Origin of the sequence: Burkholderia cepacia (genome assembly GCF_001039005.1) — a bacterium.
In the GTDB taxonomy this organism is placed as follows: Bacteria; Pseudomonadota; Gammaproteobacteria; order Burkholderiales; family Burkholderiaceae; genus Burkholderia; species Burkholderia theae.
The window spans coordinates 115,035-227,149 of the sequence record NZ_LDWR01000055.1 but is presented as its reverse complement, the minus strand read 5'-3'; the positions used below and the strand labels follow the sequence as shown (position 1 = coordinate 227,149).

Genomic DNA, 112,115 nt, shown 5'->3' with positions numbered 1-112,115 from the left:
GTTGCGGGATTCACCATGCGCGGCAGCTTGTCGGTATAGGTCGACTTCAGCTTCGACAGCCCGCGATGCTCGAGCAGCAGCTTCGGCAGCGGGTAGTCCTCGGCCAGTTTCTGCAGCACTTCCTCGTCGGTCGACGGCGCACCGCTCGGCGTCTTCTTCACGACCGGCAACTGCAGCTTCTCGAAGAAGATCTGCCCGATCTGCTTCGGCGAACCGAGATTGAATTCGCCGCCCGCCAGTTCGTACGCCTGCGCTTCGAGCTCGATCAGGCGCGTCGCGATTTCGGTGCTCTGCGCCTGCAGGCGCACGTCGTCGATCAGCACGCCCGTGCGTTCCATCTTGCGCAGCACGAGCGACACGGGCATCTCGATCTCGCGATAGACGCGCTCGAGGCCCGGTTCGCGTGCGACCTGCGGATACAGCGCATGATGCAGCTGCAGCGTGACGTCCGCATCTTCGGCCGCGTATTCGGCGGCCTGCGCGAGCGCCACGTCGTCGAAACCGATCTGCTTCGCGCCCTTGCCGGCCACGTCTTCATACTTGATCGTCTTGACGCCCAGATGACGCAGCGCAAGGCTGTCCATGTCGTGCGTGCGGTGCGATTCGACCACGTACGATTCGAGCAGCGTGTCGTGCTCGATGCCGTTCAGCGCGATGTCGTAGTTCGCGAGCACCTGCGCGTCGTATTTCATGTGCTGGCCGACCTTCTTGCGATCGGCCGATTCGAGCCACGGCTTCAGGCGTGCGAGCACTTCGTCGAGCGGAAGCTGCTCGGGCATGTCGGGGCCGCGGTGCGCGACCGGCAGGTAGGCAGCCTTGCCCGGCTCGACCGAGAACGACAGGCCGACCAGCCGCGCGAGCATCGGGTCGAGCGCGGTCGTCTCGGTGTCGAACGCGGTCAGCGCCGCCGCGTCGATCTTCGCAAACCACGCGTCGAACTGTTCCCAGGTCTGGATCGTGTCGTATTCACGGACGATGTCGGCCGCCACCACCGGTGCCGGCTCGCCTTCCGGCGCATCGGCGCCGCCGCCTTCCGCTGGTGCGCTGTCGACTTCGCGCAGCCACGTCTTGAAGCCGTAGCGCGCGAAGATGTCGCGCATCAGGTCGCGCGCTTCGCCGTCGCTCTTCAACGACGCTTCGATCGATTCGAGATGCGGCGCGAGATCGCAGGCCGTCTCGACGGTCACGAGCTGGCGGCCCAGCGGCAGGAAATCGAGCGCGCGACGCAGGTTGTCGCCGACCACGCCCTTGATCTCGCCCGCGTGCTCGATGACGCCGTCGAGGCTGTCGTATTGCGCCAGCCATTTCACGGCCGTCTTCGGCCCGCACTTCTCGACGCCCGGCACGTTGTCGACGGTGTCGCCGATCAATGCCAGGTAGTCGATGATCCGCTCGGGCGGCACGCCGAATTTCGCGATCACGCCGTCGCGGTCGAGCGTCTCGTTGGTCATCGTGTTGACGAGCGTGATGCGGTCGGTCACGAGCTGCGCGAGATCCTTGTCGCCCGTCGACACGATCACGTTCATCCCGTGCCGTTCGGCTTCGCGCGCGAGCGTGCCGATCACGTCGTCGGCCTCGACGCCCTCGACCATCAGCAGCGGCCAGCCGAGCGCGCGCACGGCGCCGTGGATCGGCTCGACCTGCAATGCGAGGTCGGGCGGCATCGACGGACGGTTTGCCTTATAGTCGGCATAAAGGTCGTCACGGAACGTCTTGCCCTTTGCATCGAACACGCAAGCGCTATACTCTGCACTGACTTCCTTGCGCATACGGCGCAGCATGTTGATGATTCCGTAGAGCGCTCCTGTCGGCTCCCCGCCAGGGCCACGCAAATCAGGCATCGCATGGTAGGCCCGATACAGATAGCTCGAACCGTCAACCAATAGCAGGGTCTTACCTTCCAGATTTCGTTCTTCAGGCATTATGAACAAGAGAAAAGTGATTCCGAGTCTGCGTTCGCTCGCAGATCAAGAACGCGCGACGGCCAAGAAGGCGCGCGCATCGTGGCAGATGTTCACGATTATGGCAGAGTTTATCGAGGCGACCGAGTACCTGTCGGAGATCCGCCCGGCTGTCAGCATCTACGGTTCTGCCCGCCTCAAACCCGACACGCCGCACTACAAGCTCGCCGTGCAGATCGCGCGCAAGCTGTCCGACGCCGGCTTCGCCGTGATCTCCGGCGGCGGCCCCGGCATCATGGAAGCCGCGAACAAGGGCGCGCACGCCGGCAAGGCGCCGTCGGTCGGCCTGAACATCGAGCTGCCGCACGAGCAGGCCGGCAACCACTACCAGGACATCTCGCTGCGCTTCCGCCACTTCTTCACGCGCAAGGTCACGTTCGTGAAGAACTCGGATGCGGTGATCGTGATGCCGGGCGGTTTCGGCACGCTCGACGAGCTGTCCGAAGTGCTCACGCTGATCCAGACGAAAAAATCGCGCCTCGTGCCGATCATCCTCGTCGGCAGCGAGTTCTGGAAGGGGCTGCTGCAATGGTTCCGCGACCAGCTGATTCCGATGGGCCTGATCAATCCGGAAGACATGGATCTGATGCAGGTGATCGACGATCCCGACCAGGTGCTCGACGCAGTGCTCGCGTTCTACGAGGACAGCGGCGAGGAAGAAGGCGAAGGCTCGGAAGAGCAGCAGCCGCGGCCTGACGAAGACCGGATGTTCTATCTGTAATTCATCGGTGGCATGAGCCGGCCCGACGGCCGGCGTACTGCTTCCGGCGCGGCAGGCCTGGCGACTCGACCACCTGCCGCGCGTCACTTTGTAACGCGCTGTTAATCGCGCTTCGCGGCCGCGCGCCGCCGAATGTCAAATCCGTGCAGCCGATGCCGCGCGATGCGGCGCAATCGTCCATACCCGCGGCCCGCCATTGTCAAATTGCGCGGCCCGATACCCGCACCCCGCCCTCGCCGGCCGCCAACCCGCTGTAATAAACCCGCCTCGCCTTTTCCGTCACGCGCCAGCACACTGCATTCTGTCGGCGCGGCGTTCCCCCCGGTGGAACGGTCCCCCTCGCTTCCATCGCGTCGCGCCGGCCTATTCATAACGACCTCACGGAAAAGAACATGCAACGCTCGCTGATCGCCCTCGCCTTCGCCGGCCTCGGCCTTTCGCTGTCCGGCCTCGCTCATGCAGTCAACGTCGACGTCAACATCGGCACGCCCGCGCCGGTCGTCGTCGCCCCCGCACCCGTCATGGTCGCCCCGGGGCCCGCGGTCATCGTCGGCTGGCATGGCGACCGCTACTGGGACGGCCACCGTTACTGGGAACGCCGCGAGTGGGAAGATCACCAGCGTCATCGCGGTCACGACGACCACGACCGCCGCGGCGACGACCGACGCGGCGACTACCACTGCCCGCCGGGACACGCGAAGAAAGGCGAGTGCTGATCGACCTCGCCATCGCCTGACAAGCAGGGCCGCCCGCGCGCTTCGGCGCCGGGCGGCCTTGTCGTTTCTGGCGCCTCGCCTCGGAAAACGCGGCGGCCGCCGGGATACCGAACGGGGCAACCCGGTGCGGGCCGATCGCACAACGCGCTGGCAATCCGGCCGGGCATCCGCGCAGTCGACCGTGCGCTACGGATACATGACATGAGGTGGTAGGATCGACCTCACACAAGGCCATTCCCGCCACCATGCCACTCATCAGGATCTGGGCAGTCGATCATGCCCTCGCGTCCGGCATCGCCGCGCCGACCGACATCCTTACCGCGGCCAATCATCTCGCTCCCACGACGCCGGCCCGCCGGACAGTCGCCCCGTTCCGGTGGCGCATCGAATCGATCGACGGCCGGCCGGTTCGCACGGCCTCCGGCCAGATCGTCCCGGTCGACGGCACGATCGACGGCGGCAGTGCCGCCGATGCAATCTGGCTGACCGCCCCGTTCGTCGCCGATCTGGAGCGGCTGCTCGCACGCCCCGGCTCGCTCGCGCCGCTGCTCGACGCGCTGCGCCGACAGCATGCGCGCGGCACGCTGATCGCGACTTATTGCACCGGCGCGTTCCTGCTGGCCGAGGCCGGCTTGCTCGACGGACGCGCCGCCACCACGCACTGGTCGAAAGCGTCGACCTTCCAGGCGCGTTACCCGGACGTCGCGCTGCGCGCATCGGAGGTGCTGACCGAGCAGGACGGCATTCTCTGCGGCGGCGCCATCACGTCGTATCAGAATCTCGCGCTGCGCCTCGTCGACAAGCTCGCGAACCCGCGTCTTGCGGCGTCAGTCGCGAAGCTCATGCTGATCGACATGAACCGCATTTCGCAGGATTCGTACATCGATGTCTCGCAGATGAGCCACACCGGACACGATGATGCGGCTGTTGCGCGCGCACTGCGCTGGATGGAAAGACACCTGCGCGAGCCGTTCAGCCTCGCCCGCTTGAGCGAGCACGTGGCGATGAGCGAACGCACGCTGCATCGCCGCTTCAGGGAGGCGGTGGGAGCACCGCCGCTCAAGTATCTGCAGACGCTCAGGATCGAGGTCGCGAAGCGGCTGCTGGCCGAAACGAAGATCGGGGTCGACGCGATCTGCGAGCGCGTCGGCTACACGGACATCAGCGGCTTTCGCCAGCTCTTCAAGCGCGAGACGGGCATTGCGCCCGGCGAATATCGCCGCCGCTTCATGCGCTAGCCGTCTGGCATCGGCATCGATCGCAATGTCCGAAATGGCATTGCCGAATGGCAGTTTCGCCACTTCGCGCGCAAGGGCGCGGTTCCTACACTGGGTTCACGTCGCCCGGATCCGGGAACGACGCTCTCTCAACCGAACCAGGACACCACCATGCCGATGATCGACGTCGCGATCCCCGAAGGTGCGCTCGCGCAGCCTGCCGAAGCGCAATTGATTAGCGAACTGACCGAGATCCTGATCCGTCACGAAGGACTCGACCCGAGTGACCCGCGCGTGCGGGATGTGACGTGGATCTTCGTCCACCGGCCGGCGGCCGTGTACCGCTCCGGCGAACTGGCGCCCGCGCCGATCTACCGGATCGTGCCGACCGTGCCGGAAGGCCAGTACACGGACGCCGCGCGCGCCGGGCTGATCGCCGACGTCACGGCTGCGGTCGCACGCGCGGAAGGCGTCTCGCTCGACGCCATCGCGTCGCGCGTCTGGGTGCTGCCGACGGAAATCGACGACGGCTGCTGGGGCAGTCGCGGCACCGTACGCCGCCTGCCGGACATCATGGAATATTTCGGCGGGGCGACGCTGCGCTCGCTCGGGGAACAGCGGCTGGCGATCAAGCGGCAGGCGGACGCGATCGGGATGCTGGAGGCCGTCCTCGATGCGATGCGAGATACGCACCGCGATCGGTCGCACGGCGGCACCGCCACACCCGCGCACTGACGTACGCGCGCCGGTATCCGACACTCAAGCGCATCGGCGCGCTCGCAACCAGGGCGCTGCGCGTCAAGCCGGCGCCCCCGCCAGCGGGAGTGGCGCGAGTTCCGGATGCGCGCCGAGCCGGGCCGCAAGGAAATCCATCAGCAACCGGCTCCGCAGCGGGAGATGCGTGCGCTGCGGCATGCACAGATAGAGCCCGTAGCGAGCGGTGGCGTGCTGCGTCAGCAGCGGCACGAGACGGCCCTCGCGCACGTGCGCGTGGACCGAATAACCGAAGAACTGGCCGATCGCGGCACCGCTCAGCACGATGTCGAGTTCGGCGTCGATGTCGTTGGTCGCGATGAACGGGTGCACCTGTTGCGTGTCGACGCGGCCGTCGACGAGAAACTCCCATGGAAACGGCTTGCCCGTGCGCGGATACAGGAACGCCGTGCAGCGGTGATCGCGCAATGCATCGACCGTTTGCGGCTCGCCGTGGCGGCGCAGATACGCCGGCGCCGCGCAGACGACCAGCTGCAGATCGGCGACGCGGCGCGCGATCAGCCCGCTGTCGGGCAGATTGCCGGTCCGCACCGCGATGTCGATCCGCTGCTCGACGATGTCGGCCATGTCGTCGCTGACGATCAGCTCGGCCGTCACGCCCGGCTGCCGGTCGCAGAACTCGCCGAGCAACGGCGCGAGAAAGCGCCGGGCGAGCGAGTAAGGCGCCGCGACGCGGATCGTGCCGACCGCGTGCGCGCGATCGTCGTCGAGCGTACGCAACGCGGTTTCCAGTTCTCCGACCGCGCCGCGGCATTGCGCGAGCAGGCGCTCGCCCTCGGCCGTCAGCGCGATGTGATGCGTCGAGCGCTGGAACAGCCGCACGTTCAGCAGCGCCTCGAGCGCGGCGACCTGCTTGCTGGCCGCCTGCGGCGTCATGCCGAGCTCGCGTGCGCCCGCGCTGATGCCGCCCGCGACTGCGACGCGCACGAATACCGTCAGCGCCTTCAAACGATCCATTCGGTGCTCCTGTCGAACCCGGCACGTCCGGGCACTCGTCAATGGCGTCGCGACGCCGGTCCGTCAAGTTGAATCGGTTTCAACCGGACCGGTGCTACTCGCGTGCCGCCCCGCTTCGCACAATGGCGCCATCTTCGACGATCAGCCCGCACGGGCCGCTCACCATGAACCTGCGCTCGTTTTCCATCGCCTCCCGCGCCGCCGTCGCGGCCGCCTCGATCATCGCCGGTGCGTCGTCGCCCGCGCTCGCGGACGATGCGCCCGCCCGCGTCGTCGAGACGGTGCTGCTGCGAACCACGCACGCATGGGACGGCTCGCCCTACCGAGCCTACCCGACGCATCAGCCCGAGGTGACCGTCGTACGCTACACCATCCCGCCGCACGCCGTACTGCCCTGGCACACGCATCCGTCGATCAACATCGGCTACGTGCTGTCGGGCCATCTGACCGCCGTACGCCGCAGCGACGGCAAGCGGCTGGCGCTCGGCCCCGGCGACGTGGTGCCGGAAATGGTCGATGGCGCACATCGCGGCGAAACCGGCGACGAGACCGCCGAGCTGATCGTGTTCTACGCCGGCACGCCCGGCGCACCGCTGACCGTTCCGGACGGCGAAGACTGAGCGCCGGCCCTTCGGCCGGCTCGTTTCACCCTGACGCGGAGCGCCACCCATCATGTCCGATTCACACACCCGATCCATCCCCTCCTCCACGACGCAGCCGCGGCCCCGGCTCGACGGGCGCGTCGCGCTCGTCACGGGCGGCGGCACCGGCATCGGCCGGGCGGCCGCACTCGCGTTCGCGCGCGACGGCGCCCGCGTCGTCGTGGCCGGACGCCGCGCGGCGCCGCTCGACGACACCGTGCGCGCAATCGCCGAACGCGGCGGCGAAGCGTTCGCGATCCCCGTCGACATCGCCTCGGCCGACGGCATACGCGCGCTCGTCGACGCGACGGTCGAACGCTACGGCGCGTTGCACGCGGCGTTCAACAACGCCGGCACGGAGGGCACGTTCGCGCCGATCGTGGAGCAGACGGAGGCCGACTTCGACGACGTGATCGCCACCAACCTCAAGGGCACCTGGCTGTCGATCAAATACGAGATGGAGGCGATGCTCGCGCACGGCGGCGGTGCAATCGTGAATACGTCGTCCTGGCTTGCGAAAGGCGCGCTGGCCGGCTCGTCGACCTATTCGGCGAGCAAGGGCGCGCTCGATGCGCTGGTGCGCGCGGTCGCGCTCGAAGGCGGCCCGCACGGGATCCGGATCAACAACGTCAACCCCGGCATCATCGACACGCCGATGGCGCGCCGGTTCGGCGACGACGAGATGTTCCGCCCGTTCGCCGCGTTCACGCCCGCGCGGCGGATCGGCACCCCCGAGGACGTGGCGGACGCGGCCGTCTGGCTCTGCAGCGACGAAGCGCGTTTCGTGACCGGCGAATCGATCCTCGTCGACGGCGGCTACACGATCGGCGGCATGCGCTGATCGGCGCCTCACGGAGGATGAATCAATGGAGTACGTGAGACTGGGAACGTCCGGGCTGAAGGTGTCGAAGCTGTGTCTGGGCTGCATGACCTACGGCGATCCGTCGTGGCGGCCGTGGGTCGCGACCGAGGACACGGCGCGCCCGTTCATCCGCGCGGCGCTGGACGCCGGTGTGACGTTTTTCGACACGGCCGACATCTACTCGGGCGGCGAGAGCGAACGCATTCTCGGGCGCGCGCTGCGTGATTTCGCGACGCGCGACGACGTGGTGATCGCGACCAAGGTGTTCTTCCCGACCGGCGACGGTCCGAATGCGCGCGGGCTGTCGCGCAAGCATCTGTTCGCAAGTATCGACGCGTCGCTGCAGCGCCTCGGGACCGATTACGTCGATCTCTACGTCGTTCACCGGTTCGATCCGGATACGCCGATCGACGAAACGCTCGACGCGCTCGACGCAATCGTGAGGAGCGGCAAGGTCCGTTATCTCGGCGCCTCGTCGATGCATGCGTGGCAGTTCATGAAAATGCTCGCATTCCAGCGGCATCACGGCCTCGCCCGGTTCGCGTCGATGCAGAGCCAGTACAGCCTGATCTGCCGCGACGACGAACGCGACATGCTGCCGCTGTGCATCGAGGAAGGCGTCGCGTACACGCCGTGGTCGCCGCTTGGCCGCGGGTTGCTGGCCGGCTCGCGCGATGCCGGGACGACGCGGGCCGCGACCGACCGGCAGATGGTGTCCTGGTACGACGGCCGCGACGCGGTCGCGGCGACCGTCGAGGCCGTCGGACAGGTGGCGCAGGCACGCGGCCTGGCGCCCGCCCGGATCGCCCTCGCGTGGGCGCTGCGACGGCCCGGCGTCACGGCGCCGATCGTCGGATTGTCAAAGCCGCATCACGTGACCGATGCGCTCGCGGCGCTCGACCTGACGCTTGACGATCGAGAAACCGCGGTGCTCGAAGCCGCGTTCGACCGGACGATCGAGCCGGTGCAATGGTAACCACGGCCACGGCAACTGACCGGGTCGAGTCAGGAAGCTGAAGCCGTGCAATCCACCGCCGGCAGGCCGGACGGCGCAAAGCCCGGCGGCGGCGCCCCGCAAGGCCCGCCGGTTGTCACGCTTACTGGAACGCCACTTCCGCAAAACTCCGCAGCTTCCGGCTATGCAGCTTGTCGAGCCCGTTCGTGCGCAGGATCTCCATCGCCTTCACGCCGATCTGCAGATGCTGATCGACCTGCCCGCGATAGAACGTGTCGGCCATCCCCGGCAGTTTCAGCTCGCCGTGCAGCGGCTTGTCCGATACGCACAGCAGCGTGCCGTACGGCACGCGGAAACGGAACCCGTTCGCGGCGATCGTCGCGCTTTCCATGTCGAGCGCGACCGCGCGGCTCTGCGACAGCCGCTGCACCGGCTCGCGATGATCGCGCAGTTCCCAGTTGCGATTGTCGACGCTCGCGACCGTGCCCGTGCGCATCACGCGCTTCAGTTCGACGCCCTCGAGCCGCGTGACGTCGGCCACCGCGCGCTCCAGTGCGAGCTGCACTTCGGCGAGCGCCGGAATCGGCACCCACAGCGGCAGGTCGGCGTCGAGCACGTGATCCTCGCGCACGTAACCGTGTGCGAGCACGTAGTCGCCGAGGCGCTGCGTGTTGCGCAGCCCCGCGCAGTGACCGAGCATCACCCACGCGTGCGGACGCAGCACCGCGATGTGATCGGTGATCGTCTTCGCGTTCGACGGACCGACGCCGATATTGACCATCGTGATCCCGCTGCCGTCCGCGCGCTTCAGGTGATACGCGGGCATCTGCGGCAGGCGCGGCGGCGCGGCGCCCTCGGCCGGCTCGCTGCCGAGGTTCGCGTTGTACGTGACGACATCGCCCGGCTCGACGAACGCGCTGTACTGGCTGCGGTACGCGCGCACCTCGGGATCGGTGCTTTCCGTCATCATCGTGCGGCCGAGCTTCACGAACTCGTCGATGTAGAACTGGTAGTTCGTGTAGAGCACGTAGTTCTGGAAATGCGTGGGCGACGTCGCCGTGTAGTGACGCAGCCGGTGCAGCGAGAAGTCGACGCGTGCGGCCGTGAACAGCGCGAGCGGATGCGGCTCGCCCGGCGCCGGCTCGAACGTGCCGTTGACGATGCGGTCGTCGAGATACGACAGGTCGGGCGTGTCGAAGATGTCGCGCATCGCGAGCAGGCGGTCGCGGTCGAGCTCACCCTCGAGATGGATGCCTTCCGGGAACGCGAAATGGACCGGAATCGGCTGCGACGACACGCCGATCTCGATCTTGACATGGTGGTTCTTCGACAGCAGGCGCAGTTGCTCGCGATAGTAGTTCGCGAAGAGATCGGGGCGCGTGACCGTCGTCTCGAACACGCCGGGGCCGGCGACGAAACCGTACGAACGGCGCGAGTCGACGTGCGTGTTGACGTCGGTGCGGATCCGCACGAACGGGTAGCACGCACGCACGTGCTCGGTAATCGGTTCGTGGCGGCGATAGCGCGCGAATGCGTCTCGCAGGAAGCCGGTATTCGTGTCGTAGATGGCGGACAGCCGCGCGACGGCGGCGATCGAATCGTCGAAAGCCTCGACCGACGGGCTCTCGGGCGTCAGCACCCGGTGCCGGCGGCTCAAATCGTTCTTCATTTTCATCACCTCGTCTGATCCGACGACATTACCACGGAACCCGGGCGCCCTTATGGCCGCCCGGATACACGCAGGGGCCGGATGGTGCGCAGTATTTGCTAAAATCGGTGGGTTCACTGGAGACTCATCATGAAGCCGCTCATTCTCGTCGCCGCTGCCGTCGCGTTTGCCGCCGCCAGCAGCGCTTACGCCGCCGGCGCCACGCCTGACGCCGACGCGCAGGCCCGGGCCGAGGCCAACGAAGCCGCCGGCCTGCCCGATCTCCGCAAAATCAACCGGCCGGGCGCCGAAGTCTCGTCGAAAGTCGACTTCGCCGACATTCGCCGCACGCCGAGCTTCCACGAAAAGAGCAAGAACGGCACCGAGGTCACCGAGTACCGCGACCGCGGCAAGCCGGTCGAGATCGACGTGAAGTCGAACTTCGGCACGCGCTACCAGATGAGCTCGACGCCCGACACGTCGCCGAAGCCGCACGACGCGGGCATCCCGATCACGCGCCTGCCGTCGCTGAACCTGCACTACTGATTTTGTGGCGCGCCGTGTCGATCACGGCGCGCCGCCTCCCCTTCACCTGCTGTTGCGACGCACGCCGCACGCGTGCCGACAACCTGACCTGACGCATCTCGCATGGCCGTTTTCACTGCTGTTTCCGACTCCGATCTCGCGCAATGGATGCGCCACTACGAACTGGGCGACGTGCTTGCGTTCCGCGGCATTCCGTCCGGTATCGAAAACAGCAATTTCTTCCTGACGACGACACGCGGCGAGTACGTCCTCACGATCTTCGAAAAGCTCACGGCGCAACAACTGCCGTTCTACCTCGACCTGATGCGCCATCTGGCCGGCCACGGCGTGCCGGTGCCGGATCCGGTGCCGCGTGACGACGGCGCGCTGTTCGGCGAGCTGCACGGCAAGCCGGCCGCGATCGTCACGAAGCTCGACGGCGCGGCCGAACTCGCGCCGGGGGTCGAACACTGCATCGAGGTCGGACAAATGCTCGCGCGCCTGCACCTCGCGGGGCGCGATTACCCGCGCAATCAGCCGAACCTGCGCAGCCTGCCGTGGTGGCAGGAGAACGTGCCGGCGATCGTGCCGTTCATCACGGACGCGCAACGCACGCTGCTCGAAGGCGAACTCGCGCACCAGGCCAGCTTCTTCGCGTCGGACGACTACGCGGCGCTGCCGGCCGGGCCGTGCCATTGCGACCTGTTCCGCGACAACGTGCTGTTCGCGCACGCGGCGCCCGGCACCGGCCACAACGTGCGGCTCGGCGGCTTCTTCGACTTCTATTTCGCCGGCTGCGACAAGTGGCTGTTCGACGTCGCGGTAACCGTCAACGACTGGTGCGTCGACCTCGCGACCGGCGTGCTCGACGTCGCGCGCGCCGATGCGCTGCTGCGCGCCTACCAGACGGTGCGGCCGTTCACGGCCGAGGAGCGTCGCCACTGGAGCGACATGCTGCGCGCGGGCGCGTACCGCTTCTGGGTGTCGCGCCTGTACGACTTCTACCTGCCACGCGCGGCGGAGATGCTCAAGCCGCACGACCCCGGCCATTTCGAACGCATCCTGCGAGAGCGTATCGCCCATACGCCCGCGCTTCCCGAGATCCAAACCGCATGCAACTGATCGAAGTGCCCGCCAAAACGGGCTATGTCTGGTTCCGTCAAGGCGTCTGGCTGTTCCGCCGGAACCCGCTCGCGTTCATCACGCTGTTCTTCACGTACCTGCTGGCGATCACGCTGGTGTCGATGGTGCCCGTGATCGGCTCGGCGCTGCCGCTGGTGTTCATTCCCGGCATCGCGGTCGGCTTCATGGCCGCGTGCCGCGACACGGTGGCCGGCAAGCCGGTGATGCCAACGATCCTGATCGACGGCTTCCGCTCGTACGGCGCCGTCGCATCCCAGCGGCTGCTGGTGCTCGGCGTGATCTACGTCGCGTCGATGGTGCTCGTGTTTGCCGCGTCGTCGTTCGTGGACGGCGGCGCGCTGTTCCACGTGATGATGGGCGCGGCGGACGAAGCGAGCACGACGCCGGAAACGCTCGCCGCGCAAGGCACGCTCGGCGCGCTGTTCTTCGCGACGCTGCTCTATCTGCCGATCTCGATGCTGTTCTGGTTCGCGCCGGTGCTGGTCGCGTGGCATGACGTCCCGCCCGCCAAGGCACTGTTCTTCAGCATCGTCAGCTGCTGGCGCAATCGCGGCGCGTTCACCGTGTACGGCGCGCTGTGGTTCGGCGTCGCGCTCGGCACGTCGCTCGCGCTGTCGCTGCTGCTGCAGGCGCTCGGCGCCGGCGCCTATGCGCTGACGATCATGATGCCGGTGACGATCATCATCGTCACGATGCTGTATTGCTCGTTCTACGCGACCTATCGCGGCTGCTTCGGCGTGCAGGAGCCGGGCGCGCCGACCGCCACGTCGGGCCGCTGAAACCTCTCCCGGCCGGCGCGCGCCGCCGGCCGTCATGCTGTTCCGCGCGCCGGGTTGTCTCCCGGCGCCTCTCCCGATCCCCCTATCTCGCGGCATCCGCCCCTGGCCGGGCGCCCCTGGCCGGGCGCCCCTGTTCAACCCGATCTTTTGCGCGCAAAATAATTTGTGTGCAAATTGTTCGCGCGTCCGCCGCGCCTCCCGAATCATGGACCGCCTGCCCCCGCTACCCCAGACGCTCGACGAGCAGCTGTGCTTTGCGCTCTACTCGACTTCCCACGCGATGACGAAGGCGTACAAGCCGCTGCTCGACAAGCTGTCGCTGACCTATCCCCAATATCTCGCGATGCTCGTGCTGTGGGAGCGCGACGACATCGCGGTGAAGGACATCGCCGCGCGGCTCGACCTCGATCCGGCTACCGTCACGCCGCTGCTCAAGCGGCTGGAAGCGCTCGGCTACGTCGAGCGCGTGCGCAGCGCGGCCGACGAACGCGTCGTGAACGTACGCGTGACGCCGGAAGGCCGTGCGCTGAAGGACCTCGCACGCTCGGTGCCCGCCGATCTCTTTTGCGCGATGCAGCAAACCCCCGAGTTCCTGGTCAGGTTGCGCGCGGATCTCCAGCAGTTGCGCGACGCGCTGTCGGCCGCCAACGAACGCTGACGAGCGAGCGTCGGCCGACTGGCCCGGCACCGCCGGGCTTTTTCTTCAAAATTTCATTTGCACACTAATGATTAGTGTTCTATATTTTCTTCGTGGCCGGCGACATCCCGTTCGACCGGGCCGCTTTTCTCCCCTTTTCCCGACAGGAGCTGCACGATGAACATTCTGTACAAGACCAGCGCCACGAGCACGGGCGGCCGCGACGGCCGCGCAGTATCCGCCGACAACAAGCTGGAAGTGAAGCTGGCCGCGCCGCGCGAACTCGGCGGCACGGGCGCGGAAGGCACGAATCCGGAGCAACTGTTTGCCGCAGGTTACTCGGCCTGCTTCCTGAGCGCGATGAAATTCGTCGCCGGCCAGAACAAGCAGGCGCTGCCGGCCGATACGCAGGTCACGGCGGAAGTGGGCATCGGCCCGAACGACGCAGGTGGCTTCGGGCTCGACATCGAACTGCGCGTGTCGCTGCCGGGGCTCGACAAGGCCGACGCGCAGGCGCTGGTCGACAAGGCGCACCACGTGTGCCCGTATTCGAACGCCACGCGCAACAACGTGCCGGTGCGCCTGACGGTCGTCTGACGCGACGCAAGGCCGCGAATGCAAAAAGGGCGCGTGCGGCATCTAGCCGCACGCGCCCTTTTGCGTGACTCGCCGGAGCGGCGGGCCGGCGGGCCCGCCTGCGCTGCTTAGCGCGAGCCGAGCGAATACGGGCGGTTCATCGCCGCTTCGCGATCGATTTTGCGCATACGGAATTCGAGATCGTAGATGTCGGTCGCTTCGGACAGGTACGCCTCGGCGCGCTCTTTACGGGCCGTTTCAGCGTTCTTGGTCAGCATCAGGAAGAGGTGGCTCAGCAGGTACATGGTCGATCTCGCAATCCAAAGGTTCTTTGACTAGGGTTTTCCCGAATTATAGGGAAAACCCTAGGCTTTGGCCAGCGTCGATCAGACGATGCGTCGTTCGGTCGCCACAGTGCGGCGATGTGTTTCGAAAAATGCCCAGATCATCGAGCTCGCATCGGGGCCAACGGCCGCATGAAACGGCACGGCTTCGTCGCCGCCGGCCCACGCATGATCGAGCCCTTTCACATGGCAGAGCCGCACGACCGGTTCGCCATCGCGGCAGACATCGGTGATCTGCGCGCCCGAGTCGCGCGTCTCGACCCGCTCGCCGCCGCGCAGCGCACCGCGGCTGTCGGCCAGCCCGTTCAGGCGCATGAATTGCACCGTCAGCTGGTCGGCATTCTTCGGCGCGACGACGTGGTCGCCGTCGCCCTGGACGATCAGCGCGGGCATGCCCGGATACGTGCCGGCATCGACCAGCGCATCGACGGCCGCGGCCGGGTTCTGTCGCAGGCCGCGCCGCATCACGTCCATCGCGGTGATGCCGGAATTCGCCTCGCCGAGCGCGGGGCCCGAGTGCAGCGCCACCGCCGCGAAGCGGTCGGGATGGTGCAGTGCAAGAAGCGCCGCGAGGCCCGCGCCGGCCGACAGCCCCGCGACATAGACGCGCGACGCATCGAAGCCGTGTTCGTCGACAACCGCGTCGACGAGCGACGCAACCGAATTCGCCTCGCCGCGGCCCGCGCGCTCGGTGTCTTCATACCAGTGCCAGCAGCCGTGCGCGTGCGCGCGCAGCGACTGCTCCGGATACAGCACCGCGAAACCGTGCTTGTCGGCCAGCAGGTTCATCCGCGTGCCCTGCACGAATTCGTCGACGGACTGCTGGCAGCCGTGCAGCATCACGACGAGCGGCATCGCGCCGCGCCGGCGGCCGGGCGGCACGTAAAGGCCATACGCAAGATTCTGGACGAGACGCCCGAGCGCGGGTGCCATCGGATGTTCGCCGCGCGTCCATTCACCCGCCGCCCATGCGGCCGCACGCGGACGCACGCGTGATTCGCGCGGCGGGGACAGATCGGATACGGCGGGAGAGGCAGCGGCCTCGAGTGCGTCGCGTGTGATGCGCTGCGCATCGCGCACCGCAGTTTTGGCGGCCGGAGACAGCATGCGTTTCATGCCGCCCAGCCACACCTTGGTCAGACTTTTGGTCATCGATCGGGCTCGCAGTCAGGAAAAATAGGGGCGCCATGAAGGCGCCGCAGCGGATGCATCGTTCGGCTTTGTGCAATGCACCATAACATTGTTTCTGGGATTTTTCCTGCGCGCGGATAGTTCCCGGCGGTGCAAAAAACAGGGCGCGTGCGCACGCGGCGCTATACTGGGGTTTCGCCGCTTGTATCCGTTGTAGTCGTTCTTCCCGGCTCGCGCGTTGATTTAAGCATCCTCCCCGCCTCCGTTCGTCCGTTTTCCGATGTTCGACCTGTCGTCTCACCTGTGGATCATGATCACCGCGTTCGGCGGCGCCGGCCTGACCTTGCCGCTCGCGATCACGATCGCCGTCTGGCTCGCGCTCGGTTACTCGTGGCAGCGCGCCACCGCCTGGCTGGGCGTGCTGGCGGCCGCGATCGGCGTGGTCGCGCTGACGAAGATCGCGTTCCTCGGCTGGGGCATCGGCATCCGCGCGTGGGATTTCACGGGGTTCAGCGGCCATGCGATGCTGTCGACGTCGGTCTATCCGGTCGCGATTTTCCTGATGCTGATCCGCACGCGCACGCCGGTGCGGATCGTCGGCATCGCGCTCGGGCTCGCGGCCGGCGTCGCTGTCGGCGTATCGCGTGTCGCGCTCGATGCGCATTCGCCGTCCGAATCGATCACCGGCTGCATCGTCGGCGCGATCGCCGCGCTCGCGTTCATCGCCGGCTCGTGGCGCGCGGTGCCGCACCGCTGGTCAGTGCCGGCGGTCGTCGCGAGCCTCGCGCTCGTCACCGTCGCGCTGCACGGCATCACAGTGCCGTCGCATCGCTGGGTCACCAAGGTTGCGCTGCAACTGTCGGGGCACGAGCGCCCGTTCGTCCGCGCGCGTTGGAAGGCCAATCCGAACTACCGCCCCGCGTCGCAACCGTCGTCTCTGCAGCGCACCGAATCGGCGACGCACACGCTCCACACGTGACAGGCCGCCCGGCCGTCACGCCCGCCTCCTTTCAGGTCTGACCAATTCATGCACGCCGTCGCATGATCGGTATGTCGAGCGTTATAACCCGCCCTATATTACGATTACGTTTTCCACCCATTCAAACGAATCCACCATGCGCTCACCCGTCCGTCCGCTTCGCCGCACCCTGCTCCGCCTGCTGCCGATCGTCACGCTTGCCGCCGGTGTCGGGTTCAGCGCGCCCGCTTCCGCCGCCGACGAACTGGTCGTGTCGGCGGCCGCCAGCCTGACGAACGCGTTCAAGGCCGTCGGCGACGCATATGAGAAGCAGCATCCGGACACCAAGGTGCTGTTCAACTTCGGTGCGTCGGACGTGCTGATGCAGCAGATCGCCAAGGGTGCGCCGGCCGACGTGTTCGCATCGGCCGACCAGAAGGCGATGGATCGCGCGGCCGACGAAAAGGTGATCGTGCCCGGCACGCGCCGCGACTTCGCCGCGAACTCGCTCGTGCTGATCGTGCCGGCGGACAGTCACGCGGCCGCGCCGACGTCGCTGAACGACCTGACCGCGCCCGGCGTGAAGCGCATCGCGTACGGCGACCCGGCATCGGTGCCGGTCGGCCGCTACACCGAAGGCGCGCTGCGCGCGGCCGGCGTGTGGGACGCCGTCAGCGCAAAGGGCGTGCTGGCCGCCAATGTGCGCCAGAGCCTCGACTACGTCGCGCGCGGCGAGGTCGACGCGGGCTTCGTGTTCGGCACCGACGCCGCGATCATGCCCGGCCGCGTGAAGGTGGCGCTGACGGTGCCGACCAAGACGGCCATCACCTATCCGATCGCTGTGGTCAAGGACAGCCGCCACGCCGCGCAGGCGCAATCGTTCATCGATTTCGTCTCGTCGGCGCAGGGCCAGGCCGTGCTGTCGACGTTCGGTTTCAAGCCTGCGGGCAAGTGAGCATATGGAGATGCAAGGCGCCTGGGTACCGCTGCTGCTGTCGCTGAAGGTCGCCGGCTGGGCGACCGCGCTCGACATCGTGCTCGGCGTCGCGGCCGCGTTCGCGCTCGCGCGCTGGCGCTCGCCGATGCGCGACGTCGTCGATTCGCTGCTGACGCTGCCGCTCGTCCTGCCGCCGACGGTGCTCGGCTATTACCTGCTCGTGCTGCTCGGCCGGCGCGGCGTGTTCGGCGCCTGGCTCGACAAGCTCGGCATCGAGCTCGTCTTCACATGGCAAGGTGCGGTGATCGCGTCGATGATCGTTGCGTTTCCGCTGATCCTGAAGTCGGCGCGTGCCGCGTTCGAGGGTGTGGATCCGCATCTCGAACGCGCCGCGCGCACGCTCGGGCTCGGCGAAGCCGCGGTGTTCTTCCGCGTGACGCTGCCGCTCGCCACGCGCGGGATTCTCGCGGGCGCGCTGCTCGCGTTCGCACGCGCGCTCGGCGAGTTCGGCGCGACGCTGATGATCGCGGGCAACCTGCCCGGCCGCACGCAGACGCTGTCGGTCGCGATCTACGCGGCCGTGCAGGCCGGCGACGACAGTACCGCCAACTTTCTCGTGCTGGTGACGTCGATCACCTGCGTGCTCGTGCTGCTCTCGGCCGGCTGGCTCGTGCCGGCGCGCGCGTCGCGGAGTCAGCTGACATGAAGCATTTGCCTCGTCCGTATCGGCTGTCTCGCCCGGCGGCCGAATCGCTTCGGCGGAGGCCCGCATGAGCCTCGTCGTCGACATCCGCAAGACCTACGCGAACGCCGAGCGCCACTTCACGCTCGACATGTCGTTCGCGGCAACGACACAGCGCGTCGTGCTGTTCGGGCCGTCCGGCGCGGGCAAGAGCATGACGCTGCAGGCGATCGCCGGCCTGCTGTCGCCGGACGAAGGCACGATCACGCTGAACGATGAACCGCTGTTCGACGCCGCGCGCCGCATCGACGTGCCGACCCGTGAACGCCGCGTCGCGTACCTGTTCCAGGATTACGCGCTGTTTCCCCATCTGAACGTGCGCCAGAACATCGCGTTCGGGCTCACGTCGGGGCTGCGCAACCCGCGCGCGAAAACGGTGGCGCCCGAAGTCGCGTACTGGCTGCACGCGTTCGATCTCGAAACGCTCGCGGGGCAATATCCATCGCAACTGTCCGGCGGGCAGAAACAGCGCGTCGCGCTGGCGCGCGCACTGGTCGCGCAACCGCGCATCCTGCTGCTGGACGAACCGTTCGCGGCGCTCGACGGCGCGATGCGCCAGCGCATGCGCCACGAGCTCGCCGAACTGCAGGCGCGGCTCGATATCCCGATGGTGCTGATCTCGCACGATCCCGACGACGTCGCCGCATTCGGCGATCAGGTCGTGCAGTTGAGCGAAGGACGCGTGCAGGCGACATCGCCGCACGCCGAGTGGCCGACGCGCGTCGCATGAGCGCGCGAGGCCGTGGTCGTGGCAGGCACGTTGGAGCCTGAGAGAAGCCGCATGTAGCGGCATAAGCTGAAAACGGAAACGAAGCTGGCGCCAAGCAGACGCTGCGCGACGCCGGCTTCACTCCGTCCTTCTTCGCACGAGCGCCGAAGCGCGCCGCCTTGCCCGCGCCGTCAGCCCGTCACCGCGAGAATCACGCTCGACGCCTTGAACAGTGCGATCGCCCGCCGTCCGTCGGCGAGCTGCAGCGCATCGACGCTGTCGTTGGTGACGACGGCCGTCAGCGTCCCGCCGCCGTCGAGCGCGAGCGTCACTTCGCTGTTCACCGCGCCCACCGTGACGGATTCGACGCAGCCGCGTAGTTGGTTCCGTGCGGACACCTTCAGGTCGGGTGCGCCATCGTCGACCGCGAGCACGACCCACGACGCCTTCACCAGCGCGCATGCGTCCGCGCCCGCCTGCAGGCCGAGCGCATCGGCGCTTTCGTGCGTCAGCACGGCGACGACCGGCTGCCCGCCCGGCAGCGTGAGCGTTACCTCGTCGTTGACCGTACCGCGCACGATCGACGCAACCTTGCCGAACAACTGGTTGCGCGCGCTGGTCTTCATCCCGATCCGGCCGATCAGCGCCCAGTCGACGTCGAAGCCGGCAACGGCCGCGCTCGCGGCCTCGATGAAACGGCGATGCTCGCGCTCGATCGTGCGGAACGCGGCGATCAGCGACGTCGCTCGCGCCGTCAGCGTCGTGCCGCCGCCGCCCTTGCCGCCCGTCGAACGCGCGACGAGCGGCTCGCCGGCGAGATTGTTCATCGTGTCGACCGCATCCCATGCGGCCTTGTAGCTGAGGCCGACGGCCTTTGCCGCGCGCGTGATCGAACCGGTGTCGCCGATCGCCGCGAGCAACGCGATGCGCGTGGCGCCGCCGAGCGTCTGCTCGCCTGCGCGCAACCACAGCTCGCCGCCCAGTTCGAGCGGTTCGAAGGACGGGGAAGAATGCGGTGCGTCGGTCATCGGCAGGCGTGTGGGAAACGGGTGGCCATTATAGTCAGCGTGCACCGCTCAACGCGGCTTGCCGTCGAGCTTCGGCGGACGCAGGCTGGCCAGCAGCGCCTCGGCGTCGCGCGCCGCGCGCTGCTCGAGCGCCGCACCGTAACCGCGCACGAAACCGAGCTGGTACGGCGGCGCCGCCAGTTGCTCGAGATGATGCAGCGCGACGATCGTGTCGTTCGCTTCGCCAAGCACGCTCTGCACGCGCGTGAGCGTCTTGACCGTCTCGGTACGCGTGCGGCGCGACGCCAGCGACGCAAAGAATTCAAGCGCATAGCGCAGCCGCTTCGCATCGATCCGCACCTGATGGCGCGCCGCCGTATCGAGCGAAGTGAGTGGCGGCGATGCGTAAAGTTCGCCGAACAGCCGGCGCACGCGCTTGGTCGCGTGACGCCGCAGCGAGGGCGCGTCGCCGGCTTCGGCAGGCGGCAGCGCGAGCGAACTCAACCATTCGAGCCAACCGAGCGTCAGCCGCGCATAGCGGGCCGAATGCAGCGCCTGCCGCAGTTCGACGCGCGCGGTCACGCACTGCGCGCGCGCCGCGTCGAGCGTGCCGTCCCAGTCGGCGCCGCCGCCGTCGGCCGCGATCAGCGCGGGCAGGCTTTCCGTCGAGAACACGTCCCAGTCGCGCACCGTGCCGAGCAGCGCGGCAAGCCAGCGCAGGTCGACGCCGAAGGTGTCCTGCCATTGCCGGTCGGCGAATAGAGGAAAGAAGCGCATCAGCGTGCGCAGGCGGCGCAGCGCGACACGCATCTGGTGCACGAATTCGGGATCGTCGCGATCGAGCACGCCGCCCTCGTTGCCGAGCCATTGCGCGGCGATGTCGCCGGACAGCGCGAACAGCGCGGCACGCTGCGAGCGGATGCCCGTCAGGTCGACGAGCTGCGCCTTGACGGGCCCCGCGGCGGCCGGCTCGCCAGCACAGGCGCGGTCGATCACGCTCGTCAGTTGCACGAAGGCGGGCCACGCGCCGCTCAGTTCGCGCGCCGCGGCAAACAGCGCGTGCAGCGCGGCCGTGCGCGCGGCAAGGGTTTCCCAGTCGGGCGCGGTGAGACGCAACTCGACGTAGCGACGCGGCGGCTCGCCGCCGCCGTGCAGCGTGACGTCGTCGAGCGTCATCTCGACCACGACGCCGCTGTCGTCCGCCCACCGCCCGCGCCGCCGTTCGCTGACGAGGCGCACCGCCGTCGACTCGGGCAGCTCACCGGCGGCCGAGGGCGCGGTGGCGTTCGGCGCGACGCCGTCGACTTCGCCGATCGCCGGATCGGCGTCGGCCGGCGCGGCGGTCACGGGTACAGGTAACGGCATCGCGACGGCGATCCCCGCATGTTCCGCGTCGAACAGTTCGCGCTGCGTGACGCCGGGCGCGAACGCCCTGGTGCGGGACGCAACGACCCGCCTTCCATGCGCATTCGACTCGACCCAGGTCCACCAGCTCGCGCCGGGGCTCGGCTCGGCCTCCTCGACCTGGCACGGCTCGATCGTCACACGTTCATGGCCTCGACGCATCCGGACCTGCGGACAGATCCGCCACGCACGCACGAGTTCGGCGCCGAAGTCGCGCTGCGTGCCTCGGGCGCGACTCGCAGCCTTGACCGGCCAACCTTCCAGCGACAGCGACAACACGATTTCCAGCACACGCGACATGGAGGCTCCCGCACATGAAGAATCGCCGGCGCATCGACCGCGCCGGCGTCGTCTGTGAAGCAACTTCCATAGTACACGTCGCAAAACCGCTCAGGCGACGATCTGGCCCTGTCGCCCTGTCGCACATCAAACGGCGTATTGCGCGAGGCCGTTGCCGAACGACCAGTCCTCCTTCAGCACCTCGACCAGACTGATGAATACGTCCTGCTGCCGCACGCCGGGCTGCTGCGCGAGGTTCTCCGCGATGGCCCGGTACAACGCCCGCTTCTGCTCGAGCGTGCGCGTGTTGTTCGCGGTGATCTGGATCATCACGAGATCGTCGCTGCGTTCGATATCGAGGTAATGGCGGCCGAACACGAAGTTCTCGGCCGCATGCTCGGTCACGACCATGAAGATGTCGTCTTCGGGCACGTTGAACGTGTGCATCAGCGCGCGATGCACGCCGTCGACGAGTGCCGCGCGGTAGGCGGCCGGTTTGCCCTCGCGCACTGCGATTCGGGTGAATGGCATGGTCCTGCTCCTGTCGGTGACGTTGAAGAACGGAAACACGGCGTCAGGTTAGGCTCACCGATCTATAATAAACAGTCATTTATGCATATTTCATCCATTTACATCTGAAATGAAAGTACTCGACCTCGATGCCGTGCGCGCGTTCGTGCTGGTCGCCGATCTCGCCAGCTTCACGCGCGCCGCCGATGCGCTCGGCACCACGCAATCGGCCGTCAGCCTGAAGCTGAAGCGGCTGGAGGCGCACCTCGGCAAGCCGCTGCTTGAGCGCACGCCGCGCGTGGTCAAGCTGGCCGCCGACGGCGAGAGCTTCCTGCCGGCCGCCCGTGCGCTGCTCGACGCGCACGACCACGCGCTCGGCGCGATCTCGGCCGGCTCGCATCGCCTGTCGCTCGGCGTCAGCGAGCACGTCGCGGTGCCCGACCTGCCGGCCGTGCTCACGAGCCTGCATCGGCAGGATCCGGGGCTGTCGCTGGAAATGCATCTCGGGATGTCGTCGAGCCTGCTCGTGCAATACGACGAACGCCGGCTCGACGCGGCGATCGTGCGGCACGAACCCGGCGAGGATCCGCCGCGCGAAGACGGCACGCTGCTGTTTACCGAGCCGCTGGCCTGGCTCGCCGCGCCGGACTGGGCGCCGCGCGCGGACGAGCCGCTGCCGCTCGCGGTGCTGGCCGGCCCGTGCGGCGTGCGGGCCGCCGCGCTGCGCGCGCTCGATCTTGCGGGGCGGCCGTGGCGCGAGCGCTTCACCGGCGGCGGGGTCGCGGCGGTCACGGCGGCCGCCGCGGCGGGGCTCGCCGTCTGTCCGCTCGCGCGACGCGTAGCACCGCGCACGCTGGTCGACGTCGGTGCGAAATTCGGGCTGCCGCCGCTGCCGCTGTCGCAGGTCGTGCTGTATTCGCGGGTGCGCGACGCCCGGGCGGCCGCCGCGTTGCGCAGGTTTGCCGACAGCCTTGCAATCTCGGCGTAAACTAACGGGTTCCGCCGCCCGCAATCTCCTGAAGAATTCCGATGAAGCCCGAAGCCCGCAAGCACCTCCGCGCCAACCTGCTGATGCTCGCCGCCGCCGCGATCTGGGGCACGGCTTTCGTCGCGCAACGCCTGAGCCTCGACGTGATCGGGCCGTTCCTGTTCACCGGGCTGCGCTTCCTGCTCGGCGCGCTCGTGCTGGTTCCGCTGCTGATGCTCAACGCGGCATCGCGCGCGCAGCTCGCGGCGATCCGTCGCGATCCGGCGCTGCTGCTGCCGGGCCTCGCGCTCGGCGGGCTGCTCGCCGTGTCGATCTCGCTGCAACAGTTCGGCCTGCAGTACACGCGGGTCGCCAACGCGGGCTTCATCAGCTCGCTGTACGTCGTGATCGTGCCGCTGATGGGCGTATTCGCGCGTCACCGGATCGGCGCAGGCACCTGGTTCGGCGCGCTGCTCGCGGCGATCGGCCTGTATTTCCTCAGCATCGACGAGCATTTCTCGGTGCTCTACGGCGACTGGTTCCAGCTCGCGGGCGCCGTCATCATCGCCGCGCACGTGATGGCGGTCGGCCATCTCGCGAAGCGCCACGATCCGCTCGTGCTCGCGTTCATGCAGTTCGCCGTATGCGGCGTGGCGTGTCTCGCGGTCGGCCTCGCCGTCGAGCCGGTCAGCGTCGCGATGCTGCGCGGCGCACTGCCGACGCTGTTGTACGGCGGGCTGCTGTCGGTCGGCGTCGGCTATACGCTGCAGGTCGTCGCGCAACGCGACGCGGCGCCTGCGCACGCAGCCGTGATCTTCAGCATGGAAGGCGTATTCGCGGCGATCGCCGGCTGGGCCGCGCTCGGCGAAACGCTGACGCTACGCGCGCTGTTTGGCTGCGCGCTGATGCTGGCCGGTCTGCTCGCGTGCCAGTTGCTGCCGAACGGCGACGCCCGGAAAAAGGACGAGGACGCGCTGCCGGCGTGACACGCACCGTCCCTATAATGGCGGTTCGCGTGACTTCCACGCCAACCGCTTCCGACAGGCCTGCTCCGTGACGTCCACTTCCGTCGATCCCGCCGCCGACCTGCTGCGCGAACGCGCAGCGCACTACGCCACCGAGGCGGCGCTGTTCCTGCGCGACCAGGCGCTCTCCACCGCATCGCACGACCTGCGCAGCCCGCTGAACGCGATGCATAGCTGGGCGTACGTGCTCGAACGCCAGCTCGCCAGCGCCGATCCCAACCTGCAACGCGCGCTCGCGGGCATCCGCACGGGCATCGACCAGCAAGTCGCCCTAATCGACGACGTGCTCGACGCGCCGCGCGCGGAAACCCGCACGCTCACGATCACGCCGCGGCCGTTCGCGCTGCGCGCGCTGCTCGACGACACGATCGCGCTGGTCCGTTTCGCGCTCGCTGATGCACGGCAAGTCGCGCTCGACGTAACGCTGCCGGACGGCGAATCGTCGCTGACCGCCGACCGCGAACGCATCGCGCAGGCACTCTGGACGATGCTGACGGCCGCCGTCGAGGCCAGCGCCGCGGGCGCCCATGTGACGTTCGCGTGCGCGCGCGACGGCGCGCAGTGCGTCGCGCGCGCCACCTGCACCGTGAACGCCGACGCGCTCGCCGATCCCGGGCAGCCGCACGCGTTCGAATCGTTCGCGCGCCGCGAGATGCTGCGCGAGCGCGACGCGAAGCGGATCGCCTGGGCGCTCGCGCTCTGCCAGCGCGTCGCGCTCGCGCACGGCGGCACGTTGTCGCATACCGCGTTCGCCGACGGCGCGACCGCCGCCATCACGCTCTCCGTCCCCTGCGAGGCGCCGGTGTAAGTCATCGGCCGTTCGTTCGATACATTACAAATTCCTTTCTGGCTCTATACTGATGGGCCTTTCATAACCGGAGCGATTCTTTGGTACAGATCTTCGCGCTCATCGGCGCGTTGTTCCTGGTGGCCCTGAACGGGTTCTTCGTCGCGGCCGAATTCGGCCTCGTCAAATTGCGCGCCACGCGCGTCAAGACACTGGCCCGCAAGCACGGCCTGCGCGGCCGCATCCTCGGCATCGTGCACGGCCGGCTCGACGCGTATCTTTCCGCGTGCCAACTCGGCATCACGCTCGCGTCGCTCGGTCTCGGCTGGGTCGGCGAACCGGCCTTCGCGCAACTGATCGGCCCGCTGCTCGACCTGATCGGCGTGCAGTCCGAACGCGTCGTGCACCTGATCTCGCTCGCGTTCGCGTTCTCGCTGATCTCGTTCCTGCACATCGTCGTCGGCGAGCTCGCGCCGAAATCGATGGCGATCCGCCAGTCCGAGAAAGTCGGCCTGTGGGTCGCGCTGCCGCTGTATGCGTTCTACTGGGCAATGTATCCGGCGATCTGGGTGCTCAACAACAGCGCCAACGCGGTGCTGCGGCTCGCGGGGCTGTCGGCCGACCACGGCGGCGATGCGCACTATTCGACCGACGAGCTGAAACTGATCCTGCGCAGCCGCCGCAGCACGGCCGGCAACGCGGCCCAGCCCGCGCGCGGCACGTACAGCAACGACGAGTGGAACACGCTCGCGCATTCGCTCGATTTTTCGTCGATGACCGTGTCGGACCTGATGCGGCCGGCTCATGAAATGATCGGCCTGCGGCGCGACCTGCCGCTGCCGGACAACATGGAGATCGTCGCGCGGCACCGCTTCAGCCGTTATCCGCTGTTCGAGGATGCGTCGCGCGAACAAGTGAGCGGGCTGATCCACCTGAAGGACCTGCTGCTCGCACGTCACGCCGGTGCGGCCCTCGAAGACCTGTCCGACTACGTGCGCCCGGTGCAGTACGTGAAGCCCGACACCCCGGCGCTCGACCTGTTCCGCCGCTTCCGCAAGGGCGCGCCGCACTTCGCGCTGGTCGGCAACAAGGGCGAGAAGCCGATCGGCTTCCTGACGCTCGACAACCTGCTCGGCGCGCTGGTCGGCCAGATCCACGACGAGTTCCGCCAGGGCGACGCCGACTGGAGCCGCCTCGACGACGGCACGCTGATGGGCAAGGGCAGCCTGCCCGTCGTGTCGCTCGAGCAGGCGCTCGGCATCGACATCGACGAAGGTCGCGCGGAATCGGTCGGCGGCCTCGTGATCCAGGCGCTCAGCGACCTGCCGACCGAAGGGCAGCGCGTGTCGTTCGACCGCTTCGACGTCGTCGTGAAGAAGATGAACGGGCCGCGCATCGTGCTCGTGCGCGTCTATCCGAAGATCGCGAAGGAGGCCGACGAATGACGGCCTTTCGTGGTCGTCGCCGCACGCGATGAACGCAACGCTGCCGCGCTGCTGTGTGATCACGCCGGAACCGGTGTCCGCGTCGGCAGCCGATTGCGCGGCGTTCGTCGACCGGCTGTCGGCCGTGCTCGCGCGCGGTGAAACGCTCGTGCAGCTGCGCGTGAAATCGTTCGACGCGGCCGCGTTCGCGCGGCTCGCCGCCGTGGCGCTCGCGCGCTGCGACGCGGCCGGCGCGCACCTGATGCTCAACGGCCCGATCGATGCGGCCGGCGTGATGCGGCTCGACGGCGCCGGCTGGCATCTCGACGGCGCGGCATTGCGCGCCGCCGCGCAGCGGCCGTTGCCGGCCGGGCGATGGGTATCGGCCGCATGTCACACACACGACGACCTGCTGCTGGCCGCACGCGCCGGCGCGGATTTCGTCACGCTGTCGCCCGTGTTGCCGACGCTCAGCCATCCCGGCGCGCCCGCGCTCGGCTGGAAACAATTCGGCGCGCTGGCCGCGCAGGCGGCGATGCCCGTCTATGCGCTCGGCGGGATGACGCGCGCACACCTCGACGATGCGCGCCGCCACGGCGCGTACGGCATCGCGGGTATTCGCGGGTTCTGGTAACTCGGGGGAGTATCTGCAGCGCAAGCCGGGCGCAACTGCGCCCGGCCGTCGGACAATCACGCTTTCACACGCTCATGCGTTCAGGTTCGGTCGCACGCCGCGCCACGAACCGTCGTCGATGCGACGCGCATCGTGCGTGAGCGCATACCGGTTGACGTCGCCCGTCAGCCACGCGACGAGCGAATACGGCGGCAACGCCCCTTCATCGACCCGGTCGCGCGCACGCGCCGGCGTCTCGAACACGACCTGCCCTCTCGGCGCGTCGAACGGCACCGCATCGGGCGACAGGTTCAACGCGATCGTCAGCGTCTCGTCGTCGGCGAGCCGCCATGATGCAAGCAGCGCGTCGGCATCGCCGTCGCCGCCCGCCTTCAGCGCATGCGCGTCCTGCGGCCGGCAATCGGACAACCGCGGCGAAATCAGCTTCGCGCGCACCGCGAGCGCCGACTGCACGAAATGCGCGCGCTCGGCATCGCGCGCGGTTTCGTCGAAGATCAACGGGATCTGCGGCGTGAGCAGCGACAGCGCGAGCGCGGCCAGACCGCCCGCTTGCGCCGGGTCGCCCAGGCCGCTGTCGCGCCACGCGCCATCGGACAGCACCAGCGACGTCAACGACAGCCCGCTGTCGGCGGCCATGCCTTCCGCCGATGCGGCCGGCTGGAAGGCCGTGCCGGACGCGGTCAGCGCGCGGGCGAGCGTGTGGATCGACTGGTGCGTGGAAATGCCTTCGTGGGCCGACGTATCGCGCCCCGTCAGCCGGTGCAGCGCGCGTTCGCCGCAACCGTTCCACTGCGCATCGAAATGGGTATCGGCAAGATGCGCCGGATGCCGCTCGCTGCCGAGCACGAGGTGGATCAGCCGGTCGGCCGGCACGGCCGCGCGCACGCGGTCAGCAATCTCGCGCAACCACGACACGCCGATCCGGTCGGCCTCGCGCAGGCGCAACCCGTCGCAACGGTATTCGTCGATCCAGTACAGCGCGTTGTCGCAGAAGAAATCGCAGACTTCCGGATGATCGAGCGCCAGCGGCGCCGCCTGCAGCGGATCGTCGCGCGTATGGAAGAACGGTGCCGCGTAGTGACGCAGCGCGTCGGTGCCGCTGCCGAAGCGCGCGTAGTCGAGTTCCAGCAACACCGCGAGACCGTAGCCGTGCGCGTCGTCGATCAGCGCCTTCAGCGCATCGGGGCCGCCTTCGACCGCGAGCGGCGCGAACGGCAGGCTGTCGTGCGGCGACGCGAGCAGTTCCAGCGCGGTCACGCCGAGGCGCGCGAGTTGCGGCAGGCGGCGGCGCACGCCTTCGAAGCCGCCCACCGCGTGCGGGCGAATCGCGTAGAGCGCGATGTCTTCCCACGGGCGCCCGCGCCAGAACGTGTGGCGCCACGTGAACGCGCGCGGATCGACGACCTCGCTCGGGCCGTTGAGCCCTTCGGGTTGCGAGCGCGACGCGGGATCGGGAATCGATACGGCATCGTCGAGGCGATAGCGGTAACGCTCGCCCGCGCCGCAATCGGCAAAGACTTCGAACCAGTTCGGGCCCGCCGCCGTCATCGGGACGAAGGTCGGACCGAAGCCGGTATCGAGTTCGAGCTGGACTTGCGTGCTGCCCGGCGCCCACACGCGAAAGTGCGTGCGCGGCGTCGCGCAGCGCGCGCCACAGGGCTGTGCGCCGAACGGCAAACAATGAATGTAGTGCTGCGCATACGGATCGTGCGGACAATCGGACATCATGCGCTCCTCGTGCGTGCCGAGCGGCATGGCCGCGCCAGCGGCGCGGCGCATCGGGGCCCGGCATGCGATGGCCAGGCGGGGGGAGAGAAACGAGTATGCGCCGGATTCGCCACCTCGATGCGGCGTGGTCAGGCATTTTTAAATGCGAATCGACCCCTGGAAAACCGGTGAGCCGGCACGCGCCGAGTCGGGTAGTCGGCATACCGGAATGATCGCTCGCCTTGTTGCGCCCGCCGCGCGCACTTACGCTCTGCGCCATGCTCGCGGACACGTCGTCCGCACCCGACCCGAGGACCCCGCCATGTCGCTTCCCGCCAGCGCCGCGAAATTCGATCCGGCACGCGCGCACGAATACGCCGAGCAATCCCGTATCGCACTCGCCGGCTACGATGCGTGCCATGAACTCACCGCGTGCATGCTCGCGTCGGCGATCGGCGCCGCCGATGCGCGGATCCTCGTCGCGGGTGCGGGCGGCACCGGGCAGGAGATCTGCGTGTCGGCCGCGCTGGAGCCGGGCTGGCGGTTCACGGCCGTCGACCCGTCCGCACCGATGCTTGCGCTCGCGCGCTCGAACGTCGAAGCCGCGGGCTTCGGCGCGCGCACGACGTTCGTCGAAGACGGCGTCGATGCGCTGCCCGGCGCACCCGCGTTCGACGGCGCGACGCTGATCGGCGTGCTGCACCATGTCCCGGGCGACGATGCGAAGGCCGCGCTGCTGCACGCGATCGCGCGGCGCCTGAAGCCCGGCGCCCCGCTCGTGCTCGCCGGCAACCACCGCCGCTACGCGGACCACCCGCGCCTGCTCGACGCCTGGCAGCAGCGCTGGCGCATGAAGGGCGCCACGCCCGACGCCGTGCGCGCGCAACTCGCGAAGATCCTGCAGGGCGCCGATCCGCCGGGGTCCGAGGAAGCCGTTTTTGGTCTGCTGCGCGATGCGGGCTTCGATGCGCCGCTGCGGTTTTTTGCGAGCCTGTTCTGGGGCGCGTGGATCGCGGTGCGGCGCGCATAACGGCTCGAAGCGGCTGGAAACGGCCCGCCACGCGATTCGCGTGCACACCATGCGCGCTAGGTATGATGTCGTTCCCGCCCCCTTCCGGCCTCGACATGCTCACCGTCCATCACCTGAACAACTCGCGCTCGCAGCGCGTGCTCTGGCTGCTCGAAGAACTGGATGTGCCGTACGAGATCGTGCGCTACGAGCGCGATCCGAAAACGATGCTCGCGCCGCCCGCGCTGCGCGCGATCCATCCGCTCGGCAAGTCGCCCGTCGTCACCGACGACGGCCGCACGTTCGCCGAATCGGGCGCGATCATCGAGTACCTGGTGGAACGCTACGGCAACGGGCGCCTCGCGCCGCCGCCCGGCACGCCGGAGCGGCACGACTACACGTACTGGCTCCACTACGCGGAAGGGTCGGCGATGCCGCCGCTGCTGCTCAAGCTCGTCGCGCTGCGGATCGCGCATGCGCCGATGCCGTTCTTCGCGCGGCCGATCGCGCGCAAGATCGCCGCGACGCTGCAATCGGGTTTCGTCGATCCGCAGATCGCGCTGCATCTCGGTTATATCGATGACACGTTGAGCCGCACCGGCTGGTTCGTCGGCGACGGCTTCAGCGCAGCCGACATCCAGATGAGCTTTCCGCTCGAAGCCGCGACCGCGCGCGGGGGCAGCAACCGGCATCCCGCGATCGCGCGCTTTCTCGATGCGATCCACGCGCGGCCCGCGTACCAGCGGGCGCTGGAACGGGGCGGCCCGTACGAACTGCTCAAGTAACCGACGTCAACTCAGCAATCCCGCCGCGACGTTGATCGACAGCCCGAGCACGGCCATGTTGAAGTAGAACGACAGGATCGACTGCGCGAGCACCGAACGCCGCGCGGAACGGTTCGTCAGCGACACGTCGGCCGTCTGCGATGCAACCGCGAGCGTGAACGCGAAATACAGGAAATCCCAGTAATCGGGTTCGGGGTGCTGGTCGGGGAAGCGCAGCGCGCGGTCGCTGCTCGGCGAGCCGTAGTAGAGCCGCGCATAGTGCAGCGTGAAGATCGTCGGGATCAGGAACCACGCGCCGAACAGCGTCGCGCCGGTTACCGCGTAATGGCCGAGCCCCGCGCGAAACCCGACGCCCTTGGCCGTCGCCAGCTCGATCGCGATCGCGGCCACGCTCGCGACCGTCGCGAGGCAGACGACCGTCAGCACGGTGGTGGCGTTTTCGTCCTCGCGGATCGCGATTTCGCGCACCTTGTGATGGTGCGCGGTAACCATGCGCACCCACATCAACGCGAGATACAGCCAGATCGCGCAATCCCAGCCGATCAGCGCACGCACGGTCGGACGCAGCGGAAACGGCAGCAGCACCGCGCACAGCAAGCCCGCGACGAACGCCGCGACCATGCGCGGCCGGTTGCGTAATACCTGCGGATAAAACGTCATCGTGAAATTCCGAAAGCGGATGGAAAGGGTTCGGCCGCGCACGCAAAGGCCCGCTGCGCCGCACCGGCGGGTACCGCCCCCGATTATCGCCATTCCATCGTGACGTGGCGATGGGCACGAGCGCCTAAGATAAGGGGATGACTGCCACCGCCCCCCTCTGCCGCCACCCCGCGAACACGGCCGGCCGCGACTTCGTCGTGGGTGACCTGCACGGGTGCGTGGACGTGCTGCGCGCGCTGCTGCACGACATCCGCTTCGATCCGGCTCGCGACCGCCTGTTCTCGGTCGGCGATCTCGTCGACCGCGGCCCCGCATCCGAAACCACGCTCGACCTGCTCGACCGCCCGTGGTGCCACGTCGTGCGCGGCAATCACGAGGAAGTGCTGAGCCTCGTGTCGCGCGGCAAGCTGTCGCCCGAAGCATGGCGCGGAATCGGCGGCGACTGGGGGGCCGACCTGCCGCCGGAACGGCTGCACGCGCATGCGGCGCGCGTCGACGCGCTGCCGCTGGTGCGCGTGATCGGCGACGGCCCCGGGCGCTTCAACGTGCTGCATGCGGAATTCTTCGGCTCGGACGCCGACCTCGACACGGGCAGCTATTCGCACGACGTGCGCGAACGGCTGATCTGGGGCCGCGATCTCGTCCAGGGGCTCGCCGATCCCGCGCGGCAGGCCGGGCTGTCGCTGACCTGCACCGGGCATACGCCGGTGCGCGCGCCGCAGCGGATCGGCGCGCAATGGTTCATCGACACGGGCGCGTTCGCGCCGTCCGGACGGCTCACGCTCGCCGAGCCGCGCACCGGCAGCACGTGGTCGATGACGCAGGCCGAAGCGCGCGAACGCCACGCGGGCGACTGGCCGCTGCCGTAACGCCTTCAAACCTTCGCACCTTCGCACCTTCGCGCCGGCAACGGCATGCGGACGGACGCGCGACCTAGCCGACCTGGCTCAGCTCGAACACCGCGTCGACGGCCGTACCGTTCCAGTTGTATTCGAGATAGGCCGCGTGATGGCAGTCGCGTAGCAGCGCGGTACGGAACGCCGCCAGACACTCCCCACGCGGATCGCGCACCGACGGATAGACGATCCCCGCGCCGCCGGCATCGCGCACCGCGCGGCCGAGCGCCTGCCCCGCGCTGTAGTCGAGCGGGTGCAGCAACGCCGGAACGCGCTGCGGCCACGTGCGCACGTCAGCCACGGCGCCCTGCGCGAACACCGTGTAGAGCCGCATCTGCTGGCGCATCGGCGGCTCCCTGGTCGCCGCCATGAACAGCGCGCTGTGATAGCGCGTTTCGGCGATCGCCGTATCGCGCGAGCGGGCGCAGTAGAACACGCCGTAGCTGCCGTCCGAAAAGCGGCTGCCCTGCGGATTCAGGTGCGTGAACGCAGCCATGATCGGCCCCCAGCCCAGCCCGTAGCGGCGCTCGGCGGGCGGCACGAGGTCGAGCGTGCCGACTTCGTTGCGGATGCGGTCGTTGGTCAGCGATTCGAGCGCGTAAAGCGCGTCGAAATCGTCCGATGACGCAACGCGGTCGAACAGGTTGATCGCCGGAAAACGGGTGGGGATCACGCGATAGGCAGGGGCCCAGTCGACGGCGGTCGTGGGCCATTGTTGTGATTCGATCGGCATCGTCACGCCCAGCCACCTCGCATCGCGTCGAGATATTGCCGGACCGCGACCAGATCGCCGACGTTGCCGGCCAGCATCCGGTCAAGTGCACGCTTGCCGCCGAACGGCGCCGCGTCGTTGGGCCGCTTGACCCATGCGTCGGCCGCGGCCGGCTGCGGCAGCAGGATCTGCAGCGCCTTGTAGATGCCGAGCAACAGCGATAGCCGCTCGAGCGTATCGCGCGGCAGGCGCGCCGATGCCGGTGTGGCCTTCCACTTGAAGAACGTCGAACGGCCGGGTGACCCGAGCAGCACGATCTGCTCGTCGATCGTCAGCTCCCAGTCGCGCGCGATGTTGAAAAACGCACGCAGGCCGGCCGCCGACATCTGCGCGACCGAAGCCTGCGGCGGGGCGGAATGCGATTCGTAGGCAGGCTGTGACATGATTGTTAGTCTCGAAATGAATCTACTAACAAGATTAGTCCATTTTCGTATTTTTGCAAGGGTCGACACCCGCCGACCAGTCAGTGCATCCCGCAAAACGATATTTTTTGTCCATTCTGGACTCTTATTTTATTTTCTGCGTTAATGGCCGTGCGGACCCCGCGTGCAGACGCGGTGCGTGTCCGTGGAACCGTGTCGTACAGAAACCGGAAGCCCCTCGCCAAGGAACGCACCATGAAGAGACTGATTGCCGCTGTTTCGATCGCCCTGCTCGCGGTATCCGCAGGCCCCGCCGTCGCGAAGGACTGGAGCACGATCCGCTTCGGCACCGATGCCAGCTACGCGCCGTTCGAGTCGAAGGCGCCCGACGGCAAGCTCGTCGGTTTCGACATCGACCTCGGCAACGAGATCTGCGCGCGCCTGAAGGCGAAGTGCGTGTGGCTCGAGAACGATTTCGACGGGATGATTCCCGCGCTGAAGGCGAAGAAGTTCGACGCGGTGCTGTCGTCGATGTCGATCACGCCGCAGCGCGCGCAGCAGATCGGCTTCACGACGAAGATCTACAACCAGCCGACGCGGCTCGTCGTGAAGAAGGGTTCGCCGCTGCTGCCGACGGCCGAATCGCTGAAGGGCAAGTCGATCGGCGTCGAGCAGGGCACGACGCAGGAGACGTATGCGAAGGCGTACTGGGGCAAGCAAGGTGCGAACGTCGTGTCGTACCAGAACCAGGACGGCGTGTATGCGGACCTGACCTCGGGCCGCCTCGACGCGGCGCTTCAGGATGAAGTGCAGGCGGCGATCGGGTTCCTGAAATCGCCGCGCGGCGCGAACTACACGTTCGTCGGGCCCGAACTCGTCGACGAGAAGGTGCTCGGCATCGGCGCCGGCATCGGTCTGCGCCAGGAGGACACGGACCTGAAGGCGAAGATCGACCGCGCGATCGTCGACATGGTCAAGGACGGCACCTACAAGCGGCTCGCGTCGAAGTACTTCGACTTCGACATCTACGGCGGCTGAAACGGCGTCGCGCGCGTACGGGCACACCACCCGTCGCGCGCGTCCGACCGCCCTCCCCTCACCACGGGACGGCAACGGCATTGCACCGTTCGCCGTCGCATCGAATGCTTCATCCGCCGCGTGCATCGCGCGACGCTTCATACATCATTCGGATTGCAGATCGATCGCTCGCGGGAGCGACGGACCATGCAACCGGATAACGTGCGACTTCGTTCAGTAGGCGAAGACCGGGCGTCGAGGTATCGGCGCCCGTGCGCACATGCCCTTGCGAATCGGGTTCGCGTGCAGGAAAGTGCCGACCCGGCGCGGATGACCGGCAATCAGCCGGATCCGCCTCGCACCGGGCGCGGAGAGATGGCCTGTCGAGGCATGCCGGCCCGCTGCGAGAGCGAGGTTCGACCGGCGATGCGCCGAATCACTGCGATCGCGGCCTGCCGGCAGCGGCGTGTGATGATCGATCATTTTTCTACCCCGTTTTCAGTCTGATGTTGTTTCGGCAACCGGACGATGCCGGCGCTCCGACGATCAGGCGACGACGGTCCGTGCTCGCCGGAACGCAGCTGCTGCGCCGCCTTCCGCCGCCGCATCCCCGCGGACTGCATCCTGACCGGTATTGACAGGGTTCGCTGCCGGACCGGACAGACCTCGCGTTGTCGACTTTCGCATGCCCACATTTGCAAGGAGCGGGCCAGCTTCGCGCGAGCCCGTCCGGACAAGGGGTTGGCCGGTCCGATAAGCAGCCGGAACGGGTGCGGAATGCCGGAGGTTGCGAAACTGAAACATGCGATGCGCGGCGTGCGTCGGCCGCGTGGCGGCCAAGCCTTGCCGGATAAGGCTGAACAATGGACCACGGAATTTTTACCGACGGGCGTCCGGCCGATCGGCCCGATTCGCCGCGCAAATTCGCCCAGCTGCCCAGACGAAATGTTTCATGCGCTTTACATGCGATCGGCAGCGCGGGGGACGCAGGTCGTCCGCAGGATGGAATGGCGCGTGCCGGGGCGGCCGATCGCACGGCTATACTGCGACACCGACCCGCGCCCCGCGACACCACACTGCCCGCAAGACCGCCCTCGATGATCCGCACCGCCTATGTCGCCGAACGCACCAGACTGATCCGCTTCGGCGTATCGGGCCTCGGCTCGACCGCACTGCATGCGCTGATCGCGGCCGCGATGTTCGCGCTGTTCGACGCAACGCCCGTGATCGCGAACGCGACGGCGTTCGCCTGCTCGACCACGTTCTCGTATCTCGCCAACACGCTGTGGAGTTTTTCGTCGCCCGTGACGTGGGGCAACTTCGTGCGCTTTCTGGCCGTCGCGCTGGCCGGCCTCGTCGTGACGATGCTGCTCGCGCACGGCACCGAGACGCTCGGGCTTGCGCGCGCATGGAGCGTCGTCGCGGTCGTGCTGTGCGTGCCGCCCGTCACGTTCGTGCTGCACCGGCTCTGGACCTATCGCTGAACCGGTTCACGCGCGCATCGCGCGCCGCTCAGCCGACCCGCTGACGCCCCGTGTCGCCGGACGGCGCGCCGTCATGCCCGCCGTTGTCGCCGTTGTTGTCGTGATCGTTGAGCCCGTGCTCGATCATCATCCGGTAGAGCGTCACGCGCGAGATGCCGAGTTCGGCGGCGGCCTTGTTGATCCGGTGATCGTTGCGCAGCAGCGCGTTCTCGATCGCGGTGCGCTCGGCGAGCGCTCTCGCCTGTTCGAGCGTCACGGGTTCGGTTTCGCCCGGTGTGTCGAGCCCGAGATCGTGCGGCGTCAGCAGCCGGCTCTCGGCCATCACGATCGCGCGCCGCACGCGGTTGATCAGCTCGCGCACATTGCCGGGCCATTCATAGCGCCGCATCGCGTCGAGCGCGGCCGACGTGAAACCGCTGATCTTGCGGCCGCTGTCGGCCTTGTATTTCTGCAGCACGTAGTGCGCGAGGATGTCGATGTCCTTGCCGCGCGCGCGCAGCGGCGGTTCGTGGATGCGCAGCACGCACAGGCGGTGATACAGATCCGCGCGGAAGCGCCCGGCCTCGACCGCGCCGTCGAGATCCACGTGCGTCGCGGAAATGATCCGCACGTCGACCGCGATCGATTCCTGCCCGCCGAGCCGCTCGATCTTCCCTTCCTGCAGGAAGCGCAGCAGGCTCGCCTGGCTTTCGACCGGCATGTCGCCGATCTCGTCGAGAAACAGCGTGCCGCCGTTCGCCGACTCGATCCGGCCCGCGCGCCGCTGGTTCGCGCCGGTGAACGCACCGCGCTCGTAGCCGAACAATTCCGACTGCAGCAGGTGATGCGGAATCGCGCCGCAATTGATCGCGACGAACGGCCCCTTGCCGCGGCTGGAACGCTCGTGAATCGCGAGCGACGTCAGTTCCTTGCCGGTGCCCGACTCGCCCGAGATGAACACGCTGGCGTCGGTCTTCGCGACCTTGCGGATCGTGCTGAACAGCTGCTGCATCGCCTCGCAGTTGCCGATCATCCCGTGTTCGCCGATCGACGCCGCATAGGCCGCGCCGTCGACGCGATCGAGCGCGGCCATCCCGCGCGCATGGCCGAGCACATGCGAAATCCATTCGTAGGGCAGCGGCAGCGTCACGTAATCGAAACAATAGCTGCGGATCAGCTCGCGCACGGCGGGCGTGATCGTGATGCCGGCCTGCGCGATGGAGATCCAGCCGATCGCCGGCTGGCTCAGGCACGCCTTCAGCGCGGGATATTCGCGCGACGTGAACCCCGTGAAATCGACCAGCCCGGCGGCCACGCTCACACCGGAAGTCATGTTCTGCGCGGCGCCGGCGGTCTTTGCGACCGCAATCTCCCAGCCAAGCTCGCGCAGTTGCGCAAGCAACGGCTCGTCGGGCGAACGCATGATCACGAACAGCTTGCGTCCGGCTTCGGGAGCGGTGACGGACACATGCGTCAGCTCGGGCGCCGCGTGCCCGTTTGCGTCGGGTGACCTTGCAACCATCGTTGTTCCCCGCTTGGCGTTGGTATCGCGCATCGGCTCGCCGCCGCGTGCGACGACCTCGATAGAACCGACATATTGGCCGCATTTCCGTCCGAATAAAATCCCCCTGCGCATGAATCGCGCCGGGGCGGACACTGTCATGAACGGTATATCGATACGGCAGGCGTGCGGCTAGATGGGTGTTATCCCGGTGGCGGGCGCGGCGCGAACTCGGGAGAGACGGGCAACCTGCCCGCAAAGCCGCGCCGGTGCTGGCGCGCGGCGCGCGCATGCGATCCGGCGGACGCAAAAGCGATGCGCCGGGGAGCGCCCGCGCGGCCGGTCGACCGGGCAGGCGTATACCCGCGCTGCCGGTTCCGATTGACTTCGGTCAATCGTCAGATGAAGTCGGTTGATGCACGAACGCAACAGGCGCGATCCGGCACCGCGCATCGCTGCGCGGCGGATACGTTACCGGCCCGACGCGAGCGGCACCGGCGCGTTCGCGCGGCCGCGGCCGGCCGGCGTGCCGTCGTGTTCGCCATACGTGGCGGCGAGCGCGTCGACCCGCGCGAGATGGTGGCGGTTGTCGTGATCCCACGGATGGAAGCCCGGCCGGAAAAAGCTCAGCCATTCGCCCGCGATGCGCGGAAACAGCCCGCGGCGCGGCCCGTACAGGAACGCGAGCATCCGCAGCATGCCGCGCACGTGATGCCCGGCGCCGCGATCGCGCCACAGCAGCGTCACGTGCATCAGGAACACGGTCGGCCAGAACGTCAGCGTCGTCAGCAGATATACGCCGATGCGGATCAGGTAACGGCGCAGCCCCGGCTTCATCGCGGCATTCCAGACGTCGAACGACACGGCCTTGTGCTCGGTTTCCTCGAGCGCGTGCCAGATCCACATCTGGCGGTAGCCTTCGACCGAGCCTTCGAGGCGCGTCGGGTCGCGCAGCAGCCAGTCGGCGAGCATCGCCGTGTAGTGCTCCGCCGCGACCGTATGCGCGAGCTGCACCGAATGCGGCAGCTTGCGCTTCATGAAGCCGAGCACCGCCCACACGCGCTTGTCGAGCTTGCGCGCGGGCAGGTGGTTCGCCTGCATCAGCTCGTTGTATTCGACGTGCTCGCGCGTATGCATCGCCTCCTGGCCGATGAAGCCGAGCACCTGCTGCTTCAGCACGGGATCGTCGATCCGGTCGCGGTAATTGCGCACCGAATCCATGAAGAAGCGCTCGCCGGCCGGAAATAGCAGCGACAGCGCGTTGAAGAAATGGGTCACGTGCGACCCGAGGCCATGCCAGTCCTTCGCGCGTTCGACCGGCAGGTCGAAGCGCAGGTCGCGGCGCACCGGCATGATCCCGGCTGCGGTGGCGGAAGCGGCTGACTTCATGTTGATCGTTCTCCTTGTTCCGGAGCGGCCCGGCGCGTCATCCGACGCGGCCGGCGCGGGCCCCGGCGGCGCGTCGCGCACCGCCAAAATCTTGACATCGACAGATGTAAAGATAGGCCGCCCGCGCCGGCGCGCGCAAGCCGCGCGGTAGATGCGCGCTTCCAAACAGGGCACGGTCGAAACGGTGGAAAAAACGGCGCTCGAACGGCGCCCGGACGCGCCGAGATTCGAACGCGCGCGCCGGCTGGCGAGCGGTGTGCAGCGGCCGGCACGGCGTCCCGCCGCCGCCGCGAAAGCCAGATGCGGCGGGCGTTTCGCGGAATCCAGAGGCGGCACGCGGCACGCCGCCGGCCGCCCCGGTAGCACCGATTCATACGCGCGGCGCACTCGCGTGGTGCAACCCCGGACGCGCGGCCCGGAAAAAATTCAAACGCGCGTTCCATTTGCGCTTCGGGCCATCGCGGGCGCCGCGGCCCGCGACCGTCCGCGACACGCCGGCGACGGGGCAATCGCCACGTGCGGCGGCCCGCTGCGCGCTCGCCTACAATAACGGTTTTACGAAACCTCTTTCAGGAGAAGTCATGTCTGTCACCACGACCGAATCGGGCCTCAAATACGAAGACCTGACCGAAGGCACCGGCGATGTCGCGCAAGCCGGCCAGACCGTCAGCGTCCACTACACGGGCTGGCTGACCGACGGTCAGAAATTCGATTCGAGCAAGGACCGCAACGACCCGTTCGCGTTCGTGCTCGGCGGCGGCATGGTCATCAAGGGCTGGGACGAAGGCGTGCAGGGCATGAAGGTCGGCGGCGTGCGTCGCCTGACGATCCCGCCGCAACTCGCCTATGGCCCGCGCGGCGCAGGCGGCGTGATTCCGCCGAATGCGACGCTCGTGTTCGAAGTCGAACTGCTCGCCATCTGACGACGCAACCGGCCGGTTTCCATTCGATGGAACGCATTGCCTCCCCCGCCATCGCGCTGCGCCGCTACGACACGTGCGAAGCGTCGGACGTGCACGACTTCCATCAGGTCGTGCTCGGCGTCGATGGCGCGATGGTAATGGCAGTGGACGGTATCGGCCGGCGCATCGACCGGCACGCGGCCTGGCTGATTCCGGCCGGCGCGCGCCACGACTACGCGGGCCTCGGCGACAATCGCCAGCTCGTGATCGACCTGCCCGCCGCGTCGCTCGCGGTACCGCAGCGGCTGTTCGACCGCGCGCGCGCCGTGTCGATCGACCCGGCCCTGACGTCGCTCGTCGCGCAGGTCGCAGCGGCCGCCGCGCAACTCGATGCGCCGGCCGGCGACGCACGACAGGCCGCCGTGCACCGTTTCCAGTGGCAGGCCGCCGCACGCCTGTGCGGCGCGCTGCTCGACGACGCCGGCATCGCCGCGCCGCTGTCGGGCCTCGAATCGGGCCTCGATTTCGCGCGCATCGACCGCTGGCTGCGCGCACGGCTCGCCGAGCCGCTGCGCATCGCCGATCTCGCCGCGCATTGCGGCTACGGGATGCGCCGCTTTCATCAACTGTTCGTCGACGCGTTCGGCGAAACGCCGCATCGCTACCTGCAGCGGCTGCGGCTCGACGCAGCGATCGTGCTGCTCGCCGACGGCCGGCATCCGCTCGTCGACATCGCAGGCATGGTCGGCTTCGCGGACCAGAGCACGTTCACGCATGCGTTCACGAAACGCTTCGGCGTTGCACCGGGACGCTGGCGCGGCGAGCGCCACTGAGCGAATCCGTCCCGCGGAATACGCGTCGACGCACATAGCGGCACGGTTCGTGCAGGCCTCGTGCAGGCCGCATCCGCATCGCTCCTGTCGTAGCCTTCGTCTTTCACGTTGCTGGCTTCTGCACACTCGCAGCCCGGCCCCATCGCATCGCGCGTATCGACGCTTCACGTCCCGCTGAAACATCGCCCGCCCGCCGCGTCCTACGATGGGCACATGAACACGACCACACCCTCCCCCGCCTTCCCGTCCGCGCTCGCTCGTGTCGTCGCAACCGTCAGCATCGGTTTCGTCGTTACGCAGCTCGACGTGACGATCGTCAACATCGCGCTCACGCATCTCGCCGGCGACCTGCACCTGCCGGTCGCCGGCCTGCAGTGGGTCGTCGATGCGTACACGCTCGCGTTCGCGGTGCTGATGCTGTCGGGCGGCGCGCTCGGCGACCGCTTCGGCACGCGCCGCCTGTACGTCGCGGGCCTCGTGCTGTTCGCGCTCGCATCGCTCGCGTGCGGCGCCGCGAATGCGCCCGCGATGCTGATCGCGGCCCGCGCGCTGCAGGGCGTCGGTGCCGCGGCGATGCTGCCCAATTCGCTCGCGCTGCTCAACGACGCGTGCCGGCAAGACCCGCACCTGCGCGCGCGGGCCGTCGGCTGGTGGACGGCGGCCGGCTCGATCTCGATCGCGGCCGGCCCGGTCGTCGGCGGCCTGCTGATCGCAGCGTGGGGTTGGCGCGGCATCTTCCTCGTGAACCTGCCGTTATGCGCGGCAGGACTCGCGGCCACGTTCGCGTGGGTGCCCTCGCGCCGTGCGACACCGGCGACAGCAACGCCGGCCGCGCCGCCCCGGTCCGTCCGTGCGCTCGATCTGCGCGGCCAGCTCATCGCGATCGCGATGCTGACCGCACTGACTGGCGCCGTGATCGAATGGCGGCCGCTCGGCTTCGCGCATCCGGTCGTCGCCGGCGGTTTCGCGCTGGCGGCGCTCGCCGCGCTCGCGTTCGTCGCGGTCGAATCGCGTACGGCCACGCCGATGCTGCCGCTGTCGCTGTTCCGCCATCGCACGTTCAGCGCGGCCGTGCTGTTCGGGATCTGCGTGAACCTCACGTACTACGGCACCGTGTTCGTGCTCGCGCTCTACCTGCAGCGCGCACGCGGCGAATCGGCGTTGCAGGCCGGCCTCGCGTTCCTGCCGCTGACGGGCGGCTTCCTGCTGTCGAATCTTGCGAGCGGCCGGATCGTTGCACGTCACGGCCCGCGCATGCCGATGCTGGCGGGCGCGCTGGTTGCCGCGCTCGGCTACGGGTCGCTGCATTTCGTCGACGCGTCGACGCCGCTGGCCTTCCTGCTCGTGCCGTTCCTGCTGATTCCGTCGGGCATGGGTTTCGCGGTACCGGCAATGACGACGGCCGTGCTCGCGTCGGTCGCGCCCGAGCGGGCCGGCATCGCGTCGGCGGTGCTGAATACCGCGCGGCAGGCCGGCGGCGCGATGGGTGTTGCGGCGTTCGGCGCGCTCGCCGGCGGCGGCGGTGCGTGGCAGGTCGTGGACGGGTTGCGGATCGAAACGGCCGTGTCGGTCGCGCTGCTGGTCACGGCCGCGCTGCTCGCGACACTGGTCCGGCCCGATGCACATCGCGGCACGTCGCCCGCGAGTCACGCGCTGCCGGCTGCGGATTGACCTTGTGCGTTCATTGCGGTCACGCGTCGCCGGGGTCGCGCTGAATCAGGTGACGCCACGGAAAGACGTTGTCCTTGAAATGACTCACATAGCCGCCTCTGCCGGCCTGGACCACCATGAATTGCAGCCGCGGATGCAACCCACGCAGCGCTTCGAGTTCGTCGCGATCGAGACAGGTATTCCTCAACGTCAGCGTGTGGAGCCGCTGGCCGGCGTTGCTCTTCAGCAAACGCTCGTAGGCATCGAACGACGTCACGCTGCCGGCATCGCGCGCATGCTTCCACGCCGAGTGCAACTCCGTCGACTCGGAAAAATCGAGCCAGCCGAGCGACGGCAAGTTGTCGCTGCCGGCGAGACCATCGATGAACTGCTGCGTGTCATATCCGCCGCCGATGCGCAGCCGGTTCAGATGCGGCAGCGGTACCTCGAAGAAGTTCGCATCGGGTGCATTCGGCACCGTCAGCTCGGTGAGAAACGGCGCCTTCGCGGCGAAGCGGGCAATTTCGCCGCCCTCCTCCATGATCAGGTCCCGACGAACGATCATCGACAGGTTGTGATCGGCCGGCTCGGTGGGCTTCACGTACAGCGAACGCAGCATCGGGAAGCGCGCGTCCGAATCGAGCAGCGGACCGAAATCCCATTCGCGCGTGCCGTTCGCCCCTTCGTCCGGACCGCTGAACGCGAGATCGGTCACGAGATCCGCGACGTCCCGTTCCGCAAGACATTGCAGCGTCCAGTCGAACGGCTTCTCCCACGCGTCGCCGAAGTACCGGACATGCAGCCCGGCCCGCATCGGCGCGACGACGACATGGTTGAAATCGGTCTGCCACAACGGTTCCGCCGGATCCGTATGGTCGTGCCCGTCCTCGGCTCCCTCGCGCTCGCAGTGGTCGTGGATACGGCGCTGCAGGTCGAGCAGCAGCCGATAGCCGGCGGAATCCAGCGGATGGGTCATGGTGATGCGGCTCCGGTCGACGACGATCGCGACAGTCTATCCGACGGTGTGACTGCCTCGCATGACGCTCACCGCCGCGTCGCGCCCGCTTCGTCACCGAGCTTCCGCACGACCGTCTCGGCCGCCTTCACGGGCCGCCCGTCGTCGTGCCGCAGCGCGAGCTTGCGGATCGCCCGCCCCGTGTGGCGATCGACCAGCACCGAATGCGGCTCGCCGCGTGCGAACAGGTTCGCCTCGCCCCACTGCCGCAGCATCACGATGACCGGAAACAACCCCTCGCCCTTTTTGGTCAGCGCGTACTCCTGATACGCGGTGCCGTCCGACGCCGGCACGACGTCGAACACGCCGGCTTCCACCAGCATCCTGAGCCGGTCGGACAGGATGTTGCTCGCGACGCCGAGGCTCGCGCGGAAATCGCCGAACCGGCGCACGCCGTCGAACGCATCGCGCACGATCAGCATCGCCCAGCGATCGCCGACGATATCGGTCGCCCGCGCCACCGGGCACGGCGAATCCGCAAGACTTTTCTGCCTGGCCATGTTCCTCTCCGCAATCGTGCCGGCCGCCTTCGGGGCAGCGCCGGCCATCCGTGCGCGGGCCCGTCGCCCATCGCACAACAAGTTGCATTTTAAAACTACTTTTCCTACACTCACACTAGTTTTAAATTGCAACTACATTGCGCGAGGCAATCCGTGGAATCTTCCTGTCATTCAAGCAACGTGGCGTCGAACGCATCGAACGTAGCGTATCCGTCCGACGACGGCCGCCTGTCCGCGGCCAGCGTCGCGCTGCTGGCCGTCTGCTGCGCGGCGAGCGTCGCGAACGTCTACTACGCGCAGCCGCTGCTCGATTCGATCGCGCGGGATTTCGGTGTGTCGCAAGCGGCCGTCGGCGGCGTCATCACCGCGACGCAGCTCGGCTGTGCGCTCGCGCTGCTGTTCGTCGTGCCGCTCGGCGACCTGCTGAATCGCAAGCGCCTGATCACCGTGCAGCTTCTGCTGCTGACGGCGGCCTGCATCGGCGTGGTCGCGGCGTCGACGCGCATCGCACTGCTGGCGGGGATGGTCGCGGTCGGCCTGCTCGGCACCGCGATGACGCAAGGGCTGATCGCGTGCTCGGCCGCACTCGCGGGCGCCGGTGAACGCGGGCGCGTGGTGGGCGCCGCGCAGGGCGGCGTCGTGATCGGGCTGCTGGCCGCGCGCTCGCTGGCGGGCGTCGTCACCGACGTGGCCGGCTGGCGCGCAGTCTATCTCGTGTCGGGCGCGCTCGCGATCGCAATGCTCGTCGTGCTGTCACGGCTGTTGCCGAACACGAACGGGCCGCGCGAACGCATCGGCTACGCGGCGCTGCTGCGCTCGATGGTGTCGCTTCTGCGCGATGAACGCGTGCTGCGCGTACGCGGCGCGATCGCACTGCTGATGTTCGCGGCGTTCAGCATCTTCTGGAGCGCGCTCGTGCTGCCACTGAGCGCCCCGCCGCATTCGATGTCGCATACGCAGATCGGCGCATTCGGCCTGGTCGGCGCGCTGGGCGCGGCGGCGGCCGCGCGCGCGGGCCGGCTTGCGGATCGCGGGCGCGGCGAAACGACGACCGGCGCCGCGCTCGCGCTGCTCGCGCTCTCGTGGCTGCCGCTCGCGTTCGGCACTACGTCGATTGCGCTGCTGATCGTCGGCATCGTGCTGCTCGACATCGGCGGGCAGGCCGTCCATGTCGTCAACCAGAGCATGATTCTCGGTGCGCAGCCCGATGCGCATGCGCGCCTCGTCGGCTGCTACATGCTGTTCTACTCGGCCGGCAGCGGGCTGGGTGCGATTGCGTCGACGATGATGTATGCGCGCGCCGGATGGACCGGCGTCTGTGCACTTGGCGCGGTTGTGAGCGTTGCCGCGCTCGGCGTATGGGCCGCGACGCTCAGGCGCGCGTGACGCGTGCCGGCGACGCGAATCGCATCATGGGGAAAGCCGGCCCGCCCGCTTCGGGCGGCCGGCGCGCGAACCGGCCACGCACACGCGCCGGTTCGACCTTCGTTTCGGCACGCCGGTTGCGTGCCGCGGGGGTTTCAGCCCGCCGTCTGGATCGCCTCTTCGTACACGCTGGCGACGCGCCGCGCGATCACCGCGTTATCGAAATGGTCGCGCGCGTAGCGCTTGCACGCGAACTCGTCGGGCAGCGTGATCGCGCCCGACAGCGCGGCGCCGAGCCCTTCCGCGATCGCGTCAGCACCGGTCGACGGCAGCACGAGATCGTCGGACAGCCCCGCTACCGCCTCCGGCAGCCCGCCGACCGGCGTGACCAGCACAGGCGTGCCGGACGCGAGCGATTCGACGGTGATCAGCCCGAAACCTTCGAGCGCGACCGTCGGCACGACGCTGACCGTCGCCGCGCGATACAGCGTCGCGAGATGATGGTCGGGCACGAAGCCGAGCAGCTTCACGTTGTCCTGCAACCCCGCCCCATCGATGCGCTGCTGCAGTTCCTCGCCGATCTTGCCCTTGCCCGCGATCAGCAGCAACACGTCCGGTTGACGGTGCTTGATGAGGCCGATCGCGTCGATCAGATCCTCCAGCCCCATGCGCCGCACGAGCCGGCGCACGGCCAGCACGATCGGACGATCCTGCGGCAGCTGCAGCTTGTGCCGCGCCTCGACCGGCGTGAGCGGCGTGTCGAACTGCGCGGTATCGACGCAGCCGGGAATCACGCGCACACGCGACGGCTCGATTCCGTAGCGGTTCGTCAGGATCTGGCCGAACGCCTGCGACAGCACGATCAGCCGCGACGAGCGCGTATAGACGGCCTGTTCGAGATAGCGTTTCGCGCGCTGCCCGAGCGACGCGGCCCCCTCGACCTGGCTTTCGTCGGCCCACGGCCCCTGGAAGTGCGACACCTGCGGAATCCCGCGCGTCACATCGAGACCCGGAAACGTGTACAGCGCGAAATGCGACGAGATCACGTCCGGCCGCTCGCTGCGGATTTCCTCGCGCAGCGCGCGCCGCGCGGCGAGCATCCGGCGCGCGAGCGGCTCCGACGCGGGGCCGAAGCCCTGGATCGCGCCGCCCGTGTCGTCGGCGACCTTCGGCGAGCCCGCGACGAGCCCACGCACCTCGACGCCCGCGCCCGGTAGCGCGCCGACGAGCGAGTAATACATCCGGTCAAGGCCGCCCGCGCGTTCGGGGAACCAGTGCATACCGATCTGCAACGATTTGATCGGCCGGGAAGATTGAGACATCACGGGTGCTCCTGCGTGACTGCATGCTCGACCCGCTCGAAAGCGGACGGCTGCGGGGGTTGGCCGATGCGCCGATAAAGCGCGATGTACTGGGCGCCCATGTGCGCCCAGCCGAAACGGGTCATCAGTTCGCGGGCCGCGTCGCCCATCGCGCGGCAGGTGTCGCGCGATGCCGCGAGCGAGCCGATCGCCTGCGCGAGCGCGGCCGGATCGTCCGGATCCTCCAGCACGATCCCGCATTCGCGCGTGATGATTTCCGCGCCGCCCGCCGTGCGTGCGGTGACGACCGGCAGACCGGCCGCCATCGCCTCCAGCAGCGACAGGCTCATCGCTTCGTAGCGCGACGGAAATACATACGCGTCGACCGAGCGCATCAGCGTCGGCATGTTCTTCACCAGGCCGAGGAAATGCACGCGCGAATCGATGCCGAGCGCGCGCGCCTCGTCCGGATACGGGCTGCCGGGCAGATACCCGGCCACCGCCAGATGGACGTTCGCCGGCAGCTTCGTCAGCGCCTTCAGCACGGTGCCCAGGTTCTTGCGCGGCGTGCGCAGGTCGCCGACGAACAGCAGCAGGAACGCGTCGTCCGGCAGCTTGAACGCCGCGCGGTCGGCTTGCGCGCCCGCGAACGCGCTGCCGTCGACGCCGTTGTAGATCACGCTGATCTTACGGCTGTCGATGCCGAGCGCGGCGATCTCGTCGGCCACTTTCTGCGACACGGCGGTGATCGCGCGCGAACGCCGGTACGCCCAGCGCTCGAGCACGGTGTTCACGCGCGTGTAGACGTACTGGTAAGCCGACCACAGCCCCTTCGTGGGCCCGAACGGGTAGTACGGGCTCCTGAACCAGCCGCCGTGCACGAAGTGCGCGGTATTCACGTCGGCCTTGATCCACGAAATGAAGCCGTTCACGTGCAGCACGTCGTAGTCGCTGCGATGCGCGCGCAGCCACCACGCGCTCTTCAGCGCGAACACCTGCTGCTTGACGAGATTCGACGGCCAGAAGCCGCCGACCTTCACGGGCACCCAGTGCACGCGCGGGTCGGCCAGCAGCTCGGGCGCGACGTGCGATGCGACCAGCGTGACCTCGTAGTTCTCGGCCAGCGCCGCGCGCGCGATTTCGTAATTGACGCGGCCCTGCCCGTCGTTATGTCGCACGACATGCGTGACGATCGCGATTCTCAATGCTCGCCTCCCCGTGAACGCGCGGCGGCCAGCAGGCGTTGCGCCTTTTGCCAGTGCGCCGCGGAAAGAATCGAAAAAATGGCTGTGAACATCAGCAGGCCGCCCGTGCCGATCAGCGAGTTCGTGAACACGAGCATCGCGAACGTCGACAGGCACAGGCTCAGGCAGGCGCCGACGAACTTGTCCTTGCGCAGCTTGAACGCCGCGCGCAGCGTGCGGCCGAACAGCATCACGACACCGGCCAGATACAGCAGCGTGCCGGGCCAGCCGAGCACGAACGGCACGTTCATCACGCCGCTGTCGAAGCTGCCGTACTTGCCGAGCTCGCCGCTGTCGCTCGACAGCTTCGTGGATGCGCCCGTCGCGCCCATCCCTTCGCCGGCGACGTCGGTGAACGCCGTCTGCGCGAAGGTCGCGTAGAACTTGTTGCGGTCGTCGTAGCTGCGGTCGTCCTTCAGGTTCGTGATCGACTGGAGACGCTGGCCGAGACGGTCGGCCACCGGCCCGACGGTCAGGAGCGGCACGCACAGGCCGACCAGCACGACGCCGCTGATGAGGATCCGCATCCGCACGCGGTTGTTCGACTGCGCGAGCTGGATCGCAAGCGCGATCACCCAGCCGCCCCACGTCGAGCGCACCAGACACAGCGCGAACGACACGAAGCCGGCCGCCCCCGCGACCCAGCGGATCTTCTGCGGCGCCGCGAGCACGAACACCAGCGCGCCCATCATCGCGAACGCGAACGGACCCGACGAGTTCATCGTGCTGAACACGCGCACGCCATACGGCACCGGCTCGCCCTGCGAACCCATGTCCGACCCGATCATCCACAGCACATCCCACTGCGGCATCACGAAGTACTGCACGACCCCGTACACGCCCATCACGAGCATGCCCCACATGAACGTGGACAGCAGCACGTCGCGGTACTCGGGATAATCGCGCGCGTTGACCATGATGTGAAAACCGATCAGCACCGGGTACACCCAGTTCGCAAGGTCGTAGGTCGCGGCCATCACGCCGCTCGACACGATCCCGACGAGGTACGCGTACATGAGCCCGAACAGCATCAACAGCACGGGTATCCCGCGCCGCTGCGCGAGCACGCGGTAATGCCGGATCAGCCCGAAGCCGGCGATCATCGTCACCGCGAGCGGCGCGACCTGGATCAGGCTCGTCGGCGTGAACGCGCCCTTCGACCAGTCGGCGAGACGCCGCACTTCCGGGCTCAGGAACCACACCCACCACATGAAGCCGACATAGCGCGCCGGGCTCTTGAAATACAGCCAGATGCCGACCGCGATGGCCAGCACCGGAAACGCGAGCGTCAGCACCTTGCCCTGGTGAACGGCGATCAGCGCGGCGGTGAACGTCCACAGCCCGGCCTGCCCGACCCAGTGTTTCGGTTCGGCAAACCAGCTGCGATGGCGCGACGGTGCGCGTTCGGCGGTAATCGTACTCATCGATGCGCACTCACCGCGACGAAGGACGCGAATCCGCGAGCGGCATCGCCCGCCCCGCGGCCGCCGGCGTCCGGCGCCGGCGCAGCATGTCGCGCGTGATCCGCACGTGCTGCTCGGCGAACGCCTGCGTGGTCAGGTCGCGCTCGCGCAGGCACGCGGCGGCAGCCCGCGCGCAGTCGAGCGCCGCGACCGGATCGGCCGCGAAGCGGTCGGCGGCCTGGCGCATCGCCTGCGCGTCGAACGCCGGCACATAGGCGGCCGTATCGTGCGGGAAATAATCGCTGAGCCCGCCGACGTCGGACACGATCATCGGCTTGCCGACGGCTGCCGCCTCGAGCATCACGGTGATGCCCGACGCATGGAAGTTCGGCCGCAGCGGCACGACGATCACGTCGGCCCACGCGTACAGCTCGTGCTGCTTCGCGAGCCCCGACGCCGAGCCGATCTTCACGTTCGGCGCATGCCACTCGCGCGGCACGCGGCGCCGCGTCGCGAGCCGCACCTCGTAGCGCTCGTCGCCGCCGAACGCGGCGAGGAAGGTGCGCCAGTCGCGGTCGCGGTCGTTGCCGATCGCCGCGATCCGCAGCGGCCGGTTCGGCTGCCACTGGCGCGGCTCGATGATCGGGAAATCCTGCGTGTTGAGTCCGTAGTACACGAACTCCGCATCGCGCCCGAGATAACGACGGCACAGCTCGGCGTTGTCGCGGGCGAGCGTGGTCAGCGCGTCGGCGCGCGCGAGCAGCTTGCGGTACAGCCAGCGGCGCGGGCCGCCGAACGTGCCCCACTTGTCGAACAGCCACACGCTCTGCGCGAGCAGCAGCGGGCGCTTGCCCTGCGCGCCGGCGAGCTTGAGGATCAGCGACGCGGCAAGATGCTCCTGTTCGGTGTGTGTCCAGATCACGTCGGTGTTCAGCAGCGCGGCGCGGTTGCGCCACGCATGCACGACATCGAAACCGAGCGCCGCCTTCAGCGCGCGGCGCGCGAGGCTGGCGACGCGGTGCTCGCCGCCGTCCTGCGAATAGGACAGCCGGAATTCGTCGGACTCGGCATGGTGATAGCCGTACAGGCAGCCGATGTTCTCGCCTTTCCGGTAGGTACGCGGATCGGCGCCGTGAAACAGATGGACGTGGACTTTGGTCGCTGTCATTCAAGCGCTCCGGGTTCGGCCGCGCGGCATCGCGCGCGGCGCGTTCATGACGTCACCGGCGGCATGGCCGCACGGTGCGGGGCGACGGTGGCACGACGCGCATCGCGCGCGCCGCGGCGCACCGCGCGCCAGTGCGCGAGCACGCGGCCGCGCCGCGCGGTAGGCAGCGACAGCAGCACATGCGCGAAGCCCGGATAGACGCGCGTGCCGACCAGCGCCCACCACCACCACGCGATCTCGCGCCGTACCGGCGGCAGATGCTCGCGCAGCGTCAGTTGCAGGTTGTACGCGCCGTTGCTGATCGCGTTCAGTGACGCCGCGTCGCGCCGGTCGTCGTCGAAGCGTTCGGCCGGATAATGATCGACGGCGATCGCCGGGTCGTACAGCAGCTTCCAGCCCGCGCGCTGCACTTCCATGCTGAACGCGGTGTCGTTGTGGGTCTGCGCGCCGGCGCCGCGCAGCCGCGTATCGAAACGCAGCCCGCCGATCGCCGAGCGCCGGTAGCTCATGTTCGCGCCCTTCAGCGTGTCGACTTCGCGCGCGCCGCCGACACCCAGGTGATGATTGCCGACGATCTTGCCCGACAGCGTGAGCCGGCCGACCAACTCGCGCGATTCGTCGAGCAGGCGGCCCTTCTCGTGCACCCAGTCGCGACCGCCGACCGCGCCCACGCGCGGATCGGACAGGAACGCGGACTCGATGCGCGCAAGCCAGTCGGCGTGCGGCGCCGCATCGTCGTCGGTGATCGCGACGATGTCGCCCTGCGCGGAGTCGAGCCCCTTGTTCAGCGCGGCGACCTGGCCCGGCACATCGACCGGCACGATACGCAGCGGCAGCGCGCCGCCGACCGACGGATCGGCGAGCCGTTCGTGCGTGGCGTCGTCCTCCGGGCGCGCGACGACGATCACCTCGTCGGGCAGCCGGTGCTGCCGCTGCAGCGCCAGCAGGCAGCGCGCGAGGTCGGCGGGACGCCGATAGGTCGGAACGAGCACGGAAATTTTCATGGCGGTTCTCCAGTCGGCCGGTCAGGCGCTCAGGTATTCGTGCACGGCCGCATAACCGCGGCCGTAGCCGCGCGACTTCGGCGGCACGCCGTTGAAGATCCCGCCTTCCAGATCGACGCCCGCGGTGCGCAGGCGCTTGATCGCGTCGGCGATCTCGCCTTCGGTATGCATGCCCGAGCGCAGCACGAGGAACGTCGAGCCGGCCATGCGGCCGATGATGGTCGCGTCGGTCACCGCCAGCACCGGCGGCGAATCGATCAGCACGACGTCGTAGCGCTTGCTGAGCCCTTCGAGGTATTGCGGCAGGCGCGTCGACATCAGCAGTTCCGACGGGTTCGGCGGGCGCGTGCCGGCCGCGATGAACGACAGGCCCGGAATCGGCGTCTCGCGCACCGCGTCCTCGAGCGCCGACTGGTCGCTCAGCAACTCGGACAGGCCCGGCTGCGGCGTGAGGCCGAAGTAGCGGTCGAGCAGGCCGCGCCGCATGTCGGCGTCGACCAGCAGCACGCGCTTGCCCGAATGCGCGAGCAGCACCGCGAGGTTGACCGCGAGGAAGCTCTTGCCGATGCCGGGCGTCGGGCCGGTCAGCACGATCACGCGGTTCTTCGCGTCCATCATCGCGAACTGCATCGCGGTGCGCAGGCTGCGCAGGCTCTCGACGCTGAGATCCTTCGGACGCAGGCTCGCCAGGATCGGCCGCGCGCGGCCGCCGCCCTTCTCGGCCGCGGCGTCGAGCTTCGCCAGCTCGGCGCTTTGCGGCACCAGCCCGTACAGCGGCAGGTTGAACGCACGCTCGACGCGGTCGGGATCCTCGATGCCCTGGAACATGTTGCGGCGCAGGAACACGACGCCGGTGCCGAGGATCAGCCCGAGGAACACGGCGGCCGACAGGATCAGCACCTTCTTCGGCTTGACCGGGTCTCCCGGACGCAGCGCCGAATCGACGAGGTGGATGTTGCCGCCCGTGCCGGCCTTCTGCACCGATAGCTCCTGCACGCGGTTCAGCAGCAGCACGTAGATGTCCTCGGCGACCTTCGCGTCGCGCTGGAGCTGGACGGCCTTCACTTCGGTCGCCGGCAGGCTGCGGAAGCGGTTGCTGAACTTGTCCTTCTCGCCCTGCAGCTCCGCGAGCTGCTGCTTCGCGGCGATCACCATCGGATGCGAATCGGTGAAGCGCTGCGCAAGCGACGCGAGTTGCAGGCGCTGCGCGGCGATCTGCTGCTCGTACTGCACGCTGCCCTCGAGGTAGACCTTCGCCTCGTCGCTCGCGTTGATCGAGCCCGACGTGCGCTGGTACTGCGTCAGCGCGGCTTCCGCGCGTTCGAGGTCGGACTTCAGGCGCGGTTCCTCGCCCTTCAGGAAGTCGAGCATCTTGGTCGTTTCGGCCTGCTTCGCGACCACGTGCTGGTTCAGGTACGACTGCGCGAGCGCGTTCGCGATCGCGGCGGTCTGATCCGGGTCCTTGCCTTCGAGCGAGATCTGCACGACGCCCGTCTGCTTGCCCTGCTCGGTCACCTGGATGCCGGTCTGGAAGCCGCTGATCGCGTCGAGATCGTTGTAGCGGACCACCGTGAACTGCGTGCCGGGGCGCGCGGCGAGCTTCTGCACGAGCAGCGTCACGCCGCCGCCCTGCGCCGATTCGCCGACGCGGCCCGACAGCAGCCGGCCACCGTTCTCGTCGGCCAGCGCATAGGTGTCGTTCGGGCCGGCCGTCAACGTGAGCTTCTTGCCTTCGAGCGCGGGCGCGACACTGATCGAATCGATGTCGGCAACTTCACCGCCCCATGCATACGACTTGAGGCCGAGCCACGGCCGCGCCGGCACGCCCGGCGTCGCGACGCGCGCGGCGAGGCTGCCGATCACGGGCAGCGTCTTCGGCGCGACCGAGAAGTTCAGCTTGAACTGCTCGACGACCGGCGCGACGACGCCGCGGCTCTTGATGATTTCGATTTCCGCATCGGTCTGCGCCTGCTGCGGACCGGTGTTGATCATCGCGCCGGTCTGCGTCTGCGTCAGCGCCTGCGACGTGTTGTCGTTGCTCTCGACGCGCACGTGCACATCGGCCTGATAGACCGGCTTCGCGATGTAGCAGTAGAGGCCGGCGAGCGCGATGACCGTCACCGCGATGCCGAGCAGCAGCCAGATGTCGTCCATGATCACCTGGAGCAACTGGCCGAGGACGACGTCCTCTTCCTCGGTTTTGACGGACAGATCCGCGTAGGAGTGTTTCGCTTGCGTGTTCACCATTCGTTCCCGCTTGAGTGGTGCCGGGGCGGAGGCGCCGCCCCGGCGGGCTATCAGCGCGTGATTTGCTTCATGAAGAAAATCGTCTGAATCGTCGGCAGCACCTGCTGCAGCACACGGTTGAACTGCACCGAGCTGGCCGTGCTGACGTAGACGACGTCGAGCGGCTGAAGCGGGAAGCGGCTCGACAGCATCAGCGCGTCGGGCTGCGTCATGTCGAGACGGAACACTTCAGGCTTCGTCGGGTTGTCGCGCATCCCGCGCATCACGTAGATCTTGCGCGGGTTCGCATCGGTGTCGAGGATGCCGCCGCCCGCCGTCAAGGCATCGGCGATGGTCAGCTTGCCCTTGAGCATCGGCACCGTGACCGGCGTCTTGACCTCGCCCATGATGAACACGCGGCTGTCGCTGCGGTCCGGCACGTTGACGATGTCGCCCGGCTGCAGCATCACGTTCTGCCGCACTTCGCCGCGATCGAGCACGCCGTTCGCGTCGAGCGTGTAGAGCTTGCCGTCGCGCGTCAGGCGCACGCGCTGCAGGTCGGCGTCGGTGGTCGAGCCGCCCGAGCGCGAGATCGCGTCGACCAGCGTCAGCGGCACGTCGCTCACCGCGAGCGGGCCCGGCGTCTTCACTTCGCCCGTCACCTGCACCTTCTGGCTGCGGAACGACAGCACGCGCACGTCGAGCTGCGGATTCTTCACATAGCGCGCGAGACGCGTGGCCAGCTCGTCACGGGTCTGCGCGATCGTCTTGCCGGCCACGTGGATGCGGCCGACGAACGGGAAGAAGATCGTGCCGTCGGCGGCCACCGTCTGGCCGTAGGGATCGGCCTGGCCCGGCAGCGACGACGAATAGGGCTGCTGCAGCGCGCCCGCGATCGTCTGCGTCGTGTTGCCGCCGCTCGAGAACGACTGGCCCTGCGGCGTCGTCAGCTCGGGGTGGTCCCACACGGTGACGCCGAGGATGTCCTGCGGGCCGACGCGATACACGTACTGCGACGGATCGGTATAACGTCCCGGCGGCAGCGGGTGTTCGACCTGCTGCTTCTGCAGCTGGTCCATCACCACTTTGGCGTCGATGAAACGAACCGGATAGGTCTCGGCCGCTTCCTGCCGGCCTTCGTCCTTCAGGTTCGACGAGTCGAGGTAGTTGCCGGGCGCGGTTGCACAGGCTGACAGGAAAGTCGTCAGCGCGACGGCAAGCGCCACCGGGCGCATCGGGCGTTTCAGCATAGTTTCTGTAGCCATCCTTGAACCAGACGTTCGATCTGCGAGTAGCTCTCGCGGTAATCGGCCTCGGGGCCGCCGTGCGGATCGGCAATCTCGGCCCCTTCCCACTTGCCGAGCAGGTGGACCTTGCCGCGCGCGAACGGATCGACCGCTTCGACGGCCGCGATCTGTCCGCGCTCGCTGACGAGAATCAGGTCGGCGTCGCGCACGATCCGGCGCGACAGCCGCCGCGAACGGTGGGTCGTCGCATCGACGCCCCGCTCGGCGAGCAGGCGCCGCATCACCGGATCGATGCCGTCGCCGTCGTTCGCATGCACGCCGGCCGAGTGAAACGTCGGGCGCGGCCCGCCGCGTGACGCGAGGTGCGACTTGAACAGCATTTCCGCCGCCGGACTGCGGCAGACGTTCGCGTGGCAGACGATCAGGATGTTCCGGAACATGACGCCTCGTAACGAGTGACGGGAAAGGGTTACGCGCTTGCGCGCGCGGTGCCCGGCACGCGGGCCGCGACGGCCTGGCGCGAGCCCGGCCGGCCGATCGGGTGGTATTCGATGCCCTGCTCGCTCATCATCTCCGGCTCGTACAGGTTGCGGCCGTCGAAGATCACCGGCGCCTTCCACAGGCGGCCGAGCGCGACGAAGTCGGGGCTCTTGAACACCTTCCATTCGGTGACGATCACGAGCGCGTCGGCATCGCGCGCGGCCTGCGCTTCGTCGTCGACGAAGGTCAGGCGCTCGAGCCAGCTCGGGTGATCGGCGAGATCGAGCGCGATCACGCGGCGCGCTTCCTGCTGCGCGACCGGGTCGTACGCGGCGACGCGCGCGCCGCGCGACAGCAGCTCGGCAATCAGCTCGCGGCTCGGCGCTTCGCGCATGTCGTCGGTGTTCGGCTTGAACGCGAGGCCCCAGACCGCGAACGTGCGGCCCGTCAGGTCTTCGCCGAAGCGCGCGACGATCTTGTCGGCGAGCACGCGCTTTTGCGTGGCGTTGACCGACGACACGGCCTTCAGGATCTGCAGCGCCTGCCCGTGCGCGTCGGCCGTGCGGATCAGCGCCTCGACGTCCTTCGGGAAACACGAGCCGCCGTAGCCGCAGCCGGCATACAGGAAGTGATAACCGATGCGCGGGTCGGAACCGATCCCGCGGCGCACCGACTCGATATCCGCGCCGAAGCGGTCGGCGAGGTTCGCCAGCTCGTTCATGAACGAGATGCGCGTCGCGAGCATCGCGTTCGCCGCGTATTTCGTGAACTCGGCCGAGCGCACATCCATGTACAGCGTGCGTTCGTGGTTGCGGTTGAACGGCGCGTACAGCTTCTTCATCAGCTCGCGGGCGCGCTCGCCCGGCACGTCGTCGTCGCAGCCGATCACGATGCGGTCCGGCCGCGTGAAATCGTCGACCGCCGCGCCTTCCTTCAGGAATTCCGGATTCGACACGACCGAGAACATCTGGTCGCCGCCGCGCTTCGCAAGCTCCTCGGCGACCGCCGCGCGTACGCGCTCGGCCGTGCCGACCGGCACCGTCGACTTGTCGACGATCACCTTGAAGCCCGTCATGTAGCGGCCGATGTTGCGCGCCGCCGCGAGCACGTATTGCAGGTCGGCCGAGCCGTCCTCGTCGGGCGGCGTGCCGACCGCGATGAACTGCACGTCGCCGTGCGCGACCGCGGCTTCGACGTCGGTCGAGAAGCGCAGGCGGCCGGCCGCGCGGTTGCGCGCGATGACTTCCTTGAGGCCCGGCTCGTGGATCGGCACGCCGCCGTTGTTCAGGACGTCGATCTTTGCCTGGTCGACGTCGAGACAGAACACGTCGTGCCCGATGTCGGCGAGACAGGCGCCGGTGACAAGACCTACGTAACCGCTGCCGATGATAGTCAGATTCATGATGTGTCGGACCTCGTGACCAATGATTCGAAAATCGTTAAACCGGAATGCCTGCGTGGCACTGCCGCTCGGGAAAATGCCGGGCCGCCCCGGGTTTTCCGCTCCGCCGAAAGTCCCGTCGGGGACCCGGCGCGAAGCGGCAGGCCCGGGGCGCTCAATAAGCGTTGCTGCCGGTGAAGCCTTTCCAGAGCGTCAGCGCGACGATCTTGATGTCGAGCCAGAACGACCAGTTCTGCATGTAGTACAGATCGAGCTTCACGCGTCCCATCATCTTCTCGATCTGGTCGGTCTCGCCGCGAAAGCCGTTGATCTGCGCCCACCCGGTGATGCCGGGCTTGATCCGGTAGCGGAACATGTAGCCCTTGACCAGATCCTTGTAGATGTCGTCGTGCGCGAGCGCATGCGGGCGGGGGCCGACGACCGACATCTCGCCCTTCAGCACGTTGATGAACTGCGGCAGCTCATCGAGACTCGTGCGGCGCAGGAACCGGCCGACCGGCGTCACGCGCGTGTCGTTCTTGGTGGCCTGCGTGATCTGCCCGGCCACTTCCTGATGCACCTTCATCGAGCGGAACTTGTAGATCTCGAACTCGTGCCCGTCGATGCCCTTGCGCTTCTGGCGGAAGAACACCGGCCCGCGCGACGTCAGCTTGATCAGGCCGGCGATCAGCACCATCACCGGCGCGAGCATCGCGAGTGCCGCCAGCGCGAACAACCGGTCGAACACGAACTTCGGCAGGATCCGCACATCGGTGATCGGCGACGCCGCGAGATTGATCGCCGGCACGCCGAGCACCTCGACCACCTCCTGGTTGAAGAACGACAGCGTGCGCACGTCCGGGATGAAGCGGATATTCACGAAGTCGTGGCGGAACACCGTCACGATCTGGTGAATCCGGCGCTCCTCCGAAACCGGCAGCGTGAGCCACAGCTCGCTGATCGCCCGGCTGCGCACCAGCCACACCAGCGATTCGAACTGCCGCTCGATCCGCACGTTGTCGAGCGCGACTTCGCCCGGCGCTTCGCTTTCGTCGTACACGCACACCGGGTTGAAGCCCGCTTCCGGCCGCGCCCGCATCTGTGCGATCAGCCGCCGCGCCGCCGGCGTGCCGCCGACGATCGCGACCGCCTTCAGGTTGTAGCCGCCGCGGCGCAGTTGCCGCAGCACGACGTGCACGCAGGCCTTCGAGCCGGCCAGTAGCGCCATCGTCGCCAGCGCCCAGTAACCCAGCCACAGCCGCGACAGGTCGCCCGACTGGTGAAAGCTGAAGCTCATCAGGATGCCGGCGAGCTCGACCGCGAGCCACGCGAACGCGACACGGCCCATCAGCCCGACGAGACGCTTGCCGCGCCACGACTGGTAAATGCCGACGGCCGGAAAGAACACAACGACGAGCAGGCAGTCGAACAGCACCGTCGTGCGCTGCAGGTCGTTGAGCCAGATGCTGCCGCCGTGCAGCGCGGCGGCGATCAGCGCCCCCGTCACGACCATCGCGATATCGATGATTCTCGCCAGCACGCTCAACATGTCTGCTTCCTCTCTGAACAGGCGTTTGCCGAACAGCTCCTTGCGCAGCCCGTGCCGCACATTCGATTCAAACGTTGCATGACGCTATTGAAGCGACAAGAAAATTTCTCCTCAAGCGCACAAGTATTTCGAAAAATAATCGGAAAATCTTGCCACGATATTTTTTAATTAAAGCGGCACGTTTTCCCGAATTGTTCAGGATTTGGAAATTTTTCGGAATCTTTACAATTTCCGCTCATCCTTTGCGGGCGGTCATACCCGGCCGAATCGCGGAATTATTTTTTATTTTTTTATTGGCATCGGATGCTATCGATGAAAAATTTCCCGGACGCGTGCCCGGCGAATACCGGGCAATGGGTCCGGTTTTATTGTCGATTTACTTCATGCTAAAACGATAGGCACTGACTTCAACCGTGGAGAGTGTCATCATGAATGCTCCGGCCGTGGCAGCCGAAACGCGCCCTTCTTCTTCCGCCGCACCCGCCGCCGGCACGCGCCTCGCCGTGCAGCCGGTGATTCTTGCCGGCGGTTCCGGCACACGCCTGTGGCCGATGTCGCGCGAACGCTTTCCGAAACAATTGATCGGCCTGCTCGGCGATCATTCGCTGCTGCAGTCGACCGCACTGCGCCTCGACGGCCTGACGGCCGCCCATCCGCTGAACGACGACGTGCTGATCGTGTGCGGCGAGGATCACCGCTTCACGACCGCCGAACAGCTGCGCCTGACGGCCAAGCGCGCGACGATCATGCTCGAGCCGCTCGGCCGCGACACCGCGCCCGCCCTGACGCTCGCCGCGCTGCGGCTCGTCGCCGGCGGCAACGATGCGGTGATGACCGTGATGCCGGCCGACCATGCGGTCGCCGACCTGCCGCGCTTCCACGCGGCCGTCGCGGCCGGCGTGCACTGCGCGGCGCAAGGCAAGATCGCGACGATGGGCATCGTGCCCAAGCACGCGGAAACCGGCTACGGCTACATCCGCGTCGGCGCGCCGCTCGGCGACGCCGCAACGGGCAGCCTCGACGTGCGCCGCCTCGACCGTTTCGTCGAGAAGCCGCATCTCGAACTCGCTCAGCAGTACGTCGCGTCGGGCGAATACTGGTGGAACAGCGGCATCTTCATCGTGCGCGCCTCGGTCTGGCTGAAAGCGATCCGCCAGCTCGAACCCGCGATCCACGCGGCCTGCGAACAGGCCGTCTCACAAGGCAAGGCCGATGGCGACTTCTTCCGCGTCGATCGCGATGCGTTCGCCGCGGCGCCGTCGAATTCGATCGACTACGCGGTGATGGAGCCGCTCGCCAGCCTGCCGCAACTGTGCGAGAGCGTCGTCGTGCCGCTCGACGCGGGCTGGTCGGACGTCGGCTCGTGGGACGCGATCTGGCAGATCTCGCCGAAGGACGATGCCGAGAACGTCGGCCGCGGCCACGTGCTGTTCGAAGACGCCGAATCGACATTCGCGCATTCGGAAAGCCGGCTCGTCGCCTGCGTCGGCACGCAGAACCTGGTCGTCGTCGAAACGCCCGACGCCGTGCTCGTCGCGGACAAGTCGCGCGTGCAGGACGTGAAGAAAATCGTCGGGCGCATCAAGGCGCAACGCGGCGCGGAAGCGACCGATCACCGCAAGGTGCATCGCCCGTGGGGCCACTACGACTCGATCGACATGGGCGAGCGCTTTCAGGTGAAACGCATCGTCGTGAAGCCGGGTGCGCAACTGTCGCTGCAGATGCACCACCACCGCGCCGAACACTGGATCGTCGTGCGCGGCACCGCGTGCATCACGCGCGGCGACGAAACGTTCCTGCTGTCCGAGAACGAATCGACGTACATCCCGCTCGGCGTCTCGCACCGCCTGGAAAACCCGGGCAAGATGCCGCTCGAACTGATCGAAGTGCAGTCGGGCGCGTATCTCGGCGAGGACGACATCGTCCGCTTCGACGATACCTACGGCCGGCAGTAATGCATCACGCGCCCGGGGCGCCGCTTCGACAGCGGCGCCCACGGGCGTGGCAGGCAGCAGGATGGTAAGACGGGACTTCCGCGCGGGCGTCGTGGCACACGACGGCCCGCGCGTTTCATTCGAACGGCGTTCAGCCTACGCGGTACTCGTATTCGCGACGCTCCGGCTGCACCGGATCGTTGCGGCCTTCGGACAGCGCACCCGAGTGACGCTCGGCGATGAAACGCTTGATGTCCGACTCCGCGCGCGCCAGCGCGGACAAGCCGGCCAGCACCTCGCTTTGCGGCGCGCGCGCCGGCTCGTCGCTCGCACCGTGGCGATCGATCCACTGGCGCGCCCAGTCGAGCGCGTACTGCTCCGCTTCCTCGGCATCGGTGAAGCGCGGACCGATGAGGCCCGAACGCTCGACGCGCCGGTCGTCCTGCGTGATCTCGGCCCACGCGCGATACATCAGGTTCTGCACGGGCTGCGCGATACCGCAGATCGTATAACCGCGATATTCGTCGACCTGCGGTTCGGCCGCGGCGAAGCTCGCCGACGACGGACGCGCATGACGCAGTTCCGCGGCCGGCGCGCCGGGCACCGCGAACGACGCACCGGACGGATCGCCCGTTTCATCGTTCGGCATCGCGCTCACCGACGCACCTTCGCCCTCCCAAACGTTTGCCTGCGCAACCGGCAATTGCCACGATTCGGGGTTCTGCCAGAACACGCCGCGCAAGCGATCGTTGTCGGGCACGGTCTCCGCGCGACGCGCGGGAACGACCGCTTCCGGCGGCGGCGGAATATACGCGAACGTGCGCCCGCTGAACTGGGTCAACGCATCGATCATCTGCAGCAACGTGCCGTTCGCGAGCCATTCCTCGTAGCGGCGGCGGCACGTCGGCCCGGACGGATAACGGCCGGGCAGCTTGGACCAGGCTTCACCGGTCGTCAGGATCCAGAGCACCGCGTTGGCAACGACGCGCGGTTCGGCTCGTGGACGTCCACGACGATTCAGCCGGATGGGTTCATCGGCGATCAGCGTTGAAAGACGAAACCACTCTTCATCGTTAAGCTCATCGAAGAACATAGTAGATCTCTCCACGCAGCCAGGCCGGGCTGCGATTGGCGGCGCCGTCGCGACGCTTCGCGTCACGTGGCGGCCAGGTTGCACGTTATGGTTATCCGGTGTTGTGCAGGCCGGCGCGACACCGCACTTTCACGGTGCCGCCATTCCCGGCAATGGCGCACAAATCACGGTCTCACTCCAATGTGGGAATTTTTGTGCACGAAGCATACCATCCTCAGGGTTTATCTCAATATGACAATGACTTAATGTTACGCACTGAAACAACCTGCCATGGATAGGTAATCTATTTACGCATGAATTTTTTTGCGAGATCTTTATGCCCTCCGCTGCAAAAGCCCGCCTGGCGGGGCTCCGCAGGGTCTGAAGAATGCCCGAAAATGGGCCTTTTCGGGCTGCTCAGACCCTTGCCGGCAACAATCTCCCGAATTGCTTCCGAAAATCGGTAAATCGGAGGAAATTTCGTAACAAGATATTCACGAATCGGTAAATCATTCAAATACCATTCAGTCGAATTATCTCCATACACAATCTCTTTATTGTTTCTACGCGAGTGATGAAAACATGGTGACGCACGATGCACATTGTTTCTCCGCATGCAAATCGTGACGCCTGTTACATCTTCGCGGCGACCGGCGAGCGCCAGTACCGCACCGTGTGCGGAAATCCTGTTTCGGGTCGGAACGGAAAAACGGAAACCGGCGTGCAGGACGCGCGCGTCAGCGCAGATCGCCGGCCAGCGACGCGGTTACGTCCACGTCCACGCGCTGCGGCGGCATCGTGTAGGCCGGGTGATCGCAGCCGATCGACAGCCCTGCCCCGCCCTTGAGCACCGCGCGCATCGGCGCGTCGAGTTCGAAGCGCACGAAGTGCACGGCCGAGGTCTTCTCGGCATTGTCGCGCCCGAGATCCTCGTCGGCGTGCGCGTAGACGCGCGCGTGCCCGTCGACCTGCAGGTACACGCGATCCTCGACGCCGATCAGCCGCGCGAGCGCCGCGCGCCGCTCGACCTCGTGCTCGTATTCGATCTGCAGCGTCGCCTTCAGGTTGGTGCCGTCGGGCACGAGCGGCAGGTACGCTTCCAGTTCGCCTTCGATGCCCGCCTCGTCGAAGATCTTCTCGATGTGCAGCATTTCCTGGATCTGATAGCGGATCGTCGTCTCGTCCTCGAACAGGAAACGCAGATGGTTGCCGAGCGCCACCGCGCGGCGGCGCTTGTACGCGACGAGCCGCGCGTGTTCGGTCCTGCGGATCTTCGCGTACGCTTCGAGCGTCAGCAGGGAGTCGCGGGTCAGCGTCATGGGATGTCCTCGTGGGTCGGCCGGCATCGGCTCAGATGCCGTACGCGCGGCGCAGCAGCGTGAGCGGATGCGCGAGCGGCGCGGACGGCAGCCCTTTCTCGTCGATGCCCTGCACGATGTGATGGCCGGCGAGCGCGCAGTCGGACGACACGAAATCCGGCTTCGGCTCCGCCATCGCCTTGAACACGGGCGCGCCGATCCGCATCGCGTCCGCATGGAATTCCTTCTTCACGCCGAACGTGCCCGCATGGCCCGAGCAACGCTCGACGACATTCACGCGCGTATCGGGCACGAGCGACAGCGCGTCGGCCGTCTTGCGGCCGATGTTCTGCACGCGCGCATGGCACGGCACGTGATACGACACGGTGCCGAGGCCGGTCTTGAAATCGGTCTTCAGCAATCCGTCGCGATGCCGCGCGATCACGTATTCGAATGGATCCCAGAATGCGTCGGCCACCGCGCGCACGGTTTCATCGCCGGGGAACATCAGCGGCAGTTCGCTCTTGTACATCAGCACGCAACTCGGGATCGCGCCGATCAGCGCATAACCTTCGCGCGCATAGCGTTCGAGCACGGGCATGTTCACGGCCTTCTTCGCGGCGACGCCCGCGAGGTTGCCCTGCTCGAGCAGCGGCATCCCACAGCAGGCTTCGCGCGTGACGAGTTCGTACGGGATGTCGTTGTGCGCGAGAATCGCGAGCAGGTCGTGGCCGATGCCCGGTTCGTTGAAATTCACGTAGCACGTCGCGTAGATCGCGACCTTGCCGGGCGTGCGTTCGCCGTCGCGCACGGGCGGGTTGGCCGAGCGCTTCGCGGCGCGGCGGAACTTGCGCGGCGCGAACTCCGGCAGCCACGCGTTGCGATCGACGCCGAGCGCCGCTTCGAGCGCATGCCGCGCCGGCGGCGTGCGGTTCACCGCGTTCACCGTTTGCGTGACGATCGGGATGCCCGCGAAATGGCCGAGCGCATCGGTGTTCGACAGCACCTTGTCGCGCAGCGACGCTTCGCCGCGCTGGTAGCGCGCGGCCTTGCCGCGCAGCATCAGGTGCGGGAAGTCCACGTTCCATGCGTGCGGCGGCACGTATGGGCATTTCGTCATGTAGCAGAGGTCGCACAGATAGCACTGGTCGACGACCTTGCCGAACGCCTCCTTCGGCACTTCCTCGATGTCGCCCATCGGCGTGTCGTCGACCAGATCGAACAGCGTAGGGAACGCGCCGCACAACGACACGCAGCGCCGGCATCCGGCGCAGATGTCGAACACGCGCGTCATTTCCGCATCGATCGCGTCCTGGTCGTAGAACGCATCGGACTGCCAGTCGAGCGGATGCCGGGTCGGGGCTTCGAGACTGCCTTCCTTGTGGGGCATGGGGCGCTCCAGCGTGGCGCGCATGCGCGCGAGCGCGCCGCCCGCGCGCTGCGGGCAGCGATGAACGAACAGCCTGCCGCTGGCCGGTCACCCGGCACGTGCCGTGCGGCCCGCGGCGGCCCGTCAGTCGACGAGACTGTCCAGCGCCTTCGTATAGCGGTTCGCGTGGCTGCGTTCGGCCTTCGCGAGCGTCTCGAACCAGTTCGCGATTTCGTCGAAGCCTTCGTCGCGCGCCGTCTTCGCCATGCCCGGATACATGTCGGTGTATTCGTGCGTTTCGCCGGCGATCGCCGCTTCGAGATTCAGCCGCGACGAGCCGAACGGCAAACCCGTTGCCGGATCGCCGACCGCTTCCAGATATTCGAGATGGCCGTGCGCATGGCCGGTTTCGCCTTCGGCGGTCGAGCGGAACAGCGCGGCGACGTCGTTCTGCCCTTCGACGTCAGCCTTCGAAGCAAAATACAGATAGCGCCGGTTCGCCTGCGATTCACCCGCGAATGCGGCCTTCAGGTTCTCTTCGGTTTTGCTGCCCTTGAGTTGAGCCATTTGCGCCTCCGTGCGAGTCGGCGCGGCCGCGTATGAAGCCGGGCCGATGATGTATGTGGGGAACGATGCGTTTGCCGGGGCGCGCGCATCGCGCTCTTTAATCTAGGCGCTCGCGTTCGCATCCCCCAATAGGCTTTTTCAATGCTGGCGATAGTGCCGGGCGGAAAGCGGGGGTCGTCGGGCAGGCGGGTTCAGCGCGCGGCTCATGCGTCACGCATCCGTCGCGCGCCTGAGCAGCAATTCGCGTTCGCGTTCGTTGCGCGTCAGTTCCGCCGCGCGGCGGAACTCGAGCTTGGCCTCGTCGGTGCGGCCCAGCTTCGCCAGCAGGTCGCCGCGCACGCTCGGCAGCCAGTGATAGCGCACGAGCGCGGGATCGTCGCGCAACGCGTCGACGAGTTCGAGCGCCGCGGCCGGCCCGAACGCCATGCCCACGGCCACCGCGCGATTCAGCTCGACGACGGGCGACGGCGCGACTTCGGCGAGCGCGTCGTACAGCGCGACGATCTGCGCCCAGTTCGTGTCCGACGCCTGCCGCGCGCGCGCATGGCAGGCGGCCAGCGCGGCCTGCAGCGCATACGGCCCGCGCACGCCGCCGAGCTTCGTCGCCCGTTCGAGCGCCGCGAGACCGCGCCGGATCAGCAGCGGATCCCAGCGGCTGCGGTCCTGGTCGAGCAGCAGCACGGGCCGGCCCTGCGCATCGGTGCGCGCATGCATGCGCGACGCCTGCAGCTCCATCAGCGCGACGAGCCCGAGCACTTCGCTCTCGTCCGGCGCGAGCCCGGCCAGCACGCGGCCGAGCCGCAACGCCTCGTCGCACAGCGCCGGACGCGTCCAGTCGTCGCCGGCGGTGGCCGCATAACCTTCGTTGAACACCAGGTAGATCACTTCGAGCACCGATGCGAGCCGCGCGGGCCGCGCATCGGCGGCCGGCACCTCGAACGGCACGCGCGCCGCCGCGAGCGTGCGCTTCGCGCGCACGATCCGCTGCGCGATCGTCGGCTCGGGCGTCAGGAACGCGCGCGCGATCTCGCCCGTCGTCAGCCCGCCGAGCAGCCGCAGCGTCAGCGCGACCCGCGCATCGGTCGACAGCACCGGGTGGCACGACGTGAAGATCAGCCGCAGCAGGTCGTCGCCGAAGTCGTCGTCGCTCGCATCGGCGAGTGCATCGGCGATATCGGGAACGACATGCGCTTCGAGCGCGTCCATCTCGTGGCCGAGCTGGTCGCGCTTCGCCGCGTGGAGCGACTCCTGCCGGACGCGGTCGAGCGCACGACGCTTCACGGCCGTCATCAGCCACGCGGCCGGGTTGTCGGGCACGCCGTCGACGGGCCAGTGCTCGAGCGCCGCGACGAGCGTGTCCTGCGCCAGCTCCTCGGCCACGCCGACGTCGCGCACCACACGCGCGGCGCGCGCGATGATTTTCGGCGCCTCGATCCGCCAGACCGCTTCGATCGCACGATGCGTCGCCTCACGCGTCACGACGCGTGCCCCTGCGCGGTCGCGTCCTGCTCCATGTACATCAGCTCCCACGTGTGGCCGTCCGGATCGGCGAACCCGTGGCCGTACATGCCCGGATACTCCAGCGGCGGACGCGGCGTGGACCCGCCGGCCGCGCGCGCCTTCGCGACGACTTCGTCGACTTCGGCACGGCTTTCGCACGACAGGCACGACAACGCCTGCACGTGCGTCGCCGGATCGACGATGGTCTTGTCGGTGAAGGTCTGGAAAAACGGCCGCACGAGCAACATCGCGAAAATCGTGTCGCTGATGCGGATGCAGGCGGCCTGGTCGTTCGTATAGGCCGGCACGACCTCGAAGCCGAGCCCCTGGTAGAACGCCTTCGAGCGCGGCAGGTCGGTCACGGGCAGGTTGATGAAAACCATTTTGTGCATGACGGGTACTCCGGTAGGAATGGATTCAGGCTTCAGGCGAGAATTCAGGCGGTGTTGCCGCGGCCGACGTGGAGTTCGCGGAACCGCTCGACCGCGTCGCTCGGCGTGAGGTCGTCGAGTTCGAACAGCGGCCGCACCTCGATCTCGCAATCCATCTCGGCGCCGAACGGCGCGGGGAACCGGCGCGTCCATTCGAGCGCCTCGTCGCGCGAACGCACCTGGATCAGCGTATAGCCGGCGATCAGCTCCTTCGTTTCGGCGAACGGGCCGTCGACCACCGTGCCCTTGCCGCCCGTGTAGCGCACGCGCCAGCCGCGCGCGCTCGGCCGCAGCCCGTTCGCATCGAGCAGCACGCCGGCGTTCGCCAGTTCCTCGTGATAAACGGTCATGGCCTCGACCAGCCGGTTGTCCGGCAACGCGTCGGATTCGCTGACGGCGTTCGCCCGGATCATGATCATGAATCGCATCGTTCACTCCTTGTCGTCGGTGGCAGGAGGCGTCCGTTCATCGGCGCCTTATCCTGACGACGGGCGGCACCCGGCCGAATCGACACGCGCCGCGACGAATCAGGGTAAATACCGAGTCACGGCATTCACAGGAAGCACGGGCCGACCGCGCGCACCTCGACCGTGCACCATTGCGCGGCCGGGCACTGGCGCGCGATCTCGATCGCTTCTTCGCGCGTGTCGACGTCGACGAGGAAGAAGCCGCCGACCATCTCCTTGGCTTCCGCGAACGGGCCGTCGAGCAGGCGCGTCTCGCCGTCGCGCACCTGCACGCGCGTGCCGCGCTCGGAGCGCTCCAGCGACTCGACGCCGCGCAGCACGCCGCGCGCCTTCAGCGTCTCGGCGAAATCGACCATCCGCGCGTACAGCGCCTGCCCTTCGTCGAGCGTGCGTTCGGCACGCTGGTCGGTCGGCTCGACAATCAACAGCATGTAAGACATGGGCTTCTCCTCTGGGGACGGGGTGCGGCAGCGTTCGCTGCGCGATCCGCGTGCGACACCCGATGCGAAAGCGTAACAGCCGCGGCAGGGCCTGCCTGCATCGTTAGCCATCCGGAACTGGCCGGACGGCCATTTCCGCCGCTTCCCGAGATTTTGCCGTCAAGATGCCTTCCCGAACTGTCGGATTTTCTTCCAGTGGACCCGCCCATGTCACGCCTGCTTCCGTCGCTTGCCGTTGCGCTATCGCTCGCCCTCTCCTTCCTGCCGGCCGCGGCTGCGCTGCCGGTCAGCGCCGGCTGCGGCGGCGCGACCACGGCCATCGCCGACCTCCGCAGCGCCCGCGGCCCGTCGCCGCTGGCCGGGCAAACGACCTCGATCGAGGCGGTCGTCACCGCGGCGTTCGGCGGCGCCGACGGCCTCGGCGGTTTCTTCGTCCAGCAGGCCGACGCACAGCGGCGGCATCGGCCGGGCGTCCCGGAAGGCCTGTTCGTGTACGCGCCGAAGGTGCGTGCGAACGCCGGCGATCTCGTGCATCTCACGGGCAGGGCCGACGACCGATACGGCCGCACGCAGCTCGTGCTGTCGGGCGGCATCGCCGTCTGCGCACGCGGGCAGACGGTCACGCCGGCGACGCTCACGCTGCCGGTCGCCACCCCGGCCGTGCTGGCCGCGCACGAAGGCATGCGGGTGCGCCTGCCGCAAACGCTGACGGTCAGCGATACCCACGAACTCGGCCGCTACGGCAGCGTCGTGCTCAGCAACGGCCGGCTGCGCATCCCGACCCAGGTCGCGCCGCCGGCCGAAGCCGCCGCGCATGCGGCGGCCAACGCGCGCAACCGCATCGTGCTCGACGACGGCTCGAACCGCCGCGATCCCGCGACGGTCCGTTATCCGCCGCCCGCGCTGAGCGCCGCCAACACGCTGCGCGCGGGCTACACGGTGCGCGGCGTCGAAGGCGTGCTCGAACTGCGCTACGACACGTGGCGACTGCAACCGGCAGCCGGCGCGGCACCGGTGTTCGACGCCGCCGCGAATCCGCGTACCGATGCGCCGGGCCGGCATCCCGGCGCCGATGTGCGCGTCGCGTCCTTCAACGTCTTCAACTATTTCAACGGCGACGGCCAAGGCGGCGGATTCGACACGCCGACCAACCGCGGCGCGAAAACGCACGCCGTGTTCGTGCGGCAGGAAGCGAAGATCGTCGCCGCGTTGCGTGCGCTGCGCGCCGACGTGATCGGGCTGATGGAAATCGAGAACAACGGCTACGGCAACGCGAGCGCCGTGCGGCGTCTCGCCGCGCAACTCGGCGACGGCTGGCGCGCGGTCGATCCCGGCACCGCGCGGCTCGGCCGCGATGCGATCGCGGTCGCGCTGCTGTACGACAGCCGCACGGTCGAGCCGGTCGGGCGCGCCGCCACGGTCTCGCTCGGCCGCCGGCACCGCCCGCCGCTTGCGCAGACGTTCCGGCGCATCGGCGGCATGCGCGCGTTCACCGTCGCGGTCAATCACCTGAAGTCGAAGAACTGCCCGCACGCCACCGGCCCCGACCTCGACCAGTCCGACGGCCAGGGCTGCTGGAATGCGGCACGCACGCGGGCCGCCACGCGCATCGCCGACTGGCTCGCTATGTCGCCGACGGGTGCCGCGGCCGACGGCGTGCTGCTGATCGGCGACCTGAACAGCTATGCGAAGGAAGATCCGGTCCGCGCGTTCGAATCGCGCGGCTACGCGAACCTGGTCACCCGCTTCGTCGGCGATGCTGCGTACAGCTACGTATTTCGCGGCGAAGCCGGCAGCCTCGACCACGCGCTCGCCACCTCGACGCTCGCCGCGCGCGTGAAAGCCGTGCACATCTGGCACATCAACGCCGACGAACCGGTTGCACTGCAATCCGTGCCCGATTACAAGACACCCGCGCAACGGTCGTCCTACTACGCACCCGACGCGTACCGCTCTTCGGATCACGATCCCGTCATCGTCGACGTCGCGCTTGACGACAGCGGCACCGGGCCGGCCTCGGGCACGAACCGTGCTCCCCGAAACAGCGTGGACTAGTGCATTTGCATCAGCACAACGCGTGCAACGGCACTATTTACCTGACGACCCTGGCGACGCCATATTTACCGTGCATTCATTTCGTATCGCTGCCCGATACGCCGACTCGCCCGATTGCGAAATTTTTTCAACCGCTGCGCCGCCCCGCGCGACAGGGCTTCGCGGCGATCCTGCCGACGAATTGAAAATTTGTCTCGAAACTCAATCGGATCAAGTGAATCACACTAGTTGCTGGGATTCGTCTTATCTTCAAATTAGCCTTGAATCGAAGGAGGATAAACACCATGGCACTCACCGACTCGATCGAACACAAGCTGGACCGGGGCCTGTCCGACATCCGGCGCACCGGCCGGCGCGTGGGCCGCACGACGCGCTCGGCCGCTCGTGACCTGCACGCCGACGTGACCGACGATCTGCGCGGGCTGGTCGACGAACTGGAAGACCTGCTGAAAAACGATGGCGACGGCGATATCGCCGCGCTGCGCAAGCGTGTGCAGTCCCGGCTCGATGAAGCGCGCAGCACGCTCGACCACGCGCCGGGCAGCGCGGCCGCCCGGCTGCGCGATTCGGCCGAACGCGTGTCGCAGGCCGTGCACGACAACCCGTGGCAAACCGCCGGTGTCGTCGCGGGCCTCGCATTCGTTGCGGGCCTGCTCCTTGCCCGCCGTTGAACGGCGCCGGCCGCCCCGCTGCCCGCACCGTCCGTCCTCAATCAGACAACGAAGGAGAATCGCCATGCAGAAATCTCTCGCCATGAAAGCCGCCGCCGCCGTGATGCTCGGCAGCCTCGCGCTCGCCGGCTGCACGACCACGCCCGACAAACCCGAAAACGCGTCGACCAGCGCGTCGAAGCGCCAGTCGATCGACGCCAGCGTGAACGCAACGCTGTCGCGCCTCTATTCGACGGTGCCGGGTTCGCGTGAGCTCGTCGGGAAATCGCGCGGCGTGCTCGTGTTCCCGAACGTGCTGCAGGCCGGCTTCATCGTCGGCGGACAGTCCGGCAACGGCGCGCTGCGCGTCGGCGGCAGCACCGTCGGCTACTACAACACGTCGTCGCTGTCGGTCGGCCTGCAGGCCGGCGCGCAGTCGAAGGCGATCGTGTTCCTGTTCATGACGCAGGATGCACTCGACTCGTTCCGCAAGTCGGACGGCTGGGCCGCCGGCGCCGACGCATCGGTTGCGGTCGTGAAGGTCGGTGCGAACGGCGCGGTCGATACCACCACGGCCACCGCGCCGGTCGAGGTGCTAGTGCTGACCAACGCGGGCCTGATGGGCGACCTGTCGGTGAACGGCACCAAGGTCACCCGGCTCGATATCTGACGACGCGGCGCGCGGCCGTCGGCCGTGCCCGCTTCCCGGCAGCGCCGCGGCCCCGGCCGCGGCGTTTTCGCATGGGTCGTGCGCAGCGGCTATGATGGCGGCACCTTTGCGGGCATACTCCGGTTGGGCCGCCCCTGCGATGCGTTTCGCCGCGAACCCGTGACGTTCGCGAGCCGATCGCGCCCCGGGCAACGAGATTCAATCAAACCAAGCATCAATCTGCGCAAATGCCACCCATGGATAGCGGACACCACGACCACCAAAAGTTCTTCTATTTCCTGCTGTTCGCGGTCACCGTCGGCATGTGCGGGATTCTCGCGCCGTTCTCCGGCGCCGTGTTCTGGGGCACCATTCTCGCGATCCTGTTCCAGCCCGTGCAGCGCTGGCTCGCCGCGCGTTTCGGCAAGCGGCGCAACCTGGCCGCGCTCGTGACGATGACGCTGATCATCCTGATCGTGATCCTGCCGCTCGTGTTCGTCGCCGGCACGCTCGTCCAGGAAATCGCTTACGTCTACCAGGAACTCAAGACGGCGCAGCCGAACTATGCGCAGTACTTCCAGGACATCATCCACGCGCTGCCGACCTCGATCCAGCGCCTGCTCGCGAAATACGGGCTGACCAACATCCCCGGCATCCAGAAGAAGCTGGCCGACGGCGCCGCGCAGATCAGCCAGTTCGCCGCGGCCCAGGCGTTCAGCATCGGCCAGAACACGTTCCAGTTCATCGTCAGCTTCGGCGTGATGCTGTACATGGTGTTCTTCCTGCTGCGCGACGGCGGCGAGATCGGCCGCCGCGTGCGCCGTGCGCTGCCGCTCGACGAGGAGCACAAGAACCTGCTGCTCGCGAAGTTCACGACGGTCGTGCGCGCGACCGTGAAAGGCAACATCGCGGTCGCGCTCGTGCAGGGCGCGCTCGGCGGGCTGATCTTCTGGATCCTCGGCATCCAGGGCGTCGTGCTGTGGGGCGCGCTGATGGCGTTCCTGTCGCTGCTGCCCGCGATCGGCGCGAGCCTCGTGTGGATACCGGCTGCGCTCTACTTCCTGGCGACCGGCGAGATCTGGAAATGCGCGATCCTCGTCGCGTTCTGCGTCGGCGTGATCGGCCTCGTCGACAACCTGCTGCGTCCGATCCTCGTCGGCAAGGACACGAAGATGCCCGACTGGGTCGTGCTGATCTCGACGCTCGGCGGGATGGCGCTGTTCGGCATCAACGGCTTCGTGATCGGGCCGCTCGTCGCCGCACTGTTCATGGCGAGCTGGGACATCTACGCGCGCGCCGAACAGGTCGAATGACACCCCGCGTGGCCGCGTGCCACGCACTCGGCTGCCGGCGGTCCACGCACGTGCGGAAGCTTGCGCATCGCCGCCGATGCTGCCCGCTTCGCATTGCTCCGCATGTTCCCTCTCCTTTGCCGCGTGACCAGAAAAAAAGGCGGCGTGACGCGTCTGTCACGCCGCCTGCTTGCTGGTTATCACTTTAGGGAGAGAGGCCGGGACAATATATGGGACAAGTCCTAAACTGAGGCCCGTTTGATCGAACTCACCGCGTTCGACAACCCTTCACGGCAACCCGTGGCCGGCATCGCGCGCCGCGGGCCGATCACGCGTCCGGATCGACGCGCAGCACGAGCTTGCCGCGATGGTCGCCGTCGAACAGGCGATTCAGCACATCGGGCGCGTTTTCGAGACCGTCGGCCACGGTTTCCTCGGCCTTGAGCCGGCCGTCGCGCAACCAGCCCGCGAGCGTCTGCACGGCTTCGCGGCTCTTGCGGTAATCGAGGATCAGGAAGCCGCGCATCGTCAGCCGCTTCGAGATCAGCACGCCGACGTCGTCGGCCGCGCGCCCGCTGTTGTAGTTCGAGATCACGCCGCACAACGCGACACGCCCGCCGATCACCATCCGCGACAACACCGCGCGCATCACCTCGCCGCCGACGTTCTCGAAATTGACATGCACGCCGTCCGGCGTCGCCGCCTTCAACTGCTGGCGGAAATCGTCGGCCTTGTAGTCGACGGCCGCATCGAAGCCGAGCGTCTCGGTCAGGTAACGGCACTTGTCCGCCCCGCCCGCGATACCGACCACGCGCGCGCCGTGGATCTTGCCGATCTGCCCGGCGATCGAGCCGACCGACCCGGCGGCCGCCGACACGACCAGCGTTTCGCCGGGCTGCACCGGCGCGATGTCGGTCAGCCCGTAGTACGCGGTCAGCCCGCTCATCCCGCACGCGCCGAGCAGCGTCGGCAGCGGCAGGCCCGACTGCGCGGGCAGCTTCACGAGCTGCGCGGCCTGGTCGGCCGGCACGACCGCGTAGTCCTGCCAGCCGACCAGCCCCTGCACGAGATCGCCTTCCGCGAAACCGGCATGGCGCGACGCGACCACGCGCCCGATGCCGAGTGCGCGCATCACCTCGCCAATCGCGACGGGCGGCAGGTACTGCGGCACGTCGCTCATCCACACGCGGTTGGTCGGGTCCATCGACAGGTACTGCACGCGCACGAGCACCTCGCCGTCCGCGAGCGCCGGCACCGGCGTCTCGACGAACGAGAAGTGTTCGCGGCCGACCCGCCCTTCCGGGCGCGTCTTCAGCAGCAGTTGGCGGTTCACGGGTGTCGACACGATGTTCTCCTCCGGTAGTTGTTGTGCGGGATGCGCGTCAGACCGCGCACATGCCGCCGTCGATCACGAGTTCGGCGGCCGTCACGAAGCGGCTCTCGTCGGATGCGAGATATACGGCCGCATGCGCGACGTCGTCCGGCTCGCCGAGCCGGCGCAGCGGAATGCCGCGTGCGAGCTTGCGCGTTGCGTCGCGTTCGCCGAGCGTCTGGAACAGCGGCTCGACGATCCCCGTGCGGATGAACGCCGGGTGAATCGAGTTGCAGCGCACGTCGATCTCGCGGCGTGCGCAGTCGATCGCGACCGACTTCGTCAGCGACGCGACCGCCGCCTTCGACGCGTTGTACGCGGTGAAATCCGGCTCGACCTTGAACGCGGCGACCGACGAGATGTTGATGATCGACGCGGGATGGCTCTCGGCCAGGTAGGACAGCGCATGCTTGCAGCCGAGCACGATACTCTCGACGTTGATCGCCATCACGCGCCGCCACTCGTCCAGCTCGATTTGCGCGGGCGAGCCGATCGAGCCGACGCCCGCGTTGTTGACGAGCACCGACAGCCCGCCCATCGCATCGGTCGCCTGCGCAAGCAGCGCCTGCCAGCGCGCTTCGTCGCGCACGTCCTGCGTCGCGGCGAACGCGACCGGCGTCGCATGGCTCGCGTTGAGTTCCTGTGCGAATGCGTCGAGCACCGCTGCTTCGGCGATGTCGGTCACGAACACGCGTGCGCCCTGCTCGACCATCCGCCGTGCGATCGCGCGGCCGAGGCCGCCCGCGGCGCCCGTGATGTAAGCGCACTTGCCTGCGAGGCGCGAAGAAACGACTGTCATGGAACCTGCTCCTATCGTGAATCGTCGTCGCGCAACGCTGCCGCGACGGGTTTTCCGTGCGTATCCCGGCTGACAGATGCCGGTTGACGGCGCCTCGTCGTGACGAGGTGCCTGACGGTTTCCTCAAGTATATCGAGACGAACGTGACGCGCGCCGGGCAAGCCGGGCAGCCGGCCGCCGGTCGAACGACAGCCAGCGTACGCGAATGCCGCCAATCGATGAAATGAATAATCGTTATGCCCGGTCATAGATTCTGTTCATGACCTTCGCACGCCCGCAGCAATACGCAAGCCGGTGCGGCCGATCCCGCGAATCGGCCGGTTGTTTAACTCAGGGGGATAACGAACGTTGCGTTCCGCGATGGACGGGAAGCGATCGGAAAGAGGAATCGGGCAATTGCCTGGCGATCGCCGGCAACCCCACAGCAGCGCGGGCATCCCCGTCGCCGAAACGAACAACCGTCAGAATCCGTCGCCCGACGGCGCGCGCACGAACGCGCAGAGCTGCGGCGAATGCGTGTCGATCATCTGCTGGAACGGCGCACGGTGCCCGTACGCGATGCCGGACACGAGCAGCAGGCAGACCGCCGCGACGCGCGGCGAGAACGCGCGCTGACGCGCACCGTCATAGCCGCGCAGGAACACCAGCGCGACCAGCGCACCGAGCATCCAGCCGACGACGACTTCCGGAATCGTGTGCGAGTGATCGAACACGCGCGCCACCGCCGTGATCGCGCCGACGGCCAGCCCGGCGGCGATGCCGGGCGCCTTCCCCGGCCGGAACGCCTGCCACAGCATCGACAGTGCGACCGTCCACACGGACGTCGACAGCATCGTGTGGCCGCTGATCACGCGGAAATCGAATTGCGGGAGTTCGATGCCGCAACCGGCATACAGGATCTTCGTTGCGCCGACCAGACCCATGCCAGCGGCAAGCAGCACGCTCCAGCGGACCGCGAGGCGCCAGTCGGTCAGCGCCAGCCACGCCGCACACGTCAGCGCGATCGGCAAGGTCAGCGCGGCATCGCCGATGTTGCTGATGTCACTCCACATAACGGACTTCGGACAGCTGTCGAAAGGCCGCAGTTTACCGTATGCGCGCCGTGCGTCTGTGTCAGCCTGTTTCAGGCTGTATCAGCCCGCGACACCGGTAATCAAAAGCAGGTTCGTACCGGTGATGACGGCGAACAGCGCCCACGCGGCGACCCGCATCCCGCGGCCGATCGTGTGCGCGCCCATCGTGTTGCGATCGCTGACCGACCGGATCAGCGGCCACATCGCGAACGGCAGTTGCAGGCTCAGCAGCACCTGGCTCCAGACGAGCAATTGCCCGACCGAGCCGTCGCCGAGCCACAGCACGCCGATCAGCGCCGGCACGAGCGCGAGCCCGCGCGTGATCAGCCGGCGCTGGTAGCACGGGATCTTCGTATGCAGGAAGCCGTCCATGATCACCTGGCCGGCGATCGTGCCGGTCAGCGTCGAGCTTTGCCCCGACGCGAGCAGCGCGATGCCGAACAGCAGCGCGGCCGCGCCGCCCGCGATCGGCGTGATCAGCTTGTAGGCCTGCTCGATGTCGGTCACGTTGTGCTGGCCCGTCGCATGGAACGCCGCGCCCGCGACGATCAGGATCGCCGCATTGACGAGCATCGCGACGAACAGCGACACGCAGGTATCGATGCGCACGAGCGCGAGCGTGTCGCGGACCACGCCGCGCGCGCCGCCGACGACATGCCGCGTCTGCACGACCGACGAATGCAGATACAGGTTGTGCGGCATGATCGTCGCGCCGACGATGCCGAGCGCGAGCACGATCGCGTCCTTGCGGTCGTGACCCGGATCGCCGGGCACGAGCCCGCCGACCACCGCGTGCCAGTCGGGCGGCGTGATCGCGACCTGCGCGACGAAGCAGAACGCCATCGTCGCGATCAGCGCGAGCACGATCGCCTCGATCTGCCGGAAGCCTTTGCCCTGCAGCCCGAGCACGATCAACGTGTCGAGCGCGGTCAGCACGATCCCCCACGCGAGCGGCACGCCGAGCAGCAGCTTGAACGCAAGCGCGCAGCCGAGGACTTCCGCGATGTCGCACGCGATGATCGACACTTCGGCGGTGACCCACTGCACGATCCGGCCGAGCCGGCCGTAGCGGTCGTAGCTGGCCTGCGCGAGATCCTTGCCCGCGACGAGGCCGAGCCGCGCCGCGAGCATCTGCAGGAAGATCGCCGCGAGGCTCGAGAACGCGACGACCCACAGCAGCGAATAGCCGAACTGCGAGCCGGCCTGGATGTCGGTCGCCCAGTTGCCGGGATCCATGTAGCCGATCGCCACGAGCAGGCCGGGGCCGAAGAAACGCTTGAGCTTCTGCCAGCGCGGCGCGCCGGCGTCGATCGTGATGCTGCCCTTTACTTCCGACGGGCAGAAAGGGGCAGTGGCGGTAGTGGGGAGGAAGGGCATGGAAACCGGGGATCGAGATCGCGACACGACGATTCTACGGGTATCCGTCCCGTTTTCTCGCGCGCGTCGGCGCATGCGGCGCAACGCGTCTCGTCGCCCACACAAAACGCGGCTGCAGGCTCCTCGTCCGCATCGCGCAACGCGGCGCCGTGGGCGAGGATCTTGTCCCGCTCGGCGACGCGAAATTCGGTCGGCGACATCAGCAGGCGCTGGCGAAACAGCTTCGCGAGCCGCTCGCCGCTGCCGAACCCCGTGCGGCGCGCGACCTTGTCGGCCGGCAGCGTTGTGTGGATCAGCATGTGGCACGCACGCTCGAGCCGCACGTGCTGGACGAACTCGGTCGGCGTGACGCCGATCTCCTTCTTGAAGCGCCGCAGGAAATTGCGCTCGCTCATCGCGGCAGCCTGCGCGGCGTTCGCGATCGAGATGCGGTTCACGCTCTGCGCGCGCAACCGCTGCGCCGACATCCGGATCGACGGGCTCGCGCTCAGTTCGCGGAACGCCCACATCGATTGCGCATAGCGCTGCTCGACCGGCCGCAACATGTTGCTGGCGATCTCCCGCGCGGCGCTGTCGCCGAGATCGTCGCGGAACATGTCGAGCGCGGCGGCGAACACGTCGGTTTCGCCGGCCTCCAGTTCGATCGTCGTGGCCGCACGGCGCCCGGCGCGGCCGGGCCGCATGTCGATCGCCGCCGACGGCCGCTGCGTGGCCGCGAGCGCGGGCAAGTCCATCGCGTCGACGATCCAGCGCGCATGATGCCGAATGTCGGTCAGGCGCCGCTGCAATGCGTCATCCCAGTTGACGGCCGCGCGGTCGCCGTGAAGATGAAAGAACGCGAGCGCACGGCGACTGTGCTCGTCGCCGAGCGGATCGGCGGCGATTCTCACGCCGGACGACGACTGCAACAGTCCCCCGCTTTCGGATACGTACTTCAACTGGTAATCCGCACTGAACGCATGCAGGCGATTCGCCAGATTGAAAGCCTCGCCAAGACGCGCGGCCTGGGCCAACGAAAACCCCGTACTCAAATAGATAACGACCCACCTCTGATCTGCTGCATTCACTGGCCAAGCCCCCGACTTGTTTCGACTTCTTCTAATACCGTCGAACTGTCAGGCTTATATTTGGTTTGAATGCGCGCGACAGGACGGCTATCCCGAAATATGAAGCGACGGCATCTTAGCCGAACGGGTCACGCCTTTGGCGCGAAATGGCCGACGGGGACAGCATGATGGCGGATTACTACAGGCTGTCACGGGCCGCCGGTATGCCGGCACAGAATCGTGCTTCTCGACGCGGCCGATTGTTGCGACCGTCATGCATCGCGGGCCGCATTGTGTCGCAGCGCGTATCGGTTCGAACGGCATCGACATGCAGCGAACGCCATCGATCGCCGTGCATGAAAGCCCGCGCATCCGTTGCCTGCGCATCCTTTAGAATCGATCCACCGTTTACCACCCCGCCCGCGCCCCGTGCCCGCCGATCACCGTCTCGACCTGAACCTGTTTCGCGTGCTCGACGCCGTCTACGTGCACGGCGGCATCGGCGCGGCCGCCCGTGCGCTGCATCTCACGCAGCCGGCCGTCACGCATGCGCTCAACCGGCTGCGTGCGCATTTCGACGATCCGCTGTTCGTGCGCCAGGGCAACCGCGTCGTGCCGACCGAGCGCACCCGTTCGATCATCGCGGACGTGCAGTTGCACCTGAAAGGCCTGCAGAGCACCGCGCGCGACCCGTCGGCATTCGATCCCGCGACGCTCGACCTGAGCATCGCGGTAGGTATTCGCGACGTGCTCGAATCGATCGCGCTGCCGCGGATCGTCGCCGCGTTCGCCGACGAAGCGCCGGGCCTGCGGCTCGTGAGCCGCCGCATCGCGGTGCCCGACATCGAGCGCGAACTCGCATCGGGCAATCTCGACCTCGTCGTCGATCGTCGCGTGCAGACGGGCCCGCGCATTGCGACCGAACACCTGCTCGACGATTCGCTCGTCGTCGCGCTGCGCCGCGATCATCCGCTCGCGCGCGACGCGCTGCGGCGCGGCGATTATTTCGCGGCGCAGCATATCGCGGTGTCGTCGTTCGGCGGACCGCAATCGCTCGACGTGCTGCTCGGCAGCGACGGACGCTTCCGCGATATCCGGCTCACCTGCCAGCACTATTTCGCCGCGTGCCAGATCGCGGCGACCGGCGACCTGCTGGTCACGCTGCCGCACACCTATGCGTTGCGGATGGTCGCGCTGCTGCCGATCGTCGTGCGGCCGCTGCCGCTGCGGATCAAGCCGTTCCCGCTCCTCGCGTACTGGCACGAATCGCGCGATACCGATCGCGCGCACCAGTGGGTGCGTGAACGCATCGCCGCGCTCGTGCGCAGCAGCGCCGGCGCCGCCGACGCGTAGCACGCTGCGGACGCCGTTCCGGGCGAAACGCTATGCTGACGGCTTTGCGCTGCCACGCAGCGCCTGCCGCCTTCTTACCGCTTACCGGAGACTTGCCATGTCGCTCATCCATGCCGCTGCCGTCCTCGATGCCGACGCGCCCGACTACGTCGTCCAGCTGCAGGCCGGCACGCACGCGCTGACCGGCGACGAAGGCCCACGCGAAGGCGGCCAGGACCGCGGGCCGGCGCCGTACGAGTTCGTGCTCGCCGGTCTCGCGCAATGCACGGCCGCGACGCTGCGGATGTATATGCAGCGCAAGTCGTGGCCGGCCGCGCGCATCGACGTGCGCACCGAGCTGCATGCCGATCGCGAAGGCGTGCAATACGTGCGCCGCGTCGTGACGCTCGACGGCCCGCTCGACGACGCGCAACGCCAGCGCCTCGCGGAGATCTGCGAGAAGACGCCGGTCACGCAGTTCATCAAGCGCGGTACGCGGATCGAGACGACGTTGAACTGACGCGCGATCGCCACGCGCAAAACAAAACGGGCGGGCCGCGCACGATGCGCGGCCCGCCCGTCCTTCGATGCAGTCAGGCGCTTACAGCCCGAGCGCCGACAGATCCAGCTTGCCGCCCTTCATCGGCGGGCACCAGAAATACGCGCCCGTCAGCGGCCGCGTGAAACGGAACAGGCCGTCGACGATGCCGTCATCCGCGCCGCTCATCCGGCGCATCTGCACGTCGAACGCGCGGAACGAGCAGCCGAACGCGACGAAGTACAGGCCCGCGCGGCGCGCGTCCGACCACGGCGACGAACGGCGCAGCATGAATGCCTCGGGCTCGAAGCTTTCCTGCGCGGTGCGCTTCACGTGCGCGAACTCGGGCGCGTCGTCGAGTTCCTCGTTGTCCGAACGGCGGCGCCCGATGATGTTGTCCATGTCGCCGGACGGGATGCGCTCCATCTGGTCGAAGTCGTGCAGCCACTGCTGCACCGCGACGAAACTCGCGCCGTCGAGCCCCGCGCCCTGCCCCGATACGATCGCCGCGTCGAGCGCGTCGTCGCCGGTCGGGTTCTCGGTGCCGTCCTCGTAGCCGGACAGGTCGCGATCGTTCGAATAGCGGAAACCGTCGACCGCGTCCTGCAGCGCGAACGCCGGCGCCAGCGCGCGTTCGATCGCCCGCGCACGCAGCACGATCTCGCCGCGGTCGTCGGCGCGCAGCCAGACCCATACGTCGGCCGGCGTCGCCGGCAGCGTGCGGTCCTTCACCGCGAACGCCGGGTAATCGGTCAGGCCCGGAACCGGGCGCCCGAGGTGCGCCGCCAGCGCCTGTCCGAAACCGACGACCGTATCGCGCCCGTCGACGATCTCGCGCAACGCGGCGAGTGCCGCCGCCACATTGCCGTCATTCGAAATCGTGAAAGTGAGGTATCGGGCCGCCGTATCGATCGGAGCCAGGATGCCTTGCTGAACGTCGCTCATCGTTTCCTCAGGAATGGTTCGTGGTGAATCTGCGAGGGCCGCGTCGCGGGTCGCTCGTCATGCCGGGGCCCCGCCGCGGACAGCCCGCGAAAGCAGGGCCGAAACCCTGAATACTAACCGTATCGACGCCGCAACGCCGCATTCGTCGGACGTTGCAGCGCGCCGGACAGTACTGATAGAATCTTTACACGTCTTTTCGGCGTCCTTTCAACCGTTCACTTCAGGGGAGGTGCAGATGTTCCGAATGTCAGCAACCTTCCCGAACGTGGTCCCACGGCGTAGCTGATCCAGCCCGCCGTCCGCGCCGGCTCCCGAGTTTTCCGCTGACCCGTCAGCCGCGCTTTTTCCCGACAGCCCGTTTCGTTCCGCCCGCGTTTTCAGCGCGGCTCCGGCTGTTGCGTTTTCGACGTTCTCCGAACCGGAAAGTCCCGTCGCGCGATGCGCCGGGCAACGATACATGACCAGAAAAACCACCCAACTGGGCGGCCATGCATTCCAGGCCGTCTTCGGCTTCACCTTCCGCTACTGGCGCCAGCAGCCGGCCCGCATCGCCACGGTCGCGGCGTTCGCGCTGCTCGCCGCACTCGCCGACGTGCTCACGCCGCTGTTCGCCGGCCGCCTCGTCGACGCGCTGTCGATCGGCCTGACCGACCGCGCCGCCGCGTGGCATTCCGCCGTCGCCGCGTTCGGCACGCTCGCCGCGCTCGGCATCGGCGCGACGCTGCTGCGGCAAGGCGTCTACCTGAACATCATCACGCTCACGCTGAAGATGATGAGCGAGATCGCCGCCGCGTCGTTCCACCGCGTGCAGCGCTTCTCGACCGACTGGCACGCGAACAGCTTCGCGGGTTCGACCGTGCGCAAGATCACGCGCGGCATCTGGGCGCTCGACCTGCTGAACGACACCGTGCTGATCGCGCTGCTGCCGTCGGTCACGATGCTGGTCGGCGCAACCGTGCTGCTCGGCACGCACTGGCCCGTGATGGGGCTCGTCGTCGGCGTGGGCTCGCTGCTGTACATCTCGGTGACGGTCGCCGTGTCGCTCGGCATCGTCGCGCCGGCCGCGCGGCTCGGCAACCTGTGGGATACGCGCATGGGCGGCGCGCTCGCCGACGCCGTGAGCTGCAACGCGGTCGTCAAGGCGTTCGGCGCGGAAACGCGCGAGGAAGCGCGGCTCGCGCGCGTGATCGGCAAGTGGCGCCAGCGCACGCGCCGCACGTGGGTGCGCGGCACGTTCAACGGCGGGCTGCAGGGCGCGATGCTCGTCGCGATGCAGGCCGCGATGATCGGCGTCGCGCTGCGGCTGTGGGCGAACAACGAGGCGAGCGTCGGCGACATCGCGTTCGCGCTGACGATGTTCTTCATGCTGCAGGGTTACCTGCGCGACGTCGGCATGCACATCCGCAACCTGCAGCGTTCGGTCAACGACATGGAAGAACTCGTCGCGCTCGAACGCCAGCCGCTCGGCATCGACGATCGTCCCGACGCGCCGGCAATCCGGATCGGGCAAGGCGAGATCCGCTTCGAGCACGTGACGTTCCGCTACGGCAACCATCCGGTGCCGCTGTACGACGACTTCTCGATGCGGATCGCGCCGGGCGAACGCGTGGGCCTCGTCGGCCACTCGGGGTCGGGCAAGACGACGTTCATCAAGCTGATCCAGCGCCTGTACGACGTGTCGGGCGGCCGCATCACGATCGACGGGCAGGACATCGCGCGCGTGCGGCAGGATTCGCTGCGAGGCCAGATCGCGATCGTCCAGCAGGAGCCCGTGCTGTTCCACCGCACGCTCGCGGAGAACATCGCGTATGCGCGCCCCGACGCGAGCCGCGCGGACATCGAGCGCGCCGCGCGCCTCGCCAGCGCGCACGACTTCATCGTCGCGCTGCCGGACGGTTATGACACGCTCGTCGGCGAACGCGGGATCAAGCTGTCGGGCGGCGAGCGCCAGCGCGTCGCGATCGCGCGCGCGTTCCTCGCCGATGCGCCGATCCTGATCCTCGACGAAGCGACGTCGAGCCTCGACAGCGAAAGCGAGCTGCTGATCCAGCAGGCGATGGAGCGGCTGATGGTCGGCCGCACGACGCTCGTGGTCGCGCACCGGCTGTCGACCGTGCGCGCGCTCGACCGGCTGCTCGTGCTCGATCGCGGCAAGGTGATCGAGGAAGGCAGTCACGACGCGCTGATCCGCATCGACGGCGGCATCTACCGCCGGCTGTTCGAGCGGCAGGCGCTGGAGCTCGCGAAGGGGCTCGCCGATTCGCCGCGGCGCACCGCGGACGATGACGCCGGGCCGCTCGGCGAACCGGCCGAGGCGTGATGCAGGCGGGTCGCGATGCGGCCCGGCGGTGGGGTCATCACTGCCGGGCCGTGTCGACCCGACCGGATTCGGATCGAGGCCGTGCCACGTGCACGGCCTTTTTCTCGTCTGCGGATATCGCCGGCTGCCCCTGAGCCACGCGCCACGGCACCGCCTTTTCCGGGATCACTTATCATGTCGGCCAGGAAATTTGCGACGAGGGATCGATCATGTTTACAGGAATTGTCCAGGGCGTAGGCGCCATCAAGGCCATCAAGGATCACGGGGAGCTGCGCACTTTCAGCATCGAATTCCCCGAGCGGTTTACCGACGACATCGAGATCGGCGCCAGCGTGTCGGTCGACGGCGTCTGCCTGACGGTGACGACGATCCATTCGCCGGAACTGATCGACTTCGACGTGATGTTGCCGAGCCTGAAAATCACCACGCTGGCCGACCTGTCGACCGGCGCACGAATCAACGTGGAGCGGGCCGCGAAGGACGGCGCGGAAATCGGCGGACATCCGCTGTCCGGCCATGTCGACTTCCCGGGGACCATCCTGCACATCGCAACGTCCGAGCACAACCGGATGATCCGCATCGGCGTGCCGGCCGAATTCAAGCGATACGTGTTTGCGAAGGGCTATATCGCGATCAACGGCTGCAGCCTCACCGTTTCGGACGTCAATCGCGACGAAGGCTGGTTCGAGATCTGGCTGATTCCCGAAACGCGGCGCGCGACGACCTTCGATGCGAAGGGCGTCAACGACAAGGTCAACATCGAGATCGAGCGAAGCACCCAGGTCGTCGTCGATACGATCCGGGAATCGGTCAAGGAAACGCTCGGCGAATTGACCGGCATCGTCACGACGTTACTGGCAGAAAAAGGCGTCGATATCGAGGAACTGCTGGCCCGCCATGTCGCGCGACTGCCGAAGAAGTAACAACGGCTGCCGGTTGGCTAGGTGATCCGCTGGATCACCGAGTACCGGCTGCCGTCGGAAAACACCTCGACCCACGGTTCCGATTCGTCGAACGTCAGAGGAAGAATTTAAGGGTAGCTCGTGATCCCCGCCCGGATGACGGGCAACCACGATGCGTCGATAAAGCGCGCTATGTCGGCCGCAACTCGCTCGGGTGCGCCATCGCTCGCAAACCGTTTGCAGTTCAGGCGCATGAACGCAGGGAACCGATCGCGGATCTTGCGCATCTCGTCTGCTTCATTGGCGTTCAGATACGGTCTCGACATTTGACGGCTCACGACAAGTTTCGCGCAGCGCTCGAGGTCGAACGCGGGTAACAGGAGAGACGTCAGCGCGTCCTCCTCGATACAACGGCGAAGTGCCGAATAGGTCGGTGCAACATCCGCCGGATACAGCATGAACCCGGACGAAACCGCGCAAATCGTGGGCGCCGAAATATCGCGTTTGAGTTGCTCGTATAGCCGGACGTTGTGCGCTGCGTATTCGGTATACCCGTGGTCCCGGATGAAGTCGGCGATGTTTCCGTGCGACGCCAGGAAGCATTGATCCACATCGAGAAACCGCCAGTTCAAGCGATCCGCAACGATCGCCCCGACGGTTGTTTTGCCGGCGCCTCCCGGCCCGACGAGATGAGCAAGCAACGACACGTTCAACCTCCGACATCGCATGGTTCGAGCTCGTGGATGAGCCATGACGAATCTGCTTTCAAGCCCGCCTCACTCCACTTCAGCCTGCGCCCCCTTCCCCACCGCCACGCGCTGCGCGCGATAAATCCCCGCGTGCCCCGAAAACAGATACGCGACGACACATGCGACGATCGCATACACGCCGATGTCCGCGCCGAACAGTTCGATCGCCATGATCGTCGACGCGATCGGCGTGTTGGCCGCGCCCGCGAACACCGCGACGAAGCCGAGCCCCGCGAGCACGGGCACCGGCAGCGCCAGCACCTGGCCGAGCGCGTTGCCGAGCGTCGCGCCGATGTAGAACAGCGGCGTCACTTCACCGCCCTTGAACCCCGACGCGAGCGTGACGACGGTGAACGCGAACTTGCCCGCGAAATCGTAGAGCGGCAGCGGGCCGTGAAACGCGGCCTCGATCGTCGGGATGCCGAGACCGAGATACTGCGGCACATTCAGCGCGGTGGCGGCCGCGGCGACCAGCAGGCCGCCGAGCACCGGCTGCAGCGGCGCATAGTGGATCACGCGGCGGAACCACGCGGTCAGCGCATGCGTCGCATACGCGAACAGCCGGCCGACGACGCCGAACGCGATGCCCGCCACGACCGTCACGGCCAGCCCCGTCGCCGACACGGCCGGCACGAACGGAATCGCATAGGCCGTGTGATGCACGCCCCACGCGCGGCACACGACGTCCGCGACGATCGCCGACGCGACGCAGGTCAGCAGCGCGTCGTACCGCACGCGCCCGATCGCAAGCACCTCGAGCCCGAATACGGCGCCCGCGAGCGGCGTGCCGAACACCGACGCGAAACCGGCCGCGATGCCGCCCATCAGCAGCACGCGGCGATGCTCGCGATCGAGACGGAACACGTGCGTGACGCGATCGGCGAGCGCGCCGCCCATCTGCACGGCGGTGCCCTCGCGGCCGGCCGAGCCGCCGAACAGGTGCGTGACGACGGTCGCGACGAGCACGAGCGGCGCCATCCGCTTCGGCACGAGCGCCTTCGGGTCGTGAATCTCGTCGATCAGCAGGTTGTTGCCGCGCGCGACCGACTGGCCGAAACGATGGTAGATCCATCCGGTCGCGAAACCGGCGGCCGGCAGCCCCCACAGCAGCCACGGATGCGCAACGCGCGTGCCGGTCGCCCAGTCGAGCGCAATCAGGAACAGCGCGGAAGCCGTGCCGGCCAGCGCGCCGAGCAGGGCCGAGAGCGCGAGCCAGCGGCACACGTAGCGCACGGTCGCGAGAAGATCGGCAGAAGTCGTGAAAAACATGATTTCCAGATTCGACAGAACATCAAAACCTGGGCGGCAGAATACCGCATGGACGGCCTGCGACCTCCTGACAACCCAGGAACACGCAGGCATCATCAGCCGGGCAAACCGGCGGTTGAGGGCCGCACCGCGCGCAACGCGCCGAAAACGACCGCAGGGAGGCATGCCATCTCCGCAGGCCGCAATTGTACGTGACGCCGCGCATCGCACGCAATGCGGCCGCCGGCGCACCGGAACCAGACAGTGTCGCGCCCCCGGCGCGCCGTCAGTCGCGCAGCGGGCGCGTGATGCGCGAGATCAGTTGGGGCGCGATCCGATCGAGCGGCAGGATCGCCGACGCCGCGCCGATCGCCGCGGCCGCCTTCGGCATCCCGTAGACGGCGCTGGTCGCCTCGTCCTGCGCGATCGTGTAGCAGCCCTTCGCGCGCATCGCCTTCAGGCCGAGCGCGCCATCGCGCCCCATTCCCGTCAGCAGCACGCCGAACGCATCGCCCTGCCAGCCGTCGGCAACGCTGTTGAAGAACACGTCGATCGACGGCCGATACGGCGTCTCGACCGGATGCCGCGTATAGCCGAGCACGCCGCGCGGCGACAGATACAGGTGGTCGTTGGTCGCCGCGAGCAGGACCTCGCCCGCCTGCGGCACGCTTCCCTGTCGTGCGACGCGCACCGGCAGCCGCGTATAACCGTCGAGCCACTCGGCCATGCCGAGCGCGAACGCCTGGTCGACGTGCTGGACGATCACGATCGCGGCCGGGAAATCGGCCGGCAGCGCGCGCAGCAGCGCGGTGAGCGCGGTCGGCCCGCCCGCCGACGCGCCGATCGCGACGAGCGTCGGCTGGCCGCGTGCGGGCGTCGGCCCCGGCGGCACGAGCGCCGCGGTGCGGCTTTCGAGCAGCCGGCCGATCTGGTCGATCTTCGCGAGCAGCGCCTGCGGCGATGCATCGGTCGACAGCCCGAGCGCGAGCGTCGGCGTGTCGACCGCGTCGAGCGCGCCGGCGCCCATCGCCTCGTAGACCGACGACGTGTTCGCGCTGACGCTCGCCGTCACGATCAGGATCGCGCACGGTGCGCGCTCCATGATCCGGCGCGTCGCGGCGACGCCGTCGACCTTCGGCATCACGAGATCCATCAGCACGACGTCGGGCGGATGCGCGACGCAAAAATCCACCGCCTCGTCGCCGTCGGTCGCGACCCACAGCACGCGGTGGTCCGCACGCAGCGCGAGCACGCGGCGCAGCGCCTCCACGGCCAGCGGCAGGTCGTTGACGATACCGATGTTCATCCGCGCGCGCCCCCGATCAGGTCGTGCACGGCATCGAGTAGCGCCTCGTCGTGGAAGCTGCTCTTCGCGAGGTAGTAGTCGGCGCCGGCGTCGAGCCCGCGGCGGCGATCCTCGTCGCGATCCTTGTACGACACGATCATCACCGGCACGCGCTTGAGCATCGGATCGCTCTTGATCAGCGTGACGAGCTCGATGCCATCCATGCGCGGCATGTCGACGTCGGTGACGACGAGGTCGAATGCGTCGCTGCGCACCGCGTTCCAGCCATCCATCCCGTCGACCGCGACCGTCACATCGTAGCCGCGCTTCTCCAGCAGCTTGCGTTCGAGCTCGCGCACCGTCAGCGAATCGTCGACGACGAGCACGCGGCGGCGCCGGTCGGCGAGCGCGAACTGCGGATCGCGCGTGACGCGCGCAAGCTGCCCGCCGCGCACGAGCTTGTCGACCGAGCGGATCAGATCCTCGACGTCGACGATCAACACGGGGTCGCCGTTCTCGAGCAGCGCGCCGGCCGCGATGTTCTGGATCTTGTGCAGGCGGCTGTCGAGCGGCTGCACGACGAGCATCCGTTCGCCGAGGAAACGGTCGACCGCGACGCCGTACAGCTCGGGCTCGCCGCCGACGACCACGACCGCCGTGCTCGTGCGCACCGCGTCGGGCTCGCCCGCGTCGAGCAGCTGGTGCGCGGCGACGAGGCCCGCGCGCCGGCCGTCGAACGGGAAATGCGGCTGCCCTTCGAGCACGTCGATATCGTCGTGCGCGAGTTCGAGCGTGCGGCGCACATGCGCGAGCGGGAACGCATACGGTTCGCCGCCGACCTCGACGAGCAGGCTGCGGATCACCGACAGCGTGAGCGGCAACTGCAGCACGAAACGCATGCCCGCGCCCGGCTCGTTGAAGATCCGCACCGCGCCGCGCACGCCGCGCACCATCTCCTGCACCGCGTCGAGACCAACGCCGCGGCCCGACACGTCGGTCACCGCGTCGCGCATCGAGAAGCCCGGCAGCAGCAGGAATTCGAGCAGTTCGGGATCGGACAGCCGCGCGGCCGTCTCGTCGTCGGTCAGGCGCTGGCGCACGACCGCCGCGCGCAGCGCGTCCATGTCGACGCCCGGCCCGTCGTCGATCACGCTGACGAGCAGCGAGCCGGCGCTGTGGCGCGCCTCCAGCGTCACGCTGGCCTCGGCCGGCTTGCCGCGCGCGCGCCGCGCGTCGGGCGAATCGACGCCGTGATCGATCGCGTTGCGCAGCAGATGGCCGAGCGGCGCGTCGAGCAGGTCGAGGATGTCGCGATCGACCTGCGTACCCTCGCCGACGATCGAGAAGCGCACCTGCTTGCCGAGCGAACGCGCGAGATCGCGGACGATGCGCGGATACGCACGCGTCGCATCGCCGAACGGCCGCATCCGGCATTGCAGCGCCTCGTCGTACAGCTGCTCGGCGACATGCGTGCTGCGCCGCTCGAAGCGGTCGAATTCGTCCATGCGCTCGGCGAGCGAACGCTGCAGGTCGTTGAGCATGTGCCGCACTTCGTTCATCGACGCGAGCATGCCCGAGTCGAGATCGTCGGCGAACTGTTCGACCATCAGATCGAGCGACCGGGCGGCGTCGCGCTGCGCACGCTTCACGCGCAGCATCGATTCGGCGAACGGCTTGAGCCAGCGCGATTCGACCAGCGATTCGCCGGACAGGCTCAGCAGCCGGTTCAGCGTATCGGCGCGCACGCGGCGCATCGCGCCGGCACCGGCGATACGGCCGGCCTGGGCCGGATCGGGCACCGTGCCCGACACGGCGAGCGGCGGCACGGCGGCGCTTGCGCCAACGGGCTCGTTCGCGGCGCCGTCATGTTCGCGATACGGCACGACCGATGGCGGCACCGGCGGCGGGACGACGGCCGACGCCTGCATCGTCCGGGCGCCGTCGGCGCCCGTCAGCGCCGCCGCGAACACGTCGATCTCGGTCGACGTCACCGGTTGCCCCTGCGGATCGCCGACGCGCACCAGCAGATCGACGCCGGCAAGCAACACGTCGACGTGCGTGGCCGTCAGCGCGATCGTGCCGGCCTGCGCGGCAACGAAGCATTCTTCCATCCGCCCCGCGATGTCGACGCCGAGCGGCACGCCGACGATGCGCGCGGCGCCCTTCAGCGAATGCGCGGCGCGCATGCACGCCTCGAGCGCGACGGAATCGGGCTCGCCCGATTCGAGCGCGAGCAGCCGTTCGGACAGCGCCTGGGTCTGCGTGCGCGTTTCCTCGCGATACAGCTCGAGCAGCGACAGGTGGCTCAGATCGTCATCGCCGTTCATCGCATGCTCCGTGTCACGGCGTCGAACAATCGGTCGTCGTCGAGCAGGCCCACCGACTTGCCGCGCCACGACAGCACGCCGCGCGACAGGCCGGCGCTCGCGCGCCCGACCGTCGCCGGCACGGGCACCCAGTCGGAGGCGCCGAAGCGCAGCACGCCCTCGACTTCGTCGACCGGAAACACGACCGGCTCGCCCTGGTGCGCGGCGACCAGCAACCGCGTGAACCGGCCGTCGCCACCGCCGTTGCCGCCCTTGCCCGCACCGAGGCCGAGCAGCGCGCCGATCGAGATCGCGATGCGCAGCGTGCCGCGAATGTTGACCACGCCGCGCACGGCCGAATTGCGGCGATGCGGCAGCGAATGAATCGGGCGCGTGCCGGCGATCTCGCGCAGCACGCCGATCGGCAGCGCGAGCCATTCGTCGGCCACGCGAAACGCCAGCGCCGCATGGTGCGTATCGTCGTCGGCGCGCACCCGGGTCGTGCCGTACGCGCTGATCCGGCGCGTGGCGTCGGCCATCTCGGCGTCGCCGAGCGGACGCTCGAGCAGCCTCGCCGCGTGATACGCGTAGACCGGACAATTCAGGCAGCGCTGGCAGTCGTTCAGCCGCTCGCACGAGCGGTCGCCGCGCGTGCCGATCCGGTTCCAGCAATCGTCGACGTCGATCGTCGTGTCGTCAGTGGCAGCGGCGTCGCGGTTCATGGAGTCCTCTGGTCATCGCGGTGTCGATCCCGATCCCGTATTCGTATCAGCCGGCCGAGCGCCGTGCGCGCTCGAGCAGCCATTGCGCGCCCGCGCGGTCGCCGCCGACGTCGAGCAGCGTCGCGAGATGGGTCAGCGCCTCGTGGTGCGTGGGCCGCAGGTACAGCGCCTTCCGGTAGAAGTCGCCGGCTTCCGCGGCGCGCCCGCGCGCATCCGCGATCAGCCCGTTCAGATAGAACGCATCGGCATGCGGCCCGACGCGCGCCGAGAACTGCGCGAGCACGCGTTCGGCCTCGTCGAACGCGCCCGCGTTCGCGAGCGCCTGCGCATCCTCGAGCGTCGGCGCGATGCCTTCGGCGACGGGTGCGGCGGCTTCCGCCACCACCGACCGCCCGGCCCGCGCATCGAACGCGGCCGTGTTCACCGCCGGCGGCGTCGCCGCGAACGGCTGCAGCCCGTCGCCGAGCCAGACCGGCGGCGCGACCGCCACCACCGGTCGCGGCGCCGCGACCGGGGCAACCGTGAAGCGCTCGCGCCGGTACGGCGCCGCCGTGTGCAGCGGCGCGGCCGGCCGGGCCGCGTACGCATCGGCCACCGCGCCGGCTGGCTCGCGATGAAACGCGAATGCCAGCGGCACGCGCGCCGAGCGCATCCCGTGCCGCATCGCGACGCCTGTTTCGGCCGGCCCGACGAACAGCATGCCGTCGTCGACGAGCAGCCCGTCGAGCGAGCGGATCACACGATCCTGCGCGTCGCGGTCGAAGTAGATCAGCACGTTGCGACAGAACACGAAGTCGTAGCGAATGCCCGTATCCGCACCCGGATCGACGAGGTTCGCGTGACGGAACTGCACGCAAGCACGCACGCGCTCGTCGAGCAACCAGCCGTCGCTGGCCGGCGTGAAGTACCGCGCGCGAAACTCCGTCGCGGTACCGCGGAACGCGTTGCGTCCGTAACAGCCGAGCCGCGCCTGCTCGATCGCGCGCGCACTGAGGTCGATCGCGTCGATCGCGAAGCTGGCCGGGTCGAGCCCCGCGTCGAGCAGCGCCATTGCCGCCGAATACGGCTCCTCGCCCGTCGAGCACGGCGCGCTCAGCACGCGAATCACGCGGCCGGGCATCGCGGCGAACCGTTCCGCCGCGAGCCGCGCGAGCGTCGCGAATGCCTCGCGGTCGCGGAAGAACCACGTCTCGGGCACGACGAACAGCTCGATCAGCGCGCGCCGCTCGTCGGCCGATGCGTTGAGCTGCTGCCAGTACGCGTCGAGCGCTTCCTGCGTCACCGGCGGCCGCGCGGCCGACAGCAGGCGCTCGCCGTCCGCCTGCAGCGCATGCACGCGTTCCGTCAGCGCACGCGTGAGAAATTCGTTGCCGAGCGAATCGGGGTCGATGCCGGTCTCGCGCAGCAGCCAGCCGCGAAATCGCGATTCGGACTCTTTCATGCGGACTCCCCCCCGTGGCCCGGCAGGCCGTCGAACAGATACAGGCGCGCGACGTCGTCGATCAGGTCGGTCACCGACACCTGCTGCACGACGCCGTCGGGCGTGTTCGCGACGAGCCCGAGCCAGCGCGTGCGCGCGGTCGAGATGCCGCTTGCGCGAAACGCCGCGCGGTCGATCCGCATCGTCTGCGTCGCGCGCTCGACGATCAGGCCAATCACGCGCTCGCCGTCGCCCTGGCCCGCGCCGTAGCGCACCATCACGAGCCGCGTCGAGCGCAGCGCTTGCGCACGCCGCCCGAGCGCCAGCATCGGCACGTCGATCACCGGCACCGGCTGGCCGCCGCGCATCAGCAGCCCGGCGATCCATTCGGGTGCGCCGGGCACGGCCTTCGTGGTCGCGAGCGGCAGCACCTCCTCGATGCCGGCCGCGTCGAGCGCATAGCGCCCGCCGTCGAGTTCGAACATCAGGAACAGCGCGTGCGCGCCGTTCTGCGGATCGGCGCGCGTCACGCGTCGACCTTGAAACGCGACACGCTGGTACGCAACTGGTTCGCGACCAGCGTCAGGTCGTCGATCGCCTGCGACGACTGGCGCAGCGACTCGGCCGTCTGCTGCGCGGCCTCCGACAGCTGCGACAACGCCTGCGTGATCTGCTCGGCGCCGTTCGCCTGCGTCTGCATCCCTTCGTTGACCATCTGGAAGCGCGGCGCGAGCGTCTGCACCTCGGCGATGATCTGCGACAGCTGCCCGCCGACCTGCTGCACATCGAGCATCCCGCGGCGCACTTCCTCGGAGAACTTGTCCATCCCCATCACGCCCGCCGACACGGCCGACTGGATTTCCTTCACCGTCTGCTCGATGTCGTAGGTCGCCACGGCCGTCTGGTCGGCGAGGCGGCGGATCTCGGTCGCGACCACCGCGAAACCGCGGCCGTACTCGCCGGCCTTCTCGGCCTCGATCGCCGCGTTCAGCGACAGCAGATTGGTCTGGTCGGCCACCTTGGTGATCGTCGCGACCACCTGGTTGATGTTCAGCGCCTTCTCGTTGAGGATCGCGAGCTTCGCGTTCACCGAACCGGCCGCGTCCATCACGCTGCGCATCGTCTCGCCCATCCGCGTGAGCCCGCTCTGGCTCACGCCCGCGAGCGTCGCCGACTGTTCGGCCACGCCGGCCACCTCGTTCATGGTGCGCAGCAGGTCGCGCGACGTCGCGAAGATCTCGCGCGAGGTCGCGCCGATCTCGGTCGTCGTCGCCGCGGTTTCGTTCGCGGTCGCCTGCTGTTCGCGCGACGTCGCCGCGATCTCGGCGACCGACGTCGTCACCTGCAGCGATGACTGCTGCGCGCGAGAGACGAGCTCGGTCAGCTCGTCGGCCATCCGGTTGAAGCCCGTCTCGAGCGTACCGAATTCGTCGCGGCGGCGCAGGTCGAGGCGACGCGTCAAGTTGCCGGTGCGCATCACGTCGTGCACCTCGACGAGCCGCGCCATCGGCACCGTGACCGAACGGAACAGCCCGTAGCCGAGCCCCAGCGCGGACAGCAGCACGATCGCCAGCGCCGTCGCGAGCACGACCTCGGTGTCCTGCACGGATTCGCGAATCAGCTTCGCCGACTGCTCGGCGAACTTGCGGTTTTCCTGCACCAGGATGTTCGCGTTGCGCACGACCTCGCTCCACGCCGGCAGCGCCTTCGCATAGGCGCCGACCGCGTCGTTGTGCGACGTGCGGCTCTGCTGCACCGCATCGTTCAGGAGCGGCAGGTAGCGGTCATAGGCGCCGCGGAAGGTCGCGAAGCGCTGCCGGTCGTCGTCGCGGAACGTCGTCGCCTGGTAGTCGACCGACAGCGCGTCGATCTCCTTCACCGCATCGGCGATCTTCGCGAGATCGCGATGCACGTTTTCAGGGTCGGTTTCGACGAAGATCGCCTGCTGCAGCAGCGTGAACGATTCGTTGACCGAACCGCGCAGCGACGACGCGAGGTACACGCCGGGCAGCGAGTCGCGCTCGATGCTGACGGCTTCGCTGTTGATCGCGCGCAGTCGCTCGTACGACACGCCGGCTGTCACCAGCATCAGCACGAACAGCACGCCGAAGCTGAGCAGGATGCGATTGCCGAGCGTCAGCCGGGCAGCGCCGATCGTCGGATGCAGGCTTTCATTGGTCGCGCGGGGCGTCACGGTGGCCATGTTCGTTATGGGCTTTCTAAAATCAGCGTTGAAAAAATCCGCGCCCGCCTGCGCGCCGGACGGCGCGCCACGAGCGCATCGGGGTCGGATGCGGAAGGCGCGGCGCCGGCAGGCCGCGCCGCGAAATCACCGCTCCGCTTGCACCGGCAGCCGAAGCGCGACCATGAAGCCGCGCGCCGTATTGCGCATCAGGATCTGGCCGCGATGCCGCGCCGCCGTCGCGCGGACGAACGCGAGCCCGAGGCCGAAGCCGCCGCGCGCCGCGCCATGCGCGGATTCCAGCTGCACGAACGACTCGGTCGCGGCCGTGCGCTGCTCCGGTGCGATGCCGGCGCCGGTATCCTCGACGCCGATCTGCCAGGCACCGTCCTCGCCGCTCAGCGTGCAGTGCACGTCCGTGCCGGCCGGGCCGTACTTCAGCCCGTTGTCGATCAGGTTCGCGACCGCGCGCGTGAGCATCATGCGGTCGCCCATCGTCACGCACTCGGTGTCGGGCACGTGCGCGACGACCCGGCTGCCGAGCCCGGCCGCCTTCTCCCAAAGCTGGTCGACGGCATCGACCACGATCTCGTTGAGGCTGACGACCTCGTGCGCGCGCCGCTCGGACTGCGCGCGGGTCAGGTGGATGAAGCCGTCGGCGAGCGCGAGCGCGCGCCGCGCATGGCCGGCGATGCGCTCCATGATCGCCGGCATGTCGCCGTGCTCGGTCCGGTAGACGTCGAGCAGCGCGAGGATCGACGTCTGCGGCGAACGCATGTCGTGCGACAGGAAATCGAGCGCCTCGTCGCGCTGCCGCGACATCAGGTACGAATTCGAGTGATAGCGGATCCGCGCGGTCAGCTCCATCGCGTCGGGGAGCTTCACCAGATAGTCGTTCGCGCCGGCGATGAAGGCCTCGCGCTTGACGATCGGCTCCTCCTTCGCGGACAGCACGATGATCGGCACGCGTGCGGTGCCGGCATCCGCGCGCCATGCGCGGACGAGATCGAGGCCGTCGATCTCCGGCATCACGAGATCCTGCAGGATGACCGTCGGCTTCACGTCGCGCGCGACCGCCATCGCCCGGTGCGCGTCGGTGCACACGTGCAGGTCGATGTCGTGTTCGCTGCGCAGCGCGCGACGGATCACCTCGCCGACGAACGGTTGATCGTCGACGAGAAGGACTGATAACCCCGATTCAAGACAATCCGAGGCATTATCACCGCTTGATTCTTTCATAAATACAGTTTCAAACGCCGAAACTCCAATCGATTCTTTCATAGGAGTTGTTTATCCGACTTGGACACTATCTCATTTTGGCGGTTGAAAACCCCACCCGATTTCGCCGATTTGGCCTGTCGGCACTGCTTTGCAGGGATCCGGACGTCGTTTTTTCCCCGTCGACGGCCGCATTACCTCCGCATTCTTTCTCTCAATAAAGATAACCGGCTGATTCTAAATGAAAATAGAACACAGCATCTATCTCCTTCGGTTCAGTTTTGCCAAATATTCAGAAAGAGCCGGAATCAGATAAATCGGATCATTTCCGGATTCGAAAGACGATAACGTTTGCGCGTTCGGCGCCATAAGGTTTGCATGCGCTGCAAGGCTGGCTGCCCAGCGCATTGGGGGCCGGATGAAAATGGGCCGGATCGGTGAGCGGGAGGAAGAAAAAAAACGCCGGGCGAGGATCGACCCGTGCGAACGGCGGGCCGGCACGAAGCCGGCCCGCGTGATGGTGGCGCGTAACCGCTTACCCGCGCCCGTGCTGCGCGGACACTTCCTGCAGGTCGAGGTCGCGTTCGAGCATGTGCAGCATCTCGTCGTGGATGCGGCCCGAACGGTGCAGGCGCAACAGCTCCGCGCGCCCGGCCTTGATCGCGGCCAGCACGACGTCGTAGTGCGCGGTGCGCACTTCCGGCGGGTACGCGGGCTCGTTCTTCGCCCGTTCGGTCAGTTCCGCGCGGTACGTGTATTGCTCGAGCAGGCGCGGATGGATCACGACCCCATTCTCGTCGCGCACGAGCGGCTGGATCGCCGCGAGCTGCGCGGCCTCGACGTACGCCCACGTCTGCGGCTCGGTCAGGTGATGTGCGGCGCGCTCTTCGCGCTGCGGCAGGCGCAGCAGCCGGATCAGCGGCCCGATCGTCGTGCCCTGCAGCAGTACCGTGACGAGGATCACCGCGAACGACGCGACCAGGATCACGTCGCGGCCGGGCATCGCCTCGGGCAGCGACAGCGCGATCGCCAGCGTGACGACGCCGCGCATCCCGGCCCAGCTCATGATCGTCGCGGCCTTCCAGTCGGGCGCGTCGCCGCGCCGCGCGATCCCGCGCACCGGCCACTTCAGCGCCTCGACCACGTAAATCCATACGAAGCGCGACACGATTACCGCCGCCAGCACCGCAAGCACCGGCGGCACCATCGTGCCGAGCACCTGCTCGAAGCCGCCGAGCCGGTGCATCGCGCCGCGCAGCGACAACCCGATCAGCACGAACACCATCGCCTCGAGCAGGAACACGATGACCTGCCAGAACGCGGTGCCGCGCGTGCGCACGGCCGCCGAGAACACCTCGTGCTGATGCCAGCCGATGATCATGCCGGCCGTGACGGTCGCGATCACGCCCGACACCTCGACCATTTCGCCCGCGATATACGCGATCCAGCCGGCGATTACCGCGACGGTGATCACCAGATAGTCGTCGTCGAGCAGCTTCAGGAACCACACGACGAGCGTGCCGACCACGAAGCCGACCACCAGGCCGCCGAGCCCGAGCTCCGCGAAGCGCACGACCGCATGCTCGAGGCTGAACGCGCCGGTCAGCGCGGCCGCGACGGCAAAGCGGAACAGCACGAGGCCGGCCGCGTCGTTCAGCAGGCTCTCCCCTTCGAGCAACACCATCAGCCGGCGCGGCAGCGCGACGCGTTCGAGCACGGCCTTCGCGGCAACCGCGTCGGGCGGCGACACGATCGCGCCGAGCGCGAAGCACGCGGCCCACGGCAGCGCCGGCGCCACCCAGTGCACGGCGAAGCCGACCGCGAACGTGGTGAACACGACCGCACCGATCGCAAGCAGCAGGATGCCGCCGACGTTGCGCTTGAACTCCTCCCACACGGAGAAATACGCGCCGTCCATCAGCAGCGGCGGCAGGAACACCAGCAGCACCAGTTCGGGATCGAGGTTGACCGGCGGCAGGCCGGGGATGAACGCGATGCCAATGCCGCCGATCAGCAGCGCGGCCGCGGGCGGCAGCCGCAGCCGCTTGGCGAGGTATTCGAGTGCGACGATCGCCAGGAATGACAACAAAACCAGCTTGAATGCCGCGACGGGAGACATGAATCGACCTCGTGAAGAATGAATTCGCGCTTTCCGGTGTCGTACCCCGGTCGGCAGTTTGGCGCGATTACATCACGATGCAATGCCCGCAGTCGAGCGCGTTGGGCCCCGCCGCGCGGTGCGGGCGCGATGCCGACTCGACGCCGGCCCGGTGCGCGCGTCGCCATGAAAAACGGCACGCGGGCCGGCACGATCGCCCGCCCGCGTGCCGTCGCGGCACCGCGCTGCCCGCCGGCGCGTCAGCGGCGCCGTACGACCATCAGCCGCAGCTCGGTCATGTCTTCAATCGCGTAGCGGATCCCTTCGCGGCCGAGGCCCGAATCCTTCACGCCGCCGTACGGCATGTTGTCGACGCGGAACGACGGCACATCGTTGATCACGACGCCACCGACTTCCAGCTCGTCCCACGCGCGCTGCGCGTGCGTGAGCGAATCGGTGAACACGCCGGCCTGGAGCCCGAAATCGCTGTCGTTCACGCGCGCGAGCGCGTCATCGAACCGGTCGAATTTCTCGAGGATCGCGACGGGGCCGAATGCCTCCTTGCGGTACAGGTCCTGCTCATGCCCGACGTTTTCCAGCAGCGTCGCCTCGAACATCGCGCCGTCGACCTTGCCGCCCGCGACGATCTTCGCGCCCGCCGCGACAGCCGCATCCATCCAGCCCGACAGCCGGCGCGATTCGGATTCGGAAATCATCGGGCCGACGAACGTCGACGGATCCTTCGGATCGCCCATCTTCAGCGAACGCGTCTTCGCGATCAGCTTCTCGCGCAGCGCGTCGTACAGATCGGCATGCACGAGGATCCGCTGCACGCCGATACAGCTCTGGCCCGACTGGTAGTACGCGCCGAACGCGAGACGCTCGACCACGTAGTCGAGCCGGTCGCGCTGGTCCGCATCGACGATCGCGGCCGCGTTGCCGCCGAGTTCCAGCACGACTTTCTTCTTGCCGGCCTTCTCCTTCAGCGCCCAGCCCACGGCCGGCGAGCCCGTGAACGACAGCAGCCTGAAACGCTCGTCGGTCGTGAACAGATCGGCGCCGTCGCGATGCGCGGGCAGCACCGAGAACGCGCCCTTCGGCAGGTCGGTTTCCGCGAGCACCTCGCCAATGATCAGCGCGCCGATCGGCGTGCGGCTCGCGGGCTTCAGCACGAACGGGCAGCCGGCCGCGAGCGCGGGCGCGACCTTGTGTGCGGCGAGGTTCAGCGGGAAGTTGAACGGCGAGATGAACGAGCACGGGCCGATCGGCACACGCTTCGTGTAGCCCGTATAGCCCTGCGCACGCGCGGAGATCTCGAGGTTGATGATCTCACCGTCGATGCGCACCGATTCCTCGGACGCGACGCGGAACGTGTCGATCAGCCGCGTCACCTCGCCCTTCGAATCGTTGATCGGCTTGCCAGCCTCGATGCACAGTGCCTCGGCCAGCTCGTCGAAGCGCTCGCGAAAACGCGCGACACAATGGTCGAGCACGGCCTGCCGCTTGTAGGCCGGCAGCTCGCGCATCGGCTTCGCGGCGTCGACCGCCGCACCGATCGCCTTGTCGATCGCCTTCGCGTCGGCCAGCGCGACGCGCGTCGCCACCTTGCCGCTGAACTTGTCCGTGACTTCCAGATCGGTGTTCGCGTAGACGGCTTCGTTGGCGAGGTAGTACGGATAGGTTTCCTTCAACATGGAACGACTCCTTCCTGTGAACGGGGAATTCAGAGTTGCGCCGACAGGCGCTTGATCTCGCGGTTCAGCACGCGCTCGTTGTCCGAGTAATCGATCGGCACGTCGATCACGTGCACGCCCGGCGACGAGAAGCACTCGCGCAGCAGCGGCTCGAGATCCTCGGCCGATTCGACGCGATGCCCGTGCGCGCCGTAGCTTTGCGCATACGACACGAAATCGGGGTTCTGCAGCGTCATCGCGAAATCGGGGAAGTTCATGTTCTCCTGCTTCCAGCGGATCATCCCGAACGCGTCGTCGCGCAGGATCATCACGACGAGGTCGAGCTTCAGCCGCACCGCCGTTTCAAGCTCCTGCGAATTCATCATGAAGCCGCCGTCGCCGCACACGGCGATCACCTTGCGCTGCGGATGCACGATCTTCGTCGCGATCGCCGACGGCAGGCCCGCGCCCATCGACGCGAGCGCGTTGTCGAGCAGCAGCGAGTTCGGCTCGTGCGCGCGCCAGTAGCGTGCGAACCAGATCTTGTACATCCCGTTGTCGAGACAGACGATCCCGTCGACCGGCAGCGCGTTGTACAGGTCGTTCACGATCCGCACCGGGTACATCGGGAAGCGCGGATCGTGCTGGCCCTTCTCCAGATGCGCGTCGAAATGCTCCTTGATCATCGCGAAGCGCGCGAAATCCCAGTGCGGCTGCGGCGCGATCGCCTCCGTCATCTGCCACACCGCGTTCGCGATGTCGCCGACCACCTCGATCTGCGGGAAATAGACGGGATCGACCTGCGCGCCGAGGAAGTTCACGTGGATCACGGTCTTGTCGTCCGCGCGCATGAAGAACGGCGGTTTCTCGATCACGTCGTGGCCGACGTTGATGATGCAGTCCGCATGCTCGATCGCTCGGTGCACGAAGTCGCCGTCGGACAGCGTCGCGTTGCCGAGCCACAGCGGGTGCGACTCGTCGATCACGCCCTTGCCCATCTGCGTCGTGAAGAATGGGATGCCGGTCTTGTCGACGAATTCGACGAGGATCTTGCGGGTGGTCTTGCGGTTGCCGCCCGCGCCGATCATCAGCAGCGGATGGCGCGCGGCCTGGATCGCGTCGACCGCGTGTGCGATCGCCTTCTCCTCGGCCACCGGCCGCCGGCTGTAGCTGCGCGGGATCGGCTTGCCGTCGCCCTCCTCGTGCGCGATATCTTCCGGCAGTTCGAGGTGCGCGGCGCCCGGGCGCTCTTCCTCCGCGCGGCGAAACGCCTCGCGCACGGCCGACGGGATGTTGCCGATCGACACGATCTGCCGCGTGAACTTCGTGAGCGGCTGCATCATGTCGACCACGTCGACGATCTGGAAGTGGCCCTGCTTGCTGGACTTGATCGGCTTCTGCCCGGTGATCATCAGCATCGGCATCCCGCCGAGCTGTGCATACGCGGCAGCCGTCACGAAGTTCGTGGCGCCGGGCCCGAGTGTCGCGAGACACACGCCGGTGCGGCCCGTCAGGCGGCCGTAGGTGGCGGCCATGAACCCGGCCGCCTGCTCGTGCCGGGTCAGCACGAGCTTGATCTTCGAGCGCCGCAGCGATTCGAGCAGATCGAGGTTTTCTTCGCCGGGAATGCCGAACACGTACTCGACGCCTTCGGCTTCCAGCGCCTTCACGAACAGATCCGATGCTTTCATGGGGGACTCTCGGTTGATGCCGCCTGCCCGGCATACGGACGCGCGGCGTACATGACGCGCGCCGGCCTACGGCACGCGGACGCTTTACCTACTGGACACAAACCACGGCACTGCCCGCCGCGCGACCTGCAACGCGCGGCGGTGCCTCCCGAGACAGGAGGACGAACGGACCCGCCCGCACGCGGCAAGCGCGCACGGGCAGCAAAGATGTTTTTGATTGTAGACGGATTCGGAAGATTTCGACTTCGGCCGAACGGCCATTCGGCACGCAAACGAAGCGGGCGGCCCTACTGTAGCGCCATGGAATTCAACACACCACACCTGTGAACCATGGTTGACACGCTGAAATTAATGCCCTACATTGCGCCTACGTACAGTATCCGGACCACCGACGTGTTCGACGCATGGTTCGCCGGCCTGCAGGATCGCGTCGCGAAGCGCCGCATCCAGGCGCGCATCGACCGCCTGTCGACGGGCAATCCGGGCGACTGGAAATCGGCCGGCTCGCCTGTCGTCGAAATGCGTATCGACCATGGCCCCGGCTATCGCGTCTACTACGTCCGGCGCGGCACGATCTGGGTCATCCTGCTCTGCGGCGGCGATAAATCGACGCAACAGGCCGACATACGCGCCGCGCACGCGATGCTGACGCATCTCGACATGGAGTGATCGATGGACAAAATCAGGACCCGGCCGTGGGATTCGGCCGACCATCTGAAGACCGAAGACGACATGGCCGACTACTTCGAAGCGTGCCTGCAAGAGGCGGGCGACGATCCGGCCTTCATCGCGCACGCGCTCGGCGTGATCGCACGCGCACGCGGCATGTCGCAGGTCGCGCGCGATGCGGGCCTGTCGCGCGAAGGGCTGTACAAGGCACTGTCGCACGACGGCAACCCGAGCTTCGGCACGATCTTGAAAGTCATCAAGGCGCTCGGCCTGCAACTGCACGGCTCGAAAGCGCACGCGTGATGCGCGGGCGCGCGGCATCGCGCCGTCCGCGCGCTATCCGTGGCCGCATCAATGCAGCCAGCCGGCCGCCCAGCGCGGCACCAACGACACCAGATACAATCCAAGCCCGATCAGCCCGCCGACCAGCGTGCCGTTGATGCAATAGATCGTCCGAATGGCATACCGAACCCGTAAAGGTAATGTGCGCCCCTATACTCGTCGTGATGACAGCAACCGGCCGGCATGCATTAGCGACACCTGTCATCACGCGATGATCTCACCAATTCCCTATCAGTCAGGATTCCTGTTGGTTATTTCACGCGGAGGCGCTTCGACGTACGCATCGTCGAAACCATTTCATCCTTATTGACGTATTACGTTAAACGTAATACCATGCCCGTAATAATCAGATCGTTCCGATGCAAAGATACTCGGTTGCTGTTTGCCGGAGAATTACCCAAGCGCTTCCGTACGATCGAAACCGTTGCTACCCGGAAACTGCAAATGGTCGCCGCCGCGAAAGAACTGCGTGACTTGCGGGCGCCGCCCGGCAACCGGCTCGAAGCGTTGCAAGGCGATCGGGAAGGTCAGCACAGCATTCGCATCAACGAACAATGGCGGATCTGTTTCGTATGGAGCGACGATGGCCCGACCCAGGTCGAGATCGTCGACTATCACTGACTGGAGCTTTGCATGCTCAAGAATGGAATGCGCCCGATTCATCCGGGCGAAGTCCTGCGGGAAGAATTCCTCGTTCCGCTGGAAATGAGCGTCAACGCACTGGCGCTCGCGTTGAACGTGCCGGCGACACGCTTGCACGAAATCGTCAAGGAACGGCGTGGAATCACGGCCGATACGGCTTACCGGCTCGCGCGCTATTTCGAGACGTCGCCGGAATTCTGGCTGAACCTGCAGACCGCTTACGATCTCAAGACACTGCCGACGCGCAGCGAAATCGACCGCAAGGTCGAACCGCGCGAGCGCACGCACGCGTAGGCACCTCGGCCGCCGTTCGCCGGGCCGGCTGCATCAATGCAGCCAGCCGGCCGCCCAGCGCGGCACCAACGACACCAGATACAACCCAAGCCCGATCAGCCCGCCGACCAGCGTGCCGTTGATGCGGATGTACTGCAGATCCTTGCCGATGTTCAGCTCGATCTGCCGCGACATTTCGCGTGCATCCCAGTTACGCACCGTGTCGCGGATGTGACGCATCAGGAAATCGGCGAAATCCGGCGCCATCTCGTGCACGGCCTTCTCGATATGCTCGTTCAGCGACGCGCGCAGCGCCGGGCTCTCCGCGAGCCGCGCGCCGAGCCAGCCGCCGAGCGTCGCGGCCTGGCGGTGCAATGCCGAATCGGCGCGAGCGAGATCGGCCTTCAGCCACGCGCGCAACTGGTCCCACAAGTCGCGCGCATACGTGTTGAACGCGTCGCCGTCGCGGATGTAGCGCTTGATCTCGTCGCCCTTTTCGATGAACGCGGGATCGTGCTTCAGCCGCTCGGTCAACCGCACGACCGTTCGGTCGAAGCGCTGCCGCAGTTCGTGCTCGGGGTCGGCCGCCACGCCTTCCAGCACGCGGCTCACCGCGCTCGCGAGCATTCGCGCACCGTTCTCGCCGAACCACTGTGTCGGCATGATCTTCTCGACCTTCGGGTACTGCGTCTTCAGCCACTCGACGATGAAGCCCGCGATCACCTCGCGATTCTCCTCCTTGTCGAGCACGTCGACCACCTGTTCGATCGCGTCGTCGAGCAACTGCTGGTGGCGGCCGTCCTTCGTCAGCGTGTCGAGGATCGCGCCGGCCGATTGCGACAGGTCGACCCGGTCGATTACCGCGCGGAACGCGTCGTGGACGAACGACTGGATCCGCGCATCGTCGGTCATGTCGAGCGCGAAGCTCATCAGCTTCGTTACGTAGCCGCCGAGCGCGTCGGTGTTCGCCGGCTCGCCGAGCCACGCACCGAGTTTCTGCGCGGGATCGTGCTGGCGGATCTGCGCGACGAGCGCATCGGGGCCGAGGAACTTCTCGCGCACGAACACCGCGAGGTTGTCGGCGATCTTGTCCTTGTTCTTCGGAATGATCTCGGTATGGCGCGACACGAACGGAATCGGCACGCGGCGAAACAGCGCGACAACCGCGAACCAGTCGGCGAGCGCGCCGACCATCGCGGCCTCGGCCACGGCCTTGAAGCCGTCGACCCACGGGCCGCGCGGCAGCAGGATCGTCGCGACGAACACCGCGACCGCGGCCAGCAGCAGCCACAGCGCGCGGCGCTTGCTTCGTTTCAGTTCGAGGGCTTTGTCTGGCGTCATGGCGGCACGCGAATCGGCGATGCCGCTAATATCCCCGATTTCGCACCGGCCGACAAACGCGCGGCATGATGCGCGACGGGCCCGCGCGACCGCCGCCGCGCATCACGTCACCCGCCACGTCGCGCAACCGCGCGGCCGGCGACAGGATTGCCGACGCAATCCGTCCGTCGCGCCGGCCATCCTCGCCGCGCCTGCCGCCGCTACAGAAACGTCTTCAGGTTCACCGCCGGATCGGCGAGTTTCAACGGATCGGGCACCGCCCCTGCCGCGATCAGCCGGCGCGATGCGCCGATGTCGCGCCCCAGGTTCGCCGCGGCTACCGCGACGATCTTGCCATCATCACCCAACCCGAACACCGTGAACGGCCCGCTCGCCGGATCGCCGCGCACGACGATCGTGCGTTCGCTGCCGAACAGCCCGAGCATCTGCAGGTTGCAGTCGTACTGATCGGACCACAGCCACGGCAGCTCGCCATAGGTTTCGTCGGCGCCGAGCAGGTTCGCGGCCGCGACGGCCGGCTGGTTTTCGGCAACCTGCCACGATTCGATCCGCACGTGACGCCCGAGCAACGGATTGAAGTGCATCGTCACCTCGCCCGTCGCGAAGATCGCGGAATCGGCCGTGCGGCAGCCGGCGTCGACACGTATCCCGTTGTCGATGTCGAGTCCGGCCGCCTGGGCAAGCTCGACGTTGGGCACCACGCCGATGCCGACCACGACGAGGTCGGCCTGCACGTCGCCGCGATCGGTCTCGACGATCGCGCCGCCGGCCGGCGCACGGCGAATCGCGCGCGGCAGCGTCGCCATCTGGAAGATCACGCCGCGCGCGTCGTGCAACTGACGCGCATACGCGCCGACGACTTCCGGCAACGCACGCTGCAGCAAGCGGGGTGCCGGATCGATCACCGTCACGTCGCAACCGAGCTGGCGCGCCGCGGCCGCGACCTCGAGGCCGATGAAGCCGCCACCGAGCACCGCGACGCCGCGGCCCGGAACAAGTTGCGCGCGCAACGCACGCGCATCGTCAACGGTGCGGACATAATGCGGCTCGACACCTTCGTCGATTGCCCCGCCGAACGTGCGCACCCGCGAGCCCGTCGCGAGCACGAGCCGCGCGTACGGCAACGTCGTGCCGTCGTCGAGGCTCACGCGCTGCGCATCGCGCTCGATCGTGTCGACCCGCGTGCCGAGCCGCAGCTCGATACGCTGCGCGTCGTACCACGCCGCATCGCGAATGAACGCGCGCTGCTCGCCGCCATCGCTCAGCAGCGCATCCTTCGACAGCGCGGGCCGGTCGTACGGCAGCTCGCGCTCCGCGCCGATCATCACGATGCGCGCCGCGGCGTCGCGTTCGCGCAGCGCTTCGGCCGTGCGACGCGCCGCGTGACCCGCGCCGACGATCACGAACGGGTCAGCCGACATTGACTTCCACCTGCCCGTCGACGATCCGGATCGGATAGGTCCGCACCGGCTCCGTGATCGGCGCGCATTTCGGCGCGCCGGTGCGGATGTCGATCAGCCCCTGGTGCAGCGGGCATTCGACGCAACCGTCCTCCACATAACCTTCGGACAGCCGCGCATGGCCGTGCGTGCAGAGGTCGTGCATCGCGAACAGTTCGTCGCCGATCCGGAACACGGCGATCGGCTTCTGGCCGGCGACGCGCGCCGCCGGTTCGTCTTCGGAGAATTCGTCGAAAGTGCCGAGCGGATGCCACTCGGTCAGCGTTGCTTCGGTCATGTCGGTTCCTTGCTTCGTCAGATCGGGGTGGCGAGCAGCGTCTGCACGCGCGACGTGTCGTAGATCACCCGCTTGGTCTTGTAGCGCAGCCCGTCGGGCGTGCGCACGACCGTGTCGTAGTACTTGCCGGCCTGGTACACGTTCGATTCGCCGTTGCTGCGCGTCTGCACGACGACGTAGTTGCTCTCGGTGTCGATCTCGCCGTCGCGTTCGGCGACGATCGTCAGGCCCGACGTCATGTGCCGGTACGTGTGCTCTTCATAGATGTTCGCGTGCCGCAGCGACACCACGCGGTCGCGCAGCATCCGCTGGTTCGTACAGTGGACGATCCCGACCGGCAGCCCGAGGTCGGCGTTTTCCTTCGGCACGATTTCGTACAGGCAGTCCTCGGTGAACATCTCCGGCCACTGCTCGATCCGGTCGTTGTCGAGATGGCTGATGTAGCGGTTCTGCAGCATGTAAATCTCGAACCACGTCTTCATGTCTTCCGTCATTTCGCGCTCCCGCTTCAATAGCCCATCAGCTTCTGGTAGCCGACCCAGAACTTGCGGATCAGGCTTTCGGTGATTACCGTGTCCTGCTGGTCCGGATTGCCGCGCGACATCTCGATCACCGACGTCGCGTCGCCGTCGCGCACCGTGCCGCGCTGCACGAGCTCGGTCGCCTCCGTGTCTTCCATCGAGATGTAGCCGGCCGGCCCGACGAGGTTCGCCTGCTTGATGCGCAGCGCGCGCAGCTCGGGCGTGTCGTCCGCGTAGCCGAAGAAGTGGAAGATCAGCTCGAAGTTGTCCGGGCCCTTCGGCAGGATCTGGCGCGCGACCAGCGTGTTGTGGATCTGCTGGATCACGAGCTGCGGGAAGATCGGCTGGATATGGTTCGTGCAGTCCTCGTCGTATTCCGAGACGAGATCGAGGATCGATTCGTCCTCGAGGTGGAAACCTTCGTCGAACGAGCGGATGTTCTGCTGCTTGTACGCGGCCGACGTGTCGTCGTTCGTCTTCGTCACCGTGATGATGCTGTGCAGCCCGTGGTTCGCGTCCGGAATCGAGCGCGCCTTCATCCCGACGCGGAAGATGTTGAAGGTCGTATGGAACAGGTGCAGCATGCTCGCGTGATACGGATCCTTCACGTTCTCCATGTACAGCTTCCAGTTCGACTTCGAATACTGGCGCGTGCAGCCGAGATACTCGATCGGCTTGTGGAAGATCCGGTTGATCCACGGGCGCATCTGCTCGCCGAGATAGTCGGGCAGCGGCATCACTTCATCGCTGAACGTCGCGAACACCAGCCCGTGATAGCTGTCGACGCGCAGCTTGCGCAGCCCGTGCTGCTTCGGGTCGAAATCGGCGGGCATCCCCGACATCCCCTTCTGGCCGCGCCGGAACGGCACGCCGAGCAGGTTGCCCTGGTTGTCGAAGCTCCACTGGTGATAGACGCAGGTGTGCGAGCTCGCGTTGCCGCGCGACTTGCGGCACACCTGCGCGCCGCGGTGCGCGCAACGGTTCACCCAGGCGGACAGCGTGCCGTCCTCGGTGCGCGTGACGACCACCGGCGTGTCGCCGACGAACGTGCTCTTGAAGTCGCCGGCGTTCGGGATTTCCGCTTCCAGCGCGACGAAGTTCCACGTCGGCCCGCGGAAGATGCGCTCCTGCTCGCGCTCGTAGACCGCTTGTGAGCTGAACACCTTGTATGGCACGCGCGAGCCGTCGTCGTGCGGAAAGGTCACGTCGGATGCATCGCCGCGGGCGGCGAATACGACGGGCGATTCTGTCTGCTCCATGTCGGACTCCTTGTCGATCTGTTTCGTTGAATGCATGGAGCCCATTTTTGAAAAGCTAATATTCGCCGTCTATCCGGAAAGTGCGATTGCGGCGGTGCAATATCCACTTTCGGCGGATTTCTGAGCTAGCATGGCGGCACACACGATGCCTCGTCCGATTACGACCCATTCGTCGGATCGAAACGCGGCGTCCCCAATTAGGCTGATGCCCATGTCCCCAACGTCGTTCGAGCCGCTCGCGCTGCGCGCGCACCGGCTGTTCGAATCCCGCGATCTCGACGAGACGCGCGAGCGGATCTCGCGCGTGATGCAGCCGCATGCGCTGCTGCCGAACGGACGCGTGCACGGTGCGTCGCACATGGATTTCGTCAAGCTCGGCGGGCTCGGGATCGGCACGATCGCGTTCGGCGACGCGATGCGCGTGCAGGTCGACGCGGTCGACGGTTATTACCTGCTGATGTTCTGCCTGTCCGGCCAGGCCGAGGTGCGCGCGATGGGGCGGCAGCTCGGCGTCGACGGCCAGACCGGCGTGCTGTGCGCGCCCGGCGAACGCTTCGACGCGGTACTGTCGGCCGATTGCGAGCAGTTCGTGCTGCGCATCGATGCGGCAACCGTCGGCTCGCTGACCGGCGACCCGCGCGCGACGCTCGACCCCGTGCTGCACATCAGCGACGCCGCGCTCTCCGCGTGGCGTCAGCAACTGATGCTCGTCGCACGCTCCCCCGAACTGCTCGAACGCGCGAACGCGAACCCGCGCGTTGCGTCGCAACTCGAGCATCTGCTGATCGACCTGCTGATCGAAGGCCATCCGCCGTCCGTGCTGCGCGCGTCGCACCGCGACCCGGCACCGGGCTTCGTGCGGCGCGCGCAGGAGTTCGTGAACGCGCACTACGCGCAGCCGCTGCAGCTCGCCGATATCGTCCAGGCCGCCAACGTGCCCGAACGGACACTGCGCGACGCCTTCCTGCAGTTCCGCGGGATGAGCCCGATGCAATACCTGCGCGCGACGCGGCTCGACCATGCGCGCGAGTTGCTGCGCGGCACGGCGTCCGACCGGCGGATCGCCGATGTCGCGCTCGATTGCGGGTTTACGCACCTCGGCCGGTTCGCGATCGCGTACCGGGAAAAGTTCGGCGAATCGCCGTCGGAGACGCTCGACGGGAAGCGTTAGCCGTCGTCAGACTGGCGCATCCGGAAGCCTGCCGGCTGGCCTCGAGATGGGACGAAATGGCATCGGATCGCGCCGCCCTCTCCGAATTCGCCCGGGCGCGCGAAAACAGACCGTTAGTTGCGATTCATAGCACGAACGACCGCCCTTACGCCCCCGGCACGATCATCTCCCGCGCGATCGCGCAGAACGCGGCCGTCGCCGCGCTTTCGCCGTGCAGCCGGCGGCTCATGATGATCGGCGACGTCGCGGCCGGTTCCGGCAAGCGCCGGTAGACGACACCCTTCACACGCACGCCCTCCACGCTCTCCGGCACCAGCGACACGCCGACCTGCGCGGCCACGAGCCCGAGCGCCGTCTGCAATTCGCGCACCTCATGAACGGCGGCCGGCACCAGCGCACCGTCGCGCAGCGCGGAGAGCTGCTGATCGGCGAAGCTCGGCCGCGGCGTGCTCGGATAGACGATCAGCGTCTCGTTCGCGATATCCGCGAGCGTCAGCGGCCGGGCCGGATCGGCAAGCGGATGCCCGACCGGCAGCGCCGCGATCAGCTTTTCCTCGATCAACGCCTCGCGCACGACCTGGTCGTCGTCGAAACGCAAGCGGCCGAACCCCACGTCGATCCGCCCGCCCTTCAAAGCGCCGAGCTGTTCGAGCGTGAACATTTCGATCAGCGACAACTCGACGTCAGGCTGCGCCTCGCGAAACGCGCGGATCACGTCCGGCAGCGCGCCGTACAGCGTCGACGGCACGAAGCCGATCACGATCCGTTCCGACGACTGCGCGAGCCGCCGCGTCAGCGGGCCGAGCTCGTCGGCCTGGTCGACGAGGCGCTTCGCCTGCGCATAGAACACACGCCCCGCATCCGTCAGCTTCAGCGGCCGCGCGCCGCGCTCGAACAGCGGCAGCCCGATCTCGTCCTCGATCGCCTGGAGCTGGCGGCTCAGCGGCGGCTGCGTCATGTGCAGCCGCTCGGCCGCCCGCGTGATGTTCATTTCCTCGGCGACGGCGATGAAGTAGCGGAGCTGACGCAATTCCATTTCATGCCTCAAAGGTATGGAAGTAGTCGGAAAGAGTGTTGGACGACGCGGGGCGGGAATTCCTACCATGTGCACCAACAGGAGGAATCGCATGATAGCAACTGCCGCCACCATCGAACGCATCGAGACGTTGCTCGTCGACGTGCCGACGATCAGGCCCCACAAATTGTCGGTCGCCACGATGAATTGCCAGACGCTCGTACTGGTCCGAGTTCGATGCACGGACGGTATCGAAGGTGTCGGCGAAGCGACGACCATCGGCGGTCTCGCGTACGGCGAGGAGAGCCCCGAGAGCATCAAGGTCAACATCGACACCTACTTCGCGCCGCTGCTGCAGGGCATGGACGCGACGCGCCCGGGCGCCGCGATGGCGCGTGCGCGCAAGCTGTTCCAGGGCAACCGCTTCGCGAAGTGCGCGCTCGAAACCGCGTTGTTCGATGCGCAGGCGCGTCGTCTCGGCGTGCCGCTGTCCGAGTTGTTCGGTGGCCGCAGGACCGATGCGGTCGATGTCGCATGGACGCTCGCGAGCGGCGACACGCAGCGCGACATCGCGGAAGCCGAAGCGATGCTCGACGCGCGCCGCCATCGCGCATTCAAGCTGAAGATCGGCTCGAACGCGGTTGCCGACGACGTCGCGCACGTGATCGCGATCAAGCGCGCGCTCGGCGAGCGCGGCGATGTGCGCGTCGACGTGAACCAGGCGTGGACCGAAACCGATGCGATCCGGGCCGGCGCGCGGTTCGCGGAAGCCGGCGTGAGCCTCGTCGAGCAGCCGATCGCCGCGACCAACCGCGCGGGACTGAAACGTCTCACGCAGCTCGCACAGGTGCCGATCATGGCCGACGAAGCGCTGCATGGTCCGGTCGATGCATTCGCGCTCGCGCAGGAACGCGCGGCCGACGTGTTCGCGGTGAAGATCGCCCAATCGGGCGGCCTGCAGGGCGCGGCGAGCGTCGCGTCGATCGCGACGGCGGCCGGCATCGAACTGTATGGCGGCACGATGCTCGAGGGCGCGGCCGGCACGATGGCGTCCGCGCAACTGTTCAGCACGTTCGACTCGCTGAAATGGGGCACCGAGCTGTTCGGGCCGCTGCTGCTCACCGAGGAAATCCTCATCGAGCCGCTGCGTTACCAGGATTTCAAGCTGCACCTGCCGGCGACGCCCGGCCTCGGCATCACCTTCGACTGGGCCCGTATCGAACGGATGCGACGCGACGCCCGCTGATCCCCACACGACAACCGAAACCGGAGACACAGATGAACAAGCAAGCCATCGACGCACTGCTGAAAACCTTCGACGACGCCGCCGAGAAACCCGGCAACCCGCGCGTGCGCGCGATCGTCAACCGGATCGTGAAGGACATCTGCTACACGATCGAGGATTTCGACGTGCAGCCGAGCGAGTTCTGGACGGCGCTCAACTACCTGAACGAAGCCGGCCGGGAATTCGGGCTGATCGCCGCGGGCCTCGGCCTCGAGCGTTTCCTCGACGTGCGGATGGACGAGGCCGAGGAGAAGGCCGGCATCCAGGGCGGCACGCCGCGCACGATCGAAGGGCCGCTGTATGTCGCCGGTGCGCCGGAATCGGTCGGCCATGCGCGCCTCGACGACGGCAACGATCCGGGCCAGACGCTCATCATGCGCGGCCAGGTGCTCGGCAAGGACGGCGCGCCGCTCGCGAATGCGCTCGTCGAGGTATGGCACGCGAACCATCTCGGTAACTACTCGTACTTCGATCAATCGCAGCCCGCGTTCAACCTGCGCCGCTCGATCCGCACCGATGCCGAAGGCCGCTACAGCTTCCGCAGCGTGCTGCCGGTCGGCTACAGCGTGCCGCGGGGCAGCAAGACCGAGCAGCTGCTCGACCAGCTCGGCCGCCACGGCCATCGTCCCGCGCACATTCACTTCTTCGTTTCGGCGGACGGTTATCGTAAGCTGACGACGCAGATCAACATCGAAGGCGATCCGCACATCTGGGACGACTTCGCATTCGCGACCCGCGAAGGGCTGATCCCGAAGGTCAAGCAGGCCGAAGGCGCGGAAGGCAAGCCGTACGGTGTCGACGGGCAGTTCGCGCTGATCGACTTCGATTTCTCGCTGCTCAAGGAAAAGCAGGACGTGCCGGCGAGCGAAGTCGAGCGGGCCCGCGCGCAGGCCTGAGCGGCCTCCCCGTTCGACGAATCGATAACGCAAGGAGTGCAGGATGCTGTTTCATGTGGAAATGACGGTCCGTCTGCCGGCGGACATGGATCCGGTCAAGGCGGCGACGCTGAAGGCGGAAGAGAAGGCGATGTGCCAGCGGCTGATGAACGAAGGAATCTGGCGACATCTGTGGCGGATCGCGGGGCGCTATGCGAACGTCAGCATTTTCGATGTCGACAGCGTGCAGCAGTTGCATGATCTGCTCAGCCAGCTGCCGCTGTTTCCGTATATGGAGCTCGAGGTGCGGGCGCTGTGCCGGCATCCGTCTTCGGTGCGGGAAGACGATCGCTGAGCGAGGGGTCGACGAGGCTGCAGCCAGGCGGCCTCGGCCACTGACGACACGGGCGGCCTGCGATTGCATCGCGGGTCGCCCGTTTCACATCGTCATCCGCAGCATCGGATCTTGCCGCCGCGCACGCACGAGCCCGGCCGTTGCCGAGATGATTATTTCTGCGCATCCATCTTGTCGGCGACGTCGTCGCCGTACACCTTCGCGACGCGTCGTGCGACGATCGCCTGCATCAGCGTCTTGTCGAAATCGTCGGCGGCCTTCCAGCCGCTGCCGTCCTTGACGAACGTGAAATCGCCTTTCAACTGCAGCATCGACGGCGCGCCGATCGCGCCGAGCAGCCTGTCGCGATAGTCGATCAGCAGCGGACACGACACATGGTCGCCGTCGATCTGCCTGCAATCGGCGGCCGGCATGACGCCCAGCACGCTGCGCGTCAGCGTCGTCGGCTCGTCATCGCCCGGCATCGGCTTGCCATAGCTCGGCGAGCGCTCCGACACGCTCTTGTCGAGTTGCGCGACACCCGCCATGAACGTGGTGCCGATCACGTCGCGCCCGAGCGGTGCGCCGAGTTTCGGATTGAGACCCTGTGCGCTGTAGCGGGCCGTCACGTATTCGGAAGGGAACGTCTGCACGACGAAGGTGCTCTTGTCCTTGTCGTCCTGCCGGACCACGTAACCGAACGTCGTATGCTCGTCGGCGACACTCAGGTCCGCCAGGCAGCCGCGCGAGCGATTGGCCTCGTCGTAGCCGACTTCCCGGTGGTTGCTGACCCGCGGAAAGGTCGTACTGCCCTGGTCAAGCATCTGCATCG

General features: G+C 67.6%; 108 protein-coding genes and 1 riboswitch (2 of these 109 cut by a window edge). Of the genes, 48 read left to right on the top strand and 60 right to left on the bottom strand.

The genetic code is table 11. The features are described from left to right. Positions 1-1,922 carry the 5' portion of a DNA polymerase I gene (gene polA / locus VL15_RS29600; protein ID WP_048250235.1) on the bottom strand. The gene continues 832 nt to the left of window position 1, outside the view, so the window shows 1,922 of its 2,754 coding nt (coding positions 1-1,922); the start codon lies at positions 1,920-1,922; its stop codon lies beyond the left edge, outside the window. A 1-nt stretch (position 1,923) separates the two neighbouring features. Here polA and VL15_RS29595 point away from each other — a divergent pair, with 1 nt between their 5' ends. The 4 genes from VL15_RS29595 to VL15_RS29580 all read left to right on the top strand — a co-directional run bounded on the left by VL15_RS29595 (position 1,924) and on the right by VL15_RS29580 (position 5,350). Then, positions 1,924-2,682: a TIGR00730 family Rossman fold protein gene (locus tag VL15_RS29595; RefSeq protein ID WP_048250234.1), complete on the top strand. Its 759-nt coding sequence runs from the start codon at positions 1,924-1,926 to the stop codon at positions 2,680-2,682. Between the two features lie 392 nt (positions 2,683-3,074). Beyond that, positions 3,075-3,398 carry a hypothetical protein gene (locus VL15_RS29590; protein WP_048250233.1) on the top strand — a complete coding sequence of 108 codons (324 nt, stop codon included), beginning with the start codon at positions 3,075-3,077 and terminating at the stop codon, positions 3,396-3,398. Positions 3,399-3,643: 245 nt separating this feature from the next. After that, on the top strand, positions 3,644-4,636 hold the full coding sequence (locus tag VL15_RS29585; RefSeq protein WP_048250232.1) for a GlxA family transcriptional regulator: 993 nt from the start codon (positions 3,644-3,646) through the stop codon (positions 4,634-4,636). Positions 4,637-4,786: 150 nt separating this feature from the next. Continuing rightward, complete coding sequence (locus VL15_RS29580; RefSeq protein WP_048250231.1) at positions 4,787-5,350, top strand: tautomerase family protein; 564 nt, start codon at positions 4,787-4,789, stop codon at positions 5,348-5,350. Between the two features lie 63 nt (positions 5,351-5,413). Here the strand turns inward: VL15_RS29580 and VL15_RS29575 are convergent, their stop codons facing one another. Further along, complete coding sequence (locus VL15_RS29575; RefSeq protein WP_048250230.1) at positions 5,414-6,346, bottom strand: LysR family transcriptional regulator; 933 nt, start codon at positions 6,344-6,346, stop codon at positions 5,414-5,416. Positions 6,347-6,510: 164 nt separating this feature from the next. Here VL15_RS29575 and VL15_RS29570 point away from each other — a divergent pair, with 164 nt between their 5' ends. The 3 genes from VL15_RS29570 to VL15_RS29560 are packed head-to-tail and all read left to right on the top strand — an operon-like array spanning position 6,511 to position 8,825. Beyond that, positions 6,511-6,966, top strand: a complete 456-nt coding sequence (locus tag VL15_RS29570) for a cupin domain-containing protein (RefSeq protein WP_048250229.1) — start codon at positions 6,511-6,513, stop codon at positions 6,964-6,966. Between the two features lie 52 nt (positions 6,967-7,018). Then, on the top strand, positions 7,019-7,828 hold the full coding sequence (locus VL15_RS29565; RefSeq protein WP_048250228.1) for an SDR family NAD(P)-dependent oxidoreductase: 810 nt from the start codon (positions 7,019-7,021) through the stop codon (positions 7,826-7,828). A gap of 25 nt (positions 7,829-7,853) precedes the next feature. Next, positions 7,854-8,825 carry an aldo/keto reductase gene (locus VL15_RS29560; protein WP_048250227.1) on the top strand — a complete coding sequence of 324 codons (972 nt, stop codon included), beginning with the start codon at positions 7,854-7,856 and terminating at the stop codon, positions 8,823-8,825. 121 nt (positions 8,826-8,946) lie between these two features. Here VL15_RS29560 and VL15_RS29555 read toward each other — a convergent pair whose 3' ends face one another. Continuing rightward, positions 8,947-10,473 carry an AMP nucleosidase gene (locus VL15_RS29555; RefSeq protein ID WP_048250290.1) on the bottom strand — a complete coding sequence of 509 codons (1,527 nt, stop codon included), beginning with the start codon at positions 10,471-10,473 and terminating at the stop codon, positions 8,947-8,949. 129 nt (positions 10,474-10,602) lie between these two features. On the opposite strand from VL15_RS29555, the gene VL15_RS29550 reads away from it, so the two are divergent. The 5 genes from VL15_RS29550 (at position 10,603) to VL15_RS29530 (ending at position 14,133) form a co-directional block, all read left to right on the top strand. Further along, positions 10,603-10,998, top strand: a complete 396-nt coding sequence (locus tag VL15_RS29550; RefSeq protein ID WP_048250226.1) for a hypothetical protein — start codon at positions 10,603-10,605, stop codon at positions 10,996-10,998. A 102-nt stretch (positions 10,999-11,100) separates the two neighbouring features. Then, positions 11,101-12,099 (top strand): homoserine kinase, encoded by a 999-nt coding sequence (locus VL15_RS29545; protein WP_048250225.1) that lies wholly within the window; start codon positions 11,101-11,103, stop codon positions 12,097-12,099. Continuing rightward, entirely contained in the window at positions 12,090-12,899 is an 810-nt protein-coding gene (locus VL15_RS29540) for a BPSS1780 family membrane protein (protein ID WP_048250224.1), read from the top strand. The genes VL15_RS29545 and VL15_RS29540 overlap by 10 nt, the downstream gene beginning before the upstream one ends. A 205-nt stretch (positions 12,900-13,104) precedes the next feature. After that, entirely contained in the window at positions 13,105-13,557 is a 453-nt protein-coding gene (locus tag VL15_RS29535; RefSeq protein WP_048250223.1) for a MarR family winged helix-turn-helix transcriptional regulator, read from the top strand. A 156-nt stretch (positions 13,558-13,713) separates the two neighbouring features. Next, entirely contained in the window at positions 13,714-14,133 is a 420-nt protein-coding gene (locus VL15_RS29530; RefSeq protein ID WP_031399791.1) for an organic hydroperoxide resistance protein, read from the top strand. A 107-nt stretch (positions 14,134-14,240) separates the two neighbouring features. On the opposite strand, the gene VL15_RS40820 is transcribed toward VL15_RS29530, so the two are convergent. Both VL15_RS40820 and VL15_RS29525 read right to left on the bottom strand, forming a co-directional pair. Then, positions 14,241-14,417 (bottom strand): DUF3563 family protein, encoded by a 177-nt coding sequence (locus VL15_RS40820; RefSeq protein ID WP_080970993.1) that lies wholly within the window; start codon positions 14,415-14,417, stop codon positions 14,241-14,243. An 81-nt stretch (positions 14,418-14,498) separates the two neighbouring features. Beyond that, positions 14,499-15,608 carry a PHB depolymerase family esterase gene (locus tag VL15_RS29525; protein WP_048250222.1) on the bottom strand — a complete coding sequence of 370 codons (1,110 nt, stop codon included), beginning with the start codon at positions 15,606-15,608 and terminating at the stop codon, positions 14,499-14,501. A gap of 259 nt (positions 15,609-15,867) precedes the next feature. Here VL15_RS29525 and VL15_RS29520 point away from each other — a divergent pair, with 259 nt between their 5' ends. From VL15_RS29520 to VL15_RS29505, 4 genes are all read left to right on the top strand, one after another. Next, entirely contained in the window at positions 15,868-16,566 is a 699-nt protein-coding gene (locus VL15_RS29520; RefSeq protein WP_048250221.1) for a phosphatase PAP2 family protein, read from the top strand. 136 nt (positions 16,567-16,702) lie between these two features. Then, positions 16,703-17,500 (top strand): molybdate ABC transporter substrate-binding protein, encoded by a 798-nt coding sequence (gene modA / locus VL15_RS29515; protein WP_048250220.1) that lies wholly within the window; start codon positions 16,703-16,705, stop codon positions 17,498-17,500. A 10-nt stretch (positions 17,501-17,510) separates the two neighbouring features. Then, complete coding sequence (gene modB / locus VL15_RS29510) at positions 17,511-18,188, top strand: molybdate ABC transporter permease subunit (protein ID WP_048250219.1); 678 nt, start codon at positions 17,511-17,513, stop codon at positions 18,186-18,188. 64 nt (positions 18,189-18,252) lie between these two features. Further along, positions 18,253-18,954 (top strand): sulfate/molybdate ABC transporter ATP-binding protein, encoded by a 702-nt coding sequence (locus tag VL15_RS29505; RefSeq protein WP_048250218.1) that lies wholly within the window; start codon positions 18,253-18,255, stop codon positions 18,952-18,954. A gap of 170 nt (positions 18,955-19,124) precedes the next feature. On the opposite strand, the gene VL15_RS29500 is transcribed toward VL15_RS29505, so the two are convergent. The 3 genes from VL15_RS29500 to VL15_RS29490 all read right to left on the bottom strand — a co-directional run bounded on the left by VL15_RS29500 (position 19,125) and on the right by VL15_RS29490 (position 22,154). Beyond that, positions 19,125-19,961 (bottom strand): TOBE domain-containing protein, encoded by an 837-nt coding sequence (locus VL15_RS29500; RefSeq protein ID WP_048250217.1) that lies wholly within the window; start codon positions 19,959-19,961, stop codon positions 19,125-19,127. A 48-nt stretch (positions 19,962-20,009) separates the two neighbouring features. Beyond that, positions 20,010-21,644: a CHAD domain-containing protein gene (locus VL15_RS29495; protein ID WP_048250216.1), complete on the bottom strand. Its 1,635-nt coding sequence runs from the start codon at positions 21,642-21,644 to the stop codon at positions 20,010-20,012. 126 nt (positions 21,645-21,770) lie between these two features. Then, on the bottom strand, positions 21,771-22,154 hold the full coding sequence (locus VL15_RS29490) for a tautomerase family protein (RefSeq protein WP_048250215.1): 384 nt from the start codon (positions 22,152-22,154) through the stop codon (positions 21,771-21,773). A gap of 109 nt (positions 22,155-22,263) precedes the next feature. Between VL15_RS29490 and VL15_RS29485 the strand changes: the two genes are divergently transcribed. The 5 genes from VL15_RS29485 to VL15_RS29465 all read left to right on the top strand — a co-directional run bounded on the left by VL15_RS29485 (position 22,264) and on the right by VL15_RS29465 (position 26,970). Then, on the top strand, positions 22,264-23,121 hold the full coding sequence (locus tag VL15_RS29485; RefSeq protein WP_048250214.1) for a LysR family transcriptional regulator: 858 nt from the start codon (positions 22,264-22,266) through the stop codon (positions 23,119-23,121). Positions 23,122-23,162: 41 nt separating this feature from the next. Continuing rightward, complete coding sequence (locus VL15_RS29480; protein WP_048250213.1) at positions 23,163-24,086, top strand: DMT family transporter; 924 nt, start codon at positions 23,163-23,165, stop codon at positions 24,084-24,086. 67 nt (positions 24,087-24,153) lie between these two features. Next, complete coding sequence (locus tag VL15_RS29475; RefSeq protein ID WP_048250212.1) at positions 24,154-24,933, top strand: sensor histidine kinase; 780 nt, start codon at positions 24,154-24,156, stop codon at positions 24,931-24,933. A gap of 80 nt (positions 24,934-25,013) precedes the next feature. Further along, positions 25,014-26,357, top strand: a complete 1,344-nt coding sequence (locus tag VL15_RS29470; RefSeq protein WP_048250211.1) for a hemolysin family protein — start codon at positions 25,014-25,016, stop codon at positions 26,355-26,357. Positions 26,358-26,385: 28 nt separating this feature from the next. Beyond that, positions 26,386-26,970: a thiamine phosphate synthase gene (locus tag VL15_RS29465; RefSeq protein ID WP_048250210.1), complete on the top strand. Its 585-nt coding sequence runs from the start codon at positions 26,386-26,388 to the stop codon at positions 26,968-26,970. A 72-nt stretch (positions 26,971-27,042) separates the two neighbouring features. On the opposite strand, the gene VL15_RS29460 is transcribed toward VL15_RS29465, so the two are convergent. Further along, complete coding sequence (locus VL15_RS29460; RefSeq protein ID WP_048250289.1) at positions 27,043-28,695, bottom strand: DUF3459 domain-containing protein; 1,653 nt, start codon at positions 28,693-28,695, stop codon at positions 27,043-27,045. Positions 28,696-28,999: 304 nt separating this feature from the next. On the opposite strand from VL15_RS29460, the gene VL15_RS29455 reads away from it, so the two are divergent. Both VL15_RS29455 and VL15_RS29450 read left to right on the top strand, forming a co-directional pair. Next, positions 29,000-29,707, top strand: coding sequence for a class I SAM-dependent methyltransferase (locus tag VL15_RS29455; protein ID WP_048250209.1), 708 nt, complete (start codon positions 29,000-29,002; stop codon positions 29,705-29,707). Between the two features lie 95 nt (positions 29,708-29,802). Continuing rightward, on the top strand, positions 29,803-30,471 hold the full coding sequence (locus tag VL15_RS29450; protein ID WP_048250288.1) for a glutathione S-transferase: 669 nt from the start codon (positions 29,803-29,805) through the stop codon (positions 30,469-30,471). A gap of 6 nt (positions 30,472-30,477) precedes the next feature. Here VL15_RS29450 and VL15_RS29445 read toward each other — a convergent pair whose 3' ends face one another. After that, positions 30,478-31,131 (bottom strand): DUF1345 domain-containing protein, encoded by a 654-nt coding sequence (locus VL15_RS29445; RefSeq protein WP_048250208.1) that lies wholly within the window; start codon positions 31,129-31,131, stop codon positions 30,478-30,480. A 137-nt stretch (positions 31,132-31,268) separates the two neighbouring features. Here VL15_RS29445 and VL15_RS29440 point away from each other — a divergent pair, with 137 nt between their 5' ends. Further along, a complete protein-coding gene (locus VL15_RS29440; RefSeq protein WP_048250207.1) occupies positions 31,269-32,000 on the top strand; it encodes a metallophosphoesterase in 732 nt (243 codons plus the stop codon). A 64-nt stretch (positions 32,001-32,064) separates the two neighbouring features. On the opposite strand, the gene VL15_RS29435 is transcribed toward VL15_RS29440, so the two are convergent. Then, positions 32,065-32,760 carry an RES family NAD+ phosphorylase gene (locus VL15_RS29435; protein WP_080970992.1) on the bottom strand — a complete coding sequence of 232 codons (696 nt, stop codon included), beginning with the start codon at positions 32,758-32,760 and terminating at the stop codon, positions 32,065-32,067. A 2-nt stretch (positions 32,761-32,762) separates the two neighbouring features. Further along, positions 32,763-33,182: an MbcA/ParS/Xre antitoxin family protein gene (locus VL15_RS29430; protein WP_048250205.1), complete on the bottom strand. Its 420-nt coding sequence runs from the start codon at positions 33,180-33,182 to the stop codon at positions 32,763-32,765. 234 nt (positions 33,183-33,416) lie between these two features. Here VL15_RS29430 and VL15_RS29425 point away from each other — a divergent pair, with 234 nt between their 5' ends. Next, the gene (locus VL15_RS29425) at positions 33,417-34,199 is read left to right on the top strand and encodes an ABC transporter substrate-binding protein (protein ID WP_048250204.1); all 783 of its coding nucleotides are present in this window, start codon (positions 33,417-33,419) and stop codon (positions 34,197-34,199) included. Between the two features lie 213 nt (positions 34,200-34,412). Here VL15_RS29425 and VL15_RS40815 read toward each other — a convergent pair whose 3' ends face one another. Beyond that, complete coding sequence (locus tag VL15_RS40815) at positions 34,413-34,661, bottom strand: hypothetical protein (RefSeq protein ID WP_080970991.1); 249 nt, start codon at positions 34,659-34,661, stop codon at positions 34,413-34,415. Positions 34,662-35,275: 614 nt separating this feature from the next. Here VL15_RS40815 and VL15_RS29420 point away from each other — a divergent pair. Further along, the gene (locus tag VL15_RS29420; RefSeq protein ID WP_048250203.1) at positions 35,276-35,662 is read left to right on the top strand and encodes a GtrA family protein; all 387 of its coding nucleotides are present in this window, start codon (positions 35,276-35,278) and stop codon (positions 35,660-35,662) included. A gap of 28 nt (positions 35,663-35,690) precedes the next feature. Here the strand turns inward: VL15_RS29420 and VL15_RS29415 are convergent, their stop codons facing one another. Together VL15_RS29415 and VL15_RS29410 are read right to left on the bottom strand one after the other, a co-directional pair. Then, positions 35,691-37,163, bottom strand: coding sequence for a sigma-54 dependent transcriptional regulator (locus VL15_RS29415; RefSeq protein ID WP_048250287.1), 1,473 nt, complete (start codon positions 37,161-37,163; stop codon positions 35,691-35,693). 450 nt (positions 37,164-37,613) lie between these two features. Further along, positions 37,614-38,531, bottom strand: a complete 918-nt coding sequence (locus VL15_RS29410; RefSeq protein WP_048250202.1) for a metal-dependent hydrolase — start codon at positions 38,529-38,531, stop codon at positions 37,614-37,616. A 581-nt stretch (positions 38,532-39,112) separates the two neighbouring features. Here VL15_RS29410 and VL15_RS29405 point away from each other — a divergent pair. The 3 genes from VL15_RS29405 (at position 39,113) to VL15_RS29395 (ending at position 41,937) form a co-directional block, all read left to right on the top strand. Further along, the gene (locus VL15_RS29405) at positions 39,113-39,454 is read left to right on the top strand and encodes an FKBP-type peptidyl-prolyl cis-trans isomerase (protein ID WP_048250201.1); all 342 of its coding nucleotides are present in this window, start codon (positions 39,113-39,115) and stop codon (positions 39,452-39,454) included. Positions 39,455-39,480: 26 nt separating this feature from the next. Next, entirely contained in the window at positions 39,481-40,266 is a 786-nt protein-coding gene (locus VL15_RS29400) for an AraC family transcriptional regulator (protein ID WP_048250200.1), read from the top strand. A 213-nt stretch (positions 40,267-40,479) separates the two neighbouring features. Then, complete coding sequence (locus tag VL15_RS29395) at positions 40,480-41,937, top strand: MFS transporter (RefSeq protein WP_048250199.1); 1,458 nt, start codon at positions 40,480-40,482, stop codon at positions 41,935-41,937. Positions 41,938-41,956: 19 nt separating this feature from the next. Here the strand turns inward: VL15_RS29395 and VL15_RS29390 are convergent, their stop codons facing one another. Further along, positions 41,957-42,892 (bottom strand): hypothetical protein, encoded by a 936-nt coding sequence (locus tag VL15_RS29390; RefSeq protein ID WP_048250198.1) that lies wholly within the window; start codon positions 42,890-42,892, stop codon positions 41,957-41,959. 68 nt (positions 42,893-42,960) lie between these two features. Next, positions 42,961-43,431, bottom strand: coding sequence for a winged helix-turn-helix transcriptional regulator (locus tag VL15_RS29385; RefSeq protein ID WP_196319638.1), 471 nt, complete (start codon positions 43,429-43,431; stop codon positions 42,961-42,963). 153 nt (positions 43,432-43,584) lie between these two features. Here VL15_RS29385 and VL15_RS29380 point away from each other — a divergent pair, with 153 nt between their 5' ends. Then, the gene (locus tag VL15_RS29380) at positions 43,585-44,817 is read left to right on the top strand and encodes an MFS transporter (protein WP_048250196.1); all 1,233 of its coding nucleotides are present in this window, start codon (positions 43,585-43,587) and stop codon (positions 44,815-44,817) included. A 134-nt stretch (positions 44,818-44,951) separates the two neighbouring features. Here the strand turns inward: VL15_RS29380 and VL15_RS29375 are convergent, their stop codons facing one another. From VL15_RS29375 to VL15_RS29330, 10 genes are all read right to left on the bottom strand, one after another. Continuing rightward, positions 44,952-46,118 carry a glycosyltransferase family 4 protein gene (locus tag VL15_RS29375; RefSeq protein WP_048250195.1) on the bottom strand — a complete coding sequence of 389 codons (1,167 nt, stop codon included), beginning with the start codon at positions 46,116-46,118 and terminating at the stop codon, positions 44,952-44,954. Then, a complete protein-coding gene (locus tag VL15_RS29370) occupies positions 46,118-47,302 on the bottom strand; it encodes a glycosyltransferase family 4 protein (RefSeq protein ID WP_048250194.1) in 1,185 nt (394 codons plus the stop codon). The genes VL15_RS29375 and VL15_RS29370 overlap by 1 nt, the downstream gene beginning before the upstream one ends. Next, entirely contained in the window at positions 47,299-48,765 is a 1,467-nt protein-coding gene (locus VL15_RS29365) for an O-antigen ligase family protein (protein WP_048250193.1), read from the bottom strand. Before VL15_RS29365 ends, VL15_RS29370 begins: the two co-directional genes overlap by 4 nt. A 10-nt stretch (positions 48,766-48,775) precedes the next feature. Then, entirely contained in the window at positions 48,776-49,912 is a 1,137-nt protein-coding gene (locus VL15_RS29360) for a glycosyltransferase family 4 protein (RefSeq protein ID WP_048250192.1), read from the bottom strand. Between the two features lie 44 nt (positions 49,913-49,956). Continuing rightward, positions 49,957-50,916, bottom strand: a complete 960-nt coding sequence (locus VL15_RS29355) for a glycosyltransferase family 2 protein (protein WP_048250191.1) — start codon at positions 50,914-50,916, stop codon at positions 49,957-49,959. Between the two features lie 21 nt (positions 50,917-50,937). Then, entirely contained in the window at positions 50,938-53,163 is a 2,226-nt protein-coding gene (locus VL15_RS29350) for a polysaccharide biosynthesis tyrosine autokinase (protein ID WP_048250190.1), read from the bottom strand. Between the two features lie 50 nt (positions 53,164-53,213). Next, on the bottom strand, positions 53,214-54,392 hold the full coding sequence (locus VL15_RS29345; RefSeq protein WP_048250189.1) for a polysaccharide biosynthesis/export family protein: 1,179 nt from the start codon (positions 54,390-54,392) through the stop codon (positions 53,214-53,216). Then, on the bottom strand, positions 54,386-54,829 hold the full coding sequence (locus VL15_RS29340; protein WP_048250188.1) for a low molecular weight protein-tyrosine-phosphatase: 444 nt from the start codon (positions 54,827-54,829) through the stop codon (positions 54,386-54,388). Before VL15_RS29340 ends, VL15_RS29345 begins: the two co-directional genes overlap by 7 nt. Before the next feature lie 29 nt (positions 54,830-54,858). Next, positions 54,859-56,271: a UDP-glucose dehydrogenase family protein gene (locus VL15_RS29335; RefSeq protein ID WP_048250187.1), complete on the bottom strand. Its 1,413-nt coding sequence runs from the start codon at positions 56,269-56,271 to the stop codon at positions 54,859-54,861. A 154-nt stretch (positions 56,272-56,425) separates the two neighbouring features. Continuing rightward, complete coding sequence (locus VL15_RS29330; RefSeq protein WP_048250286.1) at positions 56,426-57,799, bottom strand: undecaprenyl-phosphate glucose phosphotransferase; 1,374 nt, start codon at positions 57,797-57,799, stop codon at positions 56,426-56,428. 74 nt (positions 57,800-57,873) lie between these two features. Here VL15_RS29330 and VL15_RS42855 point away from each other — a divergent pair, with 74 nt between their 5' ends. Then, positions 57,874-58,197: a hypothetical protein gene (locus tag VL15_RS42855; protein ID WP_196319637.1), complete on the top strand. Its 324-nt coding sequence runs from the start codon at positions 57,874-57,876 to the stop codon at positions 58,195-58,197. Positions 58,198-58,227: 30 nt separating this feature from the next. Further along, entirely contained in the window at positions 58,228-59,754 is a 1,527-nt protein-coding gene (locus tag VL15_RS29325; protein WP_048250186.1) for a mannose-1-phosphate guanylyltransferase/mannose-6-phosphate isomerase, read from the top strand. Between the two features lie 130 nt (positions 59,755-59,884). On the opposite strand, the gene VL15_RS29320 is transcribed toward VL15_RS29325, so the two are convergent. From VL15_RS29320 to VL15_RS29285, 8 genes are all read right to left on the bottom strand, one after another. Further along, positions 59,885-60,826 carry a transposase gene (locus VL15_RS29320; RefSeq protein ID WP_048250185.1) on the bottom strand — a complete coding sequence of 314 codons (942 nt, stop codon included), beginning with the start codon at positions 60,824-60,826 and terminating at the stop codon, positions 59,885-59,887. Positions 60,827-61,542: 716 nt separating this feature from the next. Further along, entirely contained in the window at positions 61,543-62,124 is a 582-nt protein-coding gene (locus VL15_RS29315) for a DUF3501 family protein (protein WP_048250184.1), read from the bottom strand. A gap of 31 nt (positions 62,125-62,155) precedes the next feature. Then, positions 62,156-63,493 carry a heterodisulfide reductase-related iron-sulfur binding cluster gene (locus VL15_RS29310; RefSeq protein ID WP_048250183.1) on the bottom strand — a complete coding sequence of 446 codons (1,338 nt, stop codon included), beginning with the start codon at positions 63,491-63,493 and terminating at the stop codon, positions 62,156-62,158. A gap of 123 nt (positions 63,494-63,616) precedes the next feature. Then, positions 63,617-64,039, bottom strand: a complete 423-nt coding sequence (locus tag VL15_RS29305) for a rubrerythrin family protein (protein WP_048250182.1) — start codon at positions 64,037-64,039, stop codon at positions 63,617-63,619. Positions 64,040-64,249: 210 nt separating this feature from the next. Beyond that, positions 64,250-65,518: an RNA polymerase sigma factor gene (locus VL15_RS29300; RefSeq protein WP_048250181.1), complete on the bottom strand. Its 1,269-nt coding sequence runs from the start codon at positions 65,516-65,518 to the stop codon at positions 64,250-64,252. Next, entirely contained in the window at positions 65,515-65,931 is a 417-nt protein-coding gene (locus VL15_RS29295) for a VOC family protein (RefSeq protein WP_048250180.1), read from the bottom strand. The genes VL15_RS29300 and VL15_RS29295 overlap by 4 nt, the downstream gene beginning before the upstream one ends. Positions 65,932-65,975: 44 nt before the next feature. Next, on the bottom strand, positions 65,976-66,398 hold the full coding sequence (locus VL15_RS29290) for a YciI family protein (protein WP_034185146.1): 423 nt from the start codon (positions 66,396-66,398) through the stop codon (positions 65,976-65,978). A 125-nt stretch (positions 66,399-66,523) separates the two neighbouring features. Further along, positions 66,524-66,877 carry a YciI family protein gene (locus VL15_RS29285; RefSeq protein ID WP_034185206.1) on the bottom strand — a complete coding sequence of 118 codons (354 nt, stop codon included), beginning with the start codon at positions 66,875-66,877 and terminating at the stop codon, positions 66,524-66,526. 207 nt (positions 66,878-67,084) lie between these two features. On the opposite strand from VL15_RS29285, the gene VL15_RS29280 reads away from it, so the two are divergent. From VL15_RS29280 to VL15_RS29260, 4 genes are all read left to right on the top strand, one after another. After that, positions 67,085-68,932 (top strand): ExeM/NucH family extracellular endonuclease, encoded by a 1,848-nt coding sequence (locus VL15_RS29280; RefSeq protein WP_048250179.1) that lies wholly within the window; start codon positions 67,085-67,087, stop codon positions 68,930-68,932. Positions 68,933-69,216: 284 nt separating this feature from the next. Next, entirely contained in the window at positions 69,217-69,603 is a 387-nt protein-coding gene (locus VL15_RS29270; protein ID WP_048250177.1) for a DUF883 family protein, read from the top strand. Positions 69,604-69,667: 64 nt separating this feature from the next. Beyond that, positions 69,668-70,252, top strand: coding sequence for a YSC84-related protein (locus tag VL15_RS29265; RefSeq protein WP_048250176.1), 585 nt, complete (start codon positions 69,668-69,670; stop codon positions 70,250-70,252). A 236-nt stretch (positions 70,253-70,488) separates the two neighbouring features. Further along, a complete protein-coding gene (locus VL15_RS29260; protein ID WP_048250175.1) occupies positions 70,489-71,544 on the top strand; it encodes an AI-2E family transporter in 1,056 nt (351 codons plus the stop codon). Between the two features lie 307 nt (positions 71,545-71,851). Here the strand turns inward: VL15_RS29260 and VL15_RS29255 are convergent, their stop codons facing one another. The 5 genes from VL15_RS29255 to VL15_RS29235 form a co-directional block, all read right to left on the bottom strand. After that, the gene (locus tag VL15_RS29255) at positions 71,852-72,868 is read right to left on the bottom strand and encodes an NADP-dependent oxidoreductase (RefSeq protein WP_048250174.1); all 1,017 of its coding nucleotides are present in this window, start codon (positions 72,866-72,868) and stop codon (positions 71,852-71,854) included. A gap of 37 nt (positions 72,869-72,905) precedes the next feature. Then, positions 72,906-73,694, bottom strand: a complete 789-nt coding sequence (locus tag VL15_RS29250) for an SDR family oxidoreductase (protein WP_048250173.1) — start codon at positions 73,692-73,694, stop codon at positions 72,906-72,908. A gap of 461 nt (positions 73,695-74,155) precedes the next feature. Next, positions 74,156-74,746 (bottom strand): phosphatase PAP2 family protein, encoded by a 591-nt coding sequence (locus VL15_RS29245; protein ID WP_048250172.1) that lies wholly within the window; start codon positions 74,744-74,746, stop codon positions 74,156-74,158. An 81-nt stretch (positions 74,747-74,827) separates the two neighbouring features. Next, positions 74,828-76,144 (bottom strand): Nramp family divalent metal transporter, encoded by a 1,317-nt coding sequence (locus VL15_RS29240; RefSeq protein WP_048250171.1) that lies wholly within the window; start codon positions 76,142-76,144, stop codon positions 74,828-74,830. Continuing rightward, entirely contained in the window at positions 76,093-77,157 is a 1,065-nt protein-coding gene (locus tag VL15_RS29235) for a helix-turn-helix domain-containing protein (RefSeq protein ID WP_048250170.1), read from the bottom strand. The genes VL15_RS29240 and VL15_RS29235 overlap by 52 nt, the downstream gene beginning before the upstream one ends. A gap of 462 nt (positions 77,158-77,619) precedes the next feature. On the opposite strand from VL15_RS29235, the gene VL15_RS29230 reads away from it, so the two are divergent. Together VL15_RS29230 and VL15_RS29225 are read left to right on the top strand one after the other, a co-directional pair. Next, positions 77,620-78,543: a LysR family transcriptional regulator gene (locus tag VL15_RS29230; protein WP_048250169.1), complete on the top strand. Its 924-nt coding sequence runs from the start codon at positions 77,620-77,622 to the stop codon at positions 78,541-78,543. Positions 78,544-78,640: 97 nt separating this feature from the next. Further along, a complete protein-coding gene (locus VL15_RS29225; RefSeq protein WP_048250168.1) occupies positions 78,641-79,042 on the top strand; it encodes an OsmC family protein in 402 nt (133 codons plus the stop codon). A gap of 81 nt (positions 79,043-79,123) precedes the next feature. Here VL15_RS29225 and VL15_RS29220 read toward each other — a convergent pair whose 3' ends face one another. Further along, a complete protein-coding gene (locus VL15_RS29220) occupies positions 79,124-80,005 on the bottom strand; it encodes a Dyp-type peroxidase (protein WP_048250167.1) in 882 nt (293 codons plus the stop codon). A 457-nt stretch (positions 80,006-80,462) separates the two neighbouring features. Here VL15_RS29220 and VL15_RS29215 point away from each other — a divergent pair, with 457 nt between their 5' ends. Then, the gene (locus tag VL15_RS29215; RefSeq protein ID WP_048250166.1) at positions 80,463-82,325 is read left to right on the top strand and encodes an ABC transporter ATP-binding protein; all 1,863 of its coding nucleotides are present in this window, start codon (positions 80,463-80,465) and stop codon (positions 82,323-82,325) included. 209 nt (positions 82,326-82,534) lie between these two features. Next, positions 82,535-83,248, top strand: a complete 714-nt coding sequence (locus tag VL15_RS29210) for a riboflavin synthase (RefSeq protein ID WP_048250165.1) — start codon at positions 82,535-82,537, stop codon at positions 83,246-83,248. A 107-nt stretch (positions 83,249-83,355) separates the two neighbouring features. On the opposite strand, the gene VL15_RS29205 is transcribed toward VL15_RS29210, so the two are convergent. From VL15_RS29205 to VL15_RS29150, 12 genes are all read right to left on the bottom strand, one after another. Continuing rightward, a complete protein-coding gene (locus VL15_RS29205; protein WP_230684556.1) occupies positions 83,356-83,934 on the bottom strand; it encodes a shikimate kinase in 579 nt (192 codons plus the stop codon). Positions 83,935-84,003: 69 nt separating this feature from the next. Next, complete coding sequence (locus VL15_RS29200; RefSeq protein ID WP_048250163.1) at positions 84,004-85,245, bottom strand: voltage-gated chloride channel family protein; 1,242 nt, start codon at positions 85,243-85,245, stop codon at positions 84,004-84,006. Positions 85,246-85,324: 79 nt separating this feature from the next. Further along, a riboswitch (Fluoride riboswitch) is annotated at positions 85,325-85,428 on the bottom strand. Between the two features lie 82 nt (positions 85,429-85,510). Next, positions 85,511-86,530 (bottom strand): chemotaxis response regulator protein-glutamate methylesterase, encoded by a 1,020-nt coding sequence (locus tag VL15_RS29195; protein ID WP_048250162.1) that lies wholly within the window; start codon positions 86,528-86,530, stop codon positions 85,511-85,513. After that, positions 86,527-88,836, bottom strand: coding sequence for a hybrid sensor histidine kinase/response regulator (locus VL15_RS29190; protein ID WP_048250161.1), 2,310 nt, complete (start codon positions 88,834-88,836; stop codon positions 86,527-86,529). Before VL15_RS29190 ends, VL15_RS29195 begins: the two co-directional genes overlap by 4 nt. Beyond that, positions 88,833-89,537 carry a chemotaxis protein CheW gene (locus VL15_RS29185; RefSeq protein ID WP_048250160.1) on the bottom strand — a complete coding sequence of 235 codons (705 nt, stop codon included), beginning with the start codon at positions 89,535-89,537 and terminating at the stop codon, positions 88,833-88,835. The genes VL15_RS29190 and VL15_RS29185 overlap by 4 nt, the downstream gene beginning before the upstream one ends. Before the next feature lie 46 nt (positions 89,538-89,583). Next, positions 89,584-90,978, bottom strand: a complete 1,395-nt coding sequence (locus tag VL15_RS29180; RefSeq protein ID WP_048250159.1) for a CheR family methyltransferase — start codon at positions 90,976-90,978, stop codon at positions 89,584-89,586. Beyond that, positions 90,975-91,487, bottom strand: coding sequence for a chemotaxis protein CheW (locus VL15_RS29175; RefSeq protein WP_048250158.1), 513 nt, complete (start codon positions 91,485-91,487; stop codon positions 90,975-90,977). Before VL15_RS29175 ends, VL15_RS29180 begins: the two co-directional genes overlap by 4 nt. Further along, the gene (locus tag VL15_RS29170) at positions 91,484-93,160 is read right to left on the bottom strand and encodes a methyl-accepting chemotaxis protein (protein ID WP_048250157.1); all 1,677 of its coding nucleotides are present in this window, start codon (positions 93,158-93,160) and stop codon (positions 91,484-91,486) included. The genes VL15_RS29175 and VL15_RS29170 overlap by 4 nt, the downstream gene beginning before the upstream one ends. A 126-nt stretch (positions 93,161-93,286) precedes the next feature. After that, positions 93,287-94,420, bottom strand: coding sequence for a hybrid sensor histidine kinase/response regulator (locus VL15_RS29165; RefSeq protein ID WP_048250156.1), 1,134 nt, complete (start codon positions 94,418-94,420; stop codon positions 93,287-93,289). Positions 94,421-94,892: 472 nt separating this feature from the next. Continuing rightward, complete coding sequence (locus tag VL15_RS29160) at positions 94,893-96,476, bottom strand: Na+/H+ antiporter (protein WP_048250155.1); 1,584 nt, start codon at positions 96,474-96,476, stop codon at positions 94,893-94,895. A gap of 239 nt (positions 96,477-96,715) precedes the next feature. Further along, entirely contained in the window at positions 96,716-98,149 is a 1,434-nt protein-coding gene (locus VL15_RS29155; protein WP_048250154.1) for an aldehyde dehydrogenase family protein, read from the bottom strand. A 29-nt stretch (positions 98,150-98,178) separates the two neighbouring features. After that, entirely contained in the window at positions 98,179-99,819 is a 1,641-nt protein-coding gene (locus tag VL15_RS29150) for an acetolactate synthase large subunit (RefSeq protein ID WP_048250153.1), read from the bottom strand. 351 nt (positions 99,820-100,170) lie between these two features. Between VL15_RS29150 and VL15_RS29145 the strand changes: the two genes are divergently transcribed. The 4 genes from VL15_RS29145 (at position 100,171) to VL15_RS29130 (ending at position 101,766) form a co-directional block, all read left to right on the top strand. Continuing rightward, on the top strand, positions 100,171-100,488 hold the full coding sequence (locus VL15_RS29145; RefSeq protein WP_329955974.1) for a type II toxin-antitoxin system RelE/ParE family toxin: 318 nt from the start codon (positions 100,171-100,173) through the stop codon (positions 100,486-100,488). A gap of 3 nt (positions 100,489-100,491) precedes the next feature. Continuing rightward, complete coding sequence (locus VL15_RS29140) at positions 100,492-100,791, top strand: addiction module antidote protein (protein ID WP_048250151.1); 300 nt, start codon at positions 100,492-100,494, stop codon at positions 100,789-100,791. A gap of 372 nt (positions 100,792-101,163) precedes the next feature. Beyond that, entirely contained in the window at positions 101,164-101,451 is a 288-nt protein-coding gene (locus tag VL15_RS29135; RefSeq protein ID WP_080970989.1) for a type II toxin-antitoxin system RelE/ParE family toxin, read from the top strand. Positions 101,452-101,463: 12 nt separating this feature from the next. Next, entirely contained in the window at positions 101,464-101,766 is a 303-nt protein-coding gene (locus VL15_RS29130) for a HigA family addiction module antitoxin (RefSeq protein ID WP_048250150.1), read from the top strand. Positions 101,767-101,799: 33 nt separating this feature from the next. Here VL15_RS29130 and VL15_RS29125 read toward each other — a convergent pair whose 3' ends face one another. From VL15_RS29125 to andAc, 5 genes are all read right to left on the bottom strand, one after another. Next, on the bottom strand, positions 101,800-103,086 hold the full coding sequence (locus VL15_RS29125) for a DUF445 domain-containing protein (protein WP_048250149.1): 1,287 nt from the start codon (positions 103,084-103,086) through the stop codon (positions 101,800-101,802). A gap of 200 nt (positions 103,087-103,286) precedes the next feature. Further along, the gene (gene andAa, locus VL15_RS29120) at positions 103,287-104,507 is read right to left on the bottom strand and encodes an anthranilate 1,2-dioxygenase system ferredoxin--NAD(+) reductase (protein WP_048250148.1); all 1,221 of its coding nucleotides are present in this window, start codon (positions 104,505-104,507) and stop codon (positions 103,287-103,289) included. Beyond that, positions 104,497-104,823 carry an anthranilate 1,2-dioxygenase ferredoxin subunit AndAb gene (andAb, locus tag VL15_RS29115; RefSeq protein ID WP_048250147.1) on the bottom strand — a complete coding sequence of 109 codons (327 nt, stop codon included), beginning with the start codon at positions 104,821-104,823 and terminating at the stop codon, positions 104,497-104,499. The genes andAa and andAb overlap by 11 nt, the downstream gene beginning before the upstream one ends. A 17-nt stretch (positions 104,824-104,840) precedes the next feature. Then, positions 104,841-105,317, bottom strand: a complete 477-nt coding sequence (andAd, locus tag VL15_RS29110) for an anthranilate 1,2-dioxygenase small subunit AndAd (protein WP_048250146.1) — start codon at positions 105,315-105,317, stop codon at positions 104,841-104,843. A gap of 14 nt (positions 105,318-105,331) precedes the next feature. Then, positions 105,332-106,603, bottom strand: coding sequence for an anthranilate 1,2-dioxygenase large subunit AndAc (gene andAc / locus VL15_RS29105; protein WP_048250145.1), 1,272 nt, complete (start codon positions 106,601-106,603; stop codon positions 105,332-105,334). Positions 106,604-106,814: 211 nt separating this feature from the next. On the opposite strand from andAc, the gene andR reads away from it, so the two are divergent. Next, positions 106,815-107,774 carry an anthranilate 1,2-dioxygenase regulatory protein AndR gene (gene andR, locus VL15_RS29100; protein ID WP_048250144.1) on the top strand — a complete coding sequence of 320 codons (960 nt, stop codon included), beginning with the start codon at positions 106,815-106,817 and terminating at the stop codon, positions 107,772-107,774. Between the two features lie 145 nt (positions 107,775-107,919). On the opposite strand, the gene VL15_RS29095 is transcribed toward andR, so the two are convergent. Then, on the bottom strand, positions 107,920-108,810 hold the full coding sequence (locus VL15_RS29095; protein WP_048250143.1) for a LysR family transcriptional regulator: 891 nt from the start codon (positions 108,808-108,810) through the stop codon (positions 107,920-107,922). A gap of 91 nt (positions 108,811-108,901) precedes the next feature. Here VL15_RS29095 and VL15_RS29090 point away from each other — a divergent pair, with 91 nt between their 5' ends. From VL15_RS29090 to catC, 3 genes are read left to right on the top strand one after another with little or no spacing between them, the layout of a single operon-like run. Then, positions 108,902-110,035, top strand: coding sequence for a muconate/chloromuconate family cycloisomerase (locus VL15_RS29090; RefSeq protein WP_048250142.1), 1,134 nt, complete (start codon positions 108,902-108,904; stop codon positions 110,033-110,035). A 32-nt stretch (positions 110,036-110,067) separates the two neighbouring features. Beyond that, positions 110,068-110,970, top strand: a complete 903-nt coding sequence (catA, locus tag VL15_RS29085; protein WP_048250141.1) for a catechol 1,2-dioxygenase — start codon at positions 110,068-110,070, stop codon at positions 110,968-110,970. 43 nt (positions 110,971-111,013) lie between these two features. Continuing rightward, the gene (catC, locus tag VL15_RS29080; protein WP_048250140.1) at positions 111,014-111,304 is read left to right on the top strand and encodes a muconolactone Delta-isomerase; all 291 of its coding nucleotides are present in this window, start codon (positions 111,014-111,016) and stop codon (positions 111,302-111,304) included. A 152-nt stretch (positions 111,305-111,456) separates the two neighbouring features. Here catC and VL15_RS29075 read toward each other — a convergent pair whose 3' ends face one another. Beyond that, on the bottom strand, positions 111,457-112,115 hold the 3' portion of the coding sequence (locus VL15_RS29075) for a hypothetical protein (protein ID WP_048250139.1). It continues 526 nt past the right edge of the window; 659 of the gene's 1,185 nt are visible here — the last part of the coding sequence; its start codon lies beyond the right edge, outside the window — the gene reads right to left on this strand; it ends in the stop codon at positions 111,457-111,459.

What these genes read in the sequence shown, in the direction of transcription:
- VL15_RS29185 (WP_048250160.1), bottom strand. Translation starts at nt 89,537, where the DNA reads ATGAACCGCGACGCCGCTGCCACTGACGACACGACGATCGACGTCGAC.
- VL15_RS29245 (WP_048250172.1), bottom strand. Translation starts at nt 74,746, where the DNA reads ATGTGGAGTGACATCAGCAACATCGGCGATGCCGCGCTGACCTTGCCG.
- VL15_RS29150 (WP_048250153.1), bottom strand. Translation starts at nt 99,819, where the DNA reads ATGAAAGCATCGGATCTGTTCGTGAAGGCGCTGGAAGCCGAAGGCGTC.
- VL15_RS29505 (WP_048250218.1), top strand. Translation starts at nt 18,253, where the DNA reads ATGAGCCTCGTCGTCGACATCCGCAAGACCTACGCGAACGCCGAGCGC.
- VL15_RS29420 (WP_048250203.1), top strand. Translation starts at nt 35,276, where the DNA reads ATGATCCGCACCGCCTATGTCGCCGAACGCACCAGACTGATCCGCTTC.
- VL15_RS29325 (WP_048250186.1), top strand. Translation starts at nt 58,228, where the DNA reads ATGAATGCTCCGGCCGTGGCAGCCGAAACGCGCCCTTCTTCTTCCGCC.
- VL15_RS29490 (WP_048250215.1), bottom strand. Translation starts at nt 22,154, where the DNA reads ATGCCATTCACCCGAATCGCAGTGCGCGAGGGCAAACCGGCCGCCTAC.
- VL15_RS29290 (WP_034185146.1), bottom strand. Translation starts at nt 66,398, where the DNA reads ATGCGATTCATGATCATGATCCGGGCGAACGCCGTCAGCGAATCCGAC.
- andAa (WP_048250148.1), bottom strand. Translation starts at nt 104,507, where the DNA reads ATGTCGGCTGACCCGTTCGTGATCGTCGGCGCGGGTCACGCGGCGCGT.
- VL15_RS29415 (WP_048250287.1), bottom strand. Translation starts at nt 37,163, where the DNA reads ATGGTTGCAAGGTCACCCGACGCAAACGGGCACGCGGCGCCCGAGCTG.
- VL15_RS29130 (WP_048250150.1), top strand. Translation starts at nt 101,464, where the DNA reads ATGCTCAAGAATGGAATGCGCCCGATTCATCCGGGCGAAGTCCTGCGG.
- VL15_RS29375 (WP_048250195.1), bottom strand. Translation starts at nt 46,118, where the DNA reads ATGTCTCAATCTTCCCGGCCGATCAAATCGTTGCAGATCGGTATGCAC.
- VL15_RS29220 (WP_048250167.1), bottom strand. Translation starts at nt 80,005, where the DNA reads ATGAGCGACGTTCAGCAAGGCATCCTGGCTCCGATCGATACGGCGGCC.
- catC (WP_048250140.1), top strand. Translation starts at nt 111,014, where the DNA reads ATGCTGTTTCATGTGGAAATGACGGTCCGTCTGCCGGCGGACATGGAT.
- andR (WP_048250144.1), top strand. Translation starts at nt 106,815, where the DNA reads ATGTCCCCAACGTCGTTCGAGCCGCTCGCGCTGCGCGCGCACCGGCTG.
- VL15_RS29350 (WP_048250190.1), bottom strand. Translation starts at nt 53,163, where the DNA reads ATGGTGAACACGCAAGCGAAACACTCCTACGCGGATCTGTCCGTCAAA.
- VL15_RS29580 (WP_048250231.1), top strand. Translation starts at nt 4,787, where the DNA reads ATGCCGATGATCGACGTCGCGATCCCCGAAGGTGCGCTCGCGCAGCCT.
- VL15_RS29520 (WP_048250221.1), top strand. Translation starts at nt 15,868, where the DNA reads ATGTTCGACCTGTCGTCTCACCTGTGGATCATGATCACCGCGTTCGGC.
- VL15_RS29180 (WP_048250159.1), bottom strand. Translation starts at nt 90,978, where the DNA reads ATGAAAGAGTCCGAATCGCGATTTCGCGGCTGGCTGCTGCGCGAGACC.
- VL15_RS29560 (WP_048250227.1), top strand. Translation starts at nt 7,854, where the DNA reads ATGGAGTACGTGAGACTGGGAACGTCCGGGCTGAAGGTGTCGAAGCTG.
- VL15_RS29450 (WP_048250288.1), top strand. Translation starts at nt 29,803, where the DNA reads ATGCTCACCGTCCATCACCTGAACAACTCGCGCTCGCAGCGCGTGCTC.
- VL15_RS29595 (WP_048250234.1), top strand. Translation starts at nt 1,924, where the DNA reads ATGAACAAGAGAAAAGTGATTCCGAGTCTGCGTTCGCTCGCAGATCAA.
- VL15_RS29125 (WP_048250149.1), bottom strand. Translation starts at nt 103,086, where the DNA reads ATGACGCCAGACAAAGCCCTCGAACTGAAACGAAGCAAGCGCCGCGCG.
- catA (WP_048250141.1), top strand. Translation starts at nt 110,068, where the DNA reads ATGAACAAGCAAGCCATCGACGCACTGCTGAAAACCTTCGACGACGCC.
- VL15_RS29260 (WP_048250175.1), top strand. Translation starts at nt 70,489, where the DNA reads ATGGATAGCGGACACCACGACCACCAAAAGTTCTTCTATTTCCTGCTG.
- VL15_RS29395 (WP_048250199.1), top strand. Translation starts at nt 40,480, where the DNA reads ATGAACACGACCACACCCTCCCCCGCCTTCCCGTCCGCGCTCGCTCGT.
- VL15_RS29540 (WP_048250224.1), top strand. Translation starts at nt 12,090, where the DNA reads ATGCAACTGATCGAAGTGCCCGCCAAAACGGGCTATGTCTGGTTCCGT.
- VL15_RS29140 (WP_048250151.1), top strand. Translation starts at nt 100,492, where the DNA reads ATGGACAAAATCAGGACCCGGCCGTGGGATTCGGCCGACCATCTGAAG.
- VL15_RS29215 (WP_048250166.1), top strand. Translation starts at nt 80,463, where the DNA reads ATGACCAGAAAAACCACCCAACTGGGCGGCCATGCATTCCAGGCCGTC.
- VL15_RS29530 (WP_031399791.1), top strand. Translation starts at nt 13,714, where the DNA reads ATGAACATTCTGTACAAGACCAGCGCCACGAGCACGGGCGGCCGCGAC.
- VL15_RS29535 (WP_048250223.1), top strand. Translation starts at nt 13,105, where the DNA reads ATGGACCGCCTGCCCCCGCTACCCCAGACGCTCGACGAGCAGCTGTGC.
- VL15_RS29575 (WP_048250230.1), bottom strand. Translation starts at nt 6,346, where the DNA reads ATGGATCGTTTGAAGGCGCTGACGGTATTCGTGCGCGTCGCAGTCGCG.
- VL15_RS29495 (WP_048250216.1), bottom strand. Translation starts at nt 21,644, where the DNA reads ATGTCGCGTGTGCTGGAAATCGTGTTGTCGCTGTCGCTGGAAGGTTGG.
- andAc (WP_048250145.1), bottom strand. Translation starts at nt 106,603, where the DNA reads ATGGAGCAGACAGAATCGCCCGTCGTATTCGCCGCCCGCGGCGATGCA.
- VL15_RS29410 (WP_048250202.1), bottom strand. Translation starts at nt 38,531, where the DNA reads ATGAAGTCAGCCGCTTCCGCCACCGCAGCCGGGATCATGCCGGTGCGC.
- VL15_RS29305 (WP_048250182.1), bottom strand. Translation starts at nt 64,039, where the DNA reads ATGGCTCAACTCAAGGGCAGCAAAACCGAAGAGAACCTGAAGGCCGCA.
- VL15_RS29165 (WP_048250156.1), bottom strand. Translation starts at nt 94,420, where the DNA reads ATGAAAGAATCGATTGGAGTTTCGGCGTTTGAAACTGTATTTATGAAA.
- VL15_RS40815 (WP_080970991.1), bottom strand. Translation starts at nt 34,661, where the DNA reads ATGATCGATCATCACACGCCGCTGCCGGCAGGCCGCGATCGCAGTGAT.
- VL15_RS29590 (WP_048250233.1), top strand. Translation starts at nt 3,075, where the DNA reads ATGCAACGCTCGCTGATCGCCCTCGCCTTCGCCGGCCTCGGCCTTTCG.
- VL15_RS29445 (WP_048250208.1), bottom strand. Translation starts at nt 31,131, where the DNA reads ATGACGTTTTATCCGCAGGTATTACGCAACCGGCCGCGCATGGTCGCG.
- VL15_RS29500 (WP_048250217.1), bottom strand. Translation starts at nt 19,961, where the DNA reads ATGACCGACGCACCGCATTCTTCCCCGTCCTTCGAACCGCTCGAACTG.
- VL15_RS29335 (WP_048250187.1), bottom strand. Translation starts at nt 56,271, where the DNA reads ATGAATCTGACTATCATCGGCAGCGGTTACGTAGGTCTTGTCACCGGC.
- VL15_RS29400 (WP_048250200.1), top strand. Translation starts at nt 39,481, where the DNA reads ATGGAACGCATTGCCTCCCCCGCCATCGCGCTGCGCCGCTACGACACG.
- VL15_RS29435 (WP_080970992.1), bottom strand. Translation starts at nt 32,760, where the DNA reads ATGCCGATCGAATCACAACAATGGCCCACGACCGCCGTCGACTGGGCC.
- VL15_RS29160 (WP_048250155.1), bottom strand. Translation starts at nt 96,476, where the DNA reads ATGTCTCCCGTCGCGGCATTCAAGCTGGTTTTGTTGTCATTCCTGGCG.
- VL15_RS29320 (WP_048250185.1), bottom strand. Translation starts at nt 60,826, where the DNA reads ATGTTCTTCGATGAGCTTAACGATGAAGAGTGGTTTCGTCTTTCAACG.
- andAd (WP_048250146.1), bottom strand. Translation starts at nt 105,317, where the DNA reads ATGACGGAAGACATGAAGACGTGGTTCGAGATTTACATGCTGCAGAAC.
- VL15_RS29360 (WP_048250192.1), bottom strand. Translation starts at nt 49,912, where the DNA reads ATGACAGCGACCAAAGTCCACGTCCATCTGTTTCACGGCGCCGATCCG.
- VL15_RS29190 (WP_048250161.1), bottom strand. Translation starts at nt 88,836, where the DNA reads ATGAACGGCGATGACGATCTGAGCCACCTGTCGCTGCTCGAGCTGTAT.
- VL15_RS29465 (WP_048250210.1), top strand. Translation starts at nt 26,386, where the DNA reads ATGAACGCAACGCTGCCGCGCTGCTGTGTGATCACGCCGGAACCGGTG.
- VL15_RS29455 (WP_048250209.1), top strand. Translation starts at nt 29,000, where the DNA reads ATGTCGCTTCCCGCCAGCGCCGCGAAATTCGATCCGGCACGCGCGCAC.
- VL15_RS40820 (WP_080970993.1), bottom strand. Translation starts at nt 14,417, where the DNA reads ATGTACCTGCTGAGCCACCTCTTCCTGATGCTGACCAAGAACGCTGAA.
- VL15_RS29570 (WP_048250229.1), top strand. Translation starts at nt 6,511, where the DNA reads ATGAACCTGCGCTCGTTTTCCATCGCCTCCCGCGCCGCCGTCGCGGCC.
- VL15_RS29385 (WP_196319638.1), bottom strand. Translation starts at nt 43,431, where the DNA reads ATGGCCAGGCAGAAAAGTCTTGCGGATTCGCCGTGCCCGGTGGCGCGG.
- VL15_RS29405 (WP_048250201.1), top strand. Translation starts at nt 39,113, where the DNA reads ATGTCTGTCACCACGACCGAATCGGGCCTCAAATACGAAGACCTGACC.
- VL15_RS29250 (WP_048250173.1), bottom strand. Translation starts at nt 73,694, where the DNA reads ATGACAGTCGTTTCTTCGCGCCTCGCAGGCAAGTGCGCTTACATCACG.
- modA (WP_048250220.1), top strand. Translation starts at nt 16,703, where the DNA reads ATGCGCTCACCCGTCCGTCCGCTTCGCCGCACCCTGCTCCGCCTGCTG.
- VL15_RS29270 (WP_048250177.1), top strand. Translation starts at nt 69,217, where the DNA reads ATGGCACTCACCGACTCGATCGAACACAAGCTGGACCGGGGCCTGTCC.
- VL15_RS29240 (WP_048250171.1), bottom strand. Translation starts at nt 76,144, where the DNA reads ATGCCCTTCCTCCCCACTACCGCCACTGCCCCTTTCTGCCCGTCGGAA.
- VL15_RS29200 (WP_048250163.1), bottom strand. Translation starts at nt 85,245, where the DNA reads ATGTTTTTCACGACTTCTGCCGATCTTCTCGCGACCGTGCGCTACGTG.
- VL15_RS29170 (WP_048250157.1), bottom strand. Translation starts at nt 93,160, where the DNA reads ATGGCCACCGTGACGCCCCGCGCGACCAATGAAAGCCTGCATCCGACG.
- VL15_RS29285 (WP_034185206.1), bottom strand. Translation starts at nt 66,877, where the DNA reads ATGTCTTACATGCTGTTGATTGTCGAGCCGACCGACCAGCGTGCCGAA.
- VL15_RS29565 (WP_048250228.1), top strand. Translation starts at nt 7,019, where the DNA reads ATGTCCGATTCACACACCCGATCCATCCCCTCCTCCACGACGCAGCCG.
- VL15_RS29585 (WP_048250232.1), top strand. Translation starts at nt 3,644, where the DNA reads ATGCCACTCATCAGGATCTGGGCAGTCGATCATGCCCTCGCGTCCGGC.
- VL15_RS29425 (WP_048250204.1), top strand. Translation starts at nt 33,417, where the DNA reads ATGAAGAGACTGATTGCCGCTGTTTCGATCGCCCTGCTCGCGGTATCC.
- VL15_RS29295 (WP_048250180.1), bottom strand. Translation starts at nt 65,931, where the DNA reads ATGCACAAAATGGTTTTCATCAACCTGCCCGTGACCGACCTGCCGCGC.
- VL15_RS29555 (WP_048250290.1), bottom strand. Translation starts at nt 10,473, where the DNA reads ATGAAGAACGATTTGAGCCGCCGGCACCGGGTGCTGACGCCCGAGAGC.
- VL15_RS29545 (WP_048250225.1), top strand. Translation starts at nt 11,101, where the DNA reads ATGGCCGTTTTCACTGCTGTTTCCGACTCCGATCTCGCGCAATGGATG.
- VL15_RS29315 (WP_048250184.1), bottom strand. Translation starts at nt 62,124, where the DNA reads ATGACGCTGACCCGCGACTCCCTGCTGACGCTCGAAGCGTACGCGAAG.
- VL15_RS29345 (WP_048250189.1), bottom strand. Translation starts at nt 54,392, where the DNA reads ATGCTGAAACGCCCGATGCGCCCGGTGGCGCTTGCCGTCGCGCTGACG.
- VL15_RS29550 (WP_048250226.1), top strand. Translation starts at nt 10,603, where the DNA reads ATGAAGCCGCTCATTCTCGTCGCCGCTGCCGTCGCGTTTGCCGCCGCC.
- VL15_RS29340 (WP_048250188.1), bottom strand. Translation starts at nt 54,829, where the DNA reads ATGTTCCGGAACATCCTGATCGTCTGCCACGCGAACGTCTGCCGCAGT.
- VL15_RS29145 (WP_329955974.1), top strand. Translation starts at nt 100,171, where the DNA reads ATGCCCTACATTGCGCCTACGTACAGTATCCGGACCACCGACGTGTTC.
- VL15_RS29090 (WP_048250142.1), top strand. Translation starts at nt 108,902, where the DNA reads ATGATAGCAACTGCCGCCACCATCGAACGCATCGAGACGTTGCTCGTC.
- VL15_RS29460 (WP_048250289.1), bottom strand. Translation starts at nt 28,695, where the DNA reads ATGTCCGATTGTCCGCACGATCCGTATGCGCAGCACTACATTCATTGT.
- VL15_RS29135 (WP_080970989.1), top strand. Translation starts at nt 101,164, where the DNA reads ATGCCCGTAATAATCAGATCGTTCCGATGCAAAGATACTCGGTTGCTG.
- VL15_RS29095 (WP_048250143.1), bottom strand. Translation starts at nt 108,810, where the DNA reads ATGGAATTGCGTCAGCTCCGCTACTTCATCGCCGTCGCCGAGGAAATG.
- VL15_RS29330 (WP_048250286.1), bottom strand. Translation starts at nt 57,799, where the DNA reads ATGTTGAGCGTGCTGGCGAGAATCATCGATATCGCGATGGTCGTGACG.
- VL15_RS29430 (WP_048250205.1), bottom strand. Translation starts at nt 33,182, where the DNA reads ATGTCACAGCCTGCCTACGAATCGCATTCCGCCCCGCCGCAGGCTTCG.
- modB (WP_048250219.1), top strand. Translation starts at nt 17,511, where the DNA reads ATGCAAGGCGCCTGGGTACCGCTGCTGCTGTCGCTGAAGGTCGCCGGC.
- VL15_RS29355 (WP_048250191.1), bottom strand. Translation starts at nt 50,916, where the DNA reads ATGAAAATTTCCGTGCTCGTTCCGACCTATCGGCGTCCCGCCGACCTC.
- VL15_RS29265 (WP_048250176.1), top strand. Translation starts at nt 69,668, where the DNA reads ATGCAGAAATCTCTCGCCATGAAAGCCGCCGCCGCCGTGATGCTCGGC.
- VL15_RS29210 (WP_048250165.1), top strand. Translation starts at nt 82,535, where the DNA reads ATGTTTACAGGAATTGTCCAGGGCGTAGGCGCCATCAAGGCCATCAAG.
- VL15_RS29225 (WP_048250168.1), top strand. Translation starts at nt 78,641, where the DNA reads ATGTCGCTCATCCATGCCGCTGCCGTCCTCGATGCCGACGCGCCCGAC.
- VL15_RS29480 (WP_048250213.1), top strand. Translation starts at nt 23,163, where the DNA reads ATGAAGCCCGAAGCCCGCAAGCACCTCCGCGCCAACCTGCTGATGCTC.
- VL15_RS29155 (WP_048250154.1), bottom strand. Translation starts at nt 98,149, where the DNA reads ATGTTGAAGGAAACCTATCCGTACTACCTCGCCAACGAAGCCGTCTAC.
- VL15_RS29195 (WP_048250162.1), bottom strand. Translation starts at nt 86,530, where the DNA reads ATGAACATCGGTATCGTCAACGACCTGCCGCTGGCCGTGGAGGCGCTG.
- VL15_RS29525 (WP_048250222.1), bottom strand. Translation starts at nt 15,608, where the DNA reads ATGACCAAAAGTCTGACCAAGGTGTGGCTGGGCGGCATGAAACGCATG.
- andAb (WP_048250147.1), bottom strand. Translation starts at nt 104,823, where the DNA reads ATGACCGAAGCAACGCTGACCGAGTGGCATCCGCTCGGCACTTTCGAC.
- VL15_RS29485 (WP_048250214.1), top strand. Translation starts at nt 22,264, where the DNA reads ATGAAAGTACTCGACCTCGATGCCGTGCGCGCGTTCGTGCTGGTCGCC.
- VL15_RS29365 (WP_048250193.1), bottom strand. Translation starts at nt 48,765, where the DNA reads ATGAGTACGATTACCGCCGAACGCGCACCGTCGCGCCATCGCAGCTGG.
- VL15_RS29280 (WP_048250179.1), top strand. Translation starts at nt 67,085, where the DNA reads ATGTCACGCCTGCTTCCGTCGCTTGCCGTTGCGCTATCGCTCGCCCTC.
- VL15_RS29310 (WP_048250183.1), bottom strand. Translation starts at nt 63,493, where the DNA reads ATGCCCCACAAGGAAGGCAGTCTCGAAGCCCCGACCCGGCATCCGCTC.
- VL15_RS29390 (WP_048250198.1), bottom strand. Translation starts at nt 42,892, where the DNA reads ATGACCCATCCGCTGGATTCCGCCGGCTATCGGCTGCTGCTCGACCTG.
- VL15_RS29440 (WP_048250207.1), top strand. Translation starts at nt 31,269, where the DNA reads ATGACTGCCACCGCCCCCCTCTGCCGCCACCCCGCGAACACGGCCGGC.